We start from the raw sequence: 115,343 nt of genomic DNA on the forward strand, positions 1-115,343 counted from the left end.
CGCCTGCCATCAGGCGTTGAATCGCTTCCTGACGGAAGCTGGCATAATCAAAGTCTTTTTTCCCCTTTCCCATTTTGTTGTCAAGTTAAGACATTCTTACTTGACACACTTTACTGAACACTCTCCACGTTGGCGCAGACCACCGCTAAGGAGTGGTTTGATAAAGGAATGGCAACCAATGACCATCACGAGGAAATTGAATACTTCTCGAAAGCTATTCAACTAAACCCTCAGTATGCAGCTGCTTACTATAATCGTGGGTTAAGCAAACGGAAGCTAAACCGCCATCAGGAAGCCATTACCGATTGTGATGAGGCTATTCGCTTAGACCCCAAATATTTAAATGCATACATTGTCCGGGGGAACAGCAAACAGGACCTAGGCCGTCATCAGGAAGCCATTGCCGACTATGATGAAGCCATTCGCTTAGACCCTACGTATGCCAGAGCGTACTACAATCGGGGCTGGGCAAAAGATGAGTTAGGTCAGTACCAGCAGGCGATCTATGACTTTGATGTAGCTATTCGACTGGACCCTAAATATGGAAATGCTTATATAAACCGGGCTATTTCAAAGAGAAAATTAGGTCGTCATCAGGAAGCAATTGTTGACTTGGATGAAGCCATTCGGCTGGATCCTAAAGATGCAATTTCCTACTTTATTAAAGGGCGATCGCTGGTGAATCTTAACCGTTGTACTGAGGCACTGGAGCTGTTTCGCCAGGGAGAAGCCTTGGATCCAAACCAGACTTTCTATCTGGACGATAAAAAGAAGGCCCAAACCTGTGCAACCCCTGCACCGGCCTCCGGCAAGCGCCTGGCGCTGGTCATCGGCAACTCAACTTACCAATATGGCTCTTCGTTGCAGGGTCGGCCCCTCAACGATGCTCAGGATATGGCTGCCCGCCTGCGGAGCCTGGGCTTTCAAGTACTGCTACATACCGATGCCAACCAGCAGGCCATGCGCCAGGCTTTGTTGTCGTTTAGTCAGCAGATTGACCGGCGGACGGAAGTAGCGATGGTATTCTACGCGGGTCATGGCATCGAGGTGGGTGGTCAAAACTACCTTATACCCACCGATGCGCGGCTCACCCGTCCCAGTGATGCCAATTTAGAGGCCATCAACGTGCAGATGCTGCTCAATGAGCTGAAGACCAGTGGGGCCACCTTTTGTGTGGCGGTGCTGGATGCCTGCCGCAATGATCCCTTCCGGTATTGGCCGGCCACGGTGCGGGCCGACGATGACCGGGGCTTCAAGGTAATCTCGGATCTGGCTGGTGAAGGCAACATGTATTTGGCCATGGCTACCGGCTGGAAAAACGTAGCCCAGAACGGCACGGGCCGCAACGGTGTCTACACTGAGTCTTTGCTAAACTACCTCAGAGCCGGTCAGACTATTGAGTCCGTTTTTCAGGATGCTGCGGTGGAGGTTAAGGAGCGCACCCAGCAAAGGCAAAATCCACAGCTCATCACGGAATACGCCACCCGAAGGCGATTAACTTTATAGTACATGACCGACCAAGAACTTGACATCTTGCTGACTGACCGATGCCGACGCTTGGATTTAAGACAGAAAGCCATTGAGAGTTTTCGAAAAATACTGGCTGATACGGAGGATAGTAACGAGAACGATTTTGGGGGCCATAACAGAGACGATATCCAGTATTTTTTTGACGGGTTTGAATATCATATCTTAAACAAATTGGTGGGTTCAGTGATAAGAACGCGAATCGGCCTGTACGTTGAAGACACAAGAAAAATTTGGCTTGGTAACCTGGAGCCGATCGGCTACTATATATACGAAACGGATTTCAGCGGCAATGTGCTGGATGACTACTGTAAATTCGAAAGACATAACCTTTTCCTTTAACTATTTTCATACGGAAACGTCCTTTATTTACCGTAAACTGCCCTTAAAAGTAAAGATTACAGCAATCCGGGAAGATTGAAACAAACTCAAATAGGTAAAAGATTTTTATCCTTTACTGATAAGCTTCTAAAGAATCGTACTATCAATAGTCAGATCAAACACTTTGTAAGCCTATGAAATGGTTGTACACCGTAGCAACCCTGCTCGTTGGGGTTCACATCAGCGCGGTTCAGAAAAACGGACCGAAAGATTACCTCATAACGACCCCCATCTACAATGAGCGGTTCGAAAGTATAAACCCGGCGGCAGAAGTCGAAATGGCCGCTTATCTGAAAGGGAAAAACCTGGAATATTTGATAACCGACGGTGTCATCAGTCGCGTAGACATGCGCGATTTTGCCTTACCCCTCGGCGTACATGGTAACGACAGCCTACTTTCCTACCAGCGGGGTATGCAGGCCATGTGGGTTGATAAGTTGAAGCGCAATGCGGTTGTTCTCAGCCGAAAACCGGAGTTGAAAAATGAGCTGGATGCCCTGATGGCCGAGGCCATGAACCGGTTTCAGGAGGGCTCTGCCCGCATGAATCTGGATACGTACCGGGCCATGGTGCTCAAACCTGTACTGGACACTATCCGGGCGTATCATCAGCAAATGCAGCCGCTATACAGCCCGGAACGACGTCGGTTTATGGACCTGCTTGTTGCAAATATGTCGGCCAACGTTTTGCTGGGCTACAGCATTCACGAACTGATTCCGCCCACCCATTTCACGGAAACAAAAGAGAAGCTGCCGGTTAATCCCCTGTTCAAAACATTTTATTTCGACCGTATGCTTCAGGAAGCAGGTACAGAGTTTATCAGCTACTTCCCGGCGCGGTACGATCCCCTGCTTAGCTTTGGCCCTTATCAGTTTACCAATATTGCCCTGCGCGATATTCAAAGCAACCCCCGGCTGGTGGCAAGCTTTAAAGTGTACGAAAGCACCAAAGATCTTACGACAATTCAGGACCACGCGCTGGCAGCAGCTATTTTCACTTACAACAACTGGGAACGCTTTTCGATGCTGCTCAACAGCCGGGGGGTGCTGAAAAAATTCAACGACGAGTTCGCCGATAACATCGACACACGCAACCTGCGGATTTTTATTGCCGGCATGACGGCCTGTCTGCATCATCAGCCGCCGGTATCAATGAATCTGCTGGCCAAAAAGATTAGCGAAAGCGACAATTTGAGTACGCTATACTATACCTGCCTGGCCAAAGAAGATAATGCCCAACTCGCAAAAGTGTATCGCTCCGCAGCCGAAGCCTACCTGTTTTTGAAAGTTCACGATACGGTTTTTGCCGACAAATAATCAGTAAACAAATAAAATTGAGAGATTTTAATGCTACACTGGTCACGCACATTACGTTCGTGACCAGTTTTAAAATTTAACCAATTTTACACTTGTTTGATAAAGATAAAGCATTGGTCAGTTAAACATCCGAAAAAGCGAGATATGCTTGAAAAACTTCTTTTATTTTAGTAGCATTACCCAGTATAATCCATTCACTTTACGTTTTCACTATTTTCTTAACTTACATGAACGCCTACATTAATGCTCTCCGCAATTTTGCTGATTTCCGGGGTCGCACCCGTCGTAGCGAATACTGGTTTTTCGTTTTGTTTAACATTTTATTCATTGTGCTACTGATCGGGATCGATGTGATCATAATCGGTAGCGGAAATGGCTTTGGCGTTCTAACGAGCATATACGTGCTGGCCACGCTCATTCCCAGCACGGCGGTGGCGGTCCGGCGGCTCCACGATAGCGGCCGCTCCGGTTGGTGGTTGTTGCTGACGTTAATACCCTTGGGAGGTCTTGTACTCCTAATCTTCTACGTGCAGGATAGTGTGCCTGGTGTTAATAAGTGGGGACCTAATCCTAAAGAAACACAATCGGCGGAAGTCCTGAATAACTTCTAACGCCGTTAAAGCTCGACGGATTTACTATACTATTTCGCTGTTTATAAAACCCCTTAAAAGCTCACAGATCCTTGTTTGTAAAAGCTCCATGATCAGTTTACAGCAAGCTTCTGTGAGCTATGTTTGCTATCTTTAACACCAAAGGCAAAGGTTTTACGTTGCGGCAATTACCTTGAAATACTCATGATGTTTCCATCAGTTTTCATCTTTGCAATGGTTGCTCGGGGCATTGCCACTGTTTCTTCTTCGTAATTATCTGTTTTATCAATTTTATAAGAGCGGAATTGCTTCTCGGAAAAATACTTGTTTAGATGAACCCATAAAGTGTCTTTACCGACGGTCGCTATTTTAAAATAGGAATACACTTTATCGCCGTCGTTTTCTACTTTATACATGTATTTGTCACCTGGTTTGGGGTCTGCAAAATAAAGCTCAGTATTGTCGGTAGTCGAAGATCCTATGTAAATGAGGGTACTCAACAGCAATATAATTGTGCTTAAACCCAGGTAGTGCCAGAACGGAGCTTTTGCCTGCCGCTTGGCTGCTCTTCCGGCTTCTTTCAACTCCTGCGGCAAACTAGCCGGCCTGTAAGTTTTCTGACAATGTTCGCAGTGGGCTACGACCGATTTTCCAATGGGAAAGAGCGGAATCCAGAAAACATGAAGATAGCGCCCATAAACACTGATTTGGGTTTGATTAGGTGTGCCGCAACTGGCGCAGCTGATAGTGGTAGGAACGGTCTTAAGATGAGAAGACCGGGAGCCGAAGATTAGCATAAGAAGATGTGCAGCAGAGAATGATTTAGACTGATTAAACTAGGTAAATCTAGCTGTACAACACTGCATATGCAAGTATGATCGTATGAATCAAATTATTGAGTACATCTAAAGTTATGGCAGGCCTGCGCGGTTCGATACAAAATAATTTGGATCTCCCCTGATAAGGATACCCGGTAAACACTTATTCACGCTTAGAAAGGCGCCTAAATGGGCGTGAATGTGTCTCACCTTGTTCTTACAGGAAAATGGTACTTATCAATTATCTCAACAAAATAGCGGTTCAGGGACAGAAAGCTCTGGGTCAGTTAGGACAATACGGGCGAAAGTTGGCTTTGCCGATGGGTAGCGTTGCAAAAGGGACTGGCACTATCGCCCTGGTTTTATTTCTTACAGGCAGCAGTCAGCCCCAGGAAGACCTAGATAAAAACTACATCATAACCGCTTCTTTATACAACGAGCATTTTGAGAGTGTAAACCCTGCGGCTGAGTCAAAGATAGCGGCCTACCTGAAAAACAAGAGTTTGTCGGAACTGGTAGACAACGGAGTGATTAGCCGGATCGATATGCGGGATTTCGCGTTGCCGCTGGGGGTGCATGGGAGTAAAAAGGCCCCCTTTTCGTACCAGCAGGGTATGATCGCCATGTGGAACTACAAAGTTGTCAAAAACAAGATTGATGTTAACAGGCCTGCGTTAAGGAACTACCTCGATGCTCTGAAGCTGAAGGCCGTCGAGCGGATGAACACAGATCCCCGTCCTATGAACCTGGATACCTACAGAGCAACTGTTCTGAAGCCGGTACTTGACTCGATCCGGATTTATCACCAACGGATGCTACCCCGTTACAGCCCGGAACGCCGGGCGTTCATGAATATTTTTATGGAAAACTTTACGGCTAATGTGTTGCTGGGCTATAATATTCACGAACTGATTCCTGCAACCCATTTCACTGGCTCACAGGGAGAATTACCCGTGAATCCTATATTCAAGACCTATTATTTCGACCGGCTGCTTCAGGAAGGAGGCTCTACGTTTATCAGCTATTTTCCGGCCCGCCATGATACAATGCTCAGCTTTGGTCCCTTCCAGTTTACGAACATCGCCTTCAAAGACATTCAGAAAAACGAAATACTTACACGTGATTTCAAAGTTTTCGGTTCAGTAGAAGAGTTGCGGACCATTGAGGACCATGCCCTGGCTGCCGTCCTGTTTGCCTACAACAACTGGGAGCGCCTTTCGGTCCGCCTGAATCTGAACAGAGGTGAACTGTTGACCAGGTTTAATCGGCAGTATTACGAATCCGGCTCAGAAGCCCGCCGGAACTTCCGGATTTTTGTGGCCGGGATGACGGCTACCATGCACCATCTGCCGTCGAGGGCAATGGGTATTCTGGTCAGACGAATTGCTGCTGGTGAATCGGTACAAAATCTGTATATCAATTACCTGCCGGCTCAGGATGCTACCCCGCTCCGTATGTATTACCGGTCGGCCGCCGAGGCATACCTATACGCAAAGGTGCATGATAAGCTTTTCAAGGGATAGCTGGTAAGTAAGTAGTTCTACGGGCTAATGATCACGTAGTTATACCTGTTCTGACGTGTTGGATTAAAAAGTAACTATTTGTAAACTTGTAGTCGTACGCTGCCGGTAACCTAAGTACCCATGAATCACCCTTCCTGCAAGACCTTGCGTTTTCTGTTGCTGCTATTTGGGGTTTGGCTGAGCCAGACCACAATGGCTCAGCCCCGCACCATCAAAATAGCCGGCGGGAGCGCTCCCGCCGGTACCGAACGCCGGCTGGCACTGGTGGTGGGTAACCAGGATTATCTGCGTCAGGATGCCCGCCTGCGCAATCCGGTCAATGACGCCAATGCCGTCGGCAAGGCGCTGGATGCACTGGGCTTTGATGTCATACTGGCTACCAACCTATCGATGTCGGCTTTCCGGAAGGCGGTCGACGACTTCGGCAGTCGCCTGGCCGGCTACGATGTGGCCCTGTTTTACTATTCCGGCCACGGGCTGCAGTTTAACGGGGAAAATTATCTGGTGCCGGTAGACGCAACCCTGCAGACCCTCTCCGACGCCGAAGATGACTGCCTGCGGCTGGGCCGCATCATGGGAAAGATGAAAGCGGCCCGTGTCCGGAACAACATTGTGTTTCTGGATGCCTGCCGCAGCAACCCCTTTCCCAAGAATATGGGCGATAAGGCGGCCCCGCAGAAAGGGCTCGTTATCCCGAACAATCCGCCGGGCACCCTGGTGGTGTTTGCTACCGAAGAAGGCAGTACCGCCGATGACAACGCCCGCGAAAGCAATGGTTTGTTTACGAGCGAACTGCTCAAATACCTGACGGTGCCCGACCTGAGCCTGAGCGACATAGTGCTGAATACCCGCCAGGGGGTATATGCCCGCAGCGGAGAGCGCCAGTTGCCCGCCGACTACAACAAGATGCTGGGAGCCTTCTATTTCGTGAAAAGGGATAAGCCTGTTCCCTCCGCACCCGACAACACCCGACCGACCCCGGCAAGCCCCACCGACCTGCCGGTAGGCCCCGAAATGGTGCGGGTAAAAGGCGGAACTTTCCGGATGGGCAGCAAAGACGGGGAGGCCGACGAAAAGCCGGTGCATACCGTAACCGTAAACGACTTTCTGATCGGTAAGTATGAAGTGACCGTCAGCGAATATATGCAGTTTGTAGAGGCCACCGGTAGCCATTACCCCGAATGGCTGGAAGCCGGAAATAAGTATCATATACAAACGGGCACTGAATCATATTACAAAGACAAAGGCTACACCAGTGTCCGTAGCCGCCTGCCGATTGTGGGTGTGAACCGGCACGATGCCGAAGCGTACTGTGAATGGTTGAGCCGCCGGTCGGGCAAACCCTACCGCCTGCCTACCGAAGCGGAATGGGAGTATGCCGCCCGGGGCGGGCAGAGCAGCCGGTCATATCAGTTTAGCGGGAGCAACAGCGTTGATGAAGCCGGCTGGTACGGTGATAATAGTGGGGGGCAGCCGCACGAAGTAGGCCAGAAAGCCGCCAACGAACTGGGTTTATACGATATGAGCGGCAATGTGTGGGAGTGGTGCCAGGACTGGTATGGTAGTTATGATCGTGATAACCAGATCAATCCGACCGGTCCTGCAACAGGCGCGTATCGGGTATTACGTGGCGGTAGCTGGTTCAACGAACCGCAGATCTGCCGGTCGGCGAACCGCTACAACAACACCCCGGCGCTCCGGGACAACATCATTGGCTATCGGGTCGTGTCCCCAGTTCAGTAAAGAGGCATCCGGTCCAATTCCTGTTGAGCAAAGGGATAGTGAGGGCGGCTCATGGAGGGAGCGGTTCGGCCGGCGGAGCGCCGAACCCGCGACCGGAAAGAGACGCCCGAACGGGAAATTCCGAGCCGTATAACGCCGACCTTTTCGTTTAAAAAATTTTCTGAATACGTATGATCGGGATAAAGCAATTACTCATCGGGTTGGTAGTGTGTGTTCAGGCATATGCCCAGACACCCCGCGCGGCAGACAGCAGCGCCACCGCGCCCACTTCCGTCACGGTGGTTCGCAAACCCCCTACCGACTGGATGAAGGCCCAGATCAAATCGGTAAGCGATTTTGTGGCGCGGTATAACCGCGCCGTCAAACCCCATACGCCTTCGGCAATCGATACACTCACCGGCGCTACCAGCCCGGCTTCAGCCCTGCGGGCGCTTTTCAACGAAGATGACCCCCGGCTAAAAGCCTCGAAAAAAGGTATGCTGTCGGTCTACAGCCGGCGGGTGAGTCTCTTCATCGAAGAAACAACCCAGCCTGCGCATCCCCTGCCGATACCCGTCCGCTTGCTGGCCAGGGTTGATGTGAAAGTATGGCTGGGCAATCGAACGGATACCCTGCGGGTGTATCTGCAAAAACGGTATACCACCGACAGCGCGGCTTACTGGCAGGTAGTGGGTGCCGACCGGCTGCGGCTGTTACCTGCGGCTAAAAAAGTAGGTAGCCCGCCAGCCGACACGGTCAAAAAGCTGTTTCTGCCGCCCAACGCCCACGAAGTTGCTTTTTTGCCGCTGCTGCGCGGCCTGAAAGACGACCAGAGTCTGCTGCGGTTTGCCGCCGATACGCTCCGGCCGCAGCCGCACGAAGTGGCCATTGAGAAAGCCCTGCGGTCGGGCCAGCTGCTGGCCGAATCGACCATGAACACGCTGGTTTATGTTGACACCGGCCGCGGCTGGGTGCTGCAACTGGACGAATATGTCCGGGAAAAAAACAATTCGGGCTGGCTCATCGCCGACCTTTTCGATACTCATACGATGTCGGAACTACCACTACCTCTCCGCACCATTCTGAAACCTGCTAAACCGTGAAAAAATTATTCTTCAGCCGGCTGTTACTGCTGGGCCTGTTAACCAGCCAGCTTGCGTGTGCGCAGAACAGGCCTGGGTCAGAAAGTCAACCCAACACCGGACCTAATGCCACTGCGCTGGCTGATAGCGCCCGCGCCTGGATGCGACTTTTTCAGCAACGATTACAGGCGCTGAACGGTTCTGATTCCACAAAGTGGGCAGAGCGGCAGGCTTCCTGGCTTGCCCTTATGGGTCAACCCAACCTGGCCATGCCTGATCTTCTTGCTCCGAGAGCTACTTTCCAGCAGCAGCACCCTACTATATCGGCAGGCAATTTTGTGCGGCAACTGCCCCGGCATTTCTGGCTGGGGTTCAGGGTAGAAATGGATACTGTGATGGTGCAGCGGGTAGATACGGTTAAGCAGGTAGTTGAGCTCCGGGTCCCCCTGGGTATCCGCGGTATTCGGGCCGATACCCGCCAGCCGCACCGGGTAGGTGAATGGTGTCTGGTTGAATGGCAGCGCACCAGTGGTCCGGTAAACGGCTGGAAAATAACCCGCATCGCCGGAACCGAAAAATGGCTCTACGCCGACCCGATTACCCGTCGGAAAGCACAGCAGATTGAAAAACAATTGATTATATTAGCATCGGCCTGGCTGGACACCCGACAGCCCGATTCCCTGCGCCGACAGGCCTGTACTCAACTTCAGCATCTTCTGGTTACCGACACAATTTTTGTGGATGTAAGTGATAAGGAACGTCGGTCCATCTCTATTAAGAATTGTCAGCAGCTACCAGAATGGAGCGGCCGGACAGACCGGAGCCCCGGTCTGGTGTCGTACTCGCTGGATTACGTAACCGAGATTCATGCCAGTGCCGATGGTACCCTGGTCGGTGAACGTACCCAACTCAACGACGTAACGCCATCGGCCGATACAGATTTTTGGTACGGCAGCCGCCGGCGCGATCCGGTGCCGGTACCCGCCGGAATTAATGGGTCCGGACTTAGCTACTGGCAGATTAGAAGTCTTATTTTTCATCTGTAATACACAAACCAAACCATGTACCACCAATTGATCCTTAAAACTTTCTTTAGTCGGGGTGTGCTGTTTATGGTTTCGCTGCTGCCCTGGATGTCGGTTCAGTCGACCTCCGGAAACAGAGAGCCGGATACCAGTAGCTACAGCCGCCAGGCAGTCTCTGCCGATACGACCAAGCCCCAGCGTTTTACGGCCGACTGGCCGCGATCTCACGAAAAGGCGTTAAACAATCTGCTGAAGGGGTTTCAGCGCGATCTGACGGCTATTATCCCAATCGTTAACAAGACTCCCAACAACGGCAAGGTTCGTGACTTTGTGCAGGTGTATTTTCTCAGTGATACGGCGAGTATTGCCAACCATATTACACCGGCCAACATGATGCCGGATAAGGCGATTGCTCCTCTGGCCGGTAAGGCAGTTCTGAAACCTGGCGAATTTCTGCGCCTGCTGGCGGGTCTTTACAAGAGCGATCTGGCTTATGAGCTCGACCGCGATGAAATGGAAATTGCTTCTCTGGACTCAACCAAACAGGAACTACGGCAGGTACACCGGTACCGACTACAGTTGCCGGTACGGGTAGCCGGACGCCCTAACCGCCAAATGCAGGTTGAAGTACGCGATACGTTGAATGTATTTGCGCTGGTGTATACCGATGGCAAACAAAACGTGCGGTATGCGCGCATCCAGAATATTCAGCAGTTCGGCGGTAGTTATACACCACCCGATCCGATCAATCCGCCGACGCCCCCTGCCCCGCCTGTTGATCCCGAAAAACCCAATGTACCTATGATTACCTGGACACCCGCCCAGAAAACAAATGCAGTGCTGCAGACGGCCAATCGATTAACCAAGCAGGTGAGCGACGAAGAGTTCGAGAAGATAAAGTCTGAGTTTGAGGGTTTGTTTAATCCTAGTGGCTTTATTAACCTGACAACCGTAGACGGCAAGACCCTTGAACTGGAAAGAACTGAATTCCTGATCCGTGCTCGGCAGCAGCAGGTACAGTATGATTTACAGCAGGCAGATATTGTCTTCTATGATAATTTCCAGGTTAACGCTTTGGGTAAACCGTACTGCCGAATCACAACATATCACGATGTAAAACAATATGATATGCGTCAACTGCCGATAACCACCACTGTAACCACTGCTTCTTACATACCGGTTAAAAACAAACCCAAAAATGCTCCTGCCGGCTACTGGCTGTTGGCGTCGGTAAAGCTGAAGGAAAAATAACGATAAGCACCATAACTCACTCAATTATCTCATTTCAGTAAACCATTGTAAACACATGAAACCCATCATCAGGTATTTTCGCTTCTCACTACTTATTCTATGTATACTGTTGATTGCTCAGGCCGTAAATGCTCAGCAATACAGTTTCGGCATGTTACGGAATGACCGTAAATACATGGAATTGCAAAAAAAATCTCTGGGCATTCGATACAGAGGGGTTCTTCCCCCGGCTTATAGTCTCAAAGAGTACGCTCCCGCCATTGGTAATCAGGGCAAGTTCGGAACCTGTACTGCCTGGTCAACTGCCTATTACATGCGTACCATGATAGAGGCTCGCACGCAGAACCTGCGGGGAAATAGGTCTGCTATTGAAGCCATACGCTTTTCACCGACTTACATTTACGAAAAGATAAAGCAAAGAACAGATAATGCTTGTCAGCGGGGTAGCTTTCCGGCCGACGCGCTGGATGCGATGAAAAAGTATGGAAATGTTCTACACAGTCGGTTACCGTATCCGGGATGTGGTACGGATGTAAGCCGCTATGATTCCGAAGCCGCTCAGTACCGGATTGAAGGTTATCAGACTTTGTTTGATATCAAAGCCGCAACCGGCGACAAGATTTCTAGAATAAAAGAGGCTTTGTCTCAGGGGGAGAATCCGGTGCCTATCGGTATGGCCATTCCTTACTCCTTTGTTTCGGCTAAAGAAAATTGGAAGGCATCGCCGGCAGAAAGTGTAGAAAATGACAGCACCATTGCCGGTTATCACGCGTTGACGATCATTGGCTACGATGATGAGAAGTTTGGAGGCTCTTTTCTTATTGCCAACAGTTGGGGAGAGGGATGGGGAGACAAAGGCTATACCTGGGGCAATTATAACGATGTTGTGCGTTTTACCCAGTATGCGTTTCAGGTGTACTCAGAAATAAAGCCAGGTCCTGGCCCCGGGCCTGAAGTGGTTGCGCTCCAGTCGAGTATGGACTTTGCCTTAACGCAGGGGGGGAATATGCCTGTAGAATCAATTCAGGAACGGGGTCTGGATACAGTAGACGACCGTAATGGTTCTGTTGATATGATTACCTACAAAATGAGACAGCCTTATGTTTCGGGAACCTCGTTTAAACTTACGGTGAATAACAGCAAACCGGCTTACATGTACATTATTGGTTCGGACGACGTAAACCGCACTACAAAGCTGTTCCCTTATTCGGGAACCAATGAAAACATCAGTCCGCTGGTGCCTGGCAAATCGGCCGTAGTGTTACCTGCCAACAATCGCTCATTTAAGATGGATACGCAGGTTGGCAATGATTATTTCCTGGTGCTGGTGTCTGAAGAAGAGTTGCCTTTTGAAGAAACTGTCAGCAAAATCAAATCAGCTCAGGGTAACTTTAAAGAGAAAGTATACAACGCGCTGGGTAGTAAACTAATTGCCCCGGCTGATATTCAATACAGGCCAAATCAGGTTGCTTTTGAGGTACGTTCTGGTGCGAAAGGAAGCATTGTACCCATGCTGGTGATGATTGAGCATAGATAATCAGCTAGAAGCAGATAATCTGAAAGAAGGAAGAATTACAGACCCATATCCTGAAGAAGCCCGCATTTTTGGTATTTCTTCAGGATATAGGTCTACTTATTGGTCCTGCTATGTACCCTATAAAGATACTCCTGCTGCTCCTGCTTCCATTAACGACATTATCGCAGCCCAGAACCAGAACTTTTAAGACCACCTCGTCATCGCCGGGTGAGCGACGGCTGGCGTTGGTCATCGGTAACAAGGATTACCAGTTTGCGAATCGCCTGACTAATCCGGTCAACGATGCGAAAGACATCAGCGAAGCTTTGAAGCAACTGGGCTTTTCAGTTACACCTGCTTACAATACGGATTATCGCACTCTACAGGCAGCTATCAATCGCTTTACCGACGGGCTTACAAGCCAGACAAGAATTGTGGGGAGCTTTCCAGCAAATGCATTGGGTTTGTTCGACATGTCGGGAAATGTGGCTGAGTGGTGTCAGGATGCGTATGACAAGGATTATTATGCGAATAGTGCGAATGTAAACCCCACTGGCTCTGCAACCGAAAAAGTTTATCGCGTGCTTCGGGGTGGCAGTTGGGCAGATATTCCGGAGAGCTGCCGGATAACTCACCGTTTGCCGTATTTTTCAACTGGTAAAGGTAGCGTTTATGGTTTTCGTATCGTAGCCTCACTTCCATAAATTCGTGCTAGTAAACGAGTTTAAATAATGCTTCAGCGACCGACATGACCAGCTATTCTATAACGCAACTACCTTACCTGCTGCTACTGCTGGTTTGTCTGACCGGCAGAGCCTGGTCTCAGCGCACCATTAAGATTGCCGAAGGCACGGCTCCGGCCGGTACTGAACGGCGGTTGGCCCTGGTCATCGGCAATAAGGATTATCAGCATGTCAGGTCGCTGAAGAACCCCCTCAACGATGCGCAGGACATGAGCCGGGCCCTGGAAACCTTAGGTTTTGAGGTAAATACCGTTCCCAACGCCGACTACCGCACTATGGTAACGGCACTGAATCGCTTTCGCGATAAACTGACCGGCACCGATGTAGCTCTGGTTTACTACGCGGGCCATGGCCTTAGTTATAACGGTAAAAACTACCTGTTACCAATCGATACGCAGATTCGGTGTCTGGAAGAATTAGAAGAGTACGGCATCTCGCTGAACCGTATTCTGAGTGACCTAGCTACCCGGCAGGTGCGCAACAGTTTTGTGTTTCTGGACGCTTGTCGAAACTTGCCTGATCTGAAGTCCTGTGAACAGAATAGTCGTGAGCTGACGGCAGGGCTGGTGCGGCCTACCAACAATCCCCGTGGGAGTATGGTGGTATTTGCCACGCGTGAAGGAAGCACGGCCGATGATAATGTAACAGCTCGCAACGGATTATTTACCGAAGCACTGCTACAGTTTCTGACAAAGCCGAACCTGGGTATCCGGACCATACTGGACAAGACCGCCGAAGTGGTAGAAGCAAAAAGCGGGGGCCGACAGACGCCGGGTCGATATGATGAACTCAGAGGTGAGTTTGTGTTTGTGATTAAACCCTCGGAAGAGACTCCCTCGTTGTTGCCTTCAACTACCCGGCCGCAGAAGTTTCTGGAACTGCCCTTTGCCGATTTGGTCTACGTGCCGGGCGGTACCTTTCAGATGGGCGATACCCGCAACGAAGGGTTCGAGAATGAAAAGCCGGTGCATACCGTCACAGTCAGCTCATTTCTGATGGGTAAGTACGAAGTGACACAACGGCAGTGGGAAGCCATCATGGGCAGCAATCCGTCTCACTTTAAAGACTGCCCGGATTGTCCCGTGGAGAGAGTATCCTGGGAAGATGTACAAGTGTTTTTACAGAAGCTGAATGCCCGCACGGGTGGCCAGTACCGTCTGCCCACGGAGGCCGAGTGGGAGTATGCCGGCGGCGGGGGCGCGGTGGCCAAGCGGAGCCGGTTCGGCAATGGGCAGGATGTACTGGACCCCGCGCAGGCGAACTTTGATGGAAGTGAGCGGTACAAGGAGGTGTATTCGGTCGCCGGTGAGTATCGCGAAAAAACGGTACAGGTGGGCAGTTTCGGTGCTAACCCGCTGGGGCTGTACGATATGGCGGGTAATGTAAGGGAGTGGTGCCAGGATTGGTACGGCAGCGACTACTACGCTCGTAGCAGTAGCCACAATCCTGCCGGCCCTGCAACGGGCACTTATCGGGTATCGCGGGGCGGTAGCTGGATCAACAGACCGCAGTTCTGCCGGTCGGCGTTCCGCTTCAACGACGCCCCCGCAGCCCGGAGCGACTACGTTGGCTTCCGTGTCGTGTCCCCAGTTCAGTAGCAAGGCATCCGGTCCAATTCCGGTTGAGCAAGGGGGCAGTGAGGGCGGCTCATGCAGGGAGCGGTTCGGCCGGCGGAGCGCCGAACCCGCGACCGGAAAGAGACGCCCGAACAGTTTGGATGAGCGTAGCTGGTTTTAATCGTTGGTAGTCACTAAAACTAATTTCAATTTAAATCTCCGTACAAAATTATGCGAACACTTATTTTGCTTTGCTGCCTGTTGTATGCTGGTTTACTTCAGGCGCAGTCCACGCTTACCGAAGCCCAGAAACGACTGGCGGCTACCGAAGTCTATAGAAGCCTTTCGTCTTTTCAGACTATTCTAAGTTCATTAGTAGGCCCACCGCGGAGCGCACAGGATCCCGTTACCCGCCGGCAATTTGAGGAGTATCTAAACTCATATCTTCTGCCGGACACCCGTTTTTATAACGATCTGCTGCCGGCCGTGTCCGGTTCACGCTTACTTGATCCGAAAGATTATTACGAAGGTATTCCCTTACGTTATTACCGGCAGGGAATAAAGCAATTCAAAATACATTCCGATAAAGAGGAAATTCGTTTCAGTTCCAACATTAGGACTACTGCAAACGGTTATTTAATGGAAGTGTATACCAAAAAAACAATTGAAGGTAACCCTGAAGGCATGGGCCTGTTTATGAAAACTATTCCCTGCCGTCTATCAGTTTATTTCACTATGCAGGGTAATCTGGCCGGAAACTTTAAGATTGGGATAATGGATACAGAACCGGCTCCGGCTACCGGCACATTTTCTCTATTAGAAGGCAATCCACTCGAGTATGTGACTCTTGCCGATATTATGAAGGAAATGTCAAAAACACTTTCGTCCGCTATTCCGGCGGGCATTACCCAACAGGTGCAGGTCCAGAATTTGGGATACGGCGATAAAGGCATTGTTACGCCCCTGGCTGAGCTGGCAACGATTACGTTGCGTGACGAACTTCGTCGGCTCAACCCGGCGATTCAGGTAGAATCGCCGTCACGAAGCTGGGCTCAGGAATTGATGGCTGTGAAGGGCAGTTACCAGGAGGAAGGAAATTTTCTGACGTTTACGGCCCGGCTTTTCGACCGAAACGGAGAAGCAGTGGGTAAACCGGCCACGGCCCGTATTCTTCGTAAAAATATTTCGGCCGAGTCGTGGCAGCCAGAACCGGAAGCGGTTGCCTCTGTAACGGCGGTCAATAATGCGTTAAAAAATGATGAACCTCTTCCCAATCCTAAACGACTAGGGTTCACCTTACGAACTGATCGGGGAGATTCTAACCTGCTCTATGCAGAAGACGATACTATGCGGGTTTATGTCCGGGCAAATCGGCCCTGTTATATCCGGTTGATTTATCGGGATGCCGAAAATCACCTGCTTTTACTACAGGATTCAGAGCGGCTTAGTGAATTTACTACCAACCAGTGGCAGCAAATAGCCAGGGACAAAGATTATATTGCAGCAGGCCCACCCTTTGGCCCCGAATTTCTCATTGCCTACGCTGCGGATGTTCCTTTTCAGAAATTGAAAACCCGAAAAGTCTCAGCCGGCATTAACCGCGACGGAAAAGAGGAATACTACCTGTACATTGAGGATAATCTGGAAACGGTTAAAAAGCGATCAACGGACATGCGTCTTATTAAAACGGCTGATGCATCAGTGGTTGAGCGTACCATAAATATGACAACCCGCGCCAAACTGAACGGAAAGAAATAATTGTTATTTTCAAGGCTATACCCTGACTACATGGTAGGGAATAGCTTTGAAAGTAATCAGGGAATTTACTTAAAATCCTGTAGAGACTTTAAGTATTCTAGTCACAACTCCCGAATCGTACCCAGCAACGTGGCCAGCGTAACGGCATCAGGTACTTCTTTGGTCTCGAAGACCATGTAATACCGATAGTCGTTGCCGGCTTTGCTGCGCCAGAAGTTGCCCAGCCGGATTTTCTCGGCCGTATCGGTGTTGTCGAGGTGGTCGCCTTTGGTCTCGACCAGGATGATCTTGCCGCGTTTGGTGACGACAATGAAATCCGGGTAATGATTGATAAACCCGTTGAGGACGAACCCTCGACCGCGCTCCAGATTGCGGGTCCAGAAGGCGACGCTTTCCAGATTGGCAATGGCGTCGATGACCTTTTCTTCGAATGGGTTGCATTTGGCCTCATGGACATACAGCGATTTGATGATGTCCTTGCCGGTTTCGGTGGGAGAAATCGTAGCTGGTAATGCGTAAGACGGGCGCAGAAACAGTTTGTCTTGATCGAGCCACAGCCGGAAGGTCTTTTCGGCATGGGTGGTGGTAAGCGATTCGATTTTCTGGCGGATGCGCTCGCTGTAGCTGAATTCCTGCGCGATCAGGTCCTGAAACTGCGCTTCGGTCAGGTCTTCCAGTACCTGCCGCACGTACCATTCAATGTCTTTGTCGGAAATAGGTTTGAGGTTGCCTAGCCGGCGCAGCATCTGCTTGGTCATTGTTTTGATCTGCCCTTCGCGGGTCTGGTTGGGCAGGATGTTGGCCAGCAGGGCATCTTTAGTCTGCCCGTCGATATGGCTGAAGCGCGGAGTGTATTCGCCTTTGTGGGCTTCTTCCAGGTCGACCTTGTATAGTTCTGAATCGACGCTGCCGAAATCAATGTTGCGGTCGGCTTTGCGCAGGTTGAAATCCGCCAGCAGGGCTTCCTTACGGAGCAGCAATTCCTCATCGCCGAAAATGCCGGTGGAGACGCGCTGGAAGAACTGCGGCAGCCTGATGGTGCCGGCCAGCTCCTGAAACTGGTCTTTGATCCGGTACTGGTCGACCAGGTCGGTCAGCGCCGGCGGTAAGGCGGATGGGGTATCGCTCATTTGCTTGATTCGCTCGTCGTACTCAGTAGCCTCGGCCAGGGCTTTTTGCTCAATAGCGGTGATGTCGGTACCTATAGCATTGGCGGAGCCGTTGGCCGCAATATTGCCGGCATAGTGGATGGCGGCTGGGTCCAGTTCATCCCCTGCATCACCGTTATTGGGGCTGGCCTCGGGTGTCGGTGCCGGCAGGGTAAACAGCAACTCCAGCGGATCGCCGGCTGCTTTTGCCACTGGCTGGTTGGCGGAGTCTGAGGTTTCGTCGATGGCCCGGTAATCCCGCGCACTGAAACCGGCTTTGTTGAGGCCGTTGACAACGTTTTGCAGGGTTTCGCGAAAGCGGGAGGAGGCCGTCAGGACATAGCTCAGGTTGAGCAGGGGTGATTTGTGGCGCATGACGTGCGGCTGCCGCAGCACCCGGCCCAGAATCTGCTCGACATCCACAGCCGAGGAGCGGTCGGCCAGCGAGGCCAGAATGTAGGCAAACGGACAGTCCCAGCCTTCTTTCAGGGCGTTGACGGTGATGATGTAGCGAACGGGACATTCCGGCGACATCAAATTGATGCCCTTCAGCTCATCGATACTGGCCGTTTTGATCTTGATCTGGTCACTGGGGATACCCGCCCGGATGAGCGTTTCCTTGATCTTCTCAAAGGTCTGGTTATCCTCGCTGGTTTTGGGCTGGGCCTGAAACAGCACAATAGGCCGGATGTAGCGGCCACCTTGTTTGCGTTCGTCGTTGGCCAGCAGTTCGAGTCGGCGTTGCAGGCTCAGGGCGGAGTTGATGACCTCCGTCCGCTCTTTCTTCTGGTTGTAGACGATCACCGGCAGCTTCACCATGTTTTCCTTTTTCAGCTCCAGCGCATCCACAAAACTGATGATGTTGCTGTTTTTGCGCGGGGTTGCCGTTAAGTCCAGAATAAACGAGGGGTTGAGGTTGCGCAGCATCTCCACGCTCAGCTCGCTCTCGGCGTTGTGGCTTTCGTCGACAACCACCACGGGCGACAGGCTCCGAATGACGTTGATCACGGCCGTTTCGTCGGTACCTTCCAGCACGTACGGATTAGTGGTATCGCCCTGGGCGAAACTGATGTTGTTGCCGTTCTCCTGGTAGAGCTTGCGGTCTTCCTTGTTGCGGGCCCGCAGCGAATCGAAACTCATGACAATGATGCTCAATTGCCCCTGCACGGTGGTGGCGTTGAAGCCGGCTCCGCTCAGCATGGCCTGCTTATCGAAGACCTCGACGCGGTTCTGAAAATGCGAATTGATTTTCTGCCGGTAGGGGTGAGCGGGGTTGCGCAGATTCAGAATGGTCTGCTGCAGAATGGAGTTGGAGGGTACCAGCCAGACCACCACATTGGCAGAAACAGCACCGGGCTCGACCTTCTCAAAGATGGTCCGGAGGGCGTTGCAGGCGATGAAGGTTTTACCGCCTGCGGTGGGCACTTTGAGGCAGATATGCGGCACGGGGTGGTCGGCTCCGTCTTTGACGTTGTTTTTATACGGCTCGATGGCCGTACCCGGAAACGGCCGGAATCCTTTGCTGAGCCAGAAGTCGTAGAATGCCTCGCGCACCCGGCCATTGGTCTGCTGCAACTGATCCAGAAACAGACTCAGGTCGTTGATAACACTCTGCTGGTAGGGTTTAAGCTCCATGGGATTGGGGTGTGGTTACAGGCGAGTGATGTCGCGGGGAATTTTCTTGAAAATAATGTTCTTCTGCTGGAGGTAATCGTCGGGCAGCACGCAGGCATCGGCGTAGATGATGTACTGCTCGGCGCGGGTACGGATGGTGCCCAGCAGGTCGTAATTGAGCGTGGTAACCGCATCGGGCTGGTAGCAGAAGTAATAGGCCGTATTTTCGTATACGCCCAAACGGTACGGTTCATCGGAGGAAGCTTCCAGGGTGGTGCCTTTGGTTTCGGTAAACCAGAGGTATTGCCGGATTTTGTCGGTACTGACGCAGGGGTTCAGATTTCCCTCCTCGTCGAAGAGCCGTTCACCGAGCTTATAATATGCAAAGCTGCCGCCGGTACCTGCTGTATCTCCATAGCCATTCATGACGCGCCGGACCCGTTCGGCAGTAATTGTCTCCGCGTAATTCTCCATCTCAATTAAGATGAATTTGCGGTTTCCGCCGTCTTCTTTATTCAGATTTAGGACGGCATGTGCAGTTGTTCCACTTCCTGCGAAAGAATCAAGAACAATAGAATCTTTATGCGTACCGACCTGTAATACTCGTTCGATTAAACTTGTTGGTTTTGGGGTTTCAAAGTTTGAATATGAAGTCGCGTCAAAGAATATTGATCTTATCTCTTTTTTTGCACTATCAGTGTGACCTGCAAACTGAAAATCCCACCAGGTATGTGGGACAACACCATCTGCATTTCTGAGTTGATCTTTATAACGCTTGTAAGAAGGTACTTTACCTTTCCCATCTTTTCCCCAATATATCAGGTCTTCCTCCAAATGCCTTTTGTGTTCATCCTGTGAATAGGCCCAGACTCTTGTTCGCTTTGGCCAAACTTCGTCTCCATTTATAGGATGGATGATTGGGTAGAATAAATTTGGTCTTTCCTCCGCCGTTTTATTACATGTATAATCGCTGGCGCGAAAAATTCCTCGCTCATCTTGAAATTTATATTGTGAGTCTTTATCCTCAGTTCTCGGAAACAAATTTCGTTGCCAGCTTATCGATTTTTGATAAACTAGGATGTAATCATGCATTGGTGCAATAGTCTTGTGGTCGTTAGCAACAGTATACTTTTTTTGCCATAAAATATCTGCTACAAAATTATTGCCACCGAAAATATCATCTAAGATTAACCTTAGATTCGCATGTTCATTATCGTCTATAGAAATCCAAATACTTCCATTTTGGTGTAATAATCGATGCAACAACACCAGCCGGGGATACATCATACACAGCCACTTATCATGGCGGCTGAGGTCTTCACTTTCTTTGCCAACAACCTGCCCTAACCAGCGCTTTATCTTCGGATCGTTGACATTGTCATTATAAACCCACCCTTCGTTACCCGTATTATACGGCGGGTCGATGTAGATGCACTTGACGCGGCCTTCGTATTGGGGTAATAGCGCCTTCAGCGCTTCGAGGTTATCGCCGTGGATAATCAGATTGTCCGCAGCCGATTGGTCCGGCTGGTCACCGGCTGGGGTGCCGGCCGGGGGGCTGTCCGCTGCGGTAAACGTATATTGATGGTCGAGGACCCGGAAGGGTACCTCGTGGTGGTGATTGATAACTTTCTCTTTTCCAATCCAGTGTAAACTCGGCATCGTGGCAGTGGGTAATGGCGGCAGGTACAGACCGTCAAAAATAACAGAAGCCGGATAATTTGCCCGGTTTTAAATATCTTTTCGGACTTTGGTTTTACCGTCCGGATGCCTAATTTGCCCACACAGACGGTGCTTTTGCATGCAGGACAACAAACTAAAGGACGATTCAGCCGGTTATACTCAGTTGCTGGCTGAGATTCAGCGGAACATATTAACGCACCGGTACCGGGCCGCCAAAGCCGTCAATCAGGAGCAGTTACGGCTGTACCTTCTGGTCGGCCATCTGCTGGCGCAAAAGATCGAAGCAGCCGAGTGGGGTGCCGGCATTGCCGATCGCGTATCGGCCGACCTGCGCCAGGCGTTACCGGGTTTGCGCGGCTTTTCCCGGCGCAACCTGTTTAATATGCGGCAGTTAGCCATCGAGTACGCACCATTGCTGGCCAGTTTGGAGCCTGTGAACCCCACCGCGACGGATGATCCTCAAATTGTGCAGTTGGCAACTGCACAATTTACCGACGTCGATGCCGCCTTCATCCAGAATGTCTTTTTAGGGATTGGTTTTACCCACCACATCCTGCTGCTGAGCCGCTGTAAAGACTGGACCGAACGGCGGTTCTATATGGAGGAGACGGTACGAAATCAATGGACCGTGGACACGCTGGAGTTTGCCATCAGCGGGCAGTTTTACCGCGCCCGTGGCCAGATGCCGAATACCTTTAGTACGTATCTGCCCGAAACGCTCAAAAACACCGCCGTACTGACCTTCCGCGACGAATACCTGCTGGATTTCATCAACATCGATCCCGACGACGAGCGCGTACTGGAGCGGCATATCGTACAGAACATTCAGCGATTTCTTCTGGGACTAGGTAAAGGGTTTACCTTCATCGGCAGTCAATACCGGCAATTGGTCGATGGCGACGAATATTATGTCGACTTACTCTTTTACAATCGCATCCTGAAATGCCTGGTAGCCATTGACCTGAAAAAAGGGGAGTTTAAACCCGAATACGCCGGCAAGATGAACTTCTATCTGAATGCGCTAAACGACAACGAGCGAATGCCCGATGAAAACCCATCTATCGGAATTATCCTCTGCAAGACGAAGAGCAACGTCAAAGTAGAGTATGCCTTCAAGGGCGTGACAACCCCCATGGGCGTAGCCACCTACCGTCTCTCAACCGAACTACCCGGCGCTTACCGCGACGTATTGCCAGATTCAGAAACGTTGGTTAAACTGCTGGATGAGCCTGAGAGTGGGGAATAATGCTTTACACAATAAAAATCAGAAAAAAGTAGTAGCAATTTAGTATTTGCTGAGAAGAGCAAAAATCATGTAATGAGGTAGGTCAAAATTAAAATTATTTGCATGAGTTCAATTACTATAAATTTTGCACCGTTAAAACAACAGGAATTTACCATTCCTCTTTTTAGAAGAGTAAAGTTCAATATGGAAGAACGTAATGAAGATAAAACTGTATTTTCATTACAACTACCAATAGATGAAAATACTTTAGAAATAAAACAATATTATTGGTTAAGTTTTGAGAAACAAGAGGGCTATGAGCCTAAAGAATATAGTTCATTAATAGATGTAAATCTTACCAAAAGATATTTGTTTTATTTACTAGTAAATAAATGTCAATTGATATTGACAAGCGATGATTTTAAAATAAATCTAGAATATGGCGATAATAAAATAAAATTTGTATTAAAAATACATCCTGAAGGAAGTGAGGTTTTATGGTTGTCACCTTATTATCTATATAAAAATAAAGAGTATGGTTTTCTAATAGATTATAAATTTGATCGTAATCCAAATCAAGTATTTAACCGGAGAATTCAACAACTAAGTCTTAGTTTAGATAATGAAAATAGGCCAAATAAGGAATTATGTTTGGATAAATTTGAAAAACTCAAGGAGTTTGCTAAAAAGTATTACAAATTATTATTTTCCAAACAACTAATAGATTTTGAAAGTTTTGTTCAGCTCCCTTCTGAACCATTGATGCCTAGGGAATACCTTTTCAAAGGAAATAAGACTGCAAGTACTCCATCTGTAGGCTTAAATATGTATGGTCCTTATAAAGAGGTGGAAAAGCCAGTTGTATTTTATTTTTACAGAAATGAAGATGAGAAAGACAAAGCATTTAAATTATATAGTACACTAATCTCATCAGATAACCGGTTCTATAAAGGATTGCAGCAAACATATTCACTAAGTATAAATCAAGATAATATTAGAGGATTAGACGCTAGTAAATACAAAAATACGATTGCCATAGAAGATTTAGCGACTCGTTTGAAAGAACGGCATCCAAATCAACATATAATTATTCTTGCTTTTAACCCATTTAAAGAAGAAAAAGGAGAAAGTAAAAAGCGATATTTGAGGATTAAGTATGGCTTTGCACAAAAAAATATACCCGTTCAATTTGCAGTTTATAACACTATAACGAATTCTAACTCATTGAGTTCCGCTATTCCGAACTTGGCGTTAGCTATATTTGCAAAACTTGGCGGTTACCCTTGGAGGGTAAAACCTTCATATGAGAATTGCTTAGTAATAGGTGTAAGTCAAACAATTCATCGTCAAATGAATTCAAAGGATAAGAAATATATTGCTTATTCAGTATTACTTGATACAGGAGGAATATATAAAAGCTTAGAAGTTTTAAGTGCTGAGAAGGACCAAGTTAAATATATTACGACATTGAAAACAAGATTAGCTTCAGTTCTTAACGAAGCTCAAAATCAATATACTAAAGTAGTTCTTCACGTATCGTTTAAATTAAAACGAAAAGAACTAAATGCTATCCGGCAAGTAATAGAAAGTTTTGAGAATGCAATAGAGTTCGTTGTAATGAGAATTAATACGGAAAATAATTTTTGGGGATATGACCAAAGCCAAGCCCATTTAACTCCTACAAAAAACCAATATGTGGAGTTATCAGATTCTAAATATCTATTATGGCTTGATGGCCTAAACCAATCAAGCGATAATCCAACAAAGAGATATTCGGGGCCTATTTATGTTGATTTCTATTATACTAATGCTGTTTTAGATAGCGTACGAAAAAAACAATATTTGCAAGACTTACTAAACCTTTCAGGCGCTAACTGGAGAGGAATGAATGCTAAAGCCGTACCTGTGTCAATTCAGTATTGTAAGCTTGTGTCAAACTATATTAAGGATTTTAAAGAGTACTTAAATATTGATACTCTACAACAGGAATTTATAAACCCTTGGTTTTTATAGTTATGCGGAGCGCACTTAGAAGTACAAATGGTAGTATAATTCTGCTGTTAGGTGCTGGGGCTAGCCTGGAAGCAGGAGTGCCACACACGGCAAAAATGATTCAAGAAATAAATGAATTATTAAATACTGAATCAGGAGACTGGAAGAGTTATAAACCCATATATGACCATTTGAAGAAGTTGTACGGTAAAGTAGAACTATCAGATGGATCTGTAGAATACCGCGATTTAAATATTGAAGATCTAGTAAGTAATCTAGATGAATTAGTGCTTTTACTTGACGGAACCCATAATCTATCTCCTTTCTTCAAAGATTTTACAGAATTATTTAAAAATTTATATGGTTTTAGAGATATAAAAAATTTTAGAGACAGAATAGAAGATAAGTTAAAAGAGTGGATAATGCCTAATATTATGAAATTAGACTACTACAGAAGTTTGTTGGAATTTGCAGCAGAAAACCCAGGGGCAGGGTTACGGGTATTTACATTAAACTATGATAAATGTATTGAAATGGCGTTTGACGAACATAAAGATATTAAAAATGTATATTTAGAACGTGGCTTTGGAATAAATGAGCGTCAAGGTTGTGTTTGGAGTACTAAGAACTTTGATGATTATAATGAACAGTTAAAGCATTTATTTCTTTATAAAATGCATGGATCTATAGATTGGGCAAGAAATGATAAGAAAGAATTGACTAAATCAAATCGAGCTTCAGTTGAAGAACTTATTTTTGGGACACGGCAGAAGGTCAAAGCACATGATCCATATTTATACTACGTTTATCAGTTTAGGACTTTTACGTTAAATGCAAATCTCATAATTGTTTGTGGGTATGGGTTTGGCGATGAGCATATTAATGGAATACTTCACCAGTCTTTACAAAACAATCCAAATCAAAAAATTTTAATTTGCCGTTACCCAGAGAGTGATAACGAAAAACCCGAAGAGTTAGCGGCACTTTCTGACGAAGATCGGGAAGTATATATGCGTGAAATCGCTGACCAATATATTATACCAAAGAAGCTGAAGTTAGAAAATTCAAATCAGATAATTCTACACTTCGGACCAGCAGGAGATTTTTTTAGTCAGATGCTTAAAATGAGTGAGGTTGAAAGGCTATTCCCTGAAGATGAAATTGAAAAGCAGTTTTTTTCTACAACTGTGGCTGATGATGTAGAAGCTAATGTTGAGCCAAACGTAGAAACTGAAAACTTAAATAATCCAACGTCTATAGGTACTGAGATAGAGGAAGCATTTTAAGTTATCTACCCTTTACGATCAGTAAGTCGAGCTATTTGGTAAACCTTCATTGTTGTTGGTATTACCTATCTAATAGATAGAAATAATCAGAAATTTCATTTGTTTCATCCGTTAAGACACACCCACAAAAACTAAATAATGTAAATTTTTTCGCCGTCTTGTAAAATCCCATTTATAAGAATTGGTGAAATTCTGAAATTTTCCTTTATTTACCCGCACAACGCTGTTGCTACTGCTATGACCTTGCCAGCCAAACTCACTGACACCTCCTCAACAGAACTGGGAAAAATTCAGACCCGTTACACCGTTAGTCAGCTCATCCGCTACTTTGCGGCCGATCTGCCTACCTCAAGCAACTACCCGCGACATGCCAAAGCGTACGTGCGCTACTGCCTGAAGGAGAAGCTGGGTATAGACACCTTTAGCTTCAACCGTTATACGGCGGAACTGCCTCCCAACCGCGTCTCTCCCTTGCGCAAGTTTATGCTCTTTTACCAGGCCATCGGCCAGCCCCAAGTAGTAGCTGATTCAAAACAAACTAAAATTCCGCCGGCAGCCAACGATCTGGTGCTGCGCTTTATCCGCGAAGCCAAAAACCTCCGGGGTGAGCACTCCAAAGAAACGTACACGAAAGCGCTCAATGCCTTCTTTGCCTACGTAGCCGAACAACAGCAGGTGGGTGTTGCGGCTTCCCTGAGCGGGATCACCGTTGCTGATTTTGTGCAACATCTGAAGGATACCGATTACTCCGCCTTTACTGTCAACCTCTACCTGTCGGCCATCAAGCAATTGGCGAGTTGGTGCATCCGCAAGCGTGAGGAACTGAAGCTGGAGCCGGAACAACTCAACGCCCTGCGCGACATTGCCGACGTGAGAGGTTTAGCTATAGAACGCACCTTTTACAAGGACAGCCTGGAGCGTCCCGAGCGCCAGCAACTGCTGGACGGTACCGAGTCAGCCCGCGACAAAGCGATGCTGGCCTTACTGGGCCTGGAGGGCCTGCGGACGGTAGAGGTAACCCGCCTGCGGCTGGGCGATCTGGATTTTACCCGTGGGCAACTGCTGGTGCTGGGTAAAGGCAAACACATCCGCAAGGCCATCAAGTTCTTTGCCGCCTGCCGGGATCTGCTGCAGGCATACCTGGAAGAGATTGGTCGGTGGCCACTAAAGCCGGAGCATCAAAGTGAGTACCTGTTTCCCGACCTAAAGACCTACCAGATCCGGTATGTGGTCGATAAGCAATTGCGCAAACAGGGGCTCAAGCGCAGCGGGATGTCGGCCCATAGCCTGCGCCACTCCGCTGGTCAGTTGCTACTGGAAGAGGGTGTTAGTTTGGAGCATGTGCAGCAGCACCTACGGCATGAAACGCTGGAGACTACCCAGTTTTACACAAAGAAGAAAACCCGCAGTACGTATTTTCAGCAGTTGCCGGATTAGGAATACATCTTTGGGAAATGTCAAATGCAGATTCCAAGTGTTTATGAAAGAAATATGCAAAGAATGTCATTAACCCGTCTTAGGTCAACTAGCTATTAGCTTCATCGCTTATATCGCGGTTTATTTTTCGGCCATTACCGGTACAATAACCTCGTGCTCTTTTACCCTAAACGTATAAACACCGGCTTTCTCGTCCCATCGCTTTACGACTGGCACGATGCGCGTCCGGCGGGGGCTTACTTTGTCAGGGGAGTTGTGAATGTGGTAGACGTAATATAATTGCTTGTCTATTCCTTCAAACAGATCACCATGGCCTGATCCATTCTCGCCCACTATCGAGCGATGAATGATCGGGTTGTTTTTAGATTTTACCCAGGGCCCGTAGGGCGAGTCGGCCACGGCATAGCCAACCGCATAATCAATGTTCTGGAAATGATTAGCCGAATAAAACAGGTAATATTTATTCTTCAATTTTATAACGGTAGGACCCTCCATGATGGGGGCTGATTTGTAATTAGGCGTTGCCTCCCAGGGCTCTGTCTGGTCGAAGCACCTTTTCAGGGTTTGCGGTTTAATCTTGCCGGTTTTCAGGTCAAACTCCGCGACATACAGGTAATTACCTTGATTGAACCGCACGCTGTAGAGGTAATAAGTACCATCGGTATCTTTGAAAATAAAGGAATCGATGTTTTTCTCAGACCCATCGATTGGTCCCACTTCTTTTTGCCGGTAGGGACCCAACAAGGATGTCGATTCCGCCAACACGGTTTGTTCATCGGCCGTATAGGTAAGATAGTATGTGCCCTGCTCTTTAAAAATCTGGGGTGCCCAGAAGCCCATGGTGCCGAAGGTGTGGTCGCCTTTGGTCAGGATCATACCCAGTGAATCGCTTGACTTCGCTGGTACTGCCCATGTTTTCAGGTCCTTTGATTCTAACAAGGCAAATCCCTGCGGCCCAGCGCTTCCGCCTTTTGTCCCGGTCAGGTAATACATGCCTCCCTCCACATAGATGGTCACATCGGCAAAAAAAATCTCTCGCCTGGTTTGTGCGGGTGCCTGTAGGGCAGCGAATAAAAGTAGCGGGTAAACAAATACTGACCTCATGAATTCGGATTATCCTTAATCAGTTTAGCTGATCATTTGCCACGGCATGTGCCCGCTGGGCTGTTTCGGTAGTTGGGCTCTTTAGAATGAACTCCCGATGGGAGACGCCCCATTTGCGGAGCGCTTCGATGACCTCCCCCAGCGATTCACTATGTGGGGTCAAGGCATAGGTCACTTTTATGGGGAAGGAATCTTCAACCGTCCGCTTTACCAGGCCGTTCATCACCAAATCCTGCAATTCTTTGGATAACACCCGGTCGGTAATGCCATGCACCTCCCGGGCGATTTCACTAAACCGCTTTTCTCCAAAGGTTAAGGCAACAATAATGGGCAGTTTCCATTTGCCGTTTAACACATCCAGCGCATCCCGGATGGGCCGCAGAATGGACATACACTCAGTATGGCTTGCGTCTGATGGTTTTTCCATGGTCTATACTGTACTATCCTGGAGTATAGTGCTATCTAAAAGTATAGTACTTACAAATGAATAGTAAAGGTACGTACTTTTGATTAATTATTTAGCAGTTAGCGCATACAATTGTATGCGCCAGCTTAACTGAACAACATCATGGAAACGCAATTAGCTAAGCCAAGTGATTTGGCGCTTACACGCCAATTAGTCAGCATACAGACGCCTGCCCCTCAGCCGGGTTTTCTGGGGCCGGGCCATACCGCCCGACCCGTCATTCAAGTGAGCTATTCCGACAGTGACCCGTTCATTATGCTCATGGACGATTGGCTCGATAAAAGGGATGATGAGCCCGTTGGTGGTCCGCATCCTCATGCCGGGTTCGAAACAGTATCACTGCTGCTGGAAGGTGAAATAGGAGGTTCACCACACCGCATGAAAGGGGGCGATTTTCAATTAATGACTGCCGGGAGCGGTATTATTCATACCGAAACGATTGATACCAAGACCAAAATGCGGCTGTTGCAACTCTGGCTCACACTGCCTGCAAAAGACAGGTGGGCTACTCCACGGGTGCAGGACTTGCCGGTTGAGCATGTGCCAACCCTAACTGAAAATGGCGTCACCATTCGACTATACAGTGGAACGTTTGCCGGATTGACCTCACCCGTCCAGAATTACGTACCCCTCATCATTGCCGACATTCAACTTCAACCGGGTATTAATATCACCCAGCAGTTGCCGGCCTCGTTTACCACATTCTTGTACGTGATAGGAGGCAGTGTTGCCGTAGGAGAAAAGCAAAAAATACTGCACCAGCACCAGGTAGGTTGGCTGGACCGGTTTTCTGATGATGCCTTAAGCGACCTGGAACTAACCGCCGGGGGAGCAGGCGGTCGTGTGGTGCTATACGCGGGGCAGCCTCAGCATGACCCCATTGTTTCGCATGGCCCTTTCATTGGTGATACGCCGGACGATATTAAACGACTCTATCAGGAATTTCGCCAGGGCAACATGAAGCATGTATCAACCTTACCGGAGGCCCTGAAAATCCAATACTGATTTCGTTGCCGGAATTATTCTTTCACCTTACAAACCAATTTACCCCCATGAATCCTAACGTTAAACGTGTTCTGACAATCCTGTTTACGGTGCTGGCTGCCGGTATGGTCCTCCTCAGTGGAATGATGAAACTGATGCAATCGCCCGACACAATGGAAGCCTTCCGCAAAGCAGGTGTTGCGCAATATGTAGTGCTCCTGGCCGCTATGGAAATTGGCTTTACACTGTTGTATTTGTACCCTAAAACCATGAAGTTGGGATTCATTCTGCTGTGCTGCTACTTTGCCGGTGCCATTGCTACTGAGCTTTCGCACGGCACACCGCTGAATGCAATCCTGCCTATGGTACTTATTTGGATTTCAGCTTTTTTGCGCGATAACCGCATTTTTCTGCCTGGTCACAACTTAAAACAATCGAGCCTGCCAGGCTGATGATTTCCGCTAGTCCAACCTGCTTTATCAGCCTTGGCTATCTGCGTAAAAGAGAGCCAGCCAGATCGTTTCCTGCGCTGGATCAGTCCAGGCAACCCGGTGCCTGAGATGCGCCGGTATATTCACGTACATGCCGGCGGATAAATGGGTAGGGTCGGTTTGACCCTCCACTTCCAGAATGGCCTCTCCCTGTACTACCAGCACCCACTCATGTTCCGGTTGATCATACCAGTAATCTGGCGGTGACTGGTGGCCACGGGAGACAATCCGCTCCAGTCGAAAGGCGCTGCCTACTTGCAAGGTCTCTATCAATTCCTCAGGCAGTTGGGCCGGGATGCCTGTTAACAAATTAGCTATTTCCATACTTGTTATATTCAGTGCGCAGACCGGTTTATTCGATGATTTAGTAAATACATCAGTCTTCCGCTTCATCAGACCGGATTAGGAATAATTGCTTTACCGCTAACATTCGCTTAATATAGCGCCCAACAGTAAACAACCAGCGGGCATGATTGCGGAGCATGACATTATTTCACCAGAGGAGATTACTATAGCAAGCATCTCCTCGAAGCTGCTACTTCCTTTTTTCCAATCTTACGTGCAAGCCGGATTTCCGAGTCCAGCGGAAAATTACGTCGAACGGGTCTGCGATTTGAACGATCTGTGTGTCACCAACGCCGAGGCTACCTACTTCGTCAGGGTCACCAGCGACAGCATGTTCGACGATCGAATCGAGGCCGGCGATGTGTTGGTGGTAGACAGTTCCCGCGATCCGGTGGAGGGGAAAATCGTGGTAGCCTGTTTGAATGGTGACCATACCGTGAAGCGCATACATTATGCCAAAGAAGGCGTGGTGCTGCTACCGGCCAATAACAAGTATCAGCCTATTTCAGTTAAAGCGGGTGATGATTTCAGGGTGCTGGGTGTAGTCACCTATGTCATTCATAAACCGCTGTAAAATGATCGCGTTAGTGGACGCCAACAATTTCTACGTTTCCTGCGAGCGCAGCTTCAACCCGGCGCTGGAGGGTAGGCCTGTGATTGTGTTGTCCAATAACGATGGTAACGTGGTAGCTCGCTCCCCGGAGGCTAAGGAATTGGGTATTAAAATGGGGCAGCCCTTCTTTGAGGTGGAGGGGCTCATTAGTGAACACAAGATCGCCGTGTTCAGCAGTAACTATACCCTTTACGGGGACATGAGTGCGCGGATCATGAGTACGCTGGGTCGTTTTGTGGAAGAGGTAGAAGTCTACAGCATTGATGAAGCATTTTTGAATCTGAAAGGATACGAGTCCGTCTATCCAGATCTGGTCGATTTGGCCCAGAAGATTCGGGCCACCATTGCGAAATGGCAACGCATACCTGTTTCCATTGGTATTTCGCATACAAAGACGTTAGCCAAAATTGCAAACTGGTATGTAAAACGACAGCCGGCGCAAAACGGAGTTTTGTTGCTAAGCGATCCTGTAGACATCGATGCCAGGCTACAGGAGTTTGATGTTAAGGAACTATGGGGGATAGGACATCGATATACAAGCCTGCTGAAGCGTAATGGCATCAAAACCGCCTGGCAGTTGCGCCAATGTCCGAACGACTGGGTCCGCCAGCACATGACCGTGAATGGCTTACGTTTGGTATATGAGCTTCGTGGTACGCCCTGCAAAATGCTGGAACTGGAGCCTGCCCCCAAAAAAGCGATTTGTACAGCCACTAGTTTCGGGCGTCTGGTCCCTGATTTAAAAGACATGACGGAGGCCCTGACCACCTATGTCGCCCGAGCTGCTGAGAAGTTGCGCCGGCAGCACTCATCGGCCGGCGTGATTACGGTATTTCTGCACACTAATCGCTACCGCCGGAGCCCGAACGGTGAGCCGGCAAAACAGTACTACAATAGCCGCACCGTTCAGCTTCCCCACCCCTCAGCCAGTACGCCGGAATTGGTGGGTTATGCAAAGGCGGCTCTGACGTCAATCTTCCAGCCTGGCTACCTATACCAGAAAGTAGGGGTAATCTTAACCGGCCTGGTGCCGGATACCCATTTGCAGAAATCGTTTTTTCAGGCAGATCCGGATGAGAACCTATTAAAGCTGACGCGCATCGTCGATAAACTTAACACGCGCTATGGCCGGGATAAGGTGCGTCTGGCTGGCCAGGGTTTTAGCCCGACCTGGCCCATGAAACAAAAGTATTTATCCCGATGCTATACTACCCGCTGGAGTGATATTTTACAGGCCGACTAAGTTTCTCCCCCTCACTGGTTAGCTATTCTTTTTCTGAGCGTTTTCTGCTCAATAGCTTTCAGGAAGGTCTTTTTGTATAGCTCTCCCAGCGGAATGAGTTTAGGCTTTTCCTGCCGTTTCACAGAAATATGTTCTTTGTCAACCTGATCGATCTTGTTGTAGGCGACAATAAAGGATTTATGGACTCGGGCAAAAAGCTTCTTGGGTAACTGATCTTCAATATCACTGATGGACAACAAGACATTGATCCGATTGGCTTCTGTGTAGATGGAGATGTAGTTTCGTTCGCTCACAATCCAGACAATATCCTCGAAGTAAATACGCTGTAGCTTCCCTTCCGATTTTACATAAATATACGCATCCAGCACCTCTGTGGTGGCCTCCTTTTGCAATACCCCAATGACCTGTCGGGCTTTTTGCACCGCTCTGGAGAACCGCTCAAACGAGTAGGGCTTGTGCAGGAAATCTATGGCATCATACTCGTAGCTGGTCAGGGCATATTCCGGATAGGCTGTGGTAAAGATGTAATGCTGGGTGCCGCCCATGATCCGGACGAAATCCACGCCATCAATCGCAAAATTGGGCATTTCCATATCCAGAAAGATAAGATCTACCTTATGACTCTCCAGATACAGCAGGGCTTCGTTGGGATTGGTGAAATAAGCTTCCAGTGTCAGGGTCGGTACTTTTTCGATGTATTTGCTGAGTTGGGTGATGCAGATTTTTTCATCATCCAGAATAATGCAGGAAAGCGCCATCAATTGTAAATGATTAGGTGACAGGAAAAGACGTCGTCGGTTTGGTTTATGTCAAACTGGTAACGATTGTAGGCCAGATCTAGCCTTTGCCGCATGTTGGCCAGGCCGATATTGTTGCTTTCAAACCGCTTTTTCTTGTTCTTGAGGTTCGACGTGAAATACTCGATACGGTCTTCATACACATTCAGATTAATGACAAAGGGGTGGTCCGGATTGGTCATATTTCCGTACTTAAACGCATTCTCAACCAGGCCAATCAACAGAAACGGCAGAATGACTTTCTGCGCGACCGGACCGTTAACCGAGAATTTAATAAACATCGGGTAACGCATTTGGTGGAGGCTGATATACTGCTCCATGTAATTAATCTCATCCTGTAGATTGGCCGTCTGAAAATCATCACGCATGCTGTAGCGCATGATTTCGGACAACTTGATAATGGACTCGGCCAGCTCGGGATCAACATCCTGCGACTTGATATAAAAATAATTGAGGGTGTTGTAGAGAAAATGCGGGTTAACCTGCGCTTTCAATGCCTTCAGCTCGGTGCTCAATGATTCCTGTTGTTGCAGGAGCCGCTGTTCCTCCGCCCGTTTGGTGGCTTCAATGGCATCTTTAATGTCATCGGTAACCTGGGGTATAATTTTGAATACGTCCAGGGCAGCGCCCGCAAAAAAATAAGCCGTAGCGGCTGCCACGCCCAGAAAAATAAACCAGGTGTTGAAATAGCGAGATGCCAACGGAGGGTTCAGGTGACTGGCTTTTAAAACGGCCTGCCGTTTTAACGCCCAAGCCTGATTCTGCTCCAGTGCTTTTTCGTAGCGGGCCGATTCGGCAGGTGTCAGGTAATTGTATTGATAGGAGTAGCCCAACTGTCCAAAGGTCACGTAGGTTAATATACCGATTACGACTCCGGTCCAGGCTACCATCGCTTTCCGGCCGAGGACCATCGCAGACAACACAATGAGCGAGTGAGCCAGCCCAAAGTCGGTGATGATGGCGTCGGTGGATGGGTTGCCAATGCCCGCCATGTTGGCTACACTCATCAGCATGACTGACAAAACACTTGTCCAGCGAAGGGTTAGCTCAATTTTCTCGTTGCTTTTGAGTCTTGCAAAGTTTAGAGAACGCTTAAAGAAAAAAATGTCGCACTCCTTCAGGCTGAGATAGGCGTATACGGCCGAAACCAGATTGGCAATCCACACAAAACTGTAAATGAACCCCAAAATCGGTGCCGGCACGAAAGAACCGGTAGCAATCTTTTCGCTAATCAGGAAAATGGGTGTGAATAGCAGGTATGATAAATTCAGAAAATAAAGCAGCTTGCGCTGTACGTTCGAAAATGGGCGGGTCAGTTGCTGCCGGATACGTTCGAGTAATTCTTTTAACTGGATTTCTTCGTAATTCATAACGCTGTAACAGGCAAGTAAATCATTCCAAACCGGATCTACGAATAATCAAAGCAGGACATGTAAACGGGCTCCAGCCCTGGCTTAATACCTTCAGGAAGGCCAACTGCTTTGACCATCACGTGTGTAGTCACGTTCGGCTGAAACTGGCTGAAGAGGCCCATTTTAGGCTGTAATAGTAACGACATGAGCGGATCGTTCTGGTCAATCTGCCACATAGCCGTATGCAGCTTAAAGTGAGCCAGTACACTTTCGAGGAGTATCGGTAATAACTCCGGACGCTCTTTTTCCACGTAGACACCCTCCAGTACCACAAAAGCCTGACGCGAGGGATTAAAGAACCGGCGCAGACCAGGTACAAATGGAGCTACGTTGCCGATCAGCTTGCCAAGGGGCCCGGGAATATGCACCAGTTTCCAAAGAATGGGATTCGCCTGCACGCCGGCTACAATCTGACCGTCTTCTTCCAGGGTAAAGTATTGATTTTTGTAATTGATATTAATGAAGTTCTGAAAGCCATAGCCCGCAAATTGCCGTTGAACCAGGGGCACAGTACGTGTCGGGTCGATGGTGGAGGCTTCCTGAAAACGAGGATCTTTGGTGGGTGAGTACCGCCGGAACATGTACGTTTTTAGCTGAGCAACTGATTCGAACTGTTCATGCGTGGATACTGCAACGGAGCGGGTATTTTTCGCTTCGATGAACGAGTAGAACAGGTAAGGCGGTTGGACCTGCCGGCGGATATAATCGACCGCTTTAGATTTGAGAAGCTGACCATAGCCCTTACCTTGATAATTGTCCCGAACAGCCAGATAGCGGCCATAGAAAGCGGATACTGATCCGGCTGGGAAACCAACTATACGCTGATCTAGGCAGTAAAACCCTATCAATACATCACCTTCGTATAGATAGAAAAAGTACGGGTTATTCAGTTGGTGTATTTTTTCCTGCTGGCCAGTTTGGCGGTAGCGAATCCCTTTGGTGCCGTAGGTGGTTTGTTGCAACAGGTCTACTGCCTGCTCATAGGCTTGCGTAGCCACGGTGAGCTTAAGCAGGCCCTTCTGGTACAGAATGTCCGGTTGAGAGAAAGCAAGAACGTTGAGTTTCATATCGATTGCTGAAAACCGAACTACAAATATAGCATATTGATAGATTAATAAGTATAAATAAATTCCTAAACTGTAAACTTTTAATAGCTATATACCCGCTTATATGAAAATAATATAGCTCTACTGTTGCAATAAGTGCCTTTCTGCTCATAGTCTTAAACGTATTGAGAAATTATCCTGCGTCCTCAGATTCTTTGCTTTTGTCCTTTGCCAAACGGTGTTTGTACCAAGCCTGATTTTTAGAACTGGCTTTTCCAGTTATTTTACTAATTCAAGTTGCGAGATGAAGAGCCTTGCCAGCCACTCGGGTAACTTTGGAGTATCTCACGCTCTAAACCTACTGGCAAGATGGCTGACAAGACAATTGCAATCTACTGCTTTTTCGATGATCTCTTCCAAGCTATGAACCGTAAAACCGATCCGCACTGTAAAGTTAATGATGCTCAGATCGCTACTACGGCTCTACTGGCAGCCCTGAAGTTCTATGGTAACCATGCGTCTGCCTGTACCTATATGCACCAACACCATCAGATGAAGTGCTTGGATAAGTCAGGCTTTAATCGACGCTTACATCGCCTGCAACCTACGCTGTTACTAGTGTTTCGCAGTTTAGGCCTAAGTCTAAAAGAGTTGAATACGTCGGCTCGCTACATCATCGATTCCTTTCCGGTAGCTATCTGCCGCAACTGCCGCATCCGCGTCTGTAAACTGCTGACAGGTAAAGCTTATCACGGTTACAATGAAGCCAAGAAAGAATATTTCTACGGCTTCAAAGTACAACTTATCACGACCGTGGATGGCCTGCCAGTGGATTACTATGTAACAGCAGGTAGTTACCATGACACCACCGCGCTCCAAGCCATGCAAGTGGATCTGCCTGCGGGGAGTCTGTTATACGGAGACAGTGGCTATACCGACTATGAACAGGAGGATCTCTATGCTGAATGTGAGCAAATCTACCTCAAAATTCAGCGCAAGAAGAACTCCAAACGGCTTGATGAACCCTGGCAGGCTTACCTCAAGAAGGTGTATCGTAAACCGATTGAGCGTGTCATCAGCCAGATTGAGAATCTGTTTCCCAGGAAGCTGCATGCGGTCACAGCCGCCGGGTTTCTGCTCAAACTGTTTCTGTTTGTACTGGCCTTTACTATTGACGCGAACTTACCCAATACCTCTTATCTCGCAACTTAAATTATTTTACTACTAAGGTTGATGAGCTGTTACTGCTTTGCGCGGAGTTCTACTATAGCTCAGTACAACGAGTATGAAACAACTTTTCTGAAAAAATTAACCGAGGGAGATGACCAGTGAAAAAGCCGGAACGCAAGCATATTGGGAAGCCTATTACCTGCTATTTGATTACTACACGTTGCATGAATCTCGTTATCAGCACTTTTTAACCGAGTCAATACGAGAAGATCTTGAATCAGGGTTGCTGGAAAGTCTGGCGGAGTACCTGACCATTATCACGCTGCATGCAAGGAGTTTTCAGAAGTTCCTGAAAAAATCTGCCTATAAAAGGCTGGTCGAACAAGCCTATCGGCGTGTTAACGATGAACGGGAGCCTCCGCTAATCGGGGCTCGTACCCTCAGCGATGCTTTACGGTGGGAACTGTTCATCGCTGATCTGACCCTTGCTGAATTTGCCCGTCAAGTAGCCGTACCGGTCAAAGATGTGAGAAATCTGCTCAGCGACAAGGCGGGAATCACCGAACCCATAGCACAGGCACTAGCGAAAAATACGTCTCTGGACTATAAGGGTTGGATGAACCTACAATGAAATTGGGAACGATCCAATGCTGGTAACCATGGCTCAAACGTTAGATGATCCATGTATTGTATTCGAATAAATTGCCATGCAGCCAGTCGTGTAAATACATTTTCAAATACTCTCTCGGGTAAAATAATGGTAATACGTATGTTCAGCAGCATTTTCTATGTATTTCCAAATACATTTGCAGCTTAATGATATGAAAAGAAACTATGAGCAAAAAAGAAGATTACGACCTCCTGCAACTACTGGCTGACAAAGGAATTAAACAAGGGAAACTGGCTGAGAGCATAGGTATTAAAGCCGACTATTGGCTTAAAAGCCGAAAGAAAGGCTTGTCAAATTTATCCCTGGAGCGTATCATTCTCATGGCCGATTTTCTCAATATGGACCCCGAGGAGATCTTCGAGTACTGCTACCGAACCTATAAGAAGCACAAAGGAAAAGTTAAAAAATAGAGAATTTCCAATTAAGCTTTTCTGTGACGACTATCCTGGCCACTCCGTCCAGCATATTCGCTTTACCTACCAGGCAATGACTATGACGGCACGCCAATGGCTGTTTTTAGTAGTTGGCTTTAGGGGAAATGGGCTGTTTTTCTTTATTGGAATAAGTGTTAATAGCTTGGCAGATAAGCTGTTAATGGGTATATTTATATAGAAAATCAGTCAAGGCCGGCCAGGTGTGACAGGGCAAAGATCATGATTCGCCATTCCCGGAGATCATCCGTTACCGCTGTGTCTGTCAGTAACCAGCTACCCCTTTTCGGCGATTACGCCAACCCCTTCTTTGAGCAAAGCCATACCCAGCAACGTATTAGACAAGCAGTAACTGAATGCTTGCTGTTAGCGGACATTGAACCCATCCCTCCCAGCTATTTCCGCATTGGCTCCGATGCCGTTATGTTTCCAGTGGGCGAAGCCGCCCGCCTGAAAACCAATGTGAATGCTATTCGACTATTAAAGTCCTTACAGTTTCCCAAACCGGATTTAACACCGCAGGAGCAGGAACAATTGCTTCAATATGTTGGGTGGGGTGGCCTAGCCAAGGTGTGGGAGCAAGAGCCCTTTCGGCTGATGCAGGAAGGTAAGACCGCCGATGCCGTTACGGAACGCTGGATACGGCAGTACGGCTCAGCCCGTCTGGAATTGGAAAACCTGTTAACGTCCAAAGAAATTGCCTTAGCTGAGGCCTCTACCCTCAACGCACACTATACCAGTCGGCTTCTGGTTGAGGCTATCTGGCAGGCAGTATCCAGGTTTGGTTTCAGCGGGGGCCGAATTCTGAAATCCGCAGCCGGTACCGGTCACTTTATCGGGATAATGCCAGATAGCATCCGGCAAGTTTCCTCTGTGGTAGCCGTTGAAAAAGACTTGATTACCGGTGCAGTCCGGCTTTATTGAATGGCTCCTGAAAGGCAGTTTTTGGCGTCTGCCTATCTTGAAAGTTCACAGCTTGAAAGCTCTAATAATACGCAGCATTGATTGTAGATTTGCTGATCAATTAAGAGCCATAGAAAAATCCTTTAAATGTTAAAATTATCAATGGCCAGTCGAACCTCAACATGTTTTTATTGCACTTAGAATTACTTTTGCTATACCAGGTTTAAGAATATCTGAGTGCCCGAGAATATACTGGTCAGCATCTAAGTTATAAACTAGACCTTTGCTGAAAGTATAATTAGCATTATCGTTAAGTACAACACCAGTTATAGCTCCAATTTCTTGTGCTCCATTGTTTCCTAAGCCTCCATATAAGTTAAGTTCATTACCTCTCCTTATGTGAGTTCCAACATGACGTGGAACTAGCTTGGAAGCTAATTCATAATATTTTCGAATTGAAATATCATTCTTAGAATATGTAATTAATATAGGTCCTTTAACCAGATTATCAGAGATAACGTTTCTGAACATACCATCAGTTTCTAATAAAGGAACAGATTTTTTAGATGCAAAAGCATACTGAGAAAACGCGGCTTGAAGTAGAGTTAAAGTATCTACTTCTAATCTTTTACCTGATTCATTACTACTTACTGCTGCAGTTACAAGGCGAGCGCCAAAACTATGCCCGACAAGATGAAGCTTTACACCATCAACGTTCTCTTTTAATTTGGAGAGTACTTTATGGAGTCCGTTCCAACCAATAACTCCTGCACGTTCACGCATTCTTGAGTAAGTCACATTGTTGACAAAATTTTGTGCTGCATCTACTAACCAATATGTAAATTGGCCAAAGCCAGCAGCATGACCATCAGAAGGGCTGTCAATAGATTCATCATCCACTAGTCGAGCCAATAACTCCACTTCTTCAGACGGGTCTAAATGCTCGTAGACTTTGTCTTCTGGCTCTAGTTGTAAAGGATTCTTATCGGGAGCCTGAATTTTTTTTATTAATTGTAAAAAACGTCTTGGGTTGTGATCACTAATACCAATAAACTTAGCTTCTTCCTTTGCTTCTAGAAGAAGATTTTTTTCGTTTTCTGTAGTTAAGAAATACTCGATTTCTTCCAATTGAGTATTGAGAGCTATTCTATAGTCTTCACCGCCTAACCATCTGGAAGGCCAAAAAACCAGTAATGCGCCAAATCTCCGTTCATTAAACTCATAATTGTAATTTTCAAGTTGAACGGATAACTGTTCAAGTAGATTTACATAAATGTAATTAGCATCATCTCGATTATTTTTCCAACCATGAGAGATAACAAGCAGATCAGTGATTGATTCTTCTTTAACTAAATCTATTAGAGAATCTACTGACTCTTGGCTATATTCACCTTTACCCGTAAATTCAATTTCACAGAAAGGAAATCCAAATAATTTCATTGTTTTAAGATTTTGTTTTGTTAAGAGCTGCTTCTAAGTTAACTAAACCAGCTCCCTGAAAACATCTATCTCGGTCAGGTAAGCTTGTTGCCGTATCCATAAAAAGCATTTTAATTTCTTTAGCCGGTTTATTAATATAATTTCTTCTTTTACTTAGAAATGCAGCAATTGCACCGGATACATGCGGTGCAGCCATGCTTGTGCCACTTAGAGAAATGTAGTCGACACCTAAGAAGTCCATCTTCAGCTTTGCTTCGGCATCTTGGCACACCTTTCCAACAGCGCAAGAAATAATATTTTCACCAGGAGCTACTAAATCGGGTTTAATGCGACCATCACTAGTTGGCCCTTTAGATGAAAAAAAGGAGACACCATAGCTAACAGGATCTTCCCTATGCGAAGAACCAACTGTAATTACTTCTTGTGCATTTCCAGGGTCATTTATTGTAATGGGTACTCCATTCATAAATATTCCATCGTCTTCTTTGGCAATTCGACCATAGCCTGAATTACCGGCAGCTACTACCACAATCACATTTGTTTCCTTCACCAGTTCATTTAGCTCTACACATACAGGACTTTGTCCACACGAGAACCATTTTGCTTTAAATGGATAACCTACACTAATATTAATTCCATGAATCTTATCATTTGGGTACTGTAAATTGATATTTCGGACATGAGTTATAGCTGCTAATAAAGAACGTGTTTTACCAGTATTATTTCCTTTGAGAATTTTAAGGCTTACAAGCTTACATTGTGGCGCTACCCCAAATAATCCATTAACTTGAACTGGTATTAGTTTTACATCGCCATTTTGCTCTTCATCTACATTGTCATTAAATGGCTCAAGCTCAATCTTATTTTCATATGCTTTAATTGGCGGGTTATCTATAACTCCACCAACTCTTGGTCCACTTGCTCCAGCTATGATACCAGCTACATGTGTCCCGTGGCCTGCATCGTCTACAAAAGGAAGTTCGCTATTTTGCCTTACTGTCAATGAACCATTGACAGTAAAATCTCTATGGTATAAATCATTGCTATGCATATTTGCATGCGTAATAAAATGCCTGTGTCCTTGTGAAGCGTTTCTATCCGTTTGCTTAAGTATAGCGGAGTGAATGCCAGAGTCAAGAACAGCCCAAGTTATACCTACTCCAAGATCTTTAGCCCCTTTTTCGTTCAGGTCTGCGTTAATAGTTTTAACTGATTTATTTAGTAGAGGATTAATTGTAAAGTCTGGCCAAATTTCTTTAACGACTTTGTTATACTCTTTTTCTGCATTGTCAGCTAAAACTAATTTTATGATTGTGTCAGCTTGCAAACGTGCGAATAAGTGGCGTTTTGTTAGATGTGGTACTACTTCATTTTCATTAAATCGGTTCTTATTTTCTGTTCTTTTTAATATTTGATTAATTAGGTGAACAACTCTTTCGTGCCGTTCATCATCTTTATGGTCGGAATTTGTTCGGACAGTAATAATTATCTCATACCACTTTGGATCCTCCAAAATAAGTTTTTTCTTTTTTCTTTTAGCTTTCTCAATTTTACGCTTCCTCAACTTTCGTTCTTTTAATATCATATCCAATAAGGGAGGAGTAATTATTGAAGGCGATATTGATCTTACATCTTGCATAATACAAAAGAAAATTTTGTTTTAAAATTTGGGAACACATGTATAATATTATTCAAAAATCAATTACTAACTTTTGTTTGGAAGTATTAATTAATATAATTGATATTTTAATTTTAATAAAAATTTGTTCTTAAGTTATATTTAAGATATGGAATTTTAAAGAATATAAGAAAAAATTATTGGTGCTTATGCAAAACGAACCTAAGGTTTCGATAGCGAATATTTAATTCGGATAGAAGTCTGACCTTTTTGCCTAATCTGTTTGAATGAGAGATACACTAATACTAGTTGGCTCGTCCTTTCTGGAGGATAATATGATGAAAAGTTAGTAAGAATATTTATTAAAACAACTAAAATCGGATTTTTTTGGACAAGCATTTATTTAAAGGTAAACAGGGCTTTGTTGCATGGCTCCAAACGCTATCCTATGCAATGAGAGCCGAATCTGGTCTGATAGCCTCCAAATGGCCTTTTTAGCTTGCCCACATTGGCGATATTCTCAGTACTGGACATTGAGGCACATAAGCCCCTGATTGCCGTTCAAAATTCAACGGTGGAGGACTTTGCGGCCCAATGGCGTTTGCAATACCCCTGGGCGAATGTGTATGTGCCGACTGCGGCCGATATGGAAGCAGCGGGTGGTTCGGCATCCCGACGGAAGCGGTTTCTTCAACGGATTGCTACCAATGATTTTGACGGTATTGTGATTCCTCAATCGTTTCTGAAACTGATACCCGACGACCCCACCAGCGAAGATGCCTTTCTGACGGAGGAGTTGGACCGGGTAGAAGCAGCCTATCAGTCGGCCGAGCGTCGCGGTGACGACCGCAGAAAGAAGCTGACGGTTAAGCGGATGAATGAAATCCGGATGCGTATAGAAGCACGTAGGAAGCGCCAGGCCGACCGGCGAAAAGACAACATGCTGACCTTTGACCAATTGGGTATTGATGCGCTGTTTCTTGACGAGGCCCACGCCTATAAGCGACTTGGATTTAATACGCACCGCCGAAATGTGAAAGGTATTGACACGGCCGGTTCTGAGCAGGCCCTTTCCGCCATGTTTAAATGCCGGACCGTGCAGGCGAAAGGTGGCCGGGTAGTCCTGGCAACGGGTACACCCATCTCGAACACGATGGCCGAGGCATGGACGATGCTGCGCTACATTGCCCCGCAACGGCTGGAAGAAGCCTATTTAACTACCTTTGACCAGTTTGCCGGTACGTTCGGGTCTATCATTCAATCATTTGAGCTAACCACGGCCGGTAATTTCAAGGCGGTGGAGCGTTTTGCCCGATTCGTCAATGTTAAACAGTTGTCGGAGATTTACCGCTCACATGTCGATGTTATCCTGAATGAAGATGTGATTGAGTTTCAGCAGGAACAAACGTTGCCTAAGTTGCTGAACGGGGAGTATACCCGGATTCAGCTACCGCAGACAGACGGTGTGCAGGCGGAGTTAGAACGCATTCGGGCTACCCTGAAATGGTACGAGCACCTGTCGGGCGACGAAAAGAAAAGGAACATGCACATTCCGTTGGTTATGTTTGGTCAGGCGCGTAAGGCAACGCTGGATTTGCGTCTGTTGTCGGTCGCTAACCCGGATGAAGCCGGCAGCAAAACGAATCGGGCGGTGCAGGAAATTGTCCGCATCTATCAGCAATCCGAGGCATACCAAGGCACTCAGTTGGTGTTTGCCGATTTGTTTCAAAGTCCGGAAAACGAACGTGTATGGTTTGACGAGGACACCGTACCGGAGTATGACATGGCGGTACAGAAAACCGGACGGTTCCACCTATTTAAGGATATTAAACGGAAACTGGTTCAACAGGGAATCCCGGCTGATCAGATTGGTATTGTGCCTGAGGAAGCCCACAAGCGTGAAGCGTTGTTTGTGCAGGTTCGGGTCGGTCAGGTTCGGGTGCTGATGGGTACCAGCGAACGGATGGGTGTAGGGGTGAATGTGCAGGAACGGTTAGCCGCACTCCATCATTTAGATGCACCAAACCGGCCGACCGATTTTGAACAGCGTAACGGGCGCATTATCCGGCAGGGTAACCTACATGCCGTTTGGAGCAAGCCAGTCGAAATTTTGACCTATGGCGTGGAGAAAACATTAGATGCCACAGCCTATGGTCGATTGGCGATAAAGCAGAAGTTCATTAACCAGGTGTTGAAAGGGAACGGACTTGAAGATTCCATCAGCGATATTTCTACCGACGACGATTTTTCGAGTATGTCATTTGACCAGATGATGGCATCCCTCAGCGGCTCCCAAACTGCATTGCTGTACACACAGAAGCAGTTGGAATACAACCGGCTGATTCAGCAGAAAAAGAAACGCTCCGGCGTCCCGGTGGCAGCGGACTATTCTACAGGCGCAGGTGGAAGTAGAGCGGGCCCGCCGGTTTATTGCCCAGAAGACCACTCTCCTACCCCATCTGGAAGCCGAAGTTGAGGTATTACGACTGCGATTTCCCCGCACGGCGGAACGATCACTTCGGATTGAGTCCATTGAGGTTAACGGAGTGGTGTACCAGGAGGATTGGCACGAACCGCTGAAAGCGTTATTTGAGCAAATGAAAGGCGCTCTGAAACGGCACCTTGCACCGCAGGAGGTCATTAAAGTAAACGGCCTGCTGTTAACCCTGACGGCCGATTGGTACACCAATGAGCTGGGTAAAACAATAGCCGCCATTCAGTACCGTTGGGGCAACCTGATTCAGGGTAGCGTAACAACGGCTCAGGGTTTAGCGGTTTCACTACGGGCGCAGGTACAAGCCGCCGAAGGGGAACCCTATTACCTGCATCAGGAGTTAGAGAAGGCCAGAACGATTGAAACAGAATACGGGAAAAAGGTTAACTTGCCTTTCCGGCAAGAAGCCGATTTGGAGCGCATCGCCCAGGAAATTGCCGAACTGCAACGGCAAATGGAAGCGGAGAGCCAGACAGAGGCTAATGCCTCCCGGCAAACAAGTCACGCTAATGACTTAACTATGAATTCAATAGCTGCCTGAAGCATGAGGAGCAGGAAAAGAACTAACCTTTTCCTGCTCCTATACATAACTGTTGCCGTAGAAAAGATACTTCATTAATGATTTTAGTAGTTGCCTAGGGGGAGAAGGGGTGCGACTTCCAATTAAGAAAGCTGGTTAAGTTGTTGGTATATAGGTAAATAGCTGCTATCTTTATACAAGAAATCAATCGAAAGCCGGTCCGGTGTGATAGGACAAAACAAATATGGGTGCTGCTCCTGTAACCGTCTCTTTTGCGCAACTCTATGCCCTTACCGCAAACTTCGCGGTCGATTACCAGCGATTCATTACGGCCATTCAGCAGCAGTCGCCCGGACGGGTAGCCGTGAACAGCTTTCCGGTAAACAGCCTAGAAGAGGTGCTAAACCGGTTTACCCATCTGCATTTGACCACCACCCCCGGAACGCGGACCAAAAAGGCTTTAGCCATCGCCGGTAAATTAGGCTTTCAGGTTATCCCCTGTGAGGTGAACCAGGAGGCAGGCCGCCGGCTCCATTACTATCTGTTAACCCGCAACCCGGAACAGCTTTTTTCCTGATTTCAATTTTTCTATTTCTTAATTGCAAACTGCCGGCCCGGTGTCACAGGGCAAAACTCCCATGAAAACCCGTTCTAACCCCAAGTCTACTGCTGTTTCTGCCAATTGGAAACCTGTCGACATCTACCAGCGCGTTACGGATCTGATTGTAAAGCGCATGGAAGAAGGTTTTTTCCCCTGGCGCAAAACCTGGTTGGTAACCGAAGATGGCTCAGTAGAGCTACCACGTAATTACCTGACCGGCCGCGTCTATTCCGGAATTAATCTAATGCTATTGGGTAGCCTGCCGTATGCCCGCCCTTATTACCTTACATTTAATCAGGTTAAACAGCTTGGCGGTACTGTCCGGAAAAATGCTTCCGGTGCTATGGTGGTATTCTGGAAAGTGGAGACCGAAGAAGAAGCCACCAAACGGGGAGAGCCTACCAGCCGTCGTTTTCTGCTGCGCTATTATTATGTTTTCAACATTACCGATGTGGAGGATATTGATTTTAAACTGCCTGTACTTACACCGGTAGTGCCGAAACCAACGGATGAAACGGTGACTTCCTGCCGTGCTATCATGGACGCTATGCCTAACCCGCCCGCTATTCATTACCGCAACACTAACAGGGCATTTTACAATGCAAAGCGTGACATGATAAATATGCCAAAGCCGGAGAACTTTGAGACCAGCGCCAACTTTGCCGTTATTGCCTTTCATGAGCTGATTCACTCAACCGGACACGCCAGCCGTTTAAACCGGCCGGAGTTAGCTAAGCCTAATAAGTTCGGGTCTCGCAACTACGCCAAAGAGGAGCTTACGGCCGAGATCGGAGCCTGTTATTTAGCCGCCGTATCAGGGATAGACGTTACGCAAGCAACCATACTGGATAACTCAGTAGGATACCTGCAAAACTGGCTACAGGCCCTGAAGAACGACAAAACGCTAATCATCAAAGCGGCCGGACTAGCCCAGAAAGCCGCTGATTATGTGTTGGGTGCTACCAGTGCGGAGTTGCCGGAGTTGGAAGAACCAGCAGTGGCAACCTGCTAAAAAATCAGCCAGGAAGGGGTTCCCCTTCCTGGACCTACCCCCTACTTAAACAATTTATCTATTATTTACTAGCCGAGCAATCCTCTTATTTCATCATAGATAGCGATGTATTCTTCGCCAAAATCTATATGGGGTTGCTGAGTATTTTCTTGAGGTAATACCCCAAATTCCTGTATATATAAATTTATCAGTGCTGACTCTAATATTAAGGCTTCCTGCCGAGTAACTGTCTCATAATAATATAGAACTAGGTTTTGAGGCAAGTTGCCAAGCAATACATTTTGAGCCATATTTTGTGAAGCATGATGAGGACAATTAGTAGCAAGTCTACCTCTTAAACCGTGTATTAGAGCTCGCGGCCTAGGACCTGCCATCCCAAAGTAAAGAAGCTTTTCTTCAAACAATATATTCTCAGGATGAACTATCGCATAAGCTCCTGGATTCTCTGTTACAAGAGCTTCTGCTTCTTGAGGTACACTCATTCGAAGTGGGGTACGAGCATTATTGTAAGTGATAGGGATAGACCAAGGCATATTAAATTTTTGTTAATCCGTCCTTCATAAGCTTGCTCAAAGTTAAAACGTATTTTTATACGCTTTAGAACAATTTAAGGTAATATGAAGTGATATAAGGTAAGTTCCATACAACCGGTAATCTTTAGAAATTGCGTAGAGATTAGTATTTGTACCATTGACGTTGAGGTAAGTGAAATTCTTGAAGGTAGCTCATCAGCCACGACCAACCATAAAACTCCAGCCATGCACTTAAACCGATAATCCAAATAAATACAGCGACAATCAGCAGCCGGTTATAAACTTGTCTTCTCCTTTTAGAGTGTTTCCGCCTTTTCCACTTACTCGGTTGCCCGTACCTCAACCCTACAACAGGGCTGAGGTAAACAGGTTGTTCAGACTTTCTCATAGGTTTACAGCGTACTGGCATTCATAATGTCTTTTCCGCTGACCAGAAAGGATAGCGTTCGGCTGCCGTTCTTTTCATTGATGAGCACTTGCAGCGCTTTGTCGTTGGGAATTGTAAATCGCTGGAATGCATACACCTTTTCTACTCTGTTTTTGCCGGTCACCTTGCGTAACGGTTCATTGTACACATATAGCGGAGTAGCCTCAATCGTCTGGTTCGATGCTTCCTTTGCTACCTTCTTATCAACGATGAAAAACCGGACGAAATCCAGTTCGTAAGGCAGGTTGGATTTATTCGCCAGGGCTACTTTGTAGTATAGCACATTGTCCTTGACGTAAATACCACGCAACGAGGCCTCCATCTTGCCGTCTTCGGTCCCCGCTAGTTTAGCCCACCGCTTTTGGCGCATAACCTGGTCACATTGGTAGACAATGTCGTTTTGGGAGGCATTCACCCCTTCAAACTGGATTGTACCTTCTTTCCGGGCGGTTGCGTGTAGCTCCTCCCCTGCCAGGTTCATAGCCAGTACATCCGGAAATTCGTTGTAGGAAGCTATAAAACTGTAAAATTTGCCGTCGGCCGTAATCACGCTGAAATTGGTTTCGTTAAAGCCCATCTGGTAAGCTTTAACCCGGAGTACATTTTCAACCTCGCTGGCCTTGTCGGCAATGATGGCCCGGCTACCCAAGTCCACCGACCGGATTGGGCTGGGAAAAATCAGACAAGTCGTTTTATTAAACGCCAACTCCACAAAGCTGGATTGGATTCGGATGCCGGCATCGGGTGTCCGTTTTGCGCTGTACTGGCGTTGTGGCAGTCGGTTGGCCATTGCCATAGGGCCGAGCTGACTAGTGTCTTTTAGTATCTGCGCCGTGGCCGGCAGGTGGAGGGACAGTAAGCCCCCCATCAGGTAAATACCTAACTTGTTCATGATTGAAGAATCTTGGATGTCTGGAGAATAATTTGGCTACCGCAGCAGCACGTAATAGTCGTCTTTCAAATGGGCTTTGCGCAGATTGGCTTTGCGGGAAAAGAAAGATCGCAGGCCATTGATGCCGGCATTAGCCGCCGATGCACCAGCTACTGCAGCCGCGTTGGTGCCCATCACCGGGGTCTGGATGTTGATACCCGTTGCCGCCTGCGCAGCGGCCCGTCGCGACTCCTGCACCGCCAGGATGTTGGGCACGTAAATTCCGGAAATGCCATCCATGTCGTACACCGTCAGGCGAATGGGATATACTCGGTTTTCATACTGGATACTGGTGATGTGAACATTCACCCGCTCGGTGCTGAACTGGCCAAGGCCATACACCAATGTGCCAGCCGGAATAACCGTACCCCGTACGTTAATCGCTTCCAGCAGACGGAGGCCGATACGTCCGCCGTTGATGATGGTCTGATCCTGGTGGATCACCGCCCGGAGCGTTCCCGAGGTTGAATCATTGCGGGCCTGCTGCTGCCGGCGTACCCGGTCCGAATGCAAACCATAAAAGTCATTGCCCCGACCAGGCATTGGATTATCCAGGCTGGAGACTACCGGTACATCAACAACCTTCTGGGGCTTCATCATTTGTTCTGCCTGTTGGGCCTGTTTCAATTCCTTATCCCGGCGGTATTCTTCCAGTAATACCAGAAGTCGTTTTCGCTCCGCTAACTGCTTTTGCAAGTCAGCCGGCTGGGCACCTTCCTCTTCTTCCTCATCAAGCTCCTGTTTACCTGTTTGGTTGCGGGCATTTCCTTTATCGTTGGACTTTGTCGTGTAGACCGCATCTAGCTCCGCCATCTCCGGATCGTCGGCTTTGGCTTTCTTCTGGTAGAGGTACGGGTTAATTGTTTCCGGTACGGGTGACTGCAAGCCCGATTGTTTATTTTGGGCTGCCGGATCAATCCCCGGCATGGCCATCGGATCTACTTCGCTTTGCAACTCCAGTTTACTGGTGGCCTGCGTCGTGTCGATCATGGCCGTAGGTACGGTAGCGTTGATGGCGTTCTCTCCCTCTGCCGCCGTTGGTTTACCGGCCTGCGAAACCATCTGGTATATGGTAACGAAGGCAATCAGCAGAAAGGCGGCAACGGCGTACAGGAATCGTTTGTCGGAGAATAACTCCTTAATCTTTCGTTTTTCCCGGTTGTGCTCCATGGTTGTTTTTATCTCCTTTTTCGACTTGATGTGTGTTGTTTGACCGGACGGTTCTAATTGGCCGGTTGTGGGTCAGGGCTGTAGACCTGGTGTGGTCCAGGTGATGCACCTGACCGGCCTGAACCAGGTTCCATTGATGCGAGAAAGCCAGGCTGAGCGCCCACAGCATAAGCAACAGACAGAGCGCAATTCCAAGCTGTTGCTTGCGTGTGGATATCGGCTGCCGTTCCCATTTCCTTACCCTGGCAATAGCAAATCGTCCGATGGTCCATTTACAGCGTAAATACCAGCGATACTGCATACGCAGGGCCCAGGCATGGGGTGGCTTGTCTGCTGGCCGGAGCGCGAAACGTTCAATCGTTTTCATGGCTTTATCGTTTATTCAGATAAGCGTACGCTTTGTTTCCCTCTCGTTCAATGGTTTCCAGGTCCTGATTATCCAGTACCTTAAAGCGCTCGATCATAAAGCCGTGACTGTTGTTTACACTACGCTGCGTTTCCAGCAGGTAACAGTGTGTAATCAGTCGGCGAATAGTCACTGAGTTAGCCCTAACCAAAATCTGCCGGGCGTATGTCTTAGCATAAAAAGGCGACTGGTTATACTGTATTTGTACACTATCGACTTCCACTTTCTGGATGACGTTGCCCTGAATAAGCTGGGTAAAGTAACCTTTTTCCTTCAGGTCTTTGTAAAGCCGCACCACTGACTGATCACCCAGGTAAGATGCCTCCCGGATATGGGCGTTAATCTGGTTCTCATTGGGGTCCAGTTCAAAAAACAGCTTATGAAACGTTTTGATATGGTCCTCAGCTTCGGCCGGCCGGTTCTCGTTCATTTCCTGCGACAGCGTAAGCAGAAACGATTTACCACGGTCGAGGGCGTAGATGTTCTGCCGGCTAACATCTACCTGTCGGATGTACCAGTACAGCACCACCGAACAGAATAGCAGACTCCCCAAAACAGTGCCGAATGCCAGCCACCGAACCATCTGAAAACTCGTTTCCAGATTGGTGAGGTATCGAAAATTGGTCGGATTTTTCATGGTCATTTTTCAGATTACACCTTGTTTACCGGCTGCGGTCGTTGCGCTGGCGTAGACGCTGACGGTGTGGGATATACGTAGATCGGTGGAGCCACTGATCCCCGTGCCGCGCCAAACCCACTGCCGAGGGCTGTACCTACTGCTCCGCCCATTACACCCATGGCTGCTGTCGCCGGCGCGGTAAACGGACGCGATAAGCTACCGATGGCATTACCGACCCCCGTCGACTCTAGAATCCAGGTCGACACCAGCGGCACCAGCAGATAGCCTGCCGTTCCGATGATGTAAAAAAGGATTTCCATGAAATCGGTAGCCGTAAAGGTTTCGGCGGTAGCGGCCTGGATCTGGGCAATGTCGGATTGGAGCATAATGATATGCACCTCTTCGATGATGCCCCCGAAGATGTTGGCCACCGGTATCCACAACAGTATATGGATAAACCGGGCGAACCAGGCTCCCAGCGAACCATAGAACCACTCAAAGCAGCTTAGTCCAATGGTGATGGGGCCGCAGATGGCCATAATAATCAGAAAATACGTCGCAATGATCTTTATTCCCAGCGTTACCGCATCGAACAGCACCCGCGTAACGGACTTAAGCAGTTCATCAATCCAAGTGCTGATCAGAAACGATACCCCCGAGCGCTGCACCGAATTGTCGACGGAGAAAAGCCGTCCGAAAAAGTCTTTCCCCAACTCCCAGTAGCTTAGTTCCCCGTCGGCCGTGTAGACGCCGGCAATCTCCTTCATCTTTTGCTTCAGCAGCTCATCCTTCTTTTGGTTCAATTGAACCACCTGTGCCTCCTTACTTGCAACCACCTGTTCGGTGGCCAGCGAAAGCCCATTGCCGATGGTAACCATGGCGTCGACGATATAGGTATAACAAAGCAGGCACAATGCCAGCGAAAAAGGCCGTAAGAGCGGAAACACATCAATAGGTTCGTTTCTGGCCAGGTGCCCCCAGATGCGGTAGAAAACATAAAAGACAGCACCCAGGAAGCCAATGGAGCGGCCGAAGTCGATGAGCATCCCGAAGTCGCTCCGCATACCCTGGTACAAATTATCCAATGCTTGTTCCATACGTTCAGAGAAGTTGTCATTAATACCGCTTCAGGCCCAGGCTGCAGGCCTGCGACTGAATAATGCGCTTTTTGATTTTCTGATTAATTCCGGCCGACAACTCCCCCTGCATGCGCTGAATAGAGTTGTTGCGCATACGGCTTTCGCGGTACGTGTTGCGATACAGCCGAATGCGTTCGTACGGGGAAAGGAATGCCGTTTTAGACTCCCGGTCAGCCAGCTTCAGCTTAACTTCCAGTGATTTTGGATCACCCAGCAAACCGCCGGCGGTGGCCAGCGCGTAATAGCCCAGGTCTTCGTCCTGTGTGTAGGCGTCAAACTCTTCGCGTATCAATTGCTGGCGCGGACCACCACCCGTAAACACCTCGCCGGCCACACCGACGAAACTGCCGTAGAGATCTTTCATGTCCTGCTGCGCCAGTGATTTCCGTTTACTTTGCGCAAGCATCGGGTGCAGCTCGTTCATCGATTTGCGAAACTGGGTCTTGACCTTCAGATCCTGGTATCGGATCTTCTGGATCTTCGTTTGCCCGTCCTTCCAGACCTCCCGGAGCTTGGCAATTTCCTTCGACAGCTTTTCGGCTTTCTTCTCGTAGTAGGTAGCCATAATCTTCTCGGCCGCCGGCGCGAGTACGGCCGCATCCGCTACCGCTTTGATCAACTCATCCAATACCTTCTCCGTCAGAATTGCCCCGAAATCAACACCCGGATCAAGTACTCCCTGCATCAGGTCGGTCTCCGTATTACCCAGCAACTCTTCAATGGCTAACCGCAACGTAAACTCTTCTTTGGGGCCTGTTTTCAATTGACTGGCGTCCGGAATCTGGCACCAGGCCGGTACGCTCGCCAGGATTAGGAGGCACCCGGTTACTAACTTCTGTATCATTCCCATTTTGTTTTATAGGTGGAGACGTTGCGGTTTAATTTGGTGCCCTCCCGGTAGAGGGATTTGGTCAGCCGGTTTTGCATGAGCTGCTTTCGACGAGCCGTGGCGGCTTTGGCGATTTCGGCATTGTAGGCCTTCAGGCTTTTTACGCGGGTGAACAAATCCTCCTCTACCATATCGAGTACGTTGATGCGTTCCCCCTCCGACATCCATACCGCCGTTTGTGACAGGTTACAGGCGGTTTTTACCTCAGCCGCCAGGTCATCCGTAAACGAAAGTGTGGACAGAATTTTGCCGTACTGCTGCTGTTCAGCCGGGGTAAACACGCCGGAGTTCAACAACTTCTGGCCGCCTTCCTCCTGCATCGATACCATCTGAAACTTCTTTTTCAGCTCCTTTTTTTCATAATAGCTGACGAAGTTTTCCGACAACTCGGTATGCGCTTTCTTCCAGGCGTAGTCTACCTTATAATTCTGATATTCAATCTTTTGTTGCTTGCTCAGGCCGTCTTTGACCATCTTCCGCAGTCGGGCTACTTCCGAAATCGGCGAGATGTTCAGCAGCGAACCCAAGGCCTGCTGCGCTAATTGCTCAATCTCGTCTTTAATGCCGTTCATAAGGTCGTTCTCCAACTCGCCCAGAATCTGTTCGACCTCCTCCGTTATTTCATCTTTAACCCCGCTCCAGCCCCGTTGAATTAGAGCTGGACCATAATCAGGTAGTCCTTGACTGACGAGGCCCTCGGTGTAAGACGCGAGCACCTCGCCTAATTTCGCGGAAGGCACCTGCATGGGTGGTTGACCGGGAAAGGTCACCTCCATCAGCTTCCCTCCGCTCCCTTTTACTTCCCGCACAAACGGTACCTGTGGATTTTGCGGCCGTGCGGGATCATCGGTGGTATCCGATGCCATGACCGCTTTCGTCGGTACCCAGCCGGAAGCGGCCATCGCACCGGATGTGATACAGCCAAGCAGCAGGGCAATGCCCACCTGCCTGAGAAAATGTCTTCTCATAGTTCACTTGAGGGAATAAAATGTAGAAAATCCGTTGCCTATAATCCGCGCTCTTCCGCGACGATCTCTTTGATCGCTAATTCGTAGTTGATGTCTGCCCCAGCCTCACGTTGCTGCTGCACTTTCTGCTGTACTTTGAGCTTTTCACGTTGTTCGGTGGTGAAAGCATAATACTCTTCGCGTGATACTTCGACTCCGTATACTTTGCTATGCTGACCGCCCCAGGATACAAACACCTCTTTGTAGAGCCTGCCCGGATCATTGTCCCGGTTGAGGCTCAGGCATAAATCTTTCTCCTTTTTGGTCAGCGCCAGCAACTCCTGCACAACCCCGAATTTGTTCTGGTACTTACGCTGATCCAGCAGAATTTTGGTGTCTGCGTTATTGATGATACTGTCCTTGACAATCTTGTTGCCGATAATATCATCTACTTCCTGCGTAACAATCCAGGCTTCGCCAAAGAACTTTCGCACCGTCTTGTAGAGATACCGGATATATTCGGCCATCTCATCCTTCATAATGGCTTTCCAGGCTTCTTCAATCAGGATGATCTTACGAATCCCCATCAGCTTGCGCATCTTAGCGATAAAGACATCCATGATGATGATGGTGACCACCGGAAATAAGATTGGATGATCTTTGATATTGTCGAGTTCAAAGATGACCAGGCGGTCGTGGAGCAAATCCAGATTGGTCCGGCTGTTGAGCAAGTAATCGTATTCACCCCCTTTGTAGAAGGACCGAAGCACGTACATAAAGTTCTCCAGGTCAAAGTGTTTTTCCCTGACTTTATGTTCATCAAGGTACCGGACGAAACCATCCTGAAGGTACTCGTAAAATGAATCGAAACCAGGGAAAATGTCCTCATGCTGGGCCAAATACTGGTAATACCCGTCAATAGCTGCGGCTAAGGCGGTATCTTCGGTGCGAGTCTGCTGCTCTTCCGGCCGCTTCCAGAGCGTCTGGAGCAGTGTCTTTAGGGCTTCTTTCTTTTCGATATCCGGCTGAGCGCGTCCTTCAATCACAAAGGGATTAAATGAAATCGGATTCGCGGGATCGTAGGTCAGGTACTTTCCGCCTAGCATCTCACATAAACTGCTGTAGCTATGCCCCACATCGACGATAACGATATGGCTATCCTGCGCGTGATAGCTCCGAACGGCATGGTTCGTAAAGAATGACTTTCCCGAACCCGACGGTCCAATGATGAATTTGTTCCGGTTTGTGATCCAGCCTTTCCTCATGGGCTCATCAGAAAAATCCACGTTGATCGGTTTACCGCTCAATCGTTCGGTCAGTTTGATGCCAGATGTGGCCAGCGAGGTTTCATCGTTCGTCTCCTGGTTAAACAGGCAAACCGCCTGGGGTGTAAACGTCCAGTACCGGTCCTCCTTCGGCAGATCGGCCGCGTTACCGGGAATACCCGCCCAGAATAACGCCATCGCATCAAGGCTGTTTTCCCGTGGCCGGGCACCCATTTTGGCAATGGCCGAACTCACCAGATTGCGCAGCACCGGCAGTTTACTTTTATCCTCTGTCCAGACCTGTACATTGAAATGCGCGTGAATGGGTGTCCATCCGTACTGCGAAGCCTCCGTCAGGTACTCATTGATGAGCATGGCGTTCACTTCATTGGCTTTGCCGAACGACGCCAGGGAGCGCATCTGAGTGGCCCGCTGTTCCAGTTCCGGAGTCGATACATGCTTATCGTCTTTGAACACATACTGATTATAGATGTGATTGCAAGGCAACATAAGTCCTACCGGAGCGGCAAAACAGACAGACACCGTTGAGTTTTCCGAAGAGTACGCATCCACCCGGTTATGGGTTAGTACCCAATCGGGCATATCATCCACATCGGAGATGGTGTAAAACTTGGCGAACTTCCCTCCTATCCGTAAACAATCATCACGTTCTATATCCGCCAGTGTCACAACTTCTTCCTGAAGTGACAAACTGTAGTAGCGTTCCAACAGCCCCTGCGAGGTGGCAGTACTAACGATGTCATTCGTGGTAAGGCGCTGTAGCCGGAGCAGGCGGGTGCTCTCCAGAATTGCCTTACATTGTTCGACCGCATTCAGAAAATCATCCAGCTTTTTGGCATCGGCTACCTCTTTCGATACCAACCTGGTCCTTGCCAGCGTAATGGCTTCGGCACTGACCGATCGGCGTTCCGGATGTGTTTTCGTCAGGAACAGAAAACATCTGTGGTTGAGGTAAGGCCGTTCGTTAAAGTGCCGCTCTGAGGTTTTGTCCAGAAAGGCATTTACTGTTACCTTCGGTTGGTACTTCTCTTCGACAAACCAATCCTGCTTATGCACGATGGTGTGCGGTGGCAGTACACCTATAGCTTTAGACCAGGATTCAACCAGTTCCCGGTATTCACCCATTTCGACGCGGTTGTCACCCTCGCCGTCCCATTGCACGTTTAGCGTATAAATTTCGGGCAGGATAACCTCGAAACATACAGTGATATCGCCCCACTTGGAAAAAATTAGATCGTCCTGAACCGCGCCAATAGGGAACAGGTCTTTAATGTCCCTCGTTTTAACTTGCATATAGAGAGCTTTTAAGAGCGAGACTGGCTGTTCAGCCGGCGAAAGACATAAGCTGAGCGCACATAAATTACCCGTGGTTGTCGGGTACGGCTCAGGTGCTTGCTCAATCCTCGTTCACCAAAGCGTTTGGAGAGCCGCACCAATTGACCATACAGGAAGACGAGCACGAAAAAATAAGCACCAAAGATGTAGCCAGATGAAATGCCGGTGGCCACCATGATAATGACGCCCAGCAGCAGTAAGCCTACGGCGGCACCCGCCAGCAGAAGCAGAAAATTCATACCCCGAATACCCAGAACCTCTGGTGGTCGGTCTACGCCTTTATTCACCCGGTACATTATGGATTGAAGACCGCTTTTATGACCAGCAGGACAAGTCCGGCAAAGATGAGGGCACCAAACCAACTGGCCGCTGCTTTCCGGGTGTCCGGATCTCCGTTACTCCATTTGGAATACACCTGGATACCGCCAACCACACCGACAATGGCACAAATGGCATACATCAAATTTCCAACCGTTTCCCAGGCTCCGGTTATTTCTTTAGTGGCCTCATCCAGCCCCTTTTTAGCGGCACCCGAACCGGTCTGCGCCAGGCATTCTGAAGCATTGGCCAATACCAGGTAACTGAGGAGGATAGCTCCCCCAGCCACTTGAACAATTCGCTTTTTCATGAATGATTTAAACGATAGAAGGTGATTGAAAATAAGGACATCACATTATCCTTAATCCAAAACTAATGCAGAATACATATAAAATCAATACTTATAACTGTAAAAAATTATTTACATCACTTTATTTATTATGTCTTGCGAATATTACATGGCTGCTTTTAAGCTGATAATAAGTTAGTTGTCTTTGAGGTAAAATAGACACTTTGAGCAAACAAAAAAGCCAGACGATGACGCCTGGCTTTAATACATGAATGGAATGTATGTTTACCGTTCTTTACTTCCTTTCGGGTTGGGAACTTCATCTTGTTCATCCCAAAGCTGGTCGAACGTCGCCGAGAGCTGCGCAACATCGAAGAACGTTCCTTTTTTGAGGGTGGCCTCTACCGATTCGTCGGCCATGGCACCCTTTGGGTTTAACTGTTTCAACATGCGCTGAATCCGTTCGGCCTGCTCCGCCGATAGCGTTGGCTCTTCAACCTGTTTAACGACTTCGGTAAGCTGGTTCAGGTTTTCGGAGTATTGCACCAAGTCAAAACCTTCATCGGCCGCGTCACCGATTTCCCCCAGGGGCAGATCTTCTTCCAGCATGATCAAGTCTGACTCGCCTTCTCCCTCATCCTCGTTGATGGCAAAGTTCGTTGTTTGTGAAACCTGCCAGGCTTCTCCCCTATTCTCCTCATCGGACTGTTGGTCGTTCTGCTGCTTTTGGGCGGCTTCCTCCCGAAGTTTTTGGAGCAGTCCTTTCCAATCGGTTTTCGAGCCACCAAGCATCTTATACGTGGCACGGGCTCCTGAATGAGGCTGCGTACGAAGGTTGGCCGGTGCGATGCTCCAGAGAGGTAGCTCTAGTAGGTACCAGGCGTAGCCTACCAGGCAAACCCCGGCCAATACGAGGATTTCCAACGGGGAGAGCATATCGTTAGATTTTAAACTCTAATTGAATCAACTCTTCTTTGATGGCTTTCAGGTTTGTTTCATTTTCACGGATGTGATTTTCCACGATGTTCTCGAGGACCTCCATGATTGATACCTTATTACCTGTCTGATCCGCATACCTGACGAGTAATGTAATCAGTGCGTGGGTATTCTTTGAGATCGCTATTTGTTTTGATGACCGGACGAACCGGGGATTTTTCTTCAAAAAGGTCTGGGCGTATTTGTCCAGCTTCTTTTTTTCCTTCTCGTCCAGGGTATATGCATGTGATTCCGGAGCAGCGCTTGCCTGGGTATCCGCAGGTGCCTTTTTGTCCTCAGTATTTTTTGGGGTCTCCTCCCCTTTCTTGACAATTATTGGTGCCGGCTGCGATTCTGGCTGAACCGTTTCTGCCGGAGCGGCAACAGGCTCTTCCTTTTTGATGGAACTGAGGTAGTCGCGTATTGAGCCGGATCCAATGCCCCGGCTGACCATTGTCGTTATATCATCAGCTGCTTTATTCTTTGCCATGGTCGGTTTGGATTACAGGTTTACGGGTGCAGTTTTCAGGACATTCTTTTTAGAGACTTTCTTCGTCTCAAACAGCAGCGTACTGATCTCGTCAGCCACTGGCTTGATCGATACCTCAGGAATTAATGTAGACCGTTGATTCTTCCAGAGGACAGAGTGCTTCACTCGGTTGTGGAGGACCGTTACAAAACCTGCTTCCTGTATCTGGGCGTTTATGGTGGTGTAGATATTCTGACGCTCGCGCTCCATGTATTTATTCCACAGCATAAACATCTTGATCTTTGTCTTTCCTTCCTGAAGCTGGTCGTAAACCGCATTGAGCGTTTGCAATCCGGATACAAAGGTGAATTTATCTGCCTCCATCGGCAGAATGCCATAATCCAGCCGATTAACTACGTCCATGTAGCCAGGTGTATTAACAGTACCCGGGAGGTCGATAAACACAATCTCATCCCCTCCCTCCTTGCGGAAGTGATCAATGAACAAGGCCAGGTCGCTCAGGCTTGCCTCCAGCACGGGATAAGGTTCAACGCCCTGCGCTTCGACTGATTTTCGGAATGATTCGTTCTGTTCTGCTTTAGCCATTTCCAGTTCCCGCTCGTGAAAGAAATTGTGCTGCGGGTGGTCGCCATCGATGACGATTACTTTACGTTTTTCGACCACGGCAAAATGAGTGGCCAGTACCATCGTCAGGGTGGTTTTGCCAACCCCCCCCTTTTGGCTGAAAATGGATATAAAAGTTGCCATGCTGAATGGTTTTGATTAGATAGCCGAAATGTACTCAACTTTTTTTCATCTGTCAATCCATACGTCCATTTATTGATGTTTTAATTTATTGATTGGTGTATCCATGTATCAATTCACACATACATTTATCCATCAATAAATGTATAAATCCATTTATAAATTGATAAGTTTACTAATGGATTAGTTGATAAGTCAATCGATAAATAGGTAAATGCGTTGACTCGACAATTTGTTGACCCGTTGATAATAAATTAGTTTATGGGTTTAAGCGCTGAAGTATTGACTATTTGTTAGCCGCACCCATTTACCCGCCCACGTATTGACTGGTACACGCGTTGACGAATGGACCAGTTGACAAGTTGATGAGTCCATTCGTTGATAACTGAGGCTGTTTGTATTCAACGGGTAAACCAATCAATTAATTAACGCATTGACGGCTTGAGTGTGGTTATCCAGCTAGACCACAATAAGGCTTGCAAAATTTACTGCCACCACCATTCAATCCATCAACGAGTTTACTGATTGACCCATTGAACGAAAGTAGCTGGAGTGTTACATGATAATTTTAAGAAAAGCAAGATGTGTTTTATGTATACAAAAAACGGGTATATCTTGCCGTTACAAAATTTAAAAGGCTTTCGAGTTTACATGAATGAGAAGAAAGCGACAAAGCCGACAAGTCGTAAAAAAGGTGGGCGGCCGCGAAAAGAGCAGAAAGAACCCGTTGCCCAGTACATAAACTTGCGGCTTACAGAAAAAGAAGCCAATTATTTAAAAAGTCTTCATGAGGCAGAGACTGCCGGAAGAAAGGTATCCCTACAGGAATACGTAAAAGAAAAGGTCCTAAAACCTGCAGATAAGGAAAATTGCAAAGAGGAGGCACGGCATAATGCGCTTGCAAGTTTGATTCAGTTGGGCGAAATCCGGCGGGTACTCGTCACAATTGGAGAACAATTACCTGATTTAGAAGTGAGAATTAAGGGGCATCAGCAAGGTGAAGAGAGGAAAGAAGCCCTGCGACCAGAGGGCGCGGCTTTACCAGAGAATGAGGCTATAAAGGAACAATTACAGAAGGCTTTCAATCAAATAAAGGTATGGTTGTACGGGTTACCACCGGAAAAAGTGTAGCCGGCGCTGTGTTATACAACGAGCGAAAAGTACAGAAAGGGAGCGCCGAACGGATACAGATCAGTAATTATCCAGATGAAGAAGCAGCTCAGCAATATTTAAAACATCGTATTGAAATTTTAGAGACCTACGCCCGTTTCAACGAGCGAATCAGCAAGCCCGGCTCTCATTTTTCGTTATCGTTTCATCCGTCCGAGACAATCCCGGATGCCCAACTCCGCACCCTTGCGAGTGAGTTTCTACAGGAAATTCAGTATGGAAAACAGCCATACCTGGTCTACCGCCATGATGACACCAATCATCCGCACATCCATATTGTCACCGTGTCAGTTGACATAAACGGGAATAAAATTTCGGATTCTTTTCTCAAACAGCGAATCAATTCAACCCGTCAAGAATTAGAGATACGCCATGGGCTTGTCCGGGCTGAGGAGGTCAGGTTAGGTAAAAAAGTCAAACAAGTTCTTCAGAAGAGCCCTTTTCAACCGGAAGCGAAAGCCGAATTAAACGAAGCAGTGCGCAGGCTTTACGAGGAATACGGTTATAGCTCGCTACAGGAGTTCTCGCAGTTATTAAAGGCAAACCGCATTCAGCTCAACAGGGTAGGAGGGAGCCAGGATGGTAAACCTCTCCGTGGACTTACCTATCAACTTACCGATGGTGAAAAGCCAATCTCACCTCCCATCAAAGCCAGTGCGCTGCCCTTTACACCCACCTTGTATAAGCTGGAGAAGCAATTCAAATCAAATAGAAGACGAAAGGAACAAGGAGTCGCCGAGATACGGCAAACGTTGAAAACAGCTCTTGCTTCACACACATTGTCGTCAAATGAGGAACTGAAGGAGGTTTTATTTAAGCAGCGTATTGATTTGATAGACCATACTCAGGATTACTTCTACCTGGATCGTCAACGGAAGTTGATCTACTCGGCAAATGAACTTGGGAAGGATTATACAAAAGAGGGTCTTTCCAACCGGTTTAACAAGACCGATAAACCGCAGACCACTCTCACGAGAGAAGAGGCAAAAGCACTAGCCGCCAGAGTCACCTACCACTACCGGCAATTTCAGGAGAATAACCCGTTAAAGTTTGAAAGCCAGGTTACCGAACATTTTCCCAATACCTACCAGGTGGAGTGCATACGGGCAGAAGGGTATCCAGAGGAAATAGCAAAGGTAGCCGTGAACAGCTTTGAACGGCATAAGCTCAGCCAGATAACCAATCTAAAGGAACAGCGGGATGTGGAGCAGCGAAATTCGGAAGATCTGAATTGGGTGGATGCCCTGGGGAGTACCACAGAGCTAATTACCCTTATTGATGAAGCTACCGATACCCGACGGCAAAAACCGATGTACAGTCAGAAATTGAAAAATACCGGCTCCCGAAAACGACCTAGATAATGAATATAAGTCAACGAATCACGGTTATAAACAAGTTGATTATCAGGTACTAACATATGCATCAGGGAGTGATAACATTCTTATTTATTTTAAAATACAGTTATAAGTATTGATTTATACTTGCCCTCAACTATATTTGGGTAGTTAAAGGAGGGTAAGATATGAAGGTAGTTGACAATAAGGCGTATATCCTTTGGAAAGGAAAGCGTCGTGAAATTCCGCTCAGCCAGATCATTCAGGTGACCAGTATGGGACAGTACTGCAAGTTTCACCTTGAAGATGGCGAACAAATCATTACAACCGCTAACCTAAGGAAAGCACACTCGTTTCTCCCTGTTTTTTGGCGTATTCACTGGACGAGGCTAGTCAATCCCCAACATATCAGAACATGGGTTCGCCGTTCAGGATTGCTGGTGCTTTCCAACGGAGAAAAGTGCCAGATCGCCGACGGTCGATTGCCAGCGTTTCGTGAGCAGCATCGACTCTGGAAGCCTAACCCGAATACTTATCTCAGGGCATAGGATCAACTCCACTACTTACTTTTTCAAAGCTTGGGGTCAATGCTGCACTAAGGGTGACTAGGCACTTTTTTGTAGCATACAGAAATATACATAATCATCTTCCAATTGCAACTATGGGTTCTACGGGCAGCAGCAACTACGATCAGGAGTGGCGGGGCATTCTCCAAACAATCTTGTTCATTGGATTTGTGCTAATAGGCTTTCATCTGTATTACTACTGCTACACCAGCTTCAGGCAGCATAACCTTACGTTTGCCGTTCTGGATACGTTTATCCGAAACCTGAATCGGAGTTCCGGTATTTTCGGGCATCCATTTATTTCCAAACTGTTGGCTCTGTTCGTGCTGGGCGTGTATACATTCGGCAACAAAACAAGGAAAACACTGGATGTAACCTGGGTTGTAGTTGGTCGGTATGCCCTGATTGGCTTTATGCTCCTGATGGCGAACGGGTATATATTACACTGGTCAACCCTATCGGTAGATAGCAGAGCCTATGGTTACGGTATCACAACCATTGTTGCTTATTTGATGCTCATCAGAGCAGGAGCCTATGCCAATCGGATTATAGACCTGAAAATTGGAGATGATCCCTTTAATCGGGATAATGAATCTTTTGAGCAGGAGGAGTTCATGCTGCAGAATGAGTACTCCATCAATATCCCCACCCGGTATTACTATAAAGGGAAGACCAGGCAGGGGATGGTAAACGTTCCAAACCCTTTCCGGGCCACCATCGTCATTGGAACACCGGGCTCAGGTAAGTCGTTTGCTGTTATTTTTCAGTTTATCCGGCAGCACCTGGAAAAAGGGTTCTGCATGTACATCTATGATTTCAAATTTCCGGACCTAACCAAAATCGCCTATTACTACGCGTGCAAGTACCGTCAGGATAGCAAAGACTTCCCGACCTTCTACATTCTTGATTTTGACCATCCCCGCAGTTCGCACCGGTGTAATCCCCTGGCGGCTGAACTCATGACGGATATTGTCGATGCCCTGGAGGCTTCCCAAACGATTCTGCTCAATTTGAACAAATCCTGGATTAAGAAACAGGGCGACTTTTTCACCGAGTCGCCCATCAACTTCTTTGCCGCCATCATCTGGTACCTGAAATTATACCAGGACCGGAAAATGGCGGAGTGGCAGGCTAAGGGCCAGGATGACGAGACTCCGCAACTTAAGCCAAACTACTGCACGTTTCCGCACGCCATAAAAATGGCAGGTTTACCTTACTCTTATCTGTTCCCGCTCCTCCAATCCGAACCCGAACTGAACAGCCTGCTCATCCCATTTGCCAGTGCGCTGGAAAAAGGTGCGTTTGATCAATTGGAAGGTCAAATTGCTTCCGCCCGCATCCCGCTGGGACGGCTAGACTCCAAGACGTTGTTCTGGCTGCTCACCGGTAATGACTTTACCCTGGACATTAATAATCCGCTCGATCCGAAGATACTTTGCGTTGGCAACAACCCAAAACGACAAGACGTATATGGTGCAGCGTTAGGACTTATAAACTCACGGGTTCTTCGGTTGGTAAATCAGAAAGGTCGGCGTAAATGCTCCATTATCGTGGACGAATTACCAACCATTTATTTTAGGGGACTCGATAACCTGATTGCAACCGGCCGCTCCAATAAGGTATGCACCACGCTGGGTGTACAGGATCTCAGCCAGCTGAAACGGGAGTACGGAGACCGGGAGGCTGAGGCCTTGTTCAATACCATAGGAAACGTGTTCAGCGGCCAGGTAGGAGGGGAGACCGCCCGAATCCTGTCAACCAGTTTTGGTAAGAACAAACAGATTCGCCAGAACTTCACCTTCACCAAAGACGATACGAATATCCAGTTTTCGGAGAATATGGATTCGCTGATTCCCGAATCCAAAATAGCCAACCTCAGCCAGGGATACTTCGTCGGTAAAGTGGCCGATAACTTCACGGAACGCGTTGCCCAAAAGATATTCCACGCAGAATTGGTAGTCGATCCGGAAATGAAGAAAGAGATCGAAGCGTTTGAGAAAATGCCTCTGCCTCAACTGGATGACCTCACTGAAGATCGTATCTCGAATACTGAGTTCGAACAGGTCATTGCCGAAAATTACCGGCAGGTAGAAGCGGATATTAACAACCTGCTGATTGAAGAACTATACCGCCTGCGGGATTCCGAAGAATACGCGCACCTGGTCGAGGAATTATCGTTTGATGATGCTGAGCGCTGAATAACACGAAAGTTATGTTTGCCACTTACCGTATTCTTTTTCTATTGCTGGTTTGCTGTTTTCCGAAGAACAGTCAGGCTCAGGTGATATTCAGCCCTAAACAGCGTGAACAGTTGCTAATCATTACGCGGCTGGATCGGGAGGCCATAGAAAAACAGGATGGTGCGGTTGACACCAGCCGAATTGTTTTACATCCTTTGGGTCAGCACACGGAGTTGCATGCGCAACGGATTGATCAGGTAATTGATTCGCTGGAGCTACTGGAGCGAAATCTTAAGCAGGCTGTGAGTGAGGCTCAGCGATTACGAAAAAAGGACCTGTTAGCCCGGTACCGCAGCATACCGTCTATTCTACCCATCCGGCTGGCCGCTCAACGGGAGTTTCGTGTCAGTAGTCCGTTCGGCGTTCGCTGGCATCCGATAACGGGGCAGCTACAAAACCATGCCGGTATCGATATACCCAGCCCCGAAGGTACCAACGTGTATGCTGCGGCCGATGGGATCGTCGATAAAATGGTGGAGCAGCCTGGTGGTTTGGGAATAGCCGTTTATATCCGACATGAAAGCGGTTTTCAAACCATCTACGGGCATTTATCCAAGTATTCAGTAAAGCCGGGAGAGTGGGTAAACCAAGGCGAATCAATAGCGGAAGTGGGCTCAACCGGCAAGTCTACGGGGCCTCACCTACACTATGCAGTGACTCAAAAGGGCGTGGCCTTAAACCCGTCTGATTTTTGTTTTCTGCTGCTGATCAAGCTAAAGAAGATGAAGTCAGAAAATCCTTCGCTGACTACTTCAAACCGTCGACCGATGGCTAGTGCAAAAAGCACGTCAACCCGTGCGAGAAAATGAAATTGATACCATAACACTAATCAGTATGTCTTCAACAACACAAGTGCCACCAACCGACGTGGCCAACCAACTGTACCGATTTACAAAAGAGGATATGGAACGGCTGCAAACCAGGGGAGAACTGCCTCTATCCGTATGGGATGAGTTTCAACAAACGGGTCGGCTGCGGCCGGCTCATGAAGAAGTTGTGCGGATGGAACTGGGACGCCGATTGTGGCGTCAGGAAACCAACCTGCCTGAACAACTACTTCAGATTTACCGAGTACCAGAATACAAAAAGGAAGCTGATTCATTGGCTATCTGGCGCGAGAGTACTTATCCGATAAATTTGGCCAGGCACGAAGAAGCTTTACAGGCAAAAGCTCAAAGTCCAACTGTACCGGAAAACTCTGTTGTTACGGTGAATGTTCCGGATAAAACAGAGAAAGATTTAGTCACCGTACCAATTGTAAACGAACAACGACAACAAGCACCGCTACCTCATCAGGAATCGACTAGCCTGCCCGTGGGCGAACAGATTTCAAAAACGGCTGAAAATAATCGGGAGAGTGTAGCGACAAAGAACGATCAGACTAATGAAGAACGACCTGTTCAAGCTAAGGCAGAGGATCCGATTCAACATAAGGAGTCTTCACCCGCAGAGGAAAAACCTACAATTCAAGTCACGTGGGATGTCGCGACTGACGCCGAGAAAGGAAAAAGGCAGGACTATCAGTTGCTGTTACCACCCGAAGCAGAACACCTCCGTAATTATTTAGAAAGCGATAAACTGCTAGCTAATCCGGAACTGACTACACGCTTATACGACGCTGGCTTACAAAAAGAGGAACTAGCGGCACAACTACAAGCCATTGGCGTCACCAATAACCCACAGCATGTAAACCAGTTAACCGACTACCTCTGGGATGTTCATGAGTCCGTAAAGGACCTTGACCTCAGTAACATCGATCCCACTAAAACATACCGGGTTCAATATTCAATACCGTCAGATGGTCAGCATACCGAGCTTCAGTCGACCATCGTTCCGCCGGCCCCTGAACCTAATCCGCCGGAACTAGGAATCGAACTCGTCAGGGGAGGATTGCTCGCCAATTTTTTTCATAATCTGCAAAAAAATTACAGCGCAGCAAACATTCAGGTTTACCAGTCGCTGCGGTTCCTGGAAGTCTCCTCACCTGATCTTAACGAAGGAAAGGGATTACCGGGTCAGGAACAATTGAATCTGAATAAACTGGAGCAGACCACCCGATTCCGGTGGGACCAGGTTGCAGATCAGCTTACCCATTTTGGGTTTACACCAGAGAAGTTACAGGAAACCGGTGCGCTTCAAAATTTTCTTAATGGTGGAAAAACCGGACTGCTTACGCTGGAGCGCACCATCAACAACAGTCCGCAGGTGCTGGTCGGTAAGATTTACATCGTAGCGCATCCCGAACTTGGACCACGGGTACACTTCCAGCCGAAACGAAATGTCCTGACGGTTCCCAACGAGTTTTTGGGCTTTACCTTCAATGAGGAAGAAAAGAAAACCCTCAAAGAGAATGGTAACCTTGGAAAACTCGTGACCCTACAGGATAATGTTACCCGGCAAACGTTTCAAGGCTACATCGGAATCGATCAGGAAACGAATAGCCTAACTGTTTTTAGGGCTGATCGCCTGAAAATGCCAGACGAAATACGAGGGGTGAAGCTATCCCCGGTGCAGAAGGAGCAACTTTTACAAGGTGGTGCGGTACTGCTTTCCGGACTAGCCGGCAGCAATGGGCAGAAGTATGATGCTTATGTTCAGATCAACGCGGCCAAACGATCGCTGGCTTTTGCTCCAGTTGCCGGAAATTCGGTCAAACAAACAGTCAATGTGGCCACAGCTCAGGAATTGGAACCGCCCAGCCAGGCTTTGAAAGGAACCGATAGCCGACAAAGTCTGAAGACGGAGCAGAAAACAGCCAAAGAGAATAACAAAATGAAGCGGGATAATGACCAGCAACAGGTAAAACTGGAGGATCCCCAAAAGCTCCGCCGGCTACCTAAGATCAAAAATCAGCCTGCTAAAAAACTGAATCAGCGCCGGTCCCGAGAGACTTAACCCCAGGCTGGCCGACCTATTTCTTCAGTAAACCAAAAATTAAATTATACATATGGAGGCAAATCAGACCAGCCAGGACCGCCCGGCGCGGTATCCTACGTCCCTACTGGCAGAACTCACATCCCGATTCGGTATTGAATTGGATGATGCGAATGCCAAAAAATTGCTCAACGGGCAGAAAACAGATCTGCAGATGTTGCCGGATGGTACCATACGTAAGTTCTACCTGACCCATTCTCTTGACCAAGGTATCCACATCAATCAGATCGAACCGCGCAAAGAATTGACCCTGAGCAGTGATTATCTGGGTCACAGCTTCACCGAAGAAGACAAGAACAGGCTTCAGAAATACGGAGAAATGGGTCGACGGGTTGACCTCAACGATGCGATTACGAACCAGCCGTTTAAAGGATATATAGGGGTCGATGCCGACACTAAAACACTGACGGTGTTGCGAGAAGATCGATTCCGGTTTCCGGAGCATATAAAAGGCGTACAGCTCAGCGAGCAGCAGAAAGAAAGCCTTCGCGATGGTAAACTAACGCCAATTCATGGCATGACCGGAGCCGATGGACAGTCATTCGATGCGCTGGTGCAGGTATCGGCTGCCAAGCGGTCACTGATTTTTCGGCGACTGCCGCAGCCTGCCCAGCAGGAACAACAGAAAGCAGACGCTAACCCTCAGGTCACGCCGGTAGCTGAGGTAGTAACCAAGCCTAATAAAGCAACTGGCCAGAAGACGGGTGAGCGGAAGCAGCCCAAAAACACAAACGAGAAGCCAGCCGAAAAAACGACAAAGCGAAAGCTGCCCAAGGCCAAGAATACAACATCGCCGAAGAAAACGCCCAAACTCAAGGCATAAAATATCTAATCCGTCTATTCATGATACATACTATTCCAGATACCTTTATGGGCTATACGTTTTCGGAAGAAGACAAACGAAACCTTTCCCATGTCGGTGAATTAGGTAAGTTAGTGACCCTCCATGAACCGCCGGAAGGTCCGATTCAGGCGTACGTAGCCTTTGAGCCGGAGCGTCAGGCGCTGGTCTTTATGCGTCAGCAGGATTTCCGCTTACCGAAACAGGTTAAAGGCGTTTCGTTGACCCCACAGCAACAACAGGAGTTAGCCAGTGGAAAACGCATCGAATTAGCAGGCCTGCTATCACCCACCGGTAAGACGTATTCCGCTTCGGTTCAGATTTCTGCCGCCCGTCGTTCGCTGTCCATTAAGCCTGCGCAGCAGCGCCCCCTGTCCAGTCTCGATTATAAGCAGATTGATCTGATTGAATTCTTCCTGCACCATGAGGGTCTTTTCCATCGGCGTGATAAAGGCAGCCTGACGGCGCAGTTTGTGGTCTTTGAACGAGGAAAAGGAAGTGGTGATATGCTGATCGTTTCCAGAGCCAAGAACCGATACTTTAATCCGAACGATGATCACGAACGGGGTACTTTGCTGGATTATCTCGCGGGCAAACTACAGGTTAATCTACAATCGAAGGAGGGTTGGCGGCAAGTGGCGGAAGTAGTACAGCGGTACCTCGGCAATGAACTGCCAAACCATGCGATTGCTGAACACGGCAAAACGAAGTCGGTCGATGAACCCAGAAAACCGACTTTTTCGTTGCTGCCGTTTACAGAGCGTGACTACCTGATACAAAGCCGGCACCTGTCGGAGCGTACGCTGGAAGCACCAGAATTTATTGGGGCTATTCACAATTGGTACTACCGGCACGAGAAATCCGGAAACGAGTACATCAATACGGCTTTCCCGGTAACCTGGCAGGGAGAGGTTCACGCGCTGATCATCCGGAATGATGACATTAATATCAGCATTGGCAACAAACGTTTGGGAATCTGGCAAAGTCAGGTGGATAAAGTAATGCACCCAAAGGAGATTTTCATCACGGAAAATCCCATTGACGCGCTGGCTTACCATGAACTTCATCCCCCTGCTCAACCCCTGGAGCGGTTATACCTGGCAACAGGTGGTACATTCAGTGAACATACACCGGGGTATATTCAACAATTAATTGATACCTACCAGCCGGAACGGATTGTACTCGGTAACGATAATGACCAGCCCGGTATTAAGTTGAATTTACGGCTGCTGAGTGCTTTAAAGAATTCGGAGCAGGAGAATTCCCTCCAATTACGTTTCACAGCCTTTAAAGACCAATGCCGTGTAGAACTGACCGGTTTGCCGGGTCAGGTTGAGAAACTACAGGAAACAGAAAACTTTCTGTATAAGGCATTAAAGCTACCGCCCGAACCCGCCAACTCCGCAGTAACTAAAGAGCCATGGCAACGAACCCTTACGTTTCCGAATCGCCGGGAATACCTGGTACGAGCTGAAAAAGCCATATTGCAACTGAATGGCCTATCTCAACAGGTGCATATTATACGACCGATGGAGAAGGATTGGAACGATCAGCTCGGTATTAAAAAAGGCATTCCGATACCAGCCAAACCAAACCAGGAACAGAGCGAAGCAAAGAGAAAAGTGCCGGCACTTCCAAAAGAAGACGTTATTCAGCTACAGCCTCGGATAAGAATTTAATTGAACGAAAACAACCAGGATTAGGCAACGCTAGCGCGTTAATCAGGCCAAGGGGGAGGAGGGTGGCAGGGAAGGTGTTATCCGGGTGAATATAGCCTAAAAATGCTTGGCGTATTCGCCTGTTTTTGCTAAATTTATACTGTTAATCAATCAGTTATCTATTGCGCCAACGGTGTTACAGTTGGAGAAAATCATGGCAAAGACCAGTCAGACTTCCGCCCTTGTTGCTCCTGTATCCGCTCCCGAATCAATCACCCCAAACCTCTACCCCTGGCAGTATGTAGACGAAGGTAGCGGTGAAGTGCTCTCCCGATTTAAATATCTTGAGGGCCATCCGCGTCAGTATCGTTTTGATGCTAAGGAGGGCGTATTTAATATCAATGGGATCGATAAGATAGGCAGGACGCTCACCTTCCAGCCCTTGGCCTGGCGGATCTTCACGGACAACATTCTGGGTATGGGGACCAAAAACTGGGCGGAAATCTTCTTTCTCGATGAGAAGAACAACGTATCGGCGGTGTTATTCCACGGCTATTCGGTGGATAATATCTTCCGGCTTATCGAACCGCTGTTTTACGATGACCTGACGCTGGCTGATGTCGTCATTACGGCGGTGGCCGAGAAGAAAGAGAATACGAAAATACAGCCGAAGGGAGTATATTACATTGCTACCTTTAGCTACAAGTTGGCGGATCGTGAGACCACCGAACTGCTAAAACAATTTGGCCAGGTAACCAAGATCTTCCGGCAAGAAACGCTCACCGATATTGCCAATATCAAGACCGCCTATAATTATCACAATCCGTTCCAGTGTGAAGCCTGTGAGGGTGTAGCGGCCATTGATGAGGCTCAAATACAGCCGAATGCAGAACCGCAAACTGGAAACGCATTGCCTGCGTCTTCAGAAGACGAGCCAGTGGCCTAATGTAAGTAGGTAGGGGTAGGGCCGAAAGCCCTACCCCTGTACACAATTTTACATCAGTCTTTTCCCTGAATGATTTTCACTCATGCCTTTAGCTATAGATAAAACGTGTTTTCTGATTGAAGGACAACCGCAATATCAGCAGCAGGCTGTTCGATTGTGGGTGGATGGACAGGAACTACCACTGGCCCCCAGCCTGGCAGTGGCTAATCACTCCCCCGGCGGGTTTGAATACGGCTATGCCGGCAGTGGTCCTGCTCAAACGGCCTTAGCGATCTGCCTGTTTATCTTTAAAGAACCTTTTATTGCCCGTGTTCTGTACCAGGACTTTAAACGAGTCTTTGTTGCCCGGTGGCCGCAAGGGAAGCCTTTTCAGATGGATATAGATGTAACAGATTTTATTCTGGAAAACCGCGAACGTATTGAGCAGGCTCAGGAGCAGGAGACATTGTACCAACAGTACCTCAGCGAATCAGTTAAGGAGGAAAAAACTGTTTCGGACAGTAGCGCTATACTTGTTTCTGAGGCCTCTCCGGGTTCTTTTGAGCTGAGTCCATCGGCGGAGGTGCATTGGCTTTCCTTTTTAGGGTATAAAGTTCATCCGAGCCGTTGCCGTGTGGATCTGTACCGGGTGTCACAATTAGTTGTGCTGACTGACATCGGTGAGGGTACCAGCGTCACTAACGAAGTGGAAACAATAGCGGCCTTGGTTTGTCAACGCTTTACGCTTAACCCGGAAACGATGCGCTTTATTGAGCAGTACCGGCACGGCAACCGCGAGCAAACAACGGATTGGGTTAAGTTTGAATCCTGGAAATATATTTCCGGTACGATTCAATTTTATGAACCTGAATGGTACCCTATTCCTCAGTCTGAATTTAACGCCATCATTGAGGAGGCAGAGAAAATGGAGGTTGCGGCCGTCTTCACACTCTTGAAAACGACTGTCACTATTAAAGGGATTGTGGGTGGCGAATCAAACGCTAACGAACTATGGGTAAATGATACCAGGCTTTTCAGCGCTTACGATTCCACTATAGGTTTAGAATTTCAATGGGGTGGGTTACAAGTGGGTAGCCTGGAAACCACTCGCCAGATATGCTGGTACCTTTTTAGGCATCCGGCAACCATTGAACGGCTAACTCCCCTCTTTCTAAAGCATTATGTGAGTACGTGGCCAACGCAGCAGCCGTTTACCTGTAAATTATCACTTCCAGAGGTAGTTCAGCGGTTTTCTGCCGTGTTGGAAGAGACTGGATTTCCCCTTCTGTAAGGCACTAGTCCTGTTCAATTATGTTCATTATTTTAATGTCTGCTTAAGGGAAGAAGGGTGTTATAAACTTCTGTAATTCAATGCCTTATTCTTGATTGATGCATAATTAATCCTTATCTTTATAGTGTAATTCAACAATGCGGGTGGCGGTGTTAAGGCCACTAAAAGTATGTTTCTGCTTCGGTTGCCTCACGGGCGTGTAGCCCTGTTATCGTCTCTTTTATATCGTCTTGTTTCGCCATGGCTTTCTGGTTAAAGGGTGCAGCTTTTTCTCCAGTTGCAATTCTCAATTCAAAATCCTAATTAACCAGCTTAGTCATGACAACAACTTCAAATACCCTGACTACTTCTTCATCCTGGGATACCATCTGTTTTCCGGTGCGGGCGGAGCGTTTATGTGATTATTTACCGAATGATTTTCAGGTGCTAGCCTCGGACCGCCGGCGCATTGTGGTAGGCGATCTGCCCAATGGTGCCAAAGGGGTGTTTGCCGTCCAGAGTGAAGATTACAGCATAGTACCCAATGCCCTCATCCGGTCGGTAGTCGAGCAGGAGATAACCCGTTATGAGATGAATATCCGCGCTTCGCACAAAGGTGAGTATAACATTAATATTATCCTGCCGGATATAATTCAGGTAGGAGGGGAGCGGCTTCATAAGAACCTTATCTTTAATAATTCATATACGGGTAAAACGCCCTTTACCATTCAGGGGATGACGGTCAATACCCGCACCCGACGAGAAAGCCGGGTGCGCGTCAGCTATTACCGCAAAGTATGCTCCAATGGACTTATGGGTTGGGTCGATTCGTTCTTGAGTATGGATGAGTACCTAAATTGGCTGATTGCCGGGAAACCGAAGAAATATGAAGATGCTCGGGATGAGCGAACGTCCATTGAGGAAGTGGTCCACACTGAAACGGATAAGGAAATGGTGGTAGAAGGCCGCTTTACACACAAGCATCTGGAACTGGACTGGCTGACCACCTACCTGAAACAAACCATCCGGGCTTTCCTAACCCACGAGGGAAGCCTGACAGCACAGGTGTATGAGCGGTTGGCCCAGACATCGCTGGAAGATCATCGGGTAGAAACTGTCCTGGCTGCTACTAAACTGCCAAAAATGCTGGCCAAACTGGCGCTAGAGCGTATGCAGTATGAAGAACGGTTGCTGAAATCTGAGCCTACCCTGTGGCTGGTCTATAACGCCGTTAACTATGCGCTGCACCAGGGTGATTCCAGTCTGACCATTAGCGAGCGGTTCAAAGCTGATGAAGCCGCCCTGCATCGATTGGTAGCCTTAACGCTAAACTGACAGGTTGAAACATGAGTCATCCCGAATTTTGAAGGATGATCTGGTAAGTTGTTAACAACTCCGCTAAGGCGGCTCGTAAGCGGTAGAGCGGTGTCAGCGTTTGCTGGTACCGCTTGCCTGTTCGATGGCACCAGGCTCGCAGTATCGCCAATCGGTACTGGTCCTGCTCGGGATTCAGCAACTGCAACAGAAATGCGTATACCACCGCTACCATCATCATCAACTTCAGCCGGTTTTCCCACCACCATAGCCGAGGTGACTGAATGGCTAGTTCACTCTTGGAGTAGCGCCAACACGCTTCGATTTGCCAACGCCGGCCATAGGCCAGCACCACGGACCAAACTTGATCAGCCTTTTCACAAGGCTGATTGGTTAGTAAGTACCAGGGCTCCCTGCCCCGGCCAATCCGCGAGACCACCAGCCACAATGGGTGTTGTGGGAAGTCAGGATGACTTACCGACAGTGCCAGCGCCTTGGCTTCTCGCCAACAGTGCTGATGAGCATCCCACAGCTTTCGGCGGACCTGAGTAGGTTTACCCCGAGCGATTTGCCAACAACTCCGGCGACCTTTTGCATCTACTAACTCATAGCGTTTGGGCCAGCGGAGCACAAAGCCCACTTGCTGGGTGAACAACTCACCTAGCCAGCGCTTACCGGCGTAGCCCCGATCAAAGACATGCCATAGCGAAGTACCAAAGGCTTTGATGGCTTGCTGTAGGAGCTTATTCTGTAAGCTGATGCGGTTCTGCGCATGGGGGCCTCGGGTGGTGTACCACTTGAAAAAAGCCACACTGGGATGCGTTTTCAGCCCAGCCAGCAACAGCCCCATCCACTCAAAGCCCGGCACGCAGATGGGTCGGCCACCGGGTGGATTGTAAAAGCCGGGTTTGATGCGCTTGAGCCGTCTGGCCTTGCTGCTACGCACCGCACACAAGCCTTCACTGCGCAGGCTTTCCGCTTTCTCGATGACACTGTCATCCCAGAGCAAAACGCCTATCTGCTGCTGGTCTTGCAGGTGCTGGGCCAGGGCTTGTGCTTTCTCCAGTAGAAACTCACCAATCAACTCATGACTCCAGGCTTTACTCCGGAGTAAGTTACTAATGCGCTTGGTGCCAGCCGGGGCATGTTGGCCACCCAGCAATTTACCACCTAATTCGCTAAGCAGTAAACCCAGGCTGTTATGGCGGAAGCGCACAACACAACTGAGCAAGGCTTCAAAGGTGCGAACCAGTCGGCGATCCAGGAGCTGATCTAAGCGTTGGCAGAGCGGCAGGAGAAAAGTCTGGAGGTGTTGGTGAAAATAAGTAGCTTGCCGCTTGACATCCTGGGAGCCGATACCGACTTTTAGAGTGTCTATAGACATAAGAAAACCTTCCGGTTAGTTAGTAGTTGACACCACTAAGTTCGGAAGGTTTTTCTTTGGTTGTGACTCCCCCGAAAATTCGGGATGACTCATGTTTTTCATCGAATCCGGGTCAGCTTTATGGTAAATACATGCGGTTTGTTATCAAAGTCACCGGCATCAATTCGGTTCTTCCAGGTCATCGTATTACCGTCGACGCTCACATCAGTGTAGGTCAACGTACCGAAGTATTTACCTGGTTGATCGTTATCAATGGTTAGTACCAGTTCGTTACGCTTAACGGTCCAGGTACCCGCTTTCCAGGAAAACACTTTGTCGGCCGACGAACAGGAGGTTGGGGATAGTCGGGTCGCGCGTTTATCGGCAGAAAAGGTAAGTTGCGTTTCCGCAATGCAGGTTGGGCTAACCACCTGCTGGTAAATGGATAAAACGTCAGTAACATCACCCAGGGAGGTGGTGACCGCCGGCGAGGCTGTAATGGAGGTTATTTGCCAGCTACCGGTTACCAAACTGGGCTCCAGATCTGGTTCTTTTCGGCATCCCCATAGAACACTTATTATTAACGCAACTTGCCAAATCCATCGGTTTCGCACCTGGTACAGCAAGTTTGATTTTCGCAATCTAAATAGTTTATTCATGTGGTAAAGTAACTAGTGGCTCCGGTAAACCGGAATATGGGATTCTTTGCAAAATCTGGCAACGTGTTGGTAAAGAATATAGCAAAGGTGCCCCCTTTATCTGGATGGACAGGGAAGGTTATCCCCTGAAGGATACCAGTCTTTTTGTAGTTTTACGGGCTGGGACTTATCTTTTTAGCCATGCCCTCATTTTCCGAAATGCCGTCTGGTCTGTCCATTGTTCAAACAGGTACGTACCTGTTCCCTGCAGAATTCGAGAAAAAAGGGAACATGGACCAATACACCCGCTACGGCGACTACTATATTATACAGCGACAAACTGAGTCTGCTTCGAGGAATGATACGAACGGTAAAGGAGTAGAACGTTATGCTGAATTTATCCAGGTGAAATCTGGTCAACGGGCGCATTTAGTACCGGTTCGATCCTGGCAGGACCAGTGGCTGGTGTATGCTATTGCCAGAGTCCACCGACTACCGAAGCAGGAATTACCACCCGAATTGAGTCGTATTCAGGTTAATCAACGGTTTACAGTAGAGGAAATCCGGCGCATTGGTGATGTTATGATCTACCGCCGGATGTTAGGGGAGGAGCCCTGGGATTACTGTGTACAATACCGCAACATCGTCCAGCACGGTCTTACCCCTCAAGCCGCGATTGCAAATTGGCGGGCCGATGAACTTAAGCGGAAGCAGAGCGATGAGGTAACCATCAACCAGCAGTTTGCAAGGCAGCGAGGTATCTCAGTGGAAGAGTATGCCCATTTCTGCGCTGACAATAATCTGAATCTTGAAGACTCGTATACCCGTAAGGAGCTACGGGCGTATGTAGTTAAGAACAGAAAAATGAACTGCATGCAGTATCAATCGACTCTTCGCCAGTTAGGTATTCCGCTAAATTGTAAGTGAAGTAAAACTGACTGCAAGCTGACAATTTTAGCAGAGGTGTTAAAAAACGGGGGTACCTTTGCTATATTTTGACCATTTCAGCCACAGGTTGAACACAGTAGACTGGTTCTTATAGTATACTTGACAGACTATTTCTGATGCTCCATGTTTGGTTGGAACATCAGGATTTGTATCTGTGAGAAAGCCATGAGACTGTTATCCCTTCTGTTTCCGTTCCTGTCTTTTATACTAAGGGCTCGTCCTTTTGCTGCGTTAGTTGGCCTCTTCCTGCAACTCACAATCATTGGCTGGCCATTTGCCGCCATGTGGACCCTTGCCGATTTAGTCTCCTACCAAAACAAGAGCAATTTCCGACGGACTATGAAATACCTTCGGCAAATAGAGAAAGAAGGTAAGGTTAAAATTAGTGTGGGCTATCCATTATCCAATTGAATTAAAGTTTAGTTTATAAAGTAAAATTTACTTTATAAACTAAACTTTAATATTTACTCAAGTTTAATTATTCTTGGTTAGGAAATAAACAGATTCTGGATATGGCTATTATCAGTATTGACACAACCAAAGAACTGACTCGTAAAGAGTACATAGATTTTGTACAGAAAACTAAGGGAGAGTCCATAAGTGAGAGTCGTATCTCACAACTGGTATCGGCCAATAAGCTCAAAGTTCGCGAGTACCCGGAACTCAACAATCTCCAATTGATTGTTTTGGACGACGATGAACAAGCCCTGGCACAGGGACGCTTCACGACCACGCAGGCCATTCACACCTATTCGTATAAGGAACTAGGCTTGATGTTTGGAAAGCTGATACAGGATTTAAATAATGAAGTTGGTAATGCGAAAACCCTGCAAACCGAGAAACAGGAACAGATAGACCGTTTGGCTGCTCAACTACTGGAGGTGGAAGCGAGTCGGGATGAGGCTCACCAGCAAATTCATCAACTTACCGAAACGGTGAACCAGGCAGCAAATGAGAAACAGCAGTGGTTAGTAAAGGAAAAAGATCTGAACGCTCAGTTGGAGCAAAGCCGGAGGGAAAACGTTCAATTGAAAGAGCGGCTGACGGCACTTCAGCAAAAGCTGGATGCGGAGAGCGGATTCCGGTCAGAATTTGATGATTTTAAGAAGATGGTAATGGCACTTCTTCAGGAAAGTAAGCCAGCTAAAAAAAGAACCAAGGCCTAATCTCCCATTCTTTAACTGCATTACAACAGAGCTTACTTAACCTTCTTACCTTTTTTGGTGTAGCCAAATACACTGGAAGCGATGTAGGCGGTTGGGTCTTTTATATCCCCTACACCCTGAGCCACGTAACTTTCGGCCCGGATGAATCGGTTCAGCTTTTCCTCATCATCCAGGATCTGTTGTTGCTGACTAGGGGTAAAGTTGTAATTGGGCAGAACCTGAATCACAAACGCCCTGCGCCGTTCCAGTGTCTGATTTAGAGCGGTATTCACCTCATCCAGGAAGGATCGGTATTCGTCTTCCCGCTCGTGTTTTTTCCGGATCGAGAAGGTGAGCCAACGAACAGCTTTGCCTTCCTTGCCTTCTTCAAATCCTACGGTTATATCCGTGCGGGTGTTAATTTCATTCAGCGACACATCCAGCACCCGTTGTTTAAAATTTGAATACCGGGGATACTTCTCCGCCTGTAGCAGTTGACGCAATTCGTCTACCTCAATCCGCCAGAAACCGGTATCCAGAAATCGGCATAGGCGTGGGTAAAGCAATTGAGCGTACTCACTGGTCAGCGAGATAGCTGCTTTTAATTGATACTGGCTATACCCTCGGCTCAGGTTGATAAAATAAGGCACCACGTTGGCCAGCATGACGATGTGGATGTAGCCCCGCTGGTATTTGACAAAAGGAAACGGAACAATGTAACTGAAGCTGTCATTCTCTGCCTCCTCAAACACGATCCGCCTGGAGGTGATCCGTTCGGCCGCTTTCTTAAGATCTGAGATACTTGGGTTTGTATCCGTCGCAAAGAGTTCGGAAATGTGAATGCGGAACTCTTTATTGGCCTCAAACTTGGCAATCTCTTTGCTCGTGGTCTGATCGTTTTTAAGCGCTTTCAGCACAGCCCAATAGATGCGTCGCTCCATCAGGGTAAATTCATGACGGGCCAAGAGCAGGGTTAGCGGTTCCTTAATTTGCGGCAGTAATTCCATGCAGGGATTAGTCTGAATACCTCGACAAGGTACAAAAGTGCTCCACAAAATGCAACGTATAAAATAGCTACGTTGCTTACTATCGTAATCGACCGGTTCGTTGTAGAAAAAACGTTGCTTTAAGCCAAGTGAATTGCTAAACAGCGGTTAAAACTCGGTAGTCACTCCCAATGTAACTTGCAGTTCATAGGTTTTCAGATGCCAGAGTAAATTCTCACTATAAATTTTTAGGGTTTACGTTGCCTTTGCCTGCGAACTGCTGGAAAATAGGGCATACGTTGCTTTAACACAAGCCAGTGTTCTGAATTGTAGGTCAAACGTTGCCTTTACTGCAAGTACATTATTGGGTTGAAGTAGGGTTTACGTTGCCGTTATAAGTGATGACGCGTTTTAAAAAGTAGGGTTTACGTTGCTTTTGTCAATGCTGAACGGCTGGATTAAGTAGAGTTTACGTTGCCTTTAGACATAAAAAACGGCAAATCACATTTAGGACTTATGTTGCTTTAGGTCAGTGCAGTAGTAGAGGCTACGTTGCCTTTAGTAAAATCAGGCTGTGGATAAGAATAGGGGATACGTTGCACTTAGTAGGGCCTACGTTGCCTTGAGTAGGGTTTACGTTGCTTTTACTGGCTTAAAAATAGAAAAGCCGTTGCCGGTAAATAGGGGATCTGTTGCGCCAAATAGGTTAAACGTTGCTCATTGTAGGTTTTACGTTGCTTTTACAGCTCCAAACTATTTGTAACTTACTAAAAATTAGGTACTTATATCCAATTTCAGAATTGTACAATCTACAATTTTCAATTCAGAGAACTAAAAATTTTACCATTGATTTGATCTGTCTACTAGTGTTTGAGAACCGGAATAAAATTTTCAAAAAAGGATTTTGAAGATGTTGAAGGGGAAATTTACCTTTAAGGGAAATAAGTGTTCACCTAAAATTATATACTATGCCATGGCCAGAACTGCCAAACGCACCGATCAGGCTCCATTGCCAGCACTCCGGCAGGTGGTTTTAAGCTGCCAGATTAAACTGGAGCCCTTTACTCATCAGGTTAGTGCACTGCCGACTGACCCAGAACTCGAAATTTATTTCGTGCCTGTCCAGCATATGGACCTGTTCAAACCCTACCACCGGCCCGGCCAGCCATACAAAAATTTAAAATTAGTCAACTATGACCGGCCAGCAATTTCCCTAACCTTCTTTGTTAAGCATAAGTACAGCATTGACCGACAAGTGAGCCAGGAAAATGCCTTACAGTATCTAAAAGAATACCGTGAAGAGCTCTTCAACCGGTCGTTTCTTCAGCCGCTGAGCCGTAGCCAGCAACAGGAGTTGCAGCAAATAGATGAGCTTTTCCGCGCTGTTCTGCGCAAGCCGGATCAATACCAGTTCTGCTTATCCAATTATCACCATTATTACCGGTACTGGTACTGTTCCTACCGCTATTTTGAAGATGATGAACAAACGAAAACGGCTACTGCCAATGAGCACCTGCTGAAGCATACACAACGAGTAGATGACCGCGTTAACGAACGAATGAATATCGTCTTTGTGGATACTAAACTCATTAGCCGACCCGTTCCCTACGATAATAAATTAATTGACCGGGAGTTAGAGACCTATTCCCAACGTATTGAAATAGGTAAGACAGCGCTGTATATTAAGAAGCAGTAGCAATACGGGCACAAACTGTTGCATAAGCGTGTTATATTGCAATCAAATGAGCCTGTTTTAACCTGTGCTTTACCTATGGCTACTCAACCGGCATCTGCTTTACAAAATGTGGGAAAGCTGAGTCCCCTTCAACTTATTGACCGCTCCCGGCAGGGACTCATCGGCACCGAAGCCGGCCGGGTTGCCGGATTATTGGACGTATCCGACAAAGATATGGCTCGCTTGCTAAACCAATCAGTGGCCACCTTTCATCGGCAGGCTAAACTACAACGCTTGGACGCAGCTACCTCCGAGCGCCTGCTGTTGCTCGCCCGCTTAGCTATATACGGCGCTACCGTTTTTCAGGATCAGGGTAAATTTACCCGCTGGTTGCGCCGGCCGCTGAGGCTACTGGCCGACCGCTCACCGCTGGATTTGCTCGACAGCACCACGGGTATTCAACTGGTGGAAGATATTCTGGGCCGTATTGAATACGGGGTGTTTAGCTAATGGCCGTTACCGAAGAACCCATCCTGCTTTACCGAATTCAAACCGATGCGCACCGCGAGACGATTCTCGACGGCATTGGTGCCCGTCTGCGCGGTGGCCGCTGGAATGTCAAAGGCCGACCGATGGTGTATACGGCCACTACTCCGGAACTTTGTTTTCTGGAGTACATGGTACACCTGAATGGTACCCCATTGGCCGAACTGCCTCCGTTGATCCTGTGTGAAATCGCTATTCCAGCCGGATCAATTACATACCTGGAGGCCCATCAATTACCGAATGGCTGGGATGATCCGTACGTTACTCCGGAAGGGCTGCCTCAGTTCGCTGAAGATCAGTTCAGTCAGCACAATACACTGGCGCTGGCGGTTCCTTCAGCCGTCGTACCGCTTTCTCCATCGCGGAACGTGATTATCGATCCGCTTCATCCACTACGGGCTGCCTGTCATGTGATTCGGATTGTACCATACCCTGTTGATCCTCGTTTGCCGACTGCCTAAACTTTAGATAGTCGATTTAGATCCAAGCGGGGGCTTGTTTTACGCCCGGTTAAATCAGCTTCTTGTATAACAATGATTTATTAGCTATGTGCATTAGAAAAATGATAAGAATTAACGCACATTTATCGTGCTGAGTTAGAAGGTCTTAAAAATAAGTCTTATATACCCCTCATTCAAAATAATGGAGAGTAAATGGAAATAATTTAAGGCTTGGTATACTGATGGAGAAAAAACAGTATTGACACGGTTTGCTCTCTTCGCTAATTTGCCTCAGATTTCTATTCACTTACTCTTTAATGCGGTGAGGCCACCCGCATAGCGTTGTTTATAATCGTTTAACTGCCTGAATAGTGAGATCAGCCTTACATCCGGTTTATAGTAACGGTCGATGGGGCTTTGCCAATAGTCAGGGCTTTTTGGTCGTTCCTTACCGTTACGATGAGGCTGGTTTCTTTGCTCCCCAGGGATATGTGGCCCCCGTTAGACTGGGTCAGCTATGGTATTTTATCACCCCAAAAGGCAAGCAGATACCAACGTTAGGGTATGATGCGATAGAAGACTACCACTGGCGAAGCTGGTTAGTATGTCGCCAGGGCAAATGGGGGCTGGTAAATGATTATGGACAGGAAATTGCCCCCTGTCAATACGAGGACATTCGTCGCATCGATGAGGAGAGTCGATTGGTATTTGGCATGGTTGAAACGCCAGTCCGCCGAAATGGTCGTTGGGGCCTGCTGGATAACAAAGGAAGAGAAATACTTGCTTGTCAGTACGACGATGTTCGCACAATTCATAATGGACATGCTGAGGTCCGGGTAGGTAACCAGTGGCATTGGGTTCGTTTATTTACTCATTAATTAGAATTGAAATTTTAAGCATCAACGTCATTTTCAGACCGTTATCGAAGGCAAACATTTACAGCACGAAACACATTGTGAACTCCATCAAACTACCCTCCGAAGAAATATGTCTTCCATTTCAGGGCAACGAACCGGCTTTTTACCAGGCGCTTCTTGCTGAGCAGCGACAGGCTTTTAATTGCCTGTACCTTCGTGTTCATAACCAGTTTATCCCCCTAGCCTGCCAGAAAGGAGGCAGTTATGATGAAGCGCTGGATGTCCTGAACGATTGCCTGGCCATTTTCCTGCACAAAATACGCACTGGTGAGTTTGTATTTCAGGCCGACACCCGAATCACCAGTTATCTGTATCGTGTATGCTATAATCAATGGCACAACTACATCGATAAACGGCAGCAGCGTAAGGAGGTGTCGCTTGATCTTAACCGACCGACGAGTGACAAGGACGATAATGACGATGACGTCTACGATGATACCATTAGCTTGCTACCTGATGAACAGTATGATGAGCAGGAACGGCTGGAATGGGTTACCCGGTTAAAAAAAGCCATTTCGCAATTACGGGAAGATTGTCAGAATATGCTTCACTGGTTTTACGTAGAAGAACTCCCACTACGCGAAATTGCCGCCCGTTTGGGCATGACCGAAGATTCGGCCGCCGTTAAACGCTTCAAATGTGCTAAATACCTGCGCGAGCGCTATTTAAAAGCCTAAGCACCTTTAACCTTTTACCGGTTTCCGGTAGCTCTACTAATAAGGTTTAACGGAAAATATCTATCAATAGGAGCACCCCCTACAGACATACGTACATGGAACTTGATGAAACCATATTTGATCGTATACACCGTTACCTGGCCGGCCGTATGGACGAGCCTGAACGGCAACAATTTGTAAAACAGATGGAACTGGATGAAGACCTGCGCACCGAAGTAGAAATTCAGCGCCAGATAAAAGCAGCATACCAGATTAGTAGAAACAAGACGCTGCTTGACGAAATACACAAAGAACTGCAGCACCAGGGGCACCTCTGGCAACCTCCAAAGCTTGAGCCGGCAAACAACCAGGGTGAAATAGCCGTCGAACCTGTCGTCCGAAAAATAAACTGGGGTTATATAGCAACGGCGGCCTGCGTAGTACTCGCACTTGGATTTGGCTGGTATTTTTATCTTCAGAATGATAATAGCCCTACCAACGAGGTTACCAAACAGGAGCCGGAGCCAAACCTACCTGATACCGATGCAGTTATCAGTCCGGGCTTAAGCTCGCCTGAACCTATTCAGCCTCCGGCTCAAACCCTCCCCTCATCCCAGCCAAGACGTAAAAACCAGGCCGACACGCGCTATGCGCAGTTATTCAAAGAAAACTTTAAACCAACTGTACGACATAACCCTGAAGAACCCGCTGATAAACCCCGGTTTGCAGCACCCCGTTCGGTGATGGAGGCAAGGCTGCGGATCCCGGAAGATACGGCCGCTATTCTGGCCGGTATTCAACTGCTCCGCCAGGGCAAAATCAGGCAAGCCATTACCCGTTTACAACCAGCAACCGACTGCGCACTGCCCGACTGGCAGGCAAATGCTCAGTGGTTTCTGGCCTTAGCTTACCTCCGCAATAACCAGCCAGCCAAAGCCCGGCCACTCTTACAACGTCTTACTGCCGAGCCAACCGAGCTCTATCAATCGCAAGCGCAACGCCTTCTCACAAACCTGGATCAGTAAAATCATCTGTTTCCACTGATAAGGTATATCAGGAACAGGCTATTTACCGGTGAACCCGTTCACATCAACCACGGATAAATAACCTGACACATGAACAAGCTTTTTAAATTATCGCTAAGCTATGTCCTGATCACCGCACTGGCGCTATCGTGCCGGTTTATTGAAAACGACCCGGAACCCGCCGAAAAACCCGACCAGACAAAAAACATAGGAATACAAGGCGGAACCATCAGCATCGACCAGACCGCTACAGTCCTATTTTCAAATGGTACGTTTAAATCCGAGACTACCGTAGCTGTCACCAAAACTGAAAACAATGCCGACCTCAACAGTTTATTCGACGGCCTAACCAAGCCATTATATGGGGTCGAAAAGCGGGCTGATTACTATATCAAAGTGGCATCCGATAGCAAACGGCCCCAGCGAACTGTTACGGTTCGGCTTAATGTGCCTCAATCATTATCCAACGCCACGAAGCCGGGTCTGGCGCTGGAGGTATTTGCCCTACTGAATCAATCGGTTTCCGCCGAAGCGATGCTGAATTTCGATGTGGTGCCCTCCCGCTATAATGCAGTGAGCAAGACACTGGAAGTTGATTTACCCAATTATTACTTCGACTACCAGAATAACGGGAAGCGATACGAAGCGGTACTAACTATTGGTCTGGTACCGGGCCAGAACAAAGGGGCACGGGTTGCCGGCGAAGAGTGCAATGGGGTGTTCATTAGCTGCCCTCTGCAAACCTGCGTGCAAACTGATCCATTTAACCCGCAACGCACACACCCTACCCTGAAAGACGATGAGGGAAATCCAATCATTCGTCCGCACCTGGGTGCCGACTTCCGGGCCAGTAACATTCCGGTTTTTGCGGCTGCCGATGGTGAAATCAAAATTGCCACGACTCAGCGCGATAACAAGGGTAACGTAACTGGCTGGGGGAATTATATCGTGATTGAACATACCAATGCCAGTGGACAGCGGTTTGCTACGCTGTATGCCCACCTCAGTGAGCTCCGGAAAACGTCGGGTAAGGTAAAGGAGAACGACCTGATTGCCGTGTCCGGGAGTTCGGGTACCGGCAACGCTCCGCACCTTCACTTCGAGTATATCGTCAACGGCAATATTGCAGACCGCAATGCCCGCATTGACCCTACACCGCTTATCAACGAAACTAGTGTGCGGCTGATCTCGGCTACGGCGAAGCAAACCGGTGTCAACAACTGTTCGGGCGGCAGCTCCTGGGTGGTCAGTTTCGACTACCGTGACCCTAAATTTAATCTGGATTCAAAAGCGACTCTGACGTTTCAGGATGTAGAGCCGGTACTAAACGCCCCCTATACGGTCAACGCCGGTACGCTCAAATCGGCTAGTGGTTTGGTTAGTTCGCCTACCTTCTGCGCCCGCTTTGGTCAGTATTCATATTTTAAAGTAAAGGTGTATATGACCCAGAGTAACGGCGTTCGCAGCAACTGCATCTACTTTATTCTCCGCAAAGAAGGTAATGCCGCCAGGGTTTCGGCTGATGACGCGCCGGCAACCGGAGCTGTCGGTTCTAATATCTGAACAGTTTTTTCAGGACCGGACGGAGTGAATCACAATTTTCAATAATTTGGTTCACTCCGTCAAGCTGTTGATTATCACATGTCGATGTTGCATCGTATGACAAAGTACTTAGTCTGGTTGGGACTGCTGGTAGCCACTACCGGAATGGCCCAAAAAAGTATAAAAATCGTCGGGGGCACCGCTCCAGCAGGCACCGAACGGCGGGCTGCCATCATTATTGCCAATCAGGATTACCAGCAGGATATGATGGACCTGAAAAAAGTCTACAACGATGCCGATGATATGAAAGAAGCCCTTGATAAGTTGGGCTTTGAGATTTTCGAACTGCGTCGGGATTTGGACCGACGCTCGCTGGATCGCCTGTTAGCGGGTCTTCCTCAGCGGCTGAAAGGCTACCAGGTAGCTTTGTTCTACTATTCCGGACACGGAGCCGAATACCAAGGTGACAATTACCTGCTGCCCACCGACATGCCTCCTTTGGAATACCGCAGTGACGTAGCTACTTACGGCTTGTCGCTGAAACGGGTTTATCAGGCTTTTGCCGATGGCGGTATACGTACCAGCATTGTTATTTCCGATGCTTGCCGCAATTTGCCGTTAGGGAGGAGTACTGGTCTGCCTACGGGTTTAACGTTACCTGCCAACAACCCTGCCGGGACATTCACCATGTTTGCCACCCGCTCGGGCAACCTCTCATTAGAAAATGTTAAAGGTCGCAACGGGTACTTTACGCAGGAGTTGCTAAAAAACATTGTGCAGCCCAATTGGACATTGGATAAGATCTTCTACGAAACCCGCAAGGGCGTCAAAGCGGCCACTGGTAACCAACAGGACCCCAGCATGGCCAACGAACTCGACGACCAGTTTGTGTTTGTGCTGAAGCCTGAGGATCGTCCTTTGTCTACTCCCGTGCTCAATCCGACAACCTCACAAGTAGCCGAGTCCACCCCCAGCCGCCCGACTACCACCACTAATTGGTCCAGTAAGTACCTCGATCTACCCTTTGCGGATTTGGAGTACGTGCCGGGGGGCACCTTTCAGATGGGCGATACGCGGGGGGAAGGCGATAGCAATGAGCGTCCTGTGCATACGGTCACGGTGAGTTCGTTTCTAATGGGCAAGTACGAGGTCACCCAGCGGCAATGGGAGGCTGTGATGGGCAGCAACCCATCTGAGCATAAAGAATGTCCTGACTGCCCGGTGGAGAACGTATCCTGGGAAGATGTAAAGGTGTTTTTGCAAAAGCTCAACGCTCGTGCCTCTGGTAGTTTGCACTACCGGCTGCCAACAGAAGCCGAGTGGGAGTATGCGGCCGGGGGCGGTGCCATTGCCAAGCGCAGCCGGTTTGGCAATGGTGAGGATATACTTAATCCGGCGGGGGCCAATTTTTATGGCATTACTGCGGACAAGAAAGCTTATTCCGTAGCGGGTGAGTACCGGGGAAAGACCGTGCGGGTGGGCAGCTTTTCGCCTAACGGGTTGGGTTTGCATGATCTGAGTGGCAACGTGTGGGAGTGGTGCGCCGATTGGTACGGCCCTTACACCCAGGAAGCGCAAACAGATCCTAGTGGGCCTAGCAGCGGTTGGACGCGTGTTTTGCGCGGGGGTAGCTGGTACTTCAATTCGGCGTACTGCCGGGTTGCGCATCGTAATCCCGACATACCCAGCCTTCGGAACAACTATGTCGGCTTCCGCCTTGTTGCCCAGTCGCGGTAGGAATGCATCCGATCCTATTTTTATAAGCAGTTAACCCGTTTTTACTAAGCAATGGCTTTAGCTGAAAAAAATACAATCGATCTGATAATCTTTTCACCCTATCCACTATAAACCGGCAGAACTGAAACAAACACAATATCATGAAAACGCTCTTCTGCCTGTTTGCCTTTGCTTTGCTTGTAGCCGCTCGTCCGGCTGTACCAACTCACCCTTCAGTGGCCTCTGGTCGGGGTTACTACTATGCCGTCGTGTTTAACAACAAGCCAGCGCAGGCCCAGTTTTCCACCGCCTTCTTTGCCGATTGTCAGGAGAACACGCTCTATCAGAGGATTGCCAACTACGCCCAGAACAACGGTTACGGGCAGTACCGGCTGGTAGGACCCTTTGCGCAGACCGAAGTGGAAGCGGCCCGTCAGTACGCCAAACAGCAGTGGTATAACAGCGGCTACGCTGTGGCGGGCGATAACAACTATGTCGGCGACTGCTACTGAGACCGCTATGCAAAGTGGTGAAGGTACATCTATCAGTAATGCCTAAGTAATTTTACCGTTCAGAAAATCAGCCGGCCATTGGCCGGCTGAACTATTGCATCAGAAAGTAACTCTGCGTAAACTTGTTGAATTGGCATATCATATAGAAAATACATAGGCACTACTCACTATACCAATAATAACACTCCGATTATTGACCGTAAGTAATTCCTTAAACTAATTACCAATAAGCCTCTTGTGGCCGAGTGTGTCGGTGATGATTGGACCTTTGGCCGGCCGCCATATCCGTGATCTGGTACATTCAGAAAACTTGGATGCATTGCCGTAACGTACCCACACAATACTGAAACAATGAAGACAAACTACTTGTACTGGCTGATAGTGCTGCTGTCCACCTCCGCTCTAGCCCAGTCTAAAAGCATCAAGATTGTGGGAGGCACCGCGCCGGCGGGCACCGAACGGCGGTTGGCCTTAGTGGTGGGCAACAAAGACTACCGCTTTGTGCGACCCCTAAAGAATCCCCTCAACGATGCCACCGACATGACTAAAGCCCTGCAAACTCTCGGCTTTGCCGTCACTACGGTTACCAATGCCGATTACCGCGCCCTGGTGACTGCCCTTGAGAAATTCCGGAACCAGCTTACCGACGAAACCATCGCGTTGGTGTACTACTCGGGCCATGGCGTCAGCTACAAAGGTAAGGCGTATCTGATGCCCATTGATGCCGAGCTAACGTGCTTGGAACAGGTGGAAGCTAACGGTGTGTCGCTCGACCGGCTGCTGTTCGATATTAGTTCCCGTAATGTGCGCAACAGTTTTGTGTTTCTGGATGCCTGCCGCAGCCTGCCAAACCTGCGTGCCTGCAACGATGCCTCGCGTGATCCAATGGCCGGGGCGGGCCTGGTAAAGCCCACCAACAACCCGCGCGGGAGCATGGTGGTGTACGCGACGGAAGAAGGTAGTACGGCCGACGACAACATAGAGGGGCGCAACGGGCTGTTTACAGAGGCTTTGCTGCACTATCTGACCCGGCCTAACTGGAGCATTCGGGCCATTCTGGACAAGACCGATTCGGACGTGGAGACCCGCAGCAACGGCAAACAGTCGCCGGGGCGTTATGACAAGTTACGGGGCGAGTTTGTGTTTGTGCGGAAAGACAGTGGCTCTACGCCAAATACTGATTTACCTTTTGGACCACAAATGCTATACATAAAAGGTGGAATGTTCCAAATGGGCAGTCAGACAGGCGCTTCTGACGAGAAGCCGGTGCATTCAGTTACGGTTAGCGACTTCTGGATGGGCAAATATGAGGTGACTGTGGCAGAGTTTGCTGCATTCATCCGGGCAACACACTATCAGACTGATGCTGAAAGAGAAGGCTGGAGCCACGTTTGGCCTTTTACAGACTCAACGCTGACCAAGAAAAATGGGGTAAACTGGCTTTGTGATCCGGAGGGCAAAGAGCGGAATCGCAGTGAATATGCGCATCCCGTACTTCACGTTAGCTACAACGATGCCATAGCATATTGTAAGTGGTTAAGTGATGTTACTGGGAAGGTATACCGCTTGCCTACCGAAGCGGAGTGGGAGTTTGCGGCAGGGGGCGGAGCTAACCATAACAGGTATAGCTGGGGCAATGATTTGCCAATTGATGGGCAGGGTGAAAATGTATTTGACAAAACGGCAGATGAGCACTTCCGTATGCCTTTCGTATATTTTAGCTCAAGGGATGGATATGTTTTCACAGCGCCAGTGGGTCAATTTAAGCCCAACACTTTGGGTTTGCATGACATGGGCGGAAACGTATCGGAGTGGTGCCAAGACAGATATCAAGCAGACTACTACACCCACAGCTCAGCTTTGAACCCCACAGGTTCAACCAGTGGCAAGACGCGGGTTGTCCGTGGAGGTAACTGGCTCTCGCCAGCGTGCGAGGTCACGTTTCGGGGTGATGACACCCCCAGCGGCCGGGGCGGCCACTGCGGCTTCCGCGTTGTCGCCCAGATTCAGTAACTGATCGCCCCCAACATACTGATAAGGAATGCCCAATGCCGATTATAAACACCATAAAACTCATCATTCAAACCTGAAATGACAACTGACAACACCACTAACGATGAAATCGATGGGCAGGTACAGCCAATTAATAAATTCTTAGTGGCCGTCCGGATTAGGGATCAGTGGGGCTTTGCCCTGAACAACGAAAACTACGATCCCGTTTGGCCACCCATGTACGACTCGTTCGTGGTCTTTTTCCACGGCCTCATTGCTGTGCAGTTCGATGGCCAGTGGGGCTTTCTGAATGAGCAGGGCCGGGAGGTAGTAGAGCCCCGGTATGAGGCTATCGAATTTGAGTCGGCTGATCCGCTGATTCGGGTGGTTCGGGAGGGTAAAGTAGGATTCATCAATCGGCGGGCCGATGAAGTGATTACCTGCCAGTATGCCGCCTGCACTGAGTTTAACGAATCGGGGTTTGCCGCCTACCAGGACGAATCTGAACTATGGGGGCTGCTGCGGCTGAACGGGCAACCAATTTGCCCGGCTCAGTATGACCACATCAACGCTAATTCGGCCTACGATGGTCTCAATATGTTTCTGGTGGGGCGGAGCAACCTGTATGGCCTGCTGAATGAGCAGGGTGCGGAGGTCATTCCCTGTATGTATGACGATTGCACCGGGTTCAGAAACAACGCAATTTTAGTGCAGCGCGACGACCACTGGGCCATCGTTACGCTCAACCACCAGTTCATCACTGATTTTGACTTTACCAACTGGAACGATACGCAGGTTAAAACCGGCTGGCTTCTGGAGAAAGCGGGCAAGTGGGGTTTCGTGAACGAAAAGGGCGAAGAAATAATCCCGATTCAGTATGAGGCCATTCACGAACTGGCCGAAGGGGTGTTCGCCGTGCTCGATACCAATGGCCTGGTAAGTGGCTTCGATGCTGGGGGCAACTTGCGAACGCTGCTTCCTGAACTGTCCTGATTCTAACCCGGCTAATTACCCTTAAGCTGCTCATGTTTCACTTTTTCACTACTTCTACCATGCAAAAATTTCATTGCTTCCTGTTTGGGGGCCTGCTGCTGCTTACCGTAGCCGCCTGGGCTGAGTCGCCCAAAGGCGTGGCGGTATCCAAAGTCTATGCCGTATTGGTTGGTGTCGATAAGATCGCTGCCTATAAAGATGTTCCGCCCGTTATGGCTGCTGAAGATCTGGCCAATGTGCGAAAGTTTCTGGAAAAGCAAACTATGGGCGTAATTTTCAATCCCGACCAGATTGTTACTTTGCTCAACGAGCAGGCCACGAACGATAACGTCCGGAAAGCCCTGCAAAAAGCGTTTAAAGAAGCGGATTCGGACGACAAAGTGGTGCTGTATTATTCGGGCCGGGGGCTGGCGAGCGGGCAACTGCTGCTCAACGACTATAGCGGCCCCATTGCCGAAGCCCGCACCGGGCAAACGCGCCACCTGGTAGCAAAGGCCGATTCCTTCATTGTGTTGCGAGCCAAACAGGTTTCACAACCGGGCGAGCTTTCGCTCGGGGAAATAAACGAGTTGCTGGCGTCTTCAAACGCCGGGCAGGTACAGGTTTGGATCGATGCCTGCTACGCCGGCGCGTGGGTAAAGCCCCAATTGCTTCCCAAGTCATCCAGAAAGAGCTTGCACATACTGGCCAGTTCGTATCCCGACGAACTTTCTTTCTCGGATATGACACCCAAGGGAGGGCGGTTTACCAACAGGTTGCTGGAGGCACTGGCCGGCTCGGCCGATTACGATCGAAACCGGGAGGTTACCGTGGGCGAGGCAATGCGTTACGTCACTGAAAAGGCGTATGGTACCGATCAGCATCCGCAACTGCACGGCTCCTACCGCACGAGCGACGTTATGTGCGAATTGCCCAAGGATTATTACGGTTCGTCTGCTTACCGGCCCTCTCGGTCTATATCCATCTGGCCAAGAGAGGGCAGGCTGAAAGGGTTGCTGCCCACCAGCTTCTCACTCAGAGCATACATGCCCACCATCGGCGATCAGGGCGAGACCGGCACGGATGTTGCCTGGGCGGTATGCTACGCGCGCACCATCATGGAAGCCCGGCGGCAGAAGCTGGCGGGGCAGCAGGAGGCTATTGATGCACTACGGTTTTCGCCTACGTACATCTATGCCCAAATTAAAGCGAGTACCGATACAAACTGCCAGAATGGGGCCAGGCCCAGTGATGCCTTGCTCCTGGTGCAGGACCGGGGGGCTGTTCTGGCAACGGACTTGCCCAATGCCGACTGCAACGTCAATGTAGCGCCTTACCACGAGCGGGCAGCCCAGTACCGCATCGGTAACTCCTGGCAATTACCTGCCGACAAGATCCCTGCCGATGAACGTATCTACCGGATGAAACAGGCTCTGGTTGAAACAAACAACGCATTGGTCATTGGCATGATGATACCCAGGTCATTCATGCAAGCGGGCGAATTTTGGAAGCCTGCTTCAGAAGAGAACCTACAGAACGCAGTGGGTGGTCACGCATTGGTAGTAGTGGGCTATGACGACAATAAAAACGGCGGCTCGTTCCTGCTGGCTAACTCCTGGGGCACCGGCTGGGGCCAGCAGGGCTATACCTGGGTACGCTATAATGATCTAACCCATTTTACCCCCTATGCATACTGTTTGACAGACCCCACGCAATAGAAAAAAATGAATTACAATTGGTATGAAACAAGTACTCACCCTGCTGGCACTGGTGTTGCTCACCAGTGCCAGCTTTGCCCAGACCACGGCCTCTGAATGGTTTAATAAAGGCTATGCCGCTACCGACTACAACGAACAGATTCGCTGCTATACAGAAGCTATTCGCTTAGACCCTACGTATGCGGCTGCCTACAACAACCGGGGCAATACCAAGTACAACTTAGGCCAGTACCAGCCGGCGATCTATGATTTTGATGAAGCTATTCGCTTAGACCCTACGTATGCCTATGCCTACAACAACCGGGGCTTGACCAAGTACAACTTAGGCCAGTACCAGCAGGCGATTAATGACTACGATGAAGCTATTCGCTTAGACCCTACGTATGCCTATGCCTACAACAACCGGGGCTGGGCCAAGCACAACTTAGGCCAGTACCAGCAGGCGATCTATGATTATGATGAAGCTATTCGCTTAGACCCTAAGAATGCCTATGCCTACAACAACCGGGGCTGGGCCAAGCACAATTTAGGCCAGTACCAGCCGGCGATCTATGATTATGATGAAGCCATTCGCTTAGACTCCAAGTTTGCCAAATCCTATCTGAACAAGGGTCAGGCGCTGGTGGCCCTCAACCGCTGCCAGGAAGCACTGGAGTTTTTCCGCCAGGGGGAGGGCTTAGATAATAGTTTAAACTACCACCTTCAAGATAAACAGAAAGCCCAGCAGTGTGCCACGTCTACAGTGGTGACACCGTCCGTTCCGCCTTCTACTTCCTCAGCGGGCAAGCGCTATGCTCTGGTGATCGGCAACTCCAGCTACCGCTATGTCTCCTCTCTGGCTCGTCAGCCCCGTAGTGATGCCGAAACCATGGCCCGCCGGTTCACTGAACTGGGTTTTACCGTTACTACCGCCTACGACCTTAAATCCAAAAGCGAGCTGGAAACAACCGTCTTCGACTTTGCCGACAAAGCGCGCCAGGCCGATATGGTTGCTGTCTATTATGCTGGACACGGCATGGAGTTCGGGGGGCACAACTACCTCATCCCCACCGAAGCTAAACTCGAACGCGACGAGCGGGCCGAGGTGGAAGCCCTCTCGCTGGACTATTTGCTGGCCCGGCTGGGGCGTAGCCAGGCCCGTTTGTCGCTGGTGATGCTGGATGCCTGCCGCAACAACCCCTTCGAGGGCCGCAACCGCGACCTGGGCGACGGCGACTACCGAGCCTTCAAAATCGTAGGGGCGGCTCCACCGCGCAATGTGATGGTGTTTTATGCTACGCAACCGGGCCGGGTGGCTACCAACGCCGGCGTATTTGCCGACGCGGTCCGGCAGCACCTGCAACGGGGCACGCGGCTGACCGAGTTTCTGATGAACGTAACCAACACGGTGGATCAGCGTACTGGCCAGAGCCAGGCTCCCTTCCAAAGCGGTACACTTTTCGGCGATTTCACTTTTTAGCAGCCTTAGAAATAACAGGTACCTACGGCTAATAAAACTTACTCATGCATACGACCGCCGGAATTGAGAAAATAGACCTATCCGCTACACCCATAGCCGGGCATCTTGACTCGATCAACGCCCTGGCGCTGAGTTCGGATGGTCAGTGGCTGGCGACGGCTGGACTGGATGGGATAAAAGTATGGGAGCTGGCCACGGGCCGGGTGCTGCGTACGCTGACGATTGGACATAGTATCCATCAGTATATCCAGATGTACCACCTTTCCTTCTCTCCGGACAATAAGCAGCTCTATTTCGCTTTTGACAACGGGTGGGAGGAGGTCAATATTAGCTCCTGGGAGGTGGCAACCGGGCAGCTCATCGATACCATCGTGTTGCCAGAAGCCCTTCAGCCGGGCTCCCCGCATGATTACGGCTGGGTGAACGGCCATTTGGCAGTCCTGTGGTGGGATGAAGAAAAACACACCATCTACAACATCAAAACCTGGCAAGTGCTGTTTTCCGTTCCTGCTTCTGAACAGACCTCCCAGTGGCCTGTATACTTGAGTCCGGACGGAGCAACACTTATTGTGCATGACCGAATGAATCAGACACTTACCTATCTGGCTTTGCAGACTGGCCAGGAAATCGCCCACTACCCATTTGAGCATGACTTTATAAACGCGTTTGCACTCAGTTCTAAGGGTAATTTACTGGCTGTAGTTGAGACTCGTTCCAATAGAGCCATTCAGGTGATTGACGTAGAAACAGGGTACATACAGGTATCTATTCCCTTAGTGGACGGCGATTATGTTAATAGGGTTTGTTTGCGGAGCGATGGGCAAATGCTGGTAGGTTGCGGCAGCCGTGGTCAACTCAAGATGTGGGACACGGCTTCGGCTCAGCTTGTATGGGAATGTACAGGTATATTGACCGATAGATTCCCAAACTGCCTAGCCATTAATGGTCAACAATTAGCAATAGGCATGGACAGTTATTCGCACACTATGGTGTGGGATGCGCAGCAAGGCAGTCTACTTTTTGATATTTATTATGACGATGAACGTGATCCTTATGATAAAGTGGATGGCGTTGGCTTTGACGAAGCAGGTAATCGACTGATTTTTATTGGCCGAGGAAGGGTATACATTATCGATACCCAATCGGGCCAGGAACTGAAAAAGCAATCATTCAGACTTGCTGATGTGGGCTATAATGATAGTTTTCCCGAAAGTGCTTACTTTCCTCCAGAAAGCAATCAGGTAGTTACTACTTACGAGAACGGAACAATTGCCTGGTGGGACATTAACGTTGGACCCGTTTTATATCCATCAAAACCTCCCTACAAAGGGCTTATTTATCCCGACCCTCTGAGAACGATTGCTGCCCATTCAAAGGTGTTGGTTGGTGAGCAATGGCTGGGCGGTATTGCCTCCCTTTGTTTCAGCACGGACGGCAGCCAGCTCTACTCAGCCGGCCTCTATGACCGGCAGCTTAAACACTGGCATGTTGCCAATACGCAACTCCTCAACGCCGTTGCTCTTGCCCAAATCCCAGCCCAAGTTTACGCTATTCACCAAAGCCACTACCTGGTGGTTATGCTGGTGAGTAACACCGTAGAGATTCGCCACGCCGACACATTCGAGCTACTAGCCGTACACGAAAATGTGGGCTTTTACACCGATGCGCTGTTTACTCCGCTCTTAACGCCTGATGGTCGTTTTGAAATCTACCCCTACTGGCGGTGCTTTTTTGTCAGGCAGCGAGGAGAGGCCAACAATTTGGGAACCTTTGCGGCCCACAAAGATTAACTGCCAAACTCACTACTTTTTGTAACTTACTCGTCGTATGTACGCGCTGTTCACTCATCTTTTTCTCCTGCTGGGCATCTTGCTGCCGTTTGGCCCGTGCCTGGCCCAGTCCCGCAGCATCAAAATTGTAGGGGGCACCGCGCCGGCGGGCACCGAACGGCGGCTGGCCCTGGTGGTGGGCAACAAAGACTACCAGCACGTGCGGCCCCTGAAGAACCCCCTCAACGATGCTCAGGATATGAGCCGCGCCCTGGAGACGCTGGGCTTTGAGGTCATCACCCTCACCAACACCACATTCCCCCAGCTCACGGCCGGCCTCAACCGGCTCAAGGATAAGCTAACCACCTCCGACGTGGTGGTCATCTACTACTCCGGCCACGGACTGAGCTACGCCGGCAAGAACTACCTGCTGCCCATTGATGCCGACATCCGCTGTCTGGAGCAGGTGGAGGAATACGGCATCTCGCTCAACCGTATTCTGAGCGACATATCGGCCCGCCGGGTGCAGAACAGCTTTGTGTTTCTTGATGCCTGTCGCAACCTGCCCAACCTGCAGGTGTGCGACAAAACCAGCAAAGACCTGGTAGCCGCCGGCGGGCTGGTGCGGCCTACCAACAACCCCCGTGGTAGTATGGTGGTGTATGCTACGCGGGAAGGGAGTACCGCCGACGACAACGTAAGCGGGCGTAACGGGCTGTTTACCGAAGCGCTGTTGCAGTACCTGTTACGGCCCAACTGGGGTATCCGCAGCATGCTCGACGAGACGACAAAAACAGTGGTCAGCAAAAGCGGAGGGGAGCAGCGGCCGGGCCGTTACGACGAGTTGGAAGGCGACTTTGTGTTTGTTCTGAAACCGGCGGAAGTGCCTTTGGTGGAAAAAAGGACATCCGGTGCTGATGCAACGGTTACGCGTACAGCACCTGCCGGAGAATCCGTAAAATCTGAAGTGGCTACGGCCCGGCCGCAGAAGTTTCTGGAGCTGCCCTTTGCGGAGTTGGTGTATGTGCCGGGCGGCACCTTTCAGATGGGCGATACCCGCAACGAAGGGTACGCGGATGAAACGCCGGTTCATACCGTCACGGTCAGCCCATTTCTGATGGGGAAGTACGAAGTAACCCAGCGGCAGTGGGAAGATATAATGGGCAGCAATCCGTCTCGCTTTAAAGACTGCCCGGACTGCCCGGTCGAGCAGGTATCCTGGGAGGAGGTACAGGTGTTTTTACAGAAGCTGAATGCCCGCACGGGTGGCAAGTACCGCCTGCCCACAGAGGCCGAGTGGGAGTATGCCGCCGGCGGGGGCGCGGTGGCCAGGCGGAGCCGGTTCGGCAACGGGCAGGATGTCCTGGACCCCGCACAGGCGAACTTTGATGGAAGTGAGCAGTATAAGCAGGGGTATTCGGTCGCCGGTGAGTATCGCGGAAAAACGGTACGGGTGGGGAGTTTCGGTGCTAACCCGCTGGGGCTGTACGACATGGCGGGTAATGTATGGGAGTGGTGCCAGGATTGGTTCGGCAGCGACTACTACGCTCGTAGCAGTAGCCACAATCCTGCCGGCCCTGCAACGGGCACTCATCGGGTATTGCGGGGCGGTAGCTGGCTCCTCAGCCCGCGGAGCTGCCGGTCGGCGTACCGCAGCAACGGCACCCCCGGGGCCCGAGACAACGACTTTGGCTTCCGTGTCGTGTCCCCCGTTCAGTAGCAGGCATCCGGTCCAATTCCGGTTGAGCAAGGGGGCAGTGAGGGCGTCTCATGGAGGGAGCGGTTCGGCCGGCGGAGCGCCGAACCCGCGACCGGAAAGAGTCGCCCGAACGGGATTTGGTAACCCCGTCGCTTCAAACCCAATCGTTACGCAGCAAGCTGGTACGTCTAAAACTGATTGGTGAGCGTTGAGCCGGAATTGATAGTAGGTTTTACATAAAATTAGAATTGATAAACAAAGCACTAACTCTAAAATAAACGCCATGCGACAATGCCTGCTGATAACCTGCTATGTCATGAAAGCACATTCATCACTGAGTCTGCTTTTGCTGCTGGCCGTTACGCTGAGGACCCTGGCGCAGTCTGACCCGCGCAGTCTGAAAACAGTGGGAAACGCGACCACCGGCAAACGTACAGCGCTGGTGATCGGCAACGCAACCTACGTCCATGCCGGTACGTTGCGCAACCCGCTCAACGACGCACAGGCCATGAGCCAGACCCTGCAAAAGCTGGGCTTCGCCGTCACCCAACGCACCAACCTCGACCGGGCCGGGCTGGAGAGTACCATCAATACCTGGGGCAAGAGCTTAGGGCAGTACGAGGTAGCCCTGTTCTATTACGCCGGCCACGGCATAGAGGCAGGCGGCACCAACTACCTGGTGCCCATTGATGCTCACCCGCAGAATCAGGCGCAGGTGAAATTTCATGCCACTCCGCTGGATATGGTGACCGGCTGGATGGAAGAGAATCGTGTCCGAACCAACATTGTGCTGTTGGATGCCTGCCGTGACAATCCGTTTGCCCGTTCTTGGAGCCGAAGCACAACCGGGGGCGGTTTAGCCAATATAACCGCTCCCAGCGGAACCTTCATCGGGTTTGCTGCTTCGCCGGGGAAGACGGCCGCAGACGGCGACCGCACCAACGGGCTGTACACCGAAGCCATCCTGCAGGTGCTAAACACGCCTGATCTGACTATAGACCAGATTTTTAACCGCGTAAACCAGTATGTGCGCCGGCAGAGCGGTGGCACGCAGATCCCGTTCAAAAACTCCTCGCTGGAGGATGATTTTTATTTTACCATAACCTCGCCCAAACGCGAGTCGGAACCCAATACCCCGCCCATTACTCGTTCACAGAAATTTTTGGAGCTGCCTTTTGCGGATCTGGTGTATGTGCCGGGCGGTACCTTTCAGATGGGCGATACCCGCAACGAAGGTGCATCGGATGAAAAGCCGGTCCACAGCGTCACAGTCAGTCCGTTTCTGATGGGCAAGTACGAAGTGACTCAGCGGCAGTGGGAAGCCGTGATGGGCAGTAACCCTTCACACTTCAAAGACTGTCCGGACTGCCCGGTGGAGCTAGTCTCTTGGGATGATGTACAGGAGTTTTTGCAGAAGCTTAACGCTCGAGCCTCTGGCGGGCTGCGCTACCGGCTGCCCACCGAAGCCGAATGGGAGTATGCAGCTGGGGGTGGGCCTGTAGCTAACCGCAGCCGCTTTGGCAACGGTAAGGATATACTCAATCTGGCTGGAGCCAATTTTGATGGTAGCACTGCGTACAAGAAAGTTCATTCTGTAGCGGGTGCTTACCGGAGGAAGACGGTGGTAGTAGGCAGTTTTTCGCCTAACGGGTTGGGTTTGCACGATATGAGTGGAAACGTAGAGGAGTGGTGTAGTGACTGGTACGGGTCTTACAGTGGGGAAGCCCAGGCCGACCCTACCGGTCCGGCTGATGGCAACAAACGCGTACTGCGCGGGGGCTGCTGGAACCTCCACCCGGCGTTCTGCCAGGTCGCGTATCGGCACTACGACACCCCCAGATACCTATACGCCGGCGTCGGCTTCCGCGTCGTCGCCCAGCTTCAGTAAGTTGGCACGTTCAGATTCTGTTGAGCAAGGGGGGAGTGAGGGGGTCTCATGGAGGGAGCAGTTCGGCGGGCGGAGCGCCGAATAGGCGGCCGAAAAGAGACGCCCGAACGTTTTTTCGATTTGGCGAAGCGTAGGGAGCAGCTACTGTTTAGAGTATGCCCAACAATTTTTTTGTGAACCGATAAGGTTTTGCCGGCCGTGGCTATTCAGAGACACAACCAAACCATTTTCCAGTTATGTCTCTAATGCGCTTTAGTGTACTTATCTGCACCTTTCTGTATGTTTCTGTGTCGGCTTCGGCAGCCGCCCCATCCCCCGGCAAAGGTATTCAGTTTGCCGCTGTTACCTGGAAAGAAGCCCTGCAACAGGCCAAAACCAGTCGGAAACTAATCTTTGTGGATGCCTATGCCAGTTGGTGCGGTCCCTGCAAACTAATGGCTGCCCGCGTTTTTACCGACGATAAGGTGGCGGCTTATTATAACGAGCAGTTCATCAATGTCAAAATGGACATGGAGTCGGAGGAGGGTGAGGTGTTCGGCGAAAGCTATCCGGTAGAGGCTTATCCCACGTTTTTGTTCATCGACGGCGAGGGCAAGCTGGTACACCGCCAAACGGGTGCCATGCCGGCCCAGGAATTTATCCAGTTGGGAGAGGATGCCCAAAATCCTGAAAAACAAACGTCGGCGATCGAGCAGCGTTTAAAAGCCAACCTGAACACGCCGGAGGGGGTTACCGCCTATCTGGAGTACCTGGCGGATAATGACCAGCCGACTGATTCTGTGGCGGAGGCTTATTTTAAGCAAATACCCCCACGCGACTGGATGCTGACCGCCAACTGGGAGTTGCTTGACGACTACATTAAGTCGGCCGGCTCACCGGTTATCCGCCACATCGAAGAACACCGACCGGAGTTTGAAGCGGGAATCGGCCGTTCAAAACTGAACGAAAAACTTCAGGCTTTGTATAAGAAATCTATTAAAAACCTGCTGGCCGAAACACCCTTAGACACGACCGCTTACCGCGATATGACCAACCGTCTGCTGTTGTCTCTTAAAGAAGAAAATAAACCGAAGGTCAGGTTTTACCTGGCTATGGCCGCTTATGCCAGCCGGAAAGATACCGTAGGTTTAATAAACGAGACCATTCGCTATGTGGAAATAGAGAATCCGGATGTTGACAAGCTTAAGGAGTATGCCCACATGTTTTATAAAGAGTTCGAGAATTCACCTTTGGCACAAGCCAAGGCGTTGGAGTGGTCTAGAACGGCCACCGAAATCGAATCTGATTACGACGCTCTGTCGCAGTATGCGCTGAGTCTCCATCGTGCCGGACAAACCCAGCAAGCGCTTCTCTACGCACGAAAAGCGGTAGAGGAAGCCCGGACCTCAGAGGATGGGGATTACCGGAAAATGAAAGCACTTATTGCGCGGCTGTCTCCCCAAAAGCCTGTCCGGAAAAAAGCCGTTCCCTTGCGGGCAAAGCGAGGCTGAGCACCGCCCGGCCTTGCCGTGTGCGTCAGGCTCATGTCGTTCAGGATTAACAGGTTATTTAACCTGAAGTACGGCTAATATGACAGAAATGACGTCATTTTTCTGTATTCTTGTACATGACAAGTTGGCCTTTGCGGCTTACAGAAACATACCCACCATGATTACAGGGAAAGAGTTGATGGATTTAGGCTATAAGCCGGGTAAATGGTTTAAGGACGCCATTGATTTTGCCAACCGGCATCAGCTATCGGGCGAGCGTTTGATCGCCTATTTGCAAACGGTTGCCCCCAAAACAATTGAACCGCATAGCGAGCCTGTTCCTTTTTACCAGAATATCAAAGCGGACACAGCTGACGAAATCAGCAACGTGCAGAGCGTACTCGATACCATGCAGGTGCTGATGAAAACCCCAACGGTGGTGGGTGGGGCAGTAATGCCCGACGCCTGCCCCACCGGTGAGGTAGGGCAGATTCCCGTGGGAGGGGTGGTTGTCGCCAAAAATGCTATACACCCCTCCATGCACAGCGCCGACATTTGCTGCTCGGTGATGATGACCAACTTCGGTCATCGGTCGCCGAAATCTGTGTTGGATGCGGCCCATTCCGTCACGCACTTCGGCCCCGGCGGGCGCGAGGAGTTTTCTGAACTGCCCAGGGACTTCATCGAGCAAATGACCGCCAACCGCTATTTGAAAAATGAGAAAAGCAGAACCTTTGCTACTCACCACTTAGGCACGCAGGGCGACGGAAATCATTTCCTGTTTGTTGGGCAATCGAAGCGAACCGGCGAAACCATGATGGTCACTCATCATGGCAGCCGTGGCTTCGGGGCAAATCTATACACCCAGGGTATGAGAATGGCGGACTTTTTCAGACGAGAACTGTCGCCTGACACCCTGGAGCGAAATGCCTGGATACCCTACGATACCGACGAAGGCAAAGACTACTGGGAAGCCTTGCAACTGGTTCGGGCCTGGACAAAGCTAAACCATACGACTATCCACGAGGCAACCGCCCAGGCGCTCAACGCCGATGTGGTTGACCGATTCTGGAATGAGCACAATTTTGTGTTTAGAGACGGGGACCTGTTTTACCACGCCAAAGGGGCCACTCCCCTCGACGATAAATTTGTTCCCGACTCCAAAGATGGGTTGCGTCTGGTGCCCCTGAACATGAGTCAGCCGGTTCTGATCGTGAAAGGTTCAACTACGCAGAACAACCTGGGATTTGCACCGCATGGGGCCGGCAGAAATATGAGCAGAGGGCGACACAAAAAAATGAACGCGCACAAGACGATAGACCAGATTTTTGCCGAAGAGACCAGGGGCCTGGATGTTCGTTTTTTCTCGAACCATATCGACATATCGGAACTGCCCAGCGCCTACAAAAACGCCGAACGGGTAAAACAACAAATGCAGGAGTTTGGTCTGGGCGAGGTTGTGGACGAGATAATCCCCTACGGCTGCATTATGGCGGGCGACTGGGAAAGAGCCGCCCCCTGGCGACATAAAGAAAAACAGCAATCGATTTGATTATGTACTACTTACCCACTCGGCTTTGTACACTGTTTGTATTGCTTTTTATAACGGTCTGCCCAGCACCGGCGCAGAAAAGCATTAAGATTGTCGCCAATGGCCAGGCCCCGGCCGGTACCGAACGGCGGCTGGCCCTGGTGGTGGGCAACACCCGCTACAACCGCCCCGGCGCTATGCTTGCCAACCCCGGCAACGATGCCGATGCTATGGCGGCCATGCTCGACAAGCTGGGCTTCGAGGTCATTAAACGCAAAGACCTCGACCGGGTAGGCTTTGAGCAGGCTATCGATAATTTCGGCAAGCGCCTGGCCAACTATGATGTAGGCCTGTTCTACTTCTCCGGCCATGGCCTGCAATACGAGGGCGAAACATACCTGGTGCCCACCGACGAAAACATGGCAGCCCCGGCGCAGATTGGCTACCACTGCGTAAACCTGGGTCGGCTGCTGTCGGCCATGGAAGGCTCCGAAGCCCAAACTAACATTGTCATGCTCGATGCCTGCCGCAGCAACCCCTTTCCGAAAGCAAAAAAGGGACCTTTGACGGATGGTGGACTGGCCATTCCGCGCAATCCACCCGGAACCATTGTAGTCTATGCGACCAGCGCCAACAGCACCGCCGACGACAACCCAGGCGAAACCAACGGCCTGTTCACAGGTCAACTGCTACGCTACATAGGTCAGCCAAACCGCACACTTTCCCAGATATTAATCGACACGCGCCGGAGCGTGTATGACCGGAGCAACAAACGTCAGCTTCCGGCAGACTACAGTCAGTTGCTGGGCGATTTCGTGTTTGTTGAACAACGTAAAGACGCGGAAAAATCACAAGAAGCCAATGAAATTGCTGAAGGTGTTCAAGCTTTTGAAAATAAAGAATACAGTCGAGCTTTCTCCCTCCTTTCTCGCCATAGTCATCTGCTTGATGCTGCTTCTCAAGCTAGGTTAGGAGCGATGTATTATAATGGGGAGGGGGTAGCAGTCGATTACATTAAGGCTGAAATTTGGTTTAGAAAAGCGGCTGAGCAAGGAAATGCAAGGGCTAAAAACGGTTTAGGAAATTTATACTGGTTCGGACGGGGTGGATTAACCAAAGATCCTATTGAGGCATTACGCTGGTTTAAAGAATCTGCAAATCAAGGCGACCCAAGGGGCCAGTACAGTCTGGGTGTCATGTATGAGAACGGCTATGGAGTGGCTCGGGACTATGGCCAAGCCGTGAGCTGGTACCGCAAGGCTGCTGAGCAGGGCCATGCCCCAGGGCAGACTAATCTGGGCTATATGTATAGGAACGGCTATGGAGTGACTCAGGACTATAGTCAGGCGGTGAGTTGGTACCGCAAAGCCGCTGAACAGGGTGATGCCCCAGGGCAGACTAATCTGGGCTATATGTATAGGAACGGCTATGGAGTGACTCAGGACTATAGTCAGGCGGTGAGTTGGTACCGCAAAGCCGCTGAGCAGGGCCATGCCCCAGGGCAGACTAATCTGGGCAACATGTATCGGGATGGCAAGGGTGTCACTCAGGACTATGGGCAGGCGGTGAGTTGGTACCGCAAAGCCGCTGAACAGGGTTATGTTCGAGGGCAGGTTAATCTGGGCTATATGTATGAGAACGGCTATGGAGTGACTCAGGACTATAGTCAGGCGGTGAGTTGGTACCGCAAAGCCGCTGAACAGGGTGATGCCCCAGGGCAGACTAATCTGGGCTATATGTATGAGAACGGCTATGGAGTGACTCAGGACTATAGTCAGGCGGTGAGTTGGTACCGCAAAGCCGCTGAACAGGGTGATGCCCAAGGGCAGACTAATCTGGGCTATATGTATGGGAAAGGCTATGGAGTGACTCAGGACTATAGTCAGGCGGTGAGCTGGTACCGCAAAGCCGCTGAACAGGGTAATGTTCGAGGGCAGGTTAATCTGGGCAACATGTATGAGAACGGCTATGGAGTGACTCAGGACTATAGTCAGGCGGTGAGCTGGTACCGCAAAGCCTCTGAACAGGGTGATGCAGGCGGGCAGGCTTATTTGGGAGACATGTACGAATATGGCAAAGGAGTCACTAAAAACCTGGTTACTGCCATTGAGTGGTATACGAAAGCGGCTCGTCAGAGCAACGACTATGCTCAGAAAGCCCTCAGGCGATTAGGCAAAAGCTGGTAATCAATTACTTATTCATCATATAATTTGTCAGTAGCAAAGCTCCATTTTCTAAGTAAGTCCTTATCTCATCATCACTCCGAGGTACGGAAACTTGCCAACGCATTAAGTATCTTGGACAGCCAAGAAATTATGAACAGCTCAACTATTAAAATAAATTGGCTTGAAATGGATACTACTCACAAAATGGAGGTAATAAATTATTCAGCAGAGCCACTTAACAAAGTTTTTGGCTGGTTACCGCACGATCTGGAAGCTGAGAGGGTGATCTTTTTTCCGGATGCCTGCCCCGGCAAATCGCCGTTGCCGACCGGAACGGTTGTCTTTACCAAACAAGAAAACTGGCGGAAATTTGCCATTTCCGACTGCGGATGCGGCATGCTCTTGTGTGAGGCAAACCTCACCAGAGAGGAGTTTCAGCGGGAGAAGTGGGACAGAATTTACTACGACATTCAGGCTAACAAGAACAAATTGGGCGACTTGGGTTCCGGCAATCATTTTCTTGACGCGCTGGAATCCTACACCGACGACAAACTTTATTTTCTGATTCATACCGGCTCAAGAAACGAATCTAAACTGGTCGACGATCTGGTAGACCAGCCTAAAAAGTTCGACACCAAATTCTATGATGTTTGTAAGTGGGCCAAAGACAATCGCTTTGCCATTTTTAAAATTCTGGAAAAGTACTTCGGACGACTTAATCTCATCCTGGACAAAAATCACAACCACTTCGAACACGCCGACGATGGGGTAATCATTCGCAAAGGAGCCGTCAAAGTAACGCCGGGTGAACAAACAGTAGTACCCTCCAACATGAACGGCGATGTCGTACTTATTTCGGCAACCGAGGAAGTGGAGAGAACATACCATTCGCTTTGCCATGGCACCGGTCGCGTTATGTCGAGAAGCGAAGCCAAAGAGTTTGCTGCCACGTTCGACTACGACGAATTACGCAGGCGAATTTACATTCCGGAGATGATCGCCAATGACAACATCAAAACGGATGCCCCATTCTGTTACCGTGATCTGGATAGCTGCTTAGCCCTCATCGATAATCTAATTATCATCGACAAACGGTTCAGTGTGTTTGCTTATCTGGGACAGATGTAGGGCTGTGAAATAAATCACAAAATATAAGATAGAGTACTCTTTTTTATTAACCGATTACCATAATACATGTCTAAAATTTGAATGTTAGTTTCATATGAAATTTCCGTTTACTCTCACTTTTGGAGTCCCAGCTTTAGTGCTTATTCTATTTTGCCTTTTGTTTTTAACAAAACCAGCTTTAGCTCAACAAACCAAATTATCTAAATCTCCCTTAGCGGGACACTTAAGGACAATATTTACAGTAGATTACACCTCTAACGAACAATTAATAGCATCAGGCGGGAATGACGCAACAATTAAGTTGTGGGATAGCCAGACTGGACAGGTACAGCGGACAATCAGAGTAAATGGAACTTGGGTAAGTTCCGTTTGTTTCAGTCCAAATGGACAGCAACTAATTTCCAGCGGTAACGTGATCGGTCTTGATGATACACTTCGACTCTGGGATGTTCATACCGGAAAGTTGTTACGCAAATTTAATGGCCATAAGAAAGGTGTACATACCGTTAAGATAAGTGCTGATGGACGACTAATTGTTTCGGGAGGTACAGACGAATCAGTTAAAGTATGGGATATACAGACGGGACGAGTACTTTATACACTAAATGGACATTCAGATCAAATATTTTGTGTTTGTTTCAGCCCTGATAGTAAGTTAATAGCCTCTGGAAGTGATGATTTGAGCATTAAGATTTGGGATGTGAGTACGGGGAGATTACAACATACACTTATCGGTCATATTAAATCAAAGAATCTTCACAAAAATATAAATGCTATCAGCTTCAGTCCAGATGGCCGACAGTTAGTTTCAGCCGGCGGAGATAGCACAGTCAGGCTTTGGGATGTACAAACCGGACAACTGTTACGTACATTCTCAGGGCACAAAGGATACGTATTCAACGTTGAATTTAGTTCCGATGGCCGGCAGCTGATTTCTGCAAGCACCGACAAAACGCTCAAAACATGGGATATTCAAACGGGGCAACTGCTTAGAACACTGACTGACCATGAAGGTGATGAGGGAATCATTAGCGTTAGCCCGAATGGTAAACGGCTTGATATTAGAATAAAAAAATCAACGCTCACAATTTGGGATATACAAACCGGGAAACTGGAGCGTACAATGGCAGGTACAAATCACAATCACATCCAAGGTGACATTTGTTTCAGCCCTGATGGTAAGTCGATGGTGGAGATTGAAGATGAAAATTATTCAGCATTTAATCTTTGGGACGTACAGACAGGGAAACTTCTGCATACTATGACTGGACCTGAAAACTCTATATATTCTTCCTGTTTTAGTCTAGATGGGCAGCAGGTAATATATGGAGGCCGTGACAGTACACTTAAGGTTTGGGACGTGAAGACAGGAAAGGTTAAACGGCTGATCAACGGACAAACCAGCTATGTACAACTCATTCATTTAAGTCCAGATGGTCGACTTTTAGTTACCTTATCTGATAAGGAAATTAACTTAGTAGATATGAAAACAGGACAATTATTACGAAAGTGGTCAGCTCATAAGCAAATGATATATGATGTTAATATTAGTCCTGATGGCAGGCACTTAATATCCGCTGGTGGTGATAGTACAATAAAAATCTGGGATATAACAATAGGAAAGTTACTGCACACCCTTACCGGTCATAATAAAAGTGTTTACAGGGTTTGTTTTAGTCCTGACGGTAAACAGATAGTATCTTTGGATGGAAACGATACGGTCAAGCTATGGGATGTGCAGACAGGTAAGTTATTGCATACAGCGACAACATCTGCACTTAAATTTCATTATACTGCAGAAGGTCAATGGTTAATAATATACGGTTTCAATAAGATTGAAATTCGTAATGCCAAGACGCTAGCCCTGGTTCAAACCTATGAAAATAACGGCTACTTCACGGATCTGAATTTTACACCGCCCATTACTCCTGATGGGAAGTATGAAATTTATCCATATTACCTCTCTTTCTTTGTAAAAGAAGCTAAGCCTTCTTTACAAAATAAACTAATAAGCGCGGTCTCCCGACCAACGATCACCTGGGAGACACCCAATACTGAGCGAATTACCGTCAGCCAGAGTACTTTTACCGTAAAAGCCTGCGTACAGGGCACAGGCGTAAGTCAATACAACCTTGTACATAATAGGCAATCACTCAGCAATCGTTCTATCAAGATTGCGTCCTGCCCTTTAGCCGTTGAGCAGACCGTAACCCTACAAGCGGGTTTGAACGAATTCTATATAACAGCGACCAACGAAGGCGGTACCAGCACCTCGGAGCGTCGTTATATTACCTATCAGCCCGCTCAGTCTACAACGCCTTCTATGGCATCGGCAACTACTACTCAGAAACGGCTGGCTCTGGTGATTGGCAACGCACGCTATACACATGCCGGTACGCTGGCCAACCCTGTCAACGACGCAGAAGCCATACGGCAGGTTCTAAAAGAAAGTGGCTTTGAGGTGCTATTCTATACCAACCTGGACAAAAAAGGCATGGTAGCCGCCATTCAGGAGTTTGGCCAGAAATTAAAAGACTACAACGTGGGGTTGTGTTACTATGCCGGACATGGCACATTTCTCAATGGTACTAACTATTTCCTACCGGTAGATGCCAATCCAAGAAGTGCAGATGAGGTAGAGTTTGAAGGACTGCCCACAACGCGGCTTATCCGCAAGATGGAAGAAACCAACAGGCAGACCAACATTCTGCTGTTTGATGCTTGCCGCAACAACCCCTTTGAACGCAGTTGGGGCCGGACACTGGGCGAGACGGGCGGCTTCGCCTTACTACCGCCCCCGAAAGGAACGCTCATTGCCTATGCTGCATCCGAAGGCGAACAAGCCGCCGACGCGGGCCGTAACCAGACAAACAGCCCATTTGCAGCAGCCTTTGTGAAATACGTCCGACAGGGAGGATTGTCGCTGTCCCAGATACTGCTGCGGGTGCGCCGGGAGGTGGAGGAAGTCACCAAGGAGCGCCAAACTACGCAGGAGGTCAATATGTTGAGAGATGATTTTTATTTTAAATAATAATTTAATAATTGATTAACTATCCTGTTTATGTATCCACTATTTACTAAATCTGCAGCACTAAATGGGTTTATTCTGATCTTTTTATGGTGCTCGATCCCAATAGTTTGTGCTCAGCAAATAGACCTTTCTCAAACCCATATGGCGGGGCATTTGCAGGCTATCAATTCAGTAGCGTATAGCCCAGATGGCAGGTATCTGGCTTCAGGCAGTGATGATCAGACTATTAAGCTGTGGGATACTCAAACGAACCGACTTATACGCACACTGACAGGGCATTCTGATGCAATCAAGTCTGTTCGCTTTAGTCCAGACGGCAAAATACTTGCCTCCGGTAGCCTTGATAAATCGATTAAACTTTGGAATGCTATTACCGGGCAACTTTTACAGACACTCTCCGAAGAAGGGAGTATTTTTTCAATTGATTACAGTCCTAATGGGAGACAACTGGTTACAGGAACTCGAGAGGGTGCTGTGAAAATTTGGGACTTACAAACCGGGAAAGTACTGAAAACTTTAAAAGGACAAAGTGGTCATACTTCCGTTGTTAAGTCCGTAAATTTTAGCCCGGATGGTAGATTAATTGCAACAGCCAGCGCCGATAAAACCATCAAACTTTGGGACACACAAACAGGAGAGTTATTGAATACCTTAACTGAACATAAAGAAACAATAAATGAAGTTAGTTTTAGTCCAGATGGGAAACAACTTATTTCAGGCAGCGATGATAAAACTATTAAATTATGGGATACTCGATCAGGTAAACTATTGCGTAGTGTAGGTGGAGGATATCATGATAATTATGTATCATCGGTTAGTTTTAGCCCGGATGGTAAGCTGTTTTTGTCGGCAAGTTCATCGTTTGGCTCAGGTACTAAACTGATGTTGATGAATGCTCAATCTGGCGAGCTAGTCCGAAGTATTGCATTGAGTTTTGGTTCTGTCTATTCAGTCATCTTTAGTCCAGATGGCAAACAGTTTGTTTCGGCAGGTACAGATAGGAACATTAAAATTTGGGATACTCAACAAGGTACCGTGGAGTTTACGCTCAATCATTCTAATTCTTTATTATCAGTTCGTTTTAGTCCCGATAGTAAGCAGTTTGTCTCCGCTGGGTATGATAAAACGATTAAAGTTTGGGATACAAATAACAAGAAGTCAATAGTTGAATTTAAACATAATGATGTAGTACGATCGGTTATGTTTAGTTCCGATGGCCTGAAATTATTATCTGCAAGTGATGATAAAAGCATAGTAATCTGGGATGTAAAAACCGGAAAAAAAGAAAATACGCTATTAGCACACTCTGACATAGTATATTATGCTTGCTTTAGCCCTGATGACAAGTTGGTAGCGTCAGGGAGTGCTGATAAGACTGTAAAAATATGGAATGCCAAACGAGGCAAGCTACTGCAAACACTAAGCGGGCATGAGGGTGTAATATTTTCAACAAGTTTCAGTCCGGATGGACAACTATTAATTGCAGGCAGTTCAGACGAAACAATTAAAGTTTGGAATGTTCAGAATGGCCAACTTTTGAGAACACTAACAGGACACAAGGGGTCTGTATCTTTTGTTGGTTTTAGTCCGGATGGTCAGCTTATAGCATCGTCTGGCGTTGATAATACTATAAAACTTTGGGAAACGCAAACCGGACAGTTATTGCGCACGTTAACAGGCCATGTCAGTACGGTTTTTGAAACAAGCTTCAGCCCTGATGGAAATCAAATGGTTTCGGCAAGTAATGATAAAACAATTAAAATTTGGGACGTAAAAACGGGAACCTTATTACGAACCTTAACTGGCCATGAAGGTGGGGTATATACAGTCAGCTTTAGTCCTGATGGTAAGCAACTGGTCTCTGGAGGTTACGGGAGTGAGATTAAGATTTGGGATACCAGAGCCGGTGTACTACCAAATACCCTAATTGGGTTTTACGATGAGGTCAGCTCAGTTATTAACTCTGGCAGTGCATGGCTCTTTGCAGGAACTCTAGGTGGAACGGTGAGGTCGTGGAGTGCTTGGACAGCCGCATTATATTTCTCCTACGTTGAACACTCCAGAAAAGTTAATTCTGTAAGTGTAAGCCAAGATGGTAAGTTACTTGCTTCTGGGAGTGCCGATAAAACTATTAAACTTTGGTATACGGCTACAAGCAAATTATTTGAGACTTTAAATGGACATCAAGAAGCAGTATTGTCTTGTGATTTTAGTCCAGACGGCAAACAGGTAGCCTCTGGGAGTGCCGACAAATCAATAAAGCTTTGGGACACCCAAACTGGCGTGTTGCTGCGCACGTTAACAGGACATGAAGGAAACGTTACTGCCGTGTGCTTCACTCCCGATGACAAACAACTACTATCGGCCAGTGATGATAAGACTATTAAGGTCTGGGATCTGCTGACCGGAAAACTAGTTCAAACGGTTCAGAATGTACCCTTCTCTATAATCGGTTTTAAATTTTTGCCGAATAGCGAAAGAATATTCTCAATCACTACAGCCAACACACTTGAAGTTCGTGATGCTAAAACCTTTGCTATTTTAAAAACTTATGAGAATTTAGGTTTTTATACCGATCCGGATTTTAAGGCTCCCCTTACTCCTGATGGGAAGTATGAAATTTATCCTTATTACCGCTCCTTTTTTGTCAGGGAAGCGAATCCGTCAGCACCTGTCACCCGCGTCAATCCCACGGTGGCCGCACCCACTGTCAGTTGGGAATTGCCTGCTGCCGAGCGTCTGACTGTTAGCCTGAACAATTACACGGTCAAGGCGTGTGTGCAGGGAACCGACATCAGTCAGTATCAGCTCTACTTGAACGGGGTACCCCTCAATGGGCGTACCATCAAAACAGTGGGTTGCTCCATGCCCATCGATCAGAGTATCACCCTGCAATCGGGCGAGAATGATTTATATATTGCGGGGACCTATGGAGGCAACTCGTTTACGTCAGAGCATCGCTACATTAACTACCAACCGCCTGGAGCAACGCCTGGAACCACAACAGCCACTTCATCTACAGCTAATACGTCTCGAACTCAATCAAATTTAGATGAATTCAGCAATCGTCAGGCTCTCGTTATTGGCAACTCTACCTATCAGTATGGTAACTCACTGGATAATCGGCCTATCAACGATGCCCGTGATGTAGCAGCCAGGCTGGAGAAGCTTGGGTTTCGGGTTACCACCATCACCGATGCTACCAAAACCCAAATTGAGCGGGCCATTGGTCAGTTTAGCCGGGTGGCTCAGAATGCCGATGTCACCTTGTTTTTCTACGCCGGTCACGGGTTGGAATCCGAAGGTGTCAACTACCTCATTCCCACCGATGCCCAGTTGGAAGAACCCGAAGAAGCCCGGCTCCAGACCATTCCGCTCGACCTGATATTGAGTGAGATGAAGCGCTACAAAACCAAAGTCAATCTGGTGTATCTGGATGCCTGTCGCAACAAACTCTTTCGCAGTTGGAATAGAGACGGCATCGGACGCGGCTTCAAAACCGTCGGTCAGTTGTCGCAGAGTACCAAGGTCTATTATGCCACCCAGCCCGGAGACGTAGCTCAGAACGGTACGGGTCGCAACGGGGTATTTACTACCTCGCTGCTGAAGTACCTGCAACGGGGTGTGGAGATCGAAGATCTTATGCGCGATGTTACCAAAGATGTGATTACCAATACGCGCAACAGTCAGCAACCCTGGTCGGCGGGCACCTTACTGACGCGTTTTACTTTTTAACAGCTCCAACAAACTATGGCCCAGGCAACCCTAACACTAGTTCTCTTGCTGTGGACGACGATCAGCGCACTGGCTCAGTCCAAAAGTATTAAGATTGTAGGCGGATCGGCCCCCCGCGGTACCGAACGGCGGCTGGCCCTGGTGGTGGGCAACAAAGACTACGCTAAACCCGGTGCCGGTCTGAGAAACCCCGTCAACGATGCCACCGATATGGCACAGGCCCTGGAGGAGCTGGGCTTCACGGTGCTACGTCGGCAGAACCTCAATCGGAGCGGCCTGGAAGCCGCCATCGACGAGTTTACCGAGCAACTTACCCGCTACGAAGTGGGGCTGTTTTATTTCTCAGGCCATGGATTGGCCTTCTCCGGGGAGAACTACCTTGTGCCCACCGATGCCAGCTTGTCGTTTGAGACTCAGGCCCGCTCGCAATGTGTATCGCTCCGGCGGGTGCTGGATGGCATGGAGGGAGCCAATGCCAAAGTAAGTCTGGTGTTTTTAGACGCCTGCCGCAACAACCCTTTTCCTAAAAGCACCAAAGGGGGGGTAAGTCAGGGCTTGGTGATTCCAAACAATCCACGGGGCAGCCTGGTGGCTTTTGCCACCCGCGACGGGCGCACCGCCGACGACAACCCAGGTGAGCGCAACGGCTTGTTCACGGGTGAGTTGCTCAAGCACCTGCGAACGCCAAACTTAGGGTTGCGGGCCATGCTAGACCGGACCATTGCGGGTGTAGAGAGCCGCAGCGGAGGTCATCAGATTCCGGGCCGCTACGATGAGTTAAGGGGTGATTTTATGTTTGTACAGACAGCCGGCTGGCCCAAAGTAACGGAAGACAGACGGGACCCGGTAGCTGATAACATACTGCCTTCGGTTTATTCTCTCAAAACGTACATGCCAACTATCGGTAACCAGGGTAATTATGGTACCGCTGTTGCCTGGGCAGCTTGTTATGTACGAACCATTATGGAAGCCCGGCGGCAAGGATTAGCCGGGCAACAATCGGCCATTGACGCCCTGCGGTTTTCGCCTACTTATATCTTTGAACAAGTGAAACAAGTGGGCGATAAAGAATGTCAGCTTGGTAGTCTGATTGAACCCGCGTTACTGGTGATGCAGCGAAAAGGCGCGGTATTGCTGGCAAGCTTGCCTTACCCATCTTGCGGAGCGGATATAGTGGCTTATCATGCCCAGGCTTCCCGGTATAAAATTGGTGGCTTTGAGGCACTTTCTCCGTCCAGTAATCAAACACGCCTTTCGGCCGACGGCCTGAAGCAAGCATTAGTGGTTTCTAAAAACGCGGTTGTAATCGGTTTTCAAATTCCACGATCATTTATGAGCGCTGGAGAATACTGGCAACCGGAGCCTACTGAATCGCCGAAGAGTTCGGTCGGCAGTTCAGCGTTAACCCTCATTGGTTACGATGATCAGAAAAACGGCGGCTCTTTCTTATTAGCTAATTCCTGGGGTAAAAATTGGGGCAAAGAGGGTTACATCTGGATTCGCTATGATGTGCTCACGCAGTACGCATCTTTAGCCTATCAGATCGGTGACCCGGTTACTCCCGTCAGCGAAAAAAAGTAATTTTTCATCGATAAACTTTATTCTCAAACTCCTATAAACCGGCAGAAATGAAACATAATCTGAATTATGAAATCGTTTTTCTGCCTTTTTATTATTTTGCTGTTCGTAGCTACTCGTATATCAATACCTTCATCTTCCGGCGTAGGAAGCCAGGGTTATTACTATGCCATTGTGTATAAATCTAACCCGGCTCAGGCCCAGTTTGCTACTACGTTCCTTCCCACTTGCAATGAAGGAGTACTTTACCAGCGTATTGCCCTTTATGCTCGTAAAAACGGCTTCGTGGGTTACCGATTAGAAGGGCCGTTTACGCAGGATGAAGTAGAACAAGTGCGCCTGAATGCCAAACAGCAATGGCTCGCCAGGGGTTACGCTCTGACAGATGACCATAATTTTATTGGAAATTGCTATTAAACCAAGCTATGAAATTTAACCAATCTGCCACCGAGAAAGCCGAAACCGTAAACCACGAGGGGGCCAAAGCGTATGCGATGACACCGGCGTTGGAACTTTACTCGGCCGTAGCGACCACCATGCTGTCGGATATAAGTTACGAAAGCGCTTTCCACCGTCTGGCCCGCATTCGGACTCTGGTCAGAAAGGTAAGCCCGACATTTGTAGCACAATTGGCCTTGTATGCCCGTGAACAGTTGTACCTACGCTCGGCACCGGTGGTCCTGATTGGCGAACTGGCAAAACACCACCACGGCGACAGCCTGATTAGCCGGACGGTGGCCCGTGTAGTGCAGCGCCCCGATGAAATTACCGAATTGCTGGCCTACTACCAGCTGACGAATAATCGCCAGGAGACTAAAAAGCTTGGACGCCTGTCGAAGCAACTCCAGAAGGGGCTGAGGATCGCGTTTAACAAGTTTGACGAATATCAGTTTGCCAAGTACAACCGGGCCGCCCAGGTTAAACTCCGAGACGCCCTGTTTCTTGTTCACCCAAAAGCGAAGGATGAAGCCCAGCAGGTCATTTTTGACCGAATAGTAACCAATACGCTTCAACCGCCGTACACCTGGGAGAACGAACTCAGTTCCCTGGGAAAACAGCCGTTTGCCGATGAAGCCGCTAAGAAAACGGCTTTCCGGAATAAGTGGGAGGAGCTTGTGGCGAGTGGCCGGTTAGGCTATATGGCCACCTTGCGCAACCTACGTAATATGCTTGATGCGGAAGTTAGTGTAGCTACCATACAACGCGTTTGCGATCTGCTGGGCGATGCCGCTGCCGTAGACCGGGCTAAGCAGTTGCCTTTCCGCTTCCTGGCCGCCTACCGCGAAATCAAATCGGTTAAATCTGGACATGTGGCTATGCTGAACGATGCCCTGGAAACGGCTTTGCAACTCAGCGTGGCAAATTTGCGTGGCTTTACAGCCGAAACACGGGTAGTGATTGCCTGCGATGTGTCGGGTTCCATGCAGGTTTCCGTATCGGCGAGAAGCAAGGTGCGTCTGTATGATATTGGTCTGTTGCTGGGTATGTTACTGCAGTCGAAGTGTAAAAATGTGTTATGCGGGCTTTTCGGCGACACCTGGAAAACGGTCAATCTGCCGGGGCGTAATGTGCTGGCCAATGTGGAGGAGCTTTACCGGCGCGAAGGAGAAGTAGGCTACTCGACTAATGGTTATCTGGTGATCGACGATCTGATAAATCGGAACTACATTGCCGACAAAGTAATGCTTTTTACAGACACACAGCTTTGGGATAGCCGAACCAACAATATGAGCCAGGATAATACAATTGAGGCTAAATGGGCCGCTTATAAACAACTGGCTCCGAACGCCAGCTTGT

The 115,343-nt window shown here is 48.6% G+C and carries 95 protein-coding genes (1 of these 95 running past the window's edge); 67 read left to right on the plus strand and 28 right to left on the minus strand.

The window, feature by feature from the left end:
- Positions 1 to 129: 129 nt before the first annotated feature.
- The 4 genes from ABD931_RS26100 (at position 130) to ABD931_RS26115 (ending at position 3,835) form a co-directional block, all read left to right on the plus strand.
- Positions 130 to 1,506: a caspase family protein gene (locus ABD931_RS26100; RefSeq protein WP_345270976.1), complete on the plus strand. Its 1,377-nt coding sequence runs from the start codon at positions 130 to 132 to the stop codon at positions 1,504 to 1,506.
- Positions 1,507 to 1,509: 3 nt separating this feature from the next.
- Positions 1,510 to 1,869 carry a hypothetical protein gene (locus tag ABD931_RS26105; protein ID WP_345270977.1) on the plus strand — a complete coding sequence of 120 codons (360 nt, stop codon included), beginning with the start codon at positions 1,510 to 1,512 and terminating at the stop codon, positions 1,867 to 1,869.
- 173 nt (positions 1,870 to 2,042) lie between these two features.
- A complete protein-coding gene (locus ABD931_RS26110; protein ID WP_345270978.1) occupies positions 2,043 to 3,224 on the plus strand; it encodes a hypothetical protein in 1,182 nt (393 codons plus the stop codon).
- Between the two features lie 227 nt (positions 3,225 to 3,451).
- Positions 3,452 to 3,835, plus strand: coding sequence for a DUF805 domain-containing protein (locus ABD931_RS26115; RefSeq protein WP_345270979.1), 384 nt, complete (start codon positions 3,452 to 3,454; stop codon positions 3,833 to 3,835).
- Positions 3,836 to 4,002: 167 nt separating this feature from the next.
- On the opposite strand, the gene ABD931_RS26120 is transcribed toward ABD931_RS26115, so the two are convergent.
- Complete coding sequence (locus ABD931_RS26120; protein WP_345270980.1) at positions 4,003 to 4,611, minus strand: zinc-ribbon domain-containing protein; 609 nt, start codon at positions 4,609 to 4,611, stop codon at positions 4,003 to 4,005.
- 248 nt (positions 4,612 to 4,859) lie between these two features.
- Between ABD931_RS26120 and ABD931_RS26125 the strand changes: the two genes are divergently transcribed.
- The 9 genes from ABD931_RS26125 to ABD931_RS26165 all read left to right on the plus strand — a co-directional run bounded on the left by ABD931_RS26125 (position 4,860) and on the right by ABD931_RS26165 (position 16,808).
- Positions 4,860 to 6,155 carry a hypothetical protein gene (locus ABD931_RS26125; protein WP_345270981.1) on the plus strand — a complete coding sequence of 432 codons (1,296 nt, stop codon included), beginning with the start codon at positions 4,860 to 4,862 and terminating at the stop codon, positions 6,153 to 6,155.
- A gap of 120 nt (positions 6,156 to 6,275) precedes the next feature.
- Positions 6,276 to 7,898, plus strand: a complete 1,623-nt coding sequence (locus ABD931_RS26130) for an SUMF1/EgtB/PvdO family nonheme iron enzyme (protein ID WP_345270982.1) — start codon at positions 6,276 to 6,278, stop codon at positions 7,896 to 7,898.
- 170 nt (positions 7,899 to 8,068) lie between these two features.
- Positions 8,069 to 8,980, plus strand: coding sequence for a hypothetical protein (locus tag ABD931_RS26135; protein WP_345270983.1), 912 nt, complete (start codon positions 8,069 to 8,071; stop codon positions 8,978 to 8,980).
- Positions 8,977 to 10,005, plus strand: a complete 1,029-nt coding sequence (locus tag ABD931_RS26140; protein ID WP_345270984.1) for a hypothetical protein — start codon at positions 8,977 to 8,979, stop codon at positions 10,003 to 10,005. Before ABD931_RS26135 ends, ABD931_RS26140 begins: the two co-directional genes overlap by 4 nt.
- A gap of 27 nt (positions 10,006 to 10,032) precedes the next feature.
- Entirely contained in the window at positions 10,033 to 11,235 is a 1,203-nt protein-coding gene (locus ABD931_RS26145) for a hypothetical protein (RefSeq protein WP_345270985.1), read from the plus strand.
- A gap of 55 nt (positions 11,236 to 11,290) precedes the next feature.
- Entirely contained in the window at positions 11,291 to 12,772 is a 1,482-nt protein-coding gene (locus ABD931_RS26150; protein ID WP_345270986.1) for a C1 family peptidase, read from the plus strand.
- A gap of 110 nt (positions 12,773 to 12,882) precedes the next feature.
- Positions 12,883 to 13,455: an SUMF1/EgtB/PvdO family nonheme iron enzyme gene (locus tag ABD931_RS26155; protein WP_345270987.1), complete on the plus strand. Its 573-nt coding sequence runs from the start codon at positions 12,883 to 12,885 to the stop codon at positions 13,453 to 13,455.
- Positions 13,456 to 13,499: 44 nt separating this feature from the next.
- Entirely contained in the window at positions 13,500 to 15,092 is a 1,593-nt protein-coding gene (locus ABD931_RS26160) for an SUMF1/EgtB/PvdO family nonheme iron enzyme (protein WP_345270988.1), read from the plus strand.
- 189 nt (positions 15,093 to 15,281) lie between these two features.
- Entirely contained in the window at positions 15,282 to 16,808 is a 1,527-nt protein-coding gene (locus ABD931_RS26165; protein WP_345270989.1) for a hypothetical protein, read from the plus strand.
- A 101-nt stretch (positions 16,809 to 16,909) separates the two neighbouring features.
- On the opposite strand, the gene ABD931_RS26170 is transcribed toward ABD931_RS26165, so the two are convergent.
- Together ABD931_RS26170 and ABD931_RS26175 are read right to left on the minus strand one after the other, a co-directional pair.
- Positions 16,910 to 19,591: a DEAD/DEAH box helicase gene (locus ABD931_RS26170; protein ID WP_345270990.1), complete on the minus strand. Its 2,682-nt coding sequence runs from the start codon at positions 19,589 to 19,591 to the stop codon at positions 16,910 to 16,912.
- A gap of 15 nt (positions 19,592 to 19,606) precedes the next feature.
- Positions 19,607 to 21,232, minus strand: a complete 1,626-nt coding sequence (locus ABD931_RS26175; RefSeq protein WP_345270991.1) for a site-specific DNA-methyltransferase — start codon at positions 21,230 to 21,232, stop codon at positions 19,607 to 19,609.
- 139 nt (positions 21,233 to 21,371) lie between these two features.
- On the opposite strand from ABD931_RS26175, the gene ABD931_RS26180 reads away from it, so the two are divergent.
- The 4 genes from ABD931_RS26180 to ABD931_RS26195 all read left to right on the plus strand — a co-directional run bounded on the left by ABD931_RS26180 (position 21,372) and on the right by ABD931_RS26195 (position 27,193).
- Positions 21,372 to 22,499, plus strand: a complete 1,128-nt coding sequence (locus ABD931_RS26180; RefSeq protein ID WP_345270992.1) for a PDDEXK nuclease domain-containing protein — start codon at positions 21,372 to 21,374, stop codon at positions 22,497 to 22,499.
- 102 nt (positions 22,500 to 22,601) lie between these two features.
- Positions 22,602 to 24,491 (plus strand): Piwi domain-containing protein, encoded by a 1,890-nt coding sequence (locus ABD931_RS26185; protein ID WP_345270993.1) that lies wholly within the window; start codon positions 22,602 to 22,604, stop codon positions 24,489 to 24,491.
- 2 nt (positions 24,492 to 24,493) lie between these two features.
- Complete coding sequence (locus ABD931_RS26190) at positions 24,494 to 25,756, plus strand: SIR2 family protein (RefSeq protein ID WP_345270994.1); 1,263 nt, start codon at positions 24,494 to 24,496, stop codon at positions 25,754 to 25,756.
- Between the two features lie 237 nt (positions 25,757 to 25,993).
- Complete coding sequence (locus tag ABD931_RS26195; protein ID WP_345270995.1) at positions 25,994 to 27,193, plus strand: tyrosine-type recombinase/integrase; 1,200 nt, start codon at positions 25,994 to 25,996, stop codon at positions 27,191 to 27,193.
- 120 nt (positions 27,194 to 27,313) lie between these two features.
- On the opposite strand, the gene ABD931_RS26200 is transcribed toward ABD931_RS26195, so the two are convergent.
- Both ABD931_RS26200 and ABD931_RS26205 read right to left on the minus strand, forming a co-directional pair.
- A complete protein-coding gene (locus tag ABD931_RS26200) occupies positions 27,314 to 28,297 on the minus strand; it encodes a glycoside hydrolase family 43 protein (protein ID WP_345270996.1) in 984 nt (327 codons plus the stop codon).
- Between the two features lie 19 nt (positions 28,298 to 28,316).
- The gene (locus ABD931_RS26205; RefSeq protein ID WP_345270997.1) at positions 28,317 to 28,724 is read right to left on the minus strand and encodes a winged helix-turn-helix transcriptional regulator; all 408 of its coding nucleotides are present in this window, start codon (positions 28,722 to 28,724) and stop codon (positions 28,317 to 28,319) included.
- A gap of 141 nt (positions 28,725 to 28,865) precedes the next feature.
- On the opposite strand from ABD931_RS26205, the gene ABD931_RS26210 reads away from it, so the two are divergent.
- Positions 28,866 to 29,768, plus strand: a complete 903-nt coding sequence (locus ABD931_RS26210) for a pirin family protein (RefSeq protein WP_345270998.1) — start codon at positions 28,866 to 28,868, stop codon at positions 29,766 to 29,768.
- A 47-nt stretch (positions 29,769 to 29,815) separates the two neighbouring features.
- The gene (locus ABD931_RS26215) at positions 29,816 to 30,199 is read left to right on the plus strand and encodes a DoxX family protein (RefSeq protein WP_345270999.1); all 384 of its coding nucleotides are present in this window, start codon (positions 29,816 to 29,818) and stop codon (positions 30,197 to 30,199) included.
- Between the two features lie 27 nt (positions 30,200 to 30,226).
- Here the strand turns inward: ABD931_RS26215 and ABD931_RS26220 are convergent, their stop codons facing one another.
- Positions 30,227 to 30,562, minus strand: coding sequence for a cupin domain-containing protein (locus tag ABD931_RS26220; protein ID WP_345271000.1), 336 nt, complete (start codon positions 30,560 to 30,562; stop codon positions 30,227 to 30,229).
- Between the two features lie 145 nt (positions 30,563 to 30,707).
- Here ABD931_RS26220 and ABD931_RS26225 point away from each other — a divergent pair, with 145 nt between their 5' ends.
- Positions 30,708 to 31,157, plus strand: a complete 450-nt coding sequence (locus tag ABD931_RS26225; protein ID WP_345271001.1) for a LexA family protein — start codon at positions 30,708 to 30,710, stop codon at positions 31,155 to 31,157.
- Between the two features lies 1 nt (position 31,158).
- On the plus strand, positions 31,159 to 32,439 hold the full coding sequence (locus ABD931_RS26230; RefSeq protein ID WP_345271002.1) for a Y-family DNA polymerase: 1,281 nt from the start codon (positions 31,159 to 31,161) through the stop codon (positions 32,437 to 32,439).
- Positions 32,440 to 32,450: 11 nt separating this feature from the next.
- Here the strand turns inward: ABD931_RS26230 and ABD931_RS26235 are convergent, their stop codons facing one another.
- The 3 genes from ABD931_RS26235 to ABD931_RS26245 are packed head-to-tail and all read right to left on the minus strand — an operon-like array spanning position 32,451 to position 35,715.
- On the minus strand, positions 32,451 to 33,197 hold the full coding sequence (locus ABD931_RS26235; RefSeq protein ID WP_345271003.1) for a LytR/AlgR family response regulator transcription factor: 747 nt from the start codon (positions 33,195 to 33,197) through the stop codon (positions 32,451 to 32,453).
- Positions 33,197 to 34,606 (minus strand): sensor histidine kinase, encoded by a 1,410-nt coding sequence (locus ABD931_RS26240; protein ID WP_345271004.1) that lies wholly within the window; start codon positions 34,604 to 34,606, stop codon positions 33,197 to 33,199. Before ABD931_RS26240 ends, ABD931_RS26235 begins: the two co-directional genes overlap by 1 nt.
- Positions 34,607 to 34,644: 38 nt before the next feature.
- Positions 34,645 to 35,715 (minus strand): GNAT family N-acetyltransferase, encoded by a 1,071-nt coding sequence (locus ABD931_RS26245; protein WP_345271005.1) that lies wholly within the window; start codon positions 35,713 to 35,715, stop codon positions 34,645 to 34,647.
- 348 nt (positions 35,716 to 36,063) lie between these two features.
- Between ABD931_RS26245 and ABD931_RS26250 the strand changes: the two genes are divergently transcribed.
- From ABD931_RS26250 to ABD931_RS26265, 4 genes are all read left to right on the plus strand, one after another.
- Entirely contained in the window at positions 36,064 to 36,906 is an 843-nt protein-coding gene (locus tag ABD931_RS26250) for an IS982 family transposase (RefSeq protein WP_345271006.1), read from the plus strand.
- 109 nt (positions 36,907 to 37,015) lie between these two features.
- The gene (locus tag ABD931_RS26255; protein ID WP_345271007.1) at positions 37,016 to 37,495 is read left to right on the plus strand and encodes a hypothetical protein; all 480 of its coding nucleotides are present in this window, start codon (positions 37,016 to 37,018) and stop codon (positions 37,493 to 37,495) included.
- A gap of 203 nt (positions 37,496 to 37,698) precedes the next feature.
- Positions 37,699 to 37,944, plus strand: coding sequence for a helix-turn-helix domain-containing protein (locus tag ABD931_RS26260; RefSeq protein ID WP_345271008.1), 246 nt, complete (start codon positions 37,699 to 37,701; stop codon positions 37,942 to 37,944).
- A 279-nt stretch (positions 37,945 to 38,223) separates the two neighbouring features.
- Positions 38,224 to 38,889, plus strand: coding sequence for a class I SAM-dependent methyltransferase (locus ABD931_RS26265; RefSeq protein ID WP_345271009.1), 666 nt, complete (start codon positions 38,224 to 38,226; stop codon positions 38,887 to 38,889).
- Between the two features lie 156 nt (positions 38,890 to 39,045).
- Here ABD931_RS26265 and ABD931_RS26270 read toward each other — a convergent pair whose 3' ends face one another.
- Together ABD931_RS26270 and ABD931_RS26275 are read right to left on the minus strand one after the other, a co-directional pair.
- A complete protein-coding gene (locus ABD931_RS26270; protein ID WP_345271010.1) occupies positions 39,046 to 40,308 on the minus strand; it encodes a hypothetical protein in 1,263 nt (420 codons plus the stop codon).
- Between the two features lie 4 nt (positions 40,309 to 40,312).
- A complete protein-coding gene (locus tag ABD931_RS26275) occupies positions 40,313 to 41,947 on the minus strand; it encodes a S8 family peptidase (protein ID WP_345271011.1) in 1,635 nt (544 codons plus the stop codon).
- A gap of 487 nt (positions 41,948 to 42,434) precedes the next feature.
- Here ABD931_RS26275 and ABD931_RS26280 point away from each other — a divergent pair, with 487 nt between their 5' ends.
- From ABD931_RS26280 to ABD931_RS26295, 4 genes are all read left to right on the plus strand, one after another.
- Complete coding sequence (locus ABD931_RS26280; protein ID WP_345271012.1) at positions 42,435 to 44,402, plus strand: helicase-like domain-containing protein; 1,968 nt, start codon at positions 42,435 to 42,437, stop codon at positions 44,400 to 44,402.
- A complete protein-coding gene (locus ABD931_RS26285; RefSeq protein WP_345271013.1) occupies positions 44,329 to 44,961 on the plus strand; it encodes a hypothetical protein in 633 nt (210 codons plus the stop codon). Before ABD931_RS26280 ends, ABD931_RS26285 begins: the two co-directional genes overlap by 74 nt.
- 223 nt (positions 44,962 to 45,184) lie before the next feature.
- A complete protein-coding gene (locus ABD931_RS26290; protein WP_345271014.1) occupies positions 45,185 to 45,517 on the plus strand; it encodes a hypothetical protein in 333 nt (110 codons plus the stop codon).
- Between the two features lie 61 nt (positions 45,518 to 45,578).
- Entirely contained in the window at positions 45,579 to 46,553 is a 975-nt protein-coding gene (locus ABD931_RS26295) for an ArdC family protein (RefSeq protein ID WP_345271015.1), read from the plus strand.
- A gap of 68 nt (positions 46,554 to 46,621) precedes the next feature.
- Here ABD931_RS26295 and ABD931_RS26300 read toward each other — a convergent pair whose 3' ends face one another.
- The 14 genes from ABD931_RS26300 to ABD931_RS26365 form a co-directional block, all read right to left on the minus strand.
- Positions 46,622 to 47,035 carry a hypothetical protein gene (locus ABD931_RS26300; protein WP_345271016.1) on the minus strand — a complete coding sequence of 138 codons (414 nt, stop codon included), beginning with the start codon at positions 47,033 to 47,035 and terminating at the stop codon, positions 46,622 to 46,624.
- A 443-nt stretch (positions 47,036 to 47,478) separates the two neighbouring features.
- Positions 47,479 to 48,405 carry a conjugative transposon protein TraN gene (traN, locus tag ABD931_RS26305; protein ID WP_345271017.1) on the minus strand — a complete coding sequence of 309 codons (927 nt, stop codon included), beginning with the start codon at positions 48,403 to 48,405 and terminating at the stop codon, positions 47,479 to 47,481.
- Between the two features lie 36 nt (positions 48,406 to 48,441).
- Positions 48,442 to 49,614: a conjugative transposon protein TraM gene (traM, locus tag ABD931_RS26310; protein ID WP_345271018.1), complete on the minus strand. Its 1,173-nt coding sequence runs from the start codon at positions 49,612 to 49,614 to the stop codon at positions 48,442 to 48,444.
- Complete coding sequence (locus ABD931_RS26315; RefSeq protein WP_345271019.1) at positions 49,583 to 49,981, minus strand: hypothetical protein; 399 nt, start codon at positions 49,979 to 49,981, stop codon at positions 49,583 to 49,585. The genes traM and ABD931_RS26315 overlap by 32 nt, the downstream gene beginning before the upstream one ends.
- A gap of 4 nt (positions 49,982 to 49,985) precedes the next feature.
- Positions 49,986 to 50,657 (minus strand): conjugative transposon protein TraK, encoded by a 672-nt coding sequence (gene traK, locus ABD931_RS26320; RefSeq protein ID WP_345271020.1) that lies wholly within the window; start codon positions 50,655 to 50,657, stop codon positions 49,986 to 49,988.
- Between the two features lie 14 nt (positions 50,658 to 50,671).
- Complete coding sequence (locus ABD931_RS26325) at positions 50,672 to 51,736, minus strand: TraJ family protein (protein WP_345271021.1); 1,065 nt, start codon at positions 51,734 to 51,736, stop codon at positions 50,672 to 50,674.
- A gap of 19 nt (positions 51,737 to 51,755) precedes the next feature.
- Entirely contained in the window at positions 51,756 to 52,622 is an 867-nt protein-coding gene (locus tag ABD931_RS26330) for a hypothetical protein (protein ID WP_345271022.1), read from the minus strand.
- Positions 52,619 to 53,635, minus strand: coding sequence for a hypothetical protein (locus ABD931_RS26335; RefSeq protein ID WP_345271023.1), 1,017 nt, complete (start codon positions 53,633 to 53,635; stop codon positions 52,619 to 52,621). Before ABD931_RS26335 ends, ABD931_RS26330 begins: the two co-directional genes overlap by 4 nt.
- Positions 53,636 to 53,673: 38 nt before the next feature.
- A complete protein-coding gene (locus ABD931_RS26340; RefSeq protein WP_345271024.1) occupies positions 53,674 to 56,193 on the minus strand; it encodes a TraG family conjugative transposon ATPase in 2,520 nt (839 codons plus the stop codon).
- Between the two features lie 11 nt (positions 56,194 to 56,204).
- On the minus strand, positions 56,205 to 56,531 hold the full coding sequence (locus ABD931_RS26345) for a DUF4133 domain-containing protein (RefSeq protein WP_345271025.1): 327 nt from the start codon (positions 56,529 to 56,531) through the stop codon (positions 56,205 to 56,207).
- Positions 56,531 to 56,863: a DUF4134 domain-containing protein gene (locus ABD931_RS26350; RefSeq protein WP_345246451.1), complete on the minus strand. Its 333-nt coding sequence runs from the start codon at positions 56,861 to 56,863 to the stop codon at positions 56,531 to 56,533. Before ABD931_RS26350 ends, ABD931_RS26345 begins: the two co-directional genes overlap by 1 nt.
- 264 nt (positions 56,864 to 57,127) lie before the next feature.
- A complete protein-coding gene (locus ABD931_RS26355) occupies positions 57,128 to 57,778 on the minus strand; it encodes a hypothetical protein (protein WP_345271026.1) in 651 nt (216 codons plus the stop codon).
- A 4-nt stretch (positions 57,779 to 57,782) separates the two neighbouring features.
- Positions 57,783 to 58,307 (minus strand): DUF3408 domain-containing protein, encoded by a 525-nt coding sequence (locus tag ABD931_RS26360; RefSeq protein WP_345271027.1) that lies wholly within the window; start codon positions 58,305 to 58,307, stop codon positions 57,783 to 57,785.
- Between the two features lie 12 nt (positions 58,308 to 58,319).
- Complete coding sequence (locus tag ABD931_RS26365; RefSeq protein WP_345271028.1) at positions 58,320 to 59,054, minus strand: ParA family protein; 735 nt, start codon at positions 59,052 to 59,054, stop codon at positions 58,320 to 58,322.
- Positions 59,055 to 59,642: 588 nt separating this feature from the next.
- Here ABD931_RS26365 and ABD931_RS26370 point away from each other — a divergent pair.
- The 11 genes from ABD931_RS26370 (at position 59,643) to ABD931_RS26420 (ending at position 73,324) form a co-directional block, all read left to right on the plus strand.
- Positions 59,643 to 60,182 carry a hypothetical protein gene (locus ABD931_RS26370; RefSeq protein WP_345271029.1) on the plus strand — a complete coding sequence of 180 codons (540 nt, stop codon included), beginning with the start codon at positions 59,643 to 59,645 and terminating at the stop codon, positions 60,180 to 60,182.
- On the plus strand, positions 60,149 to 61,582 hold the full coding sequence (locus tag ABD931_RS26375; RefSeq protein WP_345271030.1) for a relaxase/mobilization nuclease domain-containing protein: 1,434 nt from the start codon (positions 60,149 to 60,151) through the stop codon (positions 61,580 to 61,582). The genes ABD931_RS26370 and ABD931_RS26375 overlap by 34 nt, the downstream gene beginning before the upstream one ends.
- 161 nt (positions 61,583 to 61,743) lie before the next feature.
- Entirely contained in the window at positions 61,744 to 62,103 is a 360-nt protein-coding gene (locus ABD931_RS26380; RefSeq protein ID WP_345271031.1) for a LytTR family transcriptional regulator DNA-binding domain-containing protein, read from the plus strand.
- 113 nt (positions 62,104 to 62,216) lie between these two features.
- Entirely contained in the window at positions 62,217 to 64,319 is a 2,103-nt protein-coding gene (locus ABD931_RS26385; protein WP_345271032.1) for a YWFCY domain-containing protein, read from the plus strand.
- Between the two features lie 14 nt (positions 64,320 to 64,333).
- Positions 64,334 to 65,170 carry a M23 family metallopeptidase gene (locus ABD931_RS26390; RefSeq protein WP_345271033.1) on the plus strand — a complete coding sequence of 279 codons (837 nt, stop codon included), beginning with the start codon at positions 64,334 to 64,336 and terminating at the stop codon, positions 65,168 to 65,170.
- 25 nt (positions 65,171 to 65,195) lie between these two features.
- Positions 65,196 to 67,256: a DUF3945 domain-containing protein gene (locus tag ABD931_RS26395; protein ID WP_345271034.1), complete on the plus strand. Its 2,061-nt coding sequence runs from the start codon at positions 65,196 to 65,198 to the stop codon at positions 67,254 to 67,256.
- A 52-nt stretch (positions 67,257 to 67,308) separates the two neighbouring features.
- Positions 67,309 to 68,118, plus strand: coding sequence for a DUF3945 domain-containing protein (locus ABD931_RS26400; RefSeq protein ID WP_345271035.1), 810 nt, complete (start codon positions 67,309 to 67,311; stop codon positions 68,116 to 68,118).
- Positions 68,119 to 68,138: 20 nt separating this feature from the next.
- A complete protein-coding gene (locus tag ABD931_RS26405; protein ID WP_345271036.1) occupies positions 68,139 to 69,815 on the plus strand; it encodes a DUF3945 domain-containing protein in 1,677 nt (558 codons plus the stop codon).
- Between the two features lie 193 nt (positions 69,816 to 70,008).
- The gene (locus ABD931_RS26410; protein WP_370469356.1) at positions 70,009 to 70,740 is read left to right on the plus strand and encodes a hypothetical protein; all 732 of its coding nucleotides are present in this window, start codon (positions 70,009 to 70,011) and stop codon (positions 70,738 to 70,740) included.
- Positions 70,741 to 70,822: 82 nt separating this feature from the next.
- Positions 70,823 to 72,010 carry a DUF6166 domain-containing protein gene (locus tag ABD931_RS26415; RefSeq protein WP_345271038.1) on the plus strand — a complete coding sequence of 396 codons (1,188 nt, stop codon included), beginning with the start codon at positions 70,823 to 70,825 and terminating at the stop codon, positions 72,008 to 72,010.
- Between the two features lie 318 nt (positions 72,011 to 72,328).
- A complete protein-coding gene (locus ABD931_RS26420) occupies positions 72,329 to 73,324 on the plus strand; it encodes a DUF932 domain-containing protein (RefSeq protein ID WP_345271039.1) in 996 nt (331 codons plus the stop codon).
- A 16-nt stretch (positions 73,325 to 73,340) separates the two neighbouring features.
- Here ABD931_RS26420 and ABD931_RS26425 read toward each other — a convergent pair whose 3' ends face one another.
- Positions 73,341 to 74,687, minus strand: coding sequence for a transposase (locus ABD931_RS26425; RefSeq protein WP_345271040.1), 1,347 nt, complete (start codon positions 74,685 to 74,687; stop codon positions 73,341 to 73,343).
- A 98-nt stretch (positions 74,688 to 74,785) separates the two neighbouring features.
- The gene (locus ABD931_RS26430; protein ID WP_345271041.1) at positions 74,786 to 75,196 is read right to left on the minus strand and encodes a lipocalin family protein; all 411 of its coding nucleotides are present in this window, start codon (positions 75,194 to 75,196) and stop codon (positions 74,786 to 74,788) included.
- 309 nt (positions 75,197 to 75,505) lie between these two features.
- Here ABD931_RS26430 and ABD931_RS26435 point away from each other — a divergent pair, with 309 nt between their 5' ends.
- The gene (locus ABD931_RS26435) at positions 75,506 to 76,231 is read left to right on the plus strand and encodes a hypothetical protein (protein ID WP_345271042.1); all 726 of its coding nucleotides are present in this window, start codon (positions 75,506 to 75,508) and stop codon (positions 76,229 to 76,231) included.
- Between the two features lie 533 nt (positions 76,232 to 76,764).
- A complete protein-coding gene (locus ABD931_RS26440; RefSeq protein WP_345271043.1) occupies positions 76,765 to 77,418 on the plus strand; it encodes a hypothetical protein in 654 nt (217 codons plus the stop codon).
- Between the two features lie 32 nt (positions 77,419 to 77,450).
- On the opposite strand, the gene ABD931_RS26445 is transcribed toward ABD931_RS26440, so the two are convergent.
- Positions 77,451 to 78,404 (minus strand): replication initiation protein, encoded by a 954-nt coding sequence (locus ABD931_RS26445; protein WP_345271044.1) that lies wholly within the window; start codon positions 78,402 to 78,404, stop codon positions 77,451 to 77,453.
- A 952-nt stretch (positions 78,405 to 79,356) separates the two neighbouring features.
- Here ABD931_RS26445 and ABD931_RS26450 point away from each other — a divergent pair.
- The 25 genes from ABD931_RS26450 to ABD931_RS26570 form a co-directional block, all read left to right on the plus strand.
- Complete coding sequence (locus tag ABD931_RS26450) at positions 79,357 to 80,079, plus strand: hypothetical protein (protein ID WP_345271045.1); 723 nt, start codon at positions 79,357 to 79,359, stop codon at positions 80,077 to 80,079.
- Between the two features lie 75 nt (positions 80,080 to 80,154).
- Complete coding sequence (locus ABD931_RS26455; RefSeq protein WP_345271046.1) at positions 80,155 to 80,568, plus strand: Xre family toxin-antitoxin system antitoxin; 414 nt, start codon at positions 80,155 to 80,157, stop codon at positions 80,566 to 80,568.
- A complete protein-coding gene (locus ABD931_RS26460; protein ID WP_345271047.1) occupies positions 80,568 to 81,065 on the plus strand; it encodes an RES family NAD+ phosphorylase in 498 nt (165 codons plus the stop codon). The genes ABD931_RS26455 and ABD931_RS26460 overlap by 1 nt, the downstream gene beginning before the upstream one ends.
- A 350-nt stretch (positions 81,066 to 81,415) precedes the next feature.
- Positions 81,416 to 81,922 (plus strand): WG repeat-containing protein, encoded by a 507-nt coding sequence (locus ABD931_RS26465; RefSeq protein WP_345271048.1) that lies wholly within the window; start codon positions 81,416 to 81,418, stop codon positions 81,920 to 81,922.
- 77 nt (positions 81,923 to 81,999) lie between these two features.
- Positions 82,000 to 82,638 (plus strand): RNA polymerase sigma factor, encoded by a 639-nt coding sequence (locus ABD931_RS26470; RefSeq protein ID WP_345271049.1) that lies wholly within the window; start codon positions 82,000 to 82,002, stop codon positions 82,636 to 82,638.
- A gap of 95 nt (positions 82,639 to 82,733) precedes the next feature.
- Positions 82,734 to 83,642, plus strand: coding sequence for a hypothetical protein (locus ABD931_RS26475; protein ID WP_345271050.1), 909 nt, complete (start codon positions 82,734 to 82,736; stop codon positions 83,640 to 83,642).
- A gap of 90 nt (positions 83,643 to 83,732) precedes the next feature.
- Complete coding sequence (locus ABD931_RS26480) at positions 83,733 to 85,205, plus strand: M23 family metallopeptidase (RefSeq protein ID WP_345271051.1); 1,473 nt, start codon at positions 83,733 to 83,735, stop codon at positions 85,203 to 85,205.
- A gap of 96 nt (positions 85,206 to 85,301) precedes the next feature.
- A complete protein-coding gene (locus tag ABD931_RS26485) occupies positions 85,302 to 86,921 on the plus strand; it encodes an SUMF1/EgtB/PvdO family nonheme iron enzyme (protein ID WP_345271052.1) in 1,620 nt (539 codons plus the stop codon).
- Positions 86,922 to 87,061: 140 nt separating this feature from the next.
- Positions 87,062 to 87,412, plus strand: coding sequence for a hypothetical protein (locus tag ABD931_RS26490; RefSeq protein WP_345271053.1), 351 nt, complete (start codon positions 87,062 to 87,064; stop codon positions 87,410 to 87,412).
- A 351-nt stretch (positions 87,413 to 87,763) separates the two neighbouring features.
- On the plus strand, positions 87,764 to 89,425 hold the full coding sequence (locus ABD931_RS26495) for an SUMF1/EgtB/PvdO family nonheme iron enzyme (RefSeq protein ID WP_345271054.1): 1,662 nt from the start codon (positions 87,764 to 87,766) through the stop codon (positions 89,423 to 89,425).
- Positions 89,426 to 89,503: 78 nt separating this feature from the next.
- Positions 89,504 to 90,397: a WG repeat-containing protein gene (locus ABD931_RS26500; protein WP_345271055.1), complete on the plus strand. Its 894-nt coding sequence runs from the start codon at positions 89,504 to 89,506 to the stop codon at positions 90,395 to 90,397.
- A gap of 59 nt (positions 90,398 to 90,456) precedes the next feature.
- Positions 90,457 to 92,094 (plus strand): C1 family peptidase, encoded by a 1,638-nt coding sequence (locus ABD931_RS26505; RefSeq protein ID WP_345271056.1) that lies wholly within the window; start codon positions 90,457 to 90,459, stop codon positions 92,092 to 92,094.
- Between the two features lie 22 nt (positions 92,095 to 92,116).
- Complete coding sequence (locus tag ABD931_RS26510; protein WP_345271057.1) at positions 92,117 to 93,553, plus strand: tetratricopeptide repeat protein; 1,437 nt, start codon at positions 92,117 to 92,119, stop codon at positions 93,551 to 93,553.
- 44 nt (positions 93,554 to 93,597) lie between these two features.
- On the plus strand, positions 93,598 to 95,343 hold the full coding sequence (locus tag ABD931_RS26515; protein WP_345271058.1) for a WD40 repeat domain-containing protein: 1,746 nt from the start codon (positions 93,598 to 93,600) through the stop codon (positions 95,341 to 95,343).
- A gap of 37 nt (positions 95,344 to 95,380) precedes the next feature.
- Positions 95,381 to 97,042: an SUMF1/EgtB/PvdO family nonheme iron enzyme gene (locus ABD931_RS26520; RefSeq protein ID WP_345271059.1), complete on the plus strand. Its 1,662-nt coding sequence runs from the start codon at positions 95,381 to 95,383 to the stop codon at positions 97,040 to 97,042.
- A gap of 295 nt (positions 97,043 to 97,337) precedes the next feature.
- A complete protein-coding gene (locus ABD931_RS26525) occupies positions 97,338 to 98,909 on the plus strand; it encodes an SUMF1/EgtB/PvdO family nonheme iron enzyme (protein ID WP_345271060.1) in 1,572 nt (523 codons plus the stop codon).
- Positions 98,910 to 99,145: 236 nt separating this feature from the next.
- On the plus strand, positions 99,146 to 100,399 hold the full coding sequence (locus ABD931_RS26530) for a thioredoxin family protein (protein ID WP_345271061.1): 1,254 nt from the start codon (positions 99,146 to 99,148) through the stop codon (positions 100,397 to 100,399).
- Between the two features lie 157 nt (positions 100,400 to 100,556).
- Positions 100,557 to 101,930, plus strand: a complete 1,374-nt coding sequence (locus tag ABD931_RS26535; RefSeq protein ID WP_345271062.1) for an RtcB family protein — start codon at positions 100,557 to 100,559, stop codon at positions 101,928 to 101,930.
- A gap of 41 nt (positions 101,931 to 101,971) precedes the next feature.
- Positions 101,972 to 104,095, plus strand: coding sequence for a caspase family protein (locus ABD931_RS26540; protein ID WP_345271063.1), 2,124 nt, complete (start codon positions 101,972 to 101,974; stop codon positions 104,093 to 104,095).
- Positions 104,096 to 104,278: 183 nt separating this feature from the next.
- Entirely contained in the window at positions 104,279 to 105,202 is a 924-nt protein-coding gene (locus tag ABD931_RS26545; RefSeq protein WP_345271064.1) for an RtcB family protein, read from the plus strand.
- Between the two features lie 94 nt (positions 105,203 to 105,296).
- Positions 105,297 to 108,233, plus strand: coding sequence for a WD40 domain-containing protein (locus ABD931_RS26550; RefSeq protein WP_345271065.1), 2,937 nt, complete (start codon positions 105,297 to 105,299; stop codon positions 108,231 to 108,233).
- A gap of 30 nt (positions 108,234 to 108,263) precedes the next feature.
- Entirely contained in the window at positions 108,264 to 111,968 is a 3,705-nt protein-coding gene (locus ABD931_RS26555) for a WD40 domain-containing protein (RefSeq protein ID WP_345271066.1), read from the plus strand.
- Between the two features lie 45 nt (positions 111,969 to 112,013).
- Positions 112,014 to 113,549, plus strand: a complete 1,536-nt coding sequence (locus tag ABD931_RS26560; protein WP_345271067.1) for a caspase family protein — start codon at positions 112,014 to 112,016, stop codon at positions 113,547 to 113,549.
- 66 nt (positions 113,550 to 113,615) lie between these two features.
- Complete coding sequence (locus ABD931_RS26565) at positions 113,616 to 113,963, plus strand: hypothetical protein (protein ID WP_345271068.1); 348 nt, start codon at positions 113,616 to 113,618, stop codon at positions 113,961 to 113,963.
- Positions 113,964 to 113,971: 8 nt separating this feature from the next.
- Positions 113,972 to 115,343, plus strand: partial view of a TROVE domain-containing protein gene (locus tag ABD931_RS26570; RefSeq protein ID WP_345271069.1) — the 5' portion only. Its footprint extends 158 nt past the window's final position; the window shows 1,372 of its 1,530 coding nt (coding positions 1-1,372); the start codon lies at positions 113,972 to 113,974; the stop codon falls past the right edge of the window.

The sequence above is a fragment of the Nibrella viscosa genome, assembly GCF_039541875.1.
Taxonomy (GTDB): Bacteria; Bacteroidota; Bacteroidia; order Cytophagales; family Spirosomataceae; genus Nibrella; species Nibrella viscosa.

What these genes read in the sequence shown, in the direction of transcription:
- ABD931_RS26130 (WP_345270982.1), top strand. Translation starts at nt 6,276, where the DNA reads ATGAATCACCCTTCCTGCAAGACCTTGCGTTTTCTGTTGCTGCTATTT.
- ABD931_RS26410 (WP_370469356.1), top strand. Translation starts at nt 70,009, where the DNA reads ATGGCAAAGACCAGTCAGACTTCCGCCCTTGTTGCTCCTGTATCCGCT.
- ABD931_RS26115 (WP_345270979.1), top strand. Translation starts at nt 3,452, where the DNA reads ATGAACGCCTACATTAATGCTCTCCGCAATTTTGCTGATTTCCGGGGT.
- ABD931_RS26135 (WP_345270983.1), top strand. Translation starts at nt 8,069, where the DNA reads ATGATCGGGATAAAGCAATTACTCATCGGGTTGGTAGTGTGTGTTCAG.
- ABD931_RS26395 (WP_345271034.1), top strand. Translation starts at nt 65,196, where the DNA reads ATGTCTTCAACAACACAAGTGCCACCAACCGACGTGGCCAACCAACTG.
- ABD931_RS26220 (WP_345271000.1), bottom strand. Translation starts at nt 30,562, where the DNA reads ATGGAAATAGCTAATTTGTTAACAGGCATCCCGGCCCAACTGCCTGAG.
- ABD931_RS26535 (WP_345271062.1), top strand. Translation starts at nt 100,557, where the DNA reads ATGATTACAGGGAAAGAGTTGATGGATTTAGGCTATAAGCCGGGTAAA.
- ABD931_RS26335 (WP_345271023.1), bottom strand. Translation starts at nt 53,635, where the DNA reads ATGAGAAGACATTTTCTCAGGCAGGTGGGCATTGCCCTGCTGCTTGGC.
- ABD931_RS26545 (WP_345271064.1), top strand. Translation starts at nt 104,279, where the DNA reads ATGGAGGTAATAAATTATTCAGCAGAGCCACTTAACAAAGTTTTTGGC.
- ABD931_RS26230 (WP_345271002.1), top strand. Translation starts at nt 31,159, where the DNA reads ATGATCGCGTTAGTGGACGCCAACAATTTCTACGTTTCCTGCGAGCGC.
- ABD931_RS26225 (WP_345271001.1), top strand. Translation starts at nt 30,708, where the DNA reads ATGATTGCGGAGCATGACATTATTTCACCAGAGGAGATTACTATAGCA.
- ABD931_RS26215 (WP_345270999.1), top strand. Translation starts at nt 29,816, where the DNA reads ATGAATCCTAACGTTAAACGTGTTCTGACAATCCTGTTTACGGTGCTG.
- ABD931_RS26120 (WP_345270980.1), bottom strand. Translation starts at nt 4,611, where the DNA reads ATGCTAATCTTCGGCTCCCGGTCTTCTCATCTTAAGACCGTTCCTACC.
- ABD931_RS26385 (WP_345271032.1), top strand. Translation starts at nt 62,217, where the DNA reads ATGGGTTCTACGGGCAGCAGCAACTACGATCAGGAGTGGCGGGGCATT.
- traK (WP_345271020.1), bottom strand. Translation starts at nt 50,657, where the DNA reads ATGAAAAATCCGACCAATTTTCGATACCTCACCAATCTGGAAACGAGT.
- ABD931_RS26300 (WP_345271016.1), bottom strand. Translation starts at nt 47,035, where the DNA reads ATGAGTGTACCTCAAGAAGCAGAAGCTCTTGTAACAGAGAATCCAGGA.
- ABD931_RS26195 (WP_345270995.1), top strand. Translation starts at nt 25,994, where the DNA reads ATGACCTTGCCAGCCAAACTCACTGACACCTCCTCAACAGAACTGGGA.
- ABD931_RS26315 (WP_345271019.1), bottom strand. Translation starts at nt 49,981, where the DNA reads ATGAAAACGATTGAACGTTTCGCGCTCCGGCCAGCAGACAAGCCACCC.
- ABD931_RS26350 (WP_345246451.1), bottom strand. Translation starts at nt 56,863, where the DNA reads ATGAAAAAGCGAATTGTTCAAGTGGCTGGGGGAGCTATCCTCCTCAGT.
- ABD931_RS26255 (WP_345271007.1), top strand. Translation starts at nt 37,016, where the DNA reads ATGACCAGTGAAAAAGCCGGAACGCAAGCATATTGGGAAGCCTATTAC.
- ABD931_RS26480 (WP_345271051.1), top strand. Translation starts at nt 83,733, where the DNA reads ATGAACAAGCTTTTTAAATTATCGCTAAGCTATGTCCTGATCACCGCA.
- ABD931_RS26375 (WP_345271030.1), top strand. Translation starts at nt 60,149, where the DNA reads ATGGTTGTACGGGTTACCACCGGAAAAAGTGTAGCCGGCGCTGTGTTA.
- ABD931_RS26555 (WP_345271066.1), top strand. Translation starts at nt 108,264, where the DNA reads ATGTATCCACTATTTACTAAATCTGCAGCACTAAATGGGTTTATTCTG.
- ABD931_RS26270 (WP_345271010.1), bottom strand. Translation starts at nt 40,308, where the DNA reads ATGAAATTATTTGGATTTCCTTTCTGTGAAATTGAATTTACGGGTAAA.
- traM (WP_345271018.1), bottom strand. Translation starts at nt 49,614, where the DNA reads ATGGAGCACAACCGGGAAAAACGAAAGATTAAGGAGTTATTCTCCGAC.
- ABD931_RS26260 (WP_345271008.1), top strand. Translation starts at nt 37,699, where the DNA reads ATGAGCAAAAAAGAAGATTACGACCTCCTGCAACTACTGGCTGACAAA.
- ABD931_RS26405 (WP_345271036.1), top strand. Translation starts at nt 68,139, where the DNA reads ATGATACATACTATTCCAGATACCTTTATGGGCTATACGTTTTCGGAA.
- ABD931_RS26550 (WP_345271065.1), top strand. Translation starts at nt 105,297, where the DNA reads ATGAAATTTCCGTTTACTCTCACTTTTGGAGTCCCAGCTTTAGTGCTT.
- ABD931_RS26440 (WP_345271043.1), top strand. Translation starts at nt 76,765, where the DNA reads ATGGCTATTATCAGTATTGACACAACCAAAGAACTGACTCGTAAAGAG.
- ABD931_RS26250 (WP_345271006.1), top strand. Translation starts at nt 36,064, where the DNA reads ATGGCTGACAAGACAATTGCAATCTACTGCTTTTTCGATGATCTCTTC.
- ABD931_RS26460 (WP_345271047.1), top strand. Translation starts at nt 80,568, where the DNA reads ATGGCCGTTACCGAAGAACCCATCCTGCTTTACCGAATTCAAACCGAT.
- ABD931_RS26400 (WP_345271035.1), top strand. Translation starts at nt 67,309, where the DNA reads ATGGAGGCAAATCAGACCAGCCAGGACCGCCCGGCGCGGTATCCTACG.
- ABD931_RS26150 (WP_345270986.1), top strand. Translation starts at nt 11,291, where the DNA reads ATGAAACCCATCATCAGGTATTTTCGCTTCTCACTACTTATTCTATGT.
- ABD931_RS26355 (WP_345271026.1), bottom strand. Translation starts at nt 57,778, where the DNA reads ATGCTCTCCCCGTTGGAAATCCTCGTATTGGCCGGGGTTTGCCTGGTA.
- ABD931_RS26360 (WP_345271027.1), bottom strand. Translation starts at nt 58,307, where the DNA reads ATGGCAAAGAATAAAGCAGCTGATGATATAACGACAATGGTCAGCCGG.
- ABD931_RS26445 (WP_345271044.1), bottom strand. Translation starts at nt 78,404, where the DNA reads ATGGAATTACTGCCGCAAATTAAGGAACCGCTAACCCTGCTCTTGGCC.
- ABD931_RS26420 (WP_345271039.1), top strand. Translation starts at nt 72,329, where the DNA reads ATGACAACAACTTCAAATACCCTGACTACTTCTTCATCCTGGGATACC.
- ABD931_RS26485 (WP_345271052.1), top strand. Translation starts at nt 85,302, where the DNA reads ATGACAAAGTACTTAGTCTGGTTGGGACTGCTGGTAGCCACTACCGGA.
- ABD931_RS26325 (WP_345271021.1), bottom strand. Translation starts at nt 51,736, where the DNA reads ATGGAACAAGCATTGGATAATTTGTACCAGGGTATGCGGAGCGACTTC.
- ABD931_RS26500 (WP_345271055.1), top strand. Translation starts at nt 89,504, where the DNA reads ATGACAACTGACAACACCACTAACGATGAAATCGATGGGCAGGTACAG.
- ABD931_RS26155 (WP_345270987.1), top strand. Translation starts at nt 12,883, where the DNA reads ATGTACCCTATAAAGATACTCCTGCTGCTCCTGCTTCCATTAACGACA.
- ABD931_RS26510 (WP_345271057.1), top strand. Translation starts at nt 92,117, where the DNA reads ATGAAACAAGTACTCACCCTGCTGGCACTGGTGTTGCTCACCAGTGCC.
- ABD931_RS26180 (WP_345270992.1), top strand. Translation starts at nt 21,372, where the DNA reads ATGCAGGACAACAAACTAAAGGACGATTCAGCCGGTTATACTCAGTTG.
- ABD931_RS26495 (WP_345271054.1), top strand. Translation starts at nt 87,764, where the DNA reads ATGAAGACAAACTACTTGTACTGGCTGATAGTGCTGCTGTCCACCTCC.
- ABD931_RS26190 (WP_345270994.1), top strand. Translation starts at nt 24,494, where the DNA reads ATGCGGAGCGCACTTAGAAGTACAAATGGTAGTATAATTCTGCTGTTA.
- ABD931_RS26515 (WP_345271058.1), top strand. Translation starts at nt 93,598, where the DNA reads ATGCATACGACCGCCGGAATTGAGAAAATAGACCTATCCGCTACACCC.
- ABD931_RS26205 (WP_345270997.1), bottom strand. Translation starts at nt 28,724, where the DNA reads ATGGAAAAACCATCAGACGCAAGCCATACTGAGTGTATGTCCATTCTG.
- ABD931_RS26240 (WP_345271004.1), bottom strand. Translation starts at nt 34,606, where the DNA reads ATGAATTACGAAGAAATCCAGTTAAAAGAATTACTCGAACGTATCCGG.
- ABD931_RS26290 (WP_345271014.1), top strand. Translation starts at nt 45,185, where the DNA reads ATGGGTGCTGCTCCTGTAACCGTCTCTTTTGCGCAACTCTATGCCCTT.
- ABD931_RS26565 (WP_345271068.1), top strand. Translation starts at nt 113,616, where the DNA reads ATGAAATCGTTTTTCTGCCTTTTTATTATTTTGCTGTTCGTAGCTACT.
- ABD931_RS26365 (WP_345271028.1), bottom strand. Translation starts at nt 59,054, where the DNA reads ATGGCAACTTTTATATCCATTTTCAGCCAAAAGGGGGGGGTTGGCAAA.
- ABD931_RS26415 (WP_345271038.1), top strand. Translation starts at nt 70,823, where the DNA reads ATGCCTTTAGCTATAGATAAAACGTGTTTTCTGATTGAAGGACAACCG.
- ABD931_RS26345 (WP_345271025.1), bottom strand. Translation starts at nt 56,531, where the DNA reads ATGTACCGGGTGAATAAAGGCGTAGACCGACCACCAGAGGTTCTGGGT.
- ABD931_RS26185 (WP_345270993.1), top strand. Translation starts at nt 22,602, where the DNA reads ATGAGTTCAATTACTATAAATTTTGCACCGTTAAAACAACAGGAATTT.
- ABD931_RS26235 (WP_345271003.1), bottom strand. Translation starts at nt 33,197, where the DNA reads ATGGCGCTTTCCTGCATTATTCTGGATGATGAAAAAATCTGCATCACC.
- ABD931_RS26435 (WP_345271042.1), top strand. Translation starts at nt 75,506, where the DNA reads ATGCCCTCATTTTCCGAAATGCCGTCTGGTCTGTCCATTGTTCAAACA.
- ABD931_RS26520 (WP_345271059.1), top strand. Translation starts at nt 95,381, where the DNA reads ATGTACGCGCTGTTCACTCATCTTTTTCTCCTGCTGGGCATCTTGCTG.
- ABD931_RS26490 (WP_345271053.1), top strand. Translation starts at nt 87,062, where the DNA reads ATGAAAACGCTCTTCTGCCTGTTTGCCTTTGCTTTGCTTGTAGCCGCT.
- ABD931_RS26175 (WP_345270991.1), bottom strand. Translation starts at nt 21,232, where the DNA reads ATGCCGAGTTTACACTGGATTGGAAAAGAGAAAGTTATCAATCACCAC.
- ABD931_RS26245 (WP_345271005.1), bottom strand. Translation starts at nt 35,715, where the DNA reads ATGAAACTCAACGTTCTTGCTTTCTCTCAACCGGACATTCTGTACCAG.
- ABD931_RS26370 (WP_345271029.1), top strand. Translation starts at nt 59,643, where the DNA reads ATGTATACAAAAAACGGGTATATCTTGCCGTTACAAAATTTAAAAGGC.
- ABD931_RS26210 (WP_345270998.1), top strand. Translation starts at nt 28,866, where the DNA reads ATGGAAACGCAATTAGCTAAGCCAAGTGATTTGGCGCTTACACGCCAA.
- ABD931_RS26125 (WP_345270981.1), top strand. Translation starts at nt 4,860, where the DNA reads ATGGTACTTATCAATTATCTCAACAAAATAGCGGTTCAGGGACAGAAA.
- ABD931_RS26295 (WP_345271015.1), top strand. Translation starts at nt 45,579, where the DNA reads ATGAAAACCCGTTCTAACCCCAAGTCTACTGCTGTTTCTGCCAATTGG.
- ABD931_RS26475 (WP_345271050.1), top strand. Translation starts at nt 82,734, where the DNA reads ATGGAACTTGATGAAACCATATTTGATCGTATACACCGTTACCTGGCC.
- ABD931_RS26390 (WP_345271033.1), top strand. Translation starts at nt 64,334, where the DNA reads ATGTTTGCCACTTACCGTATTCTTTTTCTATTGCTGGTTTGCTGTTTT.
- ABD931_RS26425 (WP_345271040.1), bottom strand. Translation starts at nt 74,687, where the DNA reads ATGTCTATAGACACTCTAAAAGTCGGTATCGGCTCCCAGGATGTCAAG.
- ABD931_RS26105 (WP_345270977.1), top strand. Translation starts at nt 1,510, where the DNA reads ATGACCGACCAAGAACTTGACATCTTGCTGACTGACCGATGCCGACGC.
- ABD931_RS26170 (WP_345270990.1), bottom strand. Translation starts at nt 19,591, where the DNA reads ATGGAGCTTAAACCCTACCAGCAGAGTGTTATCAACGACCTGAGTCTG.
- ABD931_RS26200 (WP_345270996.1), bottom strand. Translation starts at nt 28,297, where the DNA reads ATGAGGTCAGTATTTGTTTACCCGCTACTTTTATTCGCTGCCCTACAG.
- ABD931_RS26165 (WP_345270989.1), top strand. Translation starts at nt 15,282, where the DNA reads ATGCGAACACTTATTTTGCTTTGCTGCCTGTTGTATGCTGGTTTACTT.
- ABD931_RS26110 (WP_345270978.1), top strand. Translation starts at nt 2,043, where the DNA reads ATGAAATGGTTGTACACCGTAGCAACCCTGCTCGTTGGGGTTCACATC.
- ABD931_RS26160 (WP_345270988.1), top strand. Translation starts at nt 13,500, where the DNA reads ATGACCAGCTATTCTATAACGCAACTACCTTACCTGCTGCTACTGCTG.
- ABD931_RS26450 (WP_345271045.1), top strand. Translation starts at nt 79,357, where the DNA reads ATGGCCAGAACTGCCAAACGCACCGATCAGGCTCCATTGCCAGCACTC.
- ABD931_RS26455 (WP_345271046.1), top strand. Translation starts at nt 80,155, where the DNA reads ATGGCTACTCAACCGGCATCTGCTTTACAAAATGTGGGAAAGCTGAGT.
- ABD931_RS26530 (WP_345271061.1), top strand. Translation starts at nt 99,146, where the DNA reads ATGTCTCTAATGCGCTTTAGTGTACTTATCTGCACCTTTCTGTATGTT.
- ABD931_RS26525 (WP_345271060.1), top strand. Translation starts at nt 97,338, where the DNA reads ATGAAAGCACATTCATCACTGAGTCTGCTTTTGCTGCTGGCCGTTACG.
- ABD931_RS26505 (WP_345271056.1), top strand. Translation starts at nt 90,457, where the DNA reads ATGCAAAAATTTCATTGCTTCCTGTTTGGGGGCCTGCTGCTGCTTACC.
- ABD931_RS26380 (WP_345271031.1), top strand. Translation starts at nt 61,744, where the DNA reads ATGAAGGTAGTTGACAATAAGGCGTATATCCTTTGGAAAGGAAAGCGT.
- ABD931_RS26340 (WP_345271024.1), bottom strand. Translation starts at nt 56,193, where the DNA reads ATGCAAGTTAAAACGAGGGACATTAAAGACCTGTTCCCTATTGGCGCG.
- traN (WP_345271017.1), bottom strand. Translation starts at nt 48,405, where the DNA reads ATGAACAAGTTAGGTATTTACCTGATGGGGGGCTTACTGTCCCTCCAC.
- ABD931_RS26330 (WP_345271022.1), bottom strand. Translation starts at nt 52,622, where the DNA reads ATGATACAGAAGTTAGTAACCGGGTGCCTCCTAATCCTGGCGAGCGTA.
- ABD931_RS26275 (WP_345271011.1), bottom strand. Translation starts at nt 41,947, where the DNA reads ATGCAAGATGTAAGATCAATATCGCCTTCAATAATTACTCCTCCCTTA.